This window comes from Aurantibacter aestuarii (genome assembly GCF_003008425.1).
GTDB lineage: Bacteria > Bacteroidota > Bacteroidia > Flavobacteriales > Flavobacteriaceae > Aurantibacter > Aurantibacter aestuarii.
In genome coordinates, this window is sequence record NZ_PXOQ01000007.1 from 288,357 (window position 1) to 403,699 (window position 115,343).

110 protein-coding genes (2 of these 110 cut by a window edge) are annotated in these 115,343 nt (G+C 30.9%); 28 read left to right on the forward strand and 82 right to left on the reverse strand.

The genetic code is table 11. The annotated features are described in order from the left end of the window. Window positions 1-3,087: the 5' portion of a hypothetical protein gene (locus tag C7H52_RS02500; RefSeq protein ID WP_106462308.1), read on the reverse strand. It extends 348 nt beyond the left edge of the window; only the first 3,087 of its 3,435 coding nucleotides appear in the window; the start codon lies at window positions 3,085-3,087; its stop codon lies off the left edge, out of view. A gap of 154 nt (window positions 3,088-3,241) precedes the next feature. On the opposite strand from C7H52_RS02500, the gene C7H52_RS02505 reads away from it, so the two are divergent. The 4 genes from C7H52_RS02505 to C7H52_RS13340 all read left to right on the forward strand — a co-directional run bounded on the left by C7H52_RS02505 (window position 3,242) and on the right by C7H52_RS13340 (window position 6,542). Continuing rightward, the gene (locus tag C7H52_RS02505; RefSeq protein ID WP_106462309.1) at window positions 3,242-4,000 is read left to right on the forward strand and encodes an exodeoxyribonuclease III; all 759 of its coding nucleotides are present in this window, start codon (window positions 3,242-3,244) and stop codon (window positions 3,998-4,000) included. Window positions 4,001-4,018: 18 nt separating this feature from the next. Next, window positions 4,019-4,978, forward strand: coding sequence for an OmpA family protein (locus tag C7H52_RS02510; RefSeq protein ID WP_106462310.1), 960 nt, complete (start codon window positions 4,019-4,021; stop codon window positions 4,976-4,978). A gap of 86 nt (window positions 4,979-5,064) precedes the next feature. Next, window positions 5,065-6,099, forward strand: coding sequence for an aldo/keto reductase (locus tag C7H52_RS02515; protein ID WP_106462311.1), 1,035 nt, complete (start codon window positions 5,065-5,067; stop codon window positions 6,097-6,099). Window positions 6,100-6,335: 236 nt separating this feature from the next. Then, complete coding sequence (locus C7H52_RS13340; protein ID WP_146129999.1) at window positions 6,336-6,542, forward strand: hypothetical protein; 207 nt, start codon at window positions 6,336-6,338, stop codon at window positions 6,540-6,542. A gap of 13 nt (window positions 6,543-6,555) precedes the next feature. Here C7H52_RS13340 and C7H52_RS02525 read toward each other — a convergent pair whose 3' ends face one another. The 5 genes from C7H52_RS02525 to C7H52_RS02545 all read right to left on the reverse strand — a co-directional run bounded on the left by C7H52_RS02525 (window position 6,556) and on the right by C7H52_RS02545 (window position 10,859). Next, the gene (locus tag C7H52_RS02525; RefSeq protein WP_106462313.1) at window positions 6,556-7,461 is read right to left on the reverse strand and encodes a histone deacetylase family protein; all 906 of its coding nucleotides are present in this window, start codon (window positions 7,459-7,461) and stop codon (window positions 6,556-6,558) included. 49 nt (window positions 7,462-7,510) lie between these two features. Continuing rightward, window positions 7,511-7,900 carry a hypothetical protein gene (locus C7H52_RS02530; RefSeq protein ID WP_106462314.1) on the reverse strand — a complete coding sequence of 130 codons (390 nt, stop codon included), beginning with the start codon at window positions 7,898-7,900 and terminating at the stop codon, window positions 7,511-7,513. A 10-nt stretch (window positions 7,901-7,910) separates the two neighbouring features. Then, window positions 7,911-9,308: a hypothetical protein gene (locus C7H52_RS02535; RefSeq protein WP_106462315.1), complete on the reverse strand. Its 1,398-nt coding sequence runs from the start codon at window positions 9,306-9,308 to the stop codon at window positions 7,911-7,913. Window positions 9,309-9,455: 147 nt separating this feature from the next. Then, the gene (locus tag C7H52_RS02540; protein ID WP_106462316.1) at window positions 9,456-9,815 is read right to left on the reverse strand and encodes a YraN family protein; all 360 of its coding nucleotides are present in this window, start codon (window positions 9,813-9,815) and stop codon (window positions 9,456-9,458) included. A gap of 30 nt (window positions 9,816-9,845) precedes the next feature. Further along, window positions 9,846-10,859 carry a S66 peptidase family protein gene (locus C7H52_RS02545; RefSeq protein WP_106462317.1) on the reverse strand — a complete coding sequence of 338 codons (1,014 nt, stop codon included), beginning with the start codon at window positions 10,857-10,859 and terminating at the stop codon, window positions 9,846-9,848. A 158-nt stretch (window positions 10,860-11,017) separates the two neighbouring features. Here C7H52_RS02545 and metG point away from each other — a divergent pair, with 158 nt between their 5' ends. The 4 genes from metG to C7H52_RS02565 all read left to right on the forward strand — a co-directional run bounded on the left by metG (window position 11,018) and on the right by C7H52_RS02565 (window position 15,776). Next, window positions 11,018-13,081 (forward strand): methionine--tRNA ligase, encoded by a 2,064-nt coding sequence (metG, locus tag C7H52_RS02550; RefSeq protein ID WP_106462318.1) that lies wholly within the window; start codon window positions 11,018-11,020, stop codon window positions 13,079-13,081. Window positions 13,082-13,215: 134 nt separating this feature from the next. Then, window positions 13,216-14,478 (forward strand): hypothetical protein, encoded by a 1,263-nt coding sequence (locus tag C7H52_RS02555; RefSeq protein WP_106462319.1) that lies wholly within the window; start codon window positions 13,216-13,218, stop codon window positions 14,476-14,478. 114 nt (window positions 14,479-14,592) lie between these two features. Then, window positions 14,593-15,069 (forward strand): lipocalin family protein, encoded by a 477-nt coding sequence (locus C7H52_RS02560; protein WP_106462320.1) that lies wholly within the window; start codon window positions 14,593-14,595, stop codon window positions 15,067-15,069. A 2-nt stretch (window positions 15,070-15,071) separates the two neighbouring features. Further along, complete coding sequence (locus C7H52_RS02565) at window positions 15,072-15,776, forward strand: OmpA family protein (protein WP_106462321.1); 705 nt, start codon at window positions 15,072-15,074, stop codon at window positions 15,774-15,776. Between the two features lie 55 nt (window positions 15,777-15,831). Here the strand turns inward: C7H52_RS02565 and C7H52_RS02570 are convergent, their stop codons facing one another. After that, window positions 15,832-16,788, reverse strand: coding sequence for a hypothetical protein (locus C7H52_RS02570; RefSeq protein WP_106462322.1), 957 nt, complete (start codon window positions 16,786-16,788; stop codon window positions 15,832-15,834). 119 nt (window positions 16,789-16,907) lie between these two features. On the opposite strand from C7H52_RS02570, the gene C7H52_RS02575 reads away from it, so the two are divergent. Next, the gene (locus tag C7H52_RS02575; RefSeq protein WP_106462323.1) at window positions 16,908-19,022 is read left to right on the forward strand and encodes a Tex family protein; all 2,115 of its coding nucleotides are present in this window, start codon (window positions 16,908-16,910) and stop codon (window positions 19,020-19,022) included. Window positions 19,023-19,377: 355 nt separating this feature from the next. Further along, window positions 19,378-19,566: a hypothetical protein gene (locus tag C7H52_RS02580; RefSeq protein WP_106462324.1), complete on the forward strand. Its 189-nt coding sequence runs from the start codon at window positions 19,378-19,380 to the stop codon at window positions 19,564-19,566. 1 nt (window position 19,567) lies between these two features. On the opposite strand, the gene C7H52_RS02585 is transcribed toward C7H52_RS02580, so the two are convergent. From C7H52_RS02585 to C7H52_RS02605, 5 genes are all read right to left on the reverse strand, one after another. After that, window positions 19,568-19,933: a DUF2200 domain-containing protein gene (locus tag C7H52_RS02585; protein WP_106462325.1), complete on the reverse strand. Its 366-nt coding sequence runs from the start codon at window positions 19,931-19,933 to the stop codon at window positions 19,568-19,570. Between the two features lie 58 nt (window positions 19,934-19,991). Then, window positions 19,992-20,558 carry a hypothetical protein gene (locus tag C7H52_RS02590; protein WP_106462326.1) on the reverse strand — a complete coding sequence of 189 codons (567 nt, stop codon included), beginning with the start codon at window positions 20,556-20,558 and terminating at the stop codon, window positions 19,992-19,994. A 107-nt stretch (window positions 20,559-20,665) separates the two neighbouring features. Further along, entirely contained in the window at window positions 20,666-23,176 is a 2,511-nt protein-coding gene (locus C7H52_RS02595) for a phosphoenolpyruvate carboxylase (protein ID WP_106463061.1), read from the reverse strand. A gap of 251 nt (window positions 23,177-23,427) precedes the next feature. Beyond that, the gene (locus tag C7H52_RS02600; RefSeq protein WP_106463062.1) at window positions 23,428-23,763 is read right to left on the reverse strand and encodes a single-stranded DNA-binding protein; all 336 of its coding nucleotides are present in this window, start codon (window positions 23,761-23,763) and stop codon (window positions 23,428-23,430) included. 252 nt (window positions 23,764-24,015) lie between these two features. Then, complete coding sequence (locus C7H52_RS02605; protein WP_106462327.1) at window positions 24,016-24,648, reverse strand: SDR family oxidoreductase; 633 nt, start codon at window positions 24,646-24,648, stop codon at window positions 24,016-24,018. Window positions 24,649-24,740: 92 nt separating this feature from the next. On the opposite strand from C7H52_RS02605, the gene C7H52_RS02610 reads away from it, so the two are divergent. Together C7H52_RS02610 and C7H52_RS02615 are read left to right on the forward strand one after the other, a co-directional pair. Beyond that, on the forward strand, window positions 24,741-25,775 hold the full coding sequence (locus C7H52_RS02610) for a DUF3887 domain-containing protein (RefSeq protein WP_245918522.1): 1,035 nt from the start codon (window positions 24,741-24,743) through the stop codon (window positions 25,773-25,775). A gap of 102 nt (window positions 25,776-25,877) precedes the next feature. After that, on the forward strand, window positions 25,878-26,225 hold the full coding sequence (locus tag C7H52_RS02615) for a hypothetical protein (RefSeq protein WP_106462329.1): 348 nt from the start codon (window positions 25,878-25,880) through the stop codon (window positions 26,223-26,225). A 51-nt stretch (window positions 26,226-26,276) separates the two neighbouring features. Here the strand turns inward: C7H52_RS02615 and C7H52_RS02620 are convergent, their stop codons facing one another. The 4 genes from C7H52_RS02620 to C7H52_RS02635 all read right to left on the reverse strand — a co-directional run bounded on the left by C7H52_RS02620 (window position 26,277) and on the right by C7H52_RS02635 (window position 33,020). Then, window positions 26,277-28,379: a M13 family metallopeptidase gene (locus C7H52_RS02620; protein ID WP_106462330.1), complete on the reverse strand. Its 2,103-nt coding sequence runs from the start codon at window positions 28,377-28,379 to the stop codon at window positions 26,277-26,279. A gap of 78 nt (window positions 28,380-28,457) precedes the next feature. After that, window positions 28,458-31,910 carry a T9SS type A sorting domain-containing protein gene (locus C7H52_RS02625; protein WP_106462331.1) on the reverse strand — a complete coding sequence of 1,151 codons (3,453 nt, stop codon included), beginning with the start codon at window positions 31,908-31,910 and terminating at the stop codon, window positions 28,458-28,460. A 78-nt stretch (window positions 31,911-31,988) separates the two neighbouring features. After that, window positions 31,989-32,495 (reverse strand): nuclear transport factor 2 family protein, encoded by a 507-nt coding sequence (locus C7H52_RS02630; RefSeq protein WP_106462332.1) that lies wholly within the window; start codon window positions 32,493-32,495, stop codon window positions 31,989-31,991. 9 nt (window positions 32,496-32,504) lie between these two features. Further along, window positions 32,505-33,020, reverse strand: a complete 516-nt coding sequence (locus C7H52_RS02635; protein ID WP_106462333.1) for a hypothetical protein — start codon at window positions 33,018-33,020, stop codon at window positions 32,505-32,507. Window positions 33,021-33,158: 138 nt separating this feature from the next. Between C7H52_RS02635 and C7H52_RS02640 the strand changes: the two genes are divergently transcribed. Beyond that, entirely contained in the window at window positions 33,159-34,100 is a 942-nt protein-coding gene (locus C7H52_RS02640; RefSeq protein ID WP_106462334.1) for an NAD-dependent epimerase/dehydratase family protein, read from the forward strand. Window positions 34,101-34,131: 31 nt separating this feature from the next. On the opposite strand, the gene C7H52_RS02645 is transcribed toward C7H52_RS02640, so the two are convergent. Continuing rightward, window positions 34,132-34,872: a hypothetical protein gene (locus C7H52_RS02645; RefSeq protein ID WP_106462335.1), complete on the reverse strand. Its 741-nt coding sequence runs from the start codon at window positions 34,870-34,872 to the stop codon at window positions 34,132-34,134. A 110-nt stretch (window positions 34,873-34,982) separates the two neighbouring features. Between C7H52_RS02645 and C7H52_RS02650 the strand changes: the two genes are divergently transcribed. The 3 genes from C7H52_RS02650 to mscL all read left to right on the forward strand — a co-directional run bounded on the left by C7H52_RS02650 (window position 34,983) and on the right by mscL (window position 37,207). Continuing rightward, complete coding sequence (locus tag C7H52_RS02650) at window positions 34,983-35,627, forward strand: thymidine kinase (protein ID WP_106462336.1); 645 nt, start codon at window positions 34,983-34,985, stop codon at window positions 35,625-35,627. Continuing rightward, entirely contained in the window at window positions 35,620-36,726 is a 1,107-nt protein-coding gene (alr, locus tag C7H52_RS02655) for an alanine racemase (RefSeq protein WP_106462337.1), read from the forward strand. The genes C7H52_RS02650 and alr overlap by 8 nt, the downstream gene beginning before the upstream one ends. 79 nt (window positions 36,727-36,805) lie before the next feature. Continuing rightward, window positions 36,806-37,207: a large conductance mechanosensitive channel protein MscL gene (gene mscL, locus C7H52_RS02660; RefSeq protein ID WP_106462338.1), complete on the forward strand. Its 402-nt coding sequence runs from the start codon at window positions 36,806-36,808 to the stop codon at window positions 37,205-37,207. Window positions 37,208-37,287: 80 nt separating this feature from the next. Here mscL and C7H52_RS02665 read toward each other — a convergent pair whose 3' ends face one another. From C7H52_RS02665 to trhO, 6 genes are all read right to left on the reverse strand, one after another. Beyond that, a complete protein-coding gene (locus tag C7H52_RS02665) occupies window positions 37,288-38,709 on the reverse strand; it encodes a flotillin family protein (protein WP_106462339.1) in 1,422 nt (473 codons plus the stop codon). Between the two features lie 8 nt (window positions 38,710-38,717). Continuing rightward, window positions 38,718-39,293: a hypothetical protein gene (locus C7H52_RS02670; protein ID WP_106462340.1), complete on the reverse strand. Its 576-nt coding sequence runs from the start codon at window positions 39,291-39,293 to the stop codon at window positions 38,718-38,720. A gap of 299 nt (window positions 39,294-39,592) precedes the next feature. Beyond that, window positions 39,593-40,267 (reverse strand): hypothetical protein, encoded by a 675-nt coding sequence (locus C7H52_RS02675; RefSeq protein WP_106462341.1) that lies wholly within the window; start codon window positions 40,265-40,267, stop codon window positions 39,593-39,595. Beyond that, window positions 40,264-41,610: a B12-binding domain-containing radical SAM protein gene (locus tag C7H52_RS02680; protein ID WP_106462342.1), complete on the reverse strand. Its 1,347-nt coding sequence runs from the start codon at window positions 41,608-41,610 to the stop codon at window positions 40,264-40,266. Before C7H52_RS02680 ends, C7H52_RS02675 begins: the two co-directional genes overlap by 4 nt. Window positions 41,611-41,967: 357 nt before the next feature. Beyond that, a complete protein-coding gene (locus C7H52_RS02685; protein ID WP_106462343.1) occupies window positions 41,968-43,110 on the reverse strand; it encodes a helix-turn-helix domain-containing protein in 1,143 nt (380 codons plus the stop codon). After that, window positions 43,111-44,190 (reverse strand): oxygen-dependent tRNA uridine(34) hydroxylase TrhO, encoded by a 1,080-nt coding sequence (trhO, locus tag C7H52_RS02690; RefSeq protein ID WP_106462344.1) that lies wholly within the window; start codon window positions 44,188-44,190, stop codon window positions 43,111-43,113. It abuts the gene before it with no gap. 448 nt (window positions 44,191-44,638) lie between these two features. On the opposite strand from trhO, the gene recA reads away from it, so the two are divergent. The 4 genes from recA (at window position 44,639) to C7H52_RS02710 (ending at window position 48,407) form a co-directional block, all read left to right on the forward strand. Continuing rightward, window positions 44,639-45,643, forward strand: a complete 1,005-nt coding sequence (recA, locus tag C7H52_RS02695) for a recombinase RecA (protein ID WP_106462345.1) — start codon at window positions 44,639-44,641, stop codon at window positions 45,641-45,643. An 89-nt stretch (window positions 45,644-45,732) separates the two neighbouring features. Continuing rightward, window positions 45,733-46,146, forward strand: a complete 414-nt coding sequence (locus C7H52_RS02700) for a hypothetical protein (RefSeq protein ID WP_106462346.1) — start codon at window positions 45,733-45,735, stop codon at window positions 46,144-46,146. Between the two features lie 20 nt (window positions 46,147-46,166). Next, the gene (locus C7H52_RS02705; RefSeq protein WP_106462347.1) at window positions 46,167-46,718 is read left to right on the forward strand and encodes an RNA polymerase sigma factor; all 552 of its coding nucleotides are present in this window, start codon (window positions 46,167-46,169) and stop codon (window positions 46,716-46,718) included. After that, window positions 46,719-48,407 (forward strand): hypothetical protein, encoded by a 1,689-nt coding sequence (locus C7H52_RS02710; protein WP_106462348.1) that lies wholly within the window; start codon window positions 46,719-46,721, stop codon window positions 48,405-48,407. 109 nt (window positions 48,408-48,516) lie between these two features. Here the strand turns inward: C7H52_RS02710 and C7H52_RS02715 are convergent, their stop codons facing one another. Continuing rightward, window positions 48,517-49,248, reverse strand: coding sequence for a lysophospholipid acyltransferase family protein (locus tag C7H52_RS02715; protein WP_106462349.1), 732 nt, complete (start codon window positions 49,246-49,248; stop codon window positions 48,517-48,519). A 116-nt stretch (window positions 49,249-49,364) separates the two neighbouring features. On the opposite strand from C7H52_RS02715, the gene trpS reads away from it, so the two are divergent. Next, on the forward strand, window positions 49,365-50,333 hold the full coding sequence (gene trpS / locus C7H52_RS02720; RefSeq protein ID WP_106462350.1) for a tryptophan--tRNA ligase: 969 nt from the start codon (window positions 49,365-49,367) through the stop codon (window positions 50,331-50,333). Window positions 50,334-50,385: 52 nt separating this feature from the next. On the opposite strand, the gene C7H52_RS02725 is transcribed toward trpS, so the two are convergent. The 3 genes from C7H52_RS02725 to dprA form a co-directional block, all read right to left on the reverse strand. Next, window positions 50,386-50,739, reverse strand: a complete 354-nt coding sequence (locus C7H52_RS02725; RefSeq protein ID WP_106462351.1) for a hypothetical protein — start codon at window positions 50,737-50,739, stop codon at window positions 50,386-50,388. 12 nt (window positions 50,740-50,751) lie between these two features. Continuing rightward, window positions 50,752-51,996 carry a hypothetical protein gene (locus tag C7H52_RS02730; RefSeq protein ID WP_106462352.1) on the reverse strand — a complete coding sequence of 415 codons (1,245 nt, stop codon included), beginning with the start codon at window positions 51,994-51,996 and terminating at the stop codon, window positions 50,752-50,754. 129 nt (window positions 51,997-52,125) lie between these two features. Further along, window positions 52,126-53,229 (reverse strand): DNA-processing protein DprA, encoded by a 1,104-nt coding sequence (dprA, locus tag C7H52_RS02735; protein WP_106462353.1) that lies wholly within the window; start codon window positions 53,227-53,229, stop codon window positions 52,126-52,128. A 106-nt stretch (window positions 53,230-53,335) separates the two neighbouring features. On the opposite strand from dprA, the gene C7H52_RS02740 reads away from it, so the two are divergent. Together C7H52_RS02740 and C7H52_RS02745 are read left to right on the forward strand one after the other, a co-directional pair. Further along, complete coding sequence (locus C7H52_RS02740) at window positions 53,336-54,289, forward strand: HU domain-containing protein (RefSeq protein WP_106462354.1); 954 nt, start codon at window positions 53,336-53,338, stop codon at window positions 54,287-54,289. A 75-nt stretch (window positions 54,290-54,364) separates the two neighbouring features. Beyond that, window positions 54,365-54,877, forward strand: a complete 513-nt coding sequence (locus C7H52_RS02745; RefSeq protein ID WP_106462355.1) for an acyl-CoA thioesterase — start codon at window positions 54,365-54,367, stop codon at window positions 54,875-54,877. A 539-nt stretch (window positions 54,878-55,416) separates the two neighbouring features. On the opposite strand, the gene C7H52_RS02755 is transcribed toward C7H52_RS02745, so the two are convergent. From C7H52_RS02755 to C7H52_RS02875, 25 genes are all read right to left on the reverse strand, one after another. Next, complete coding sequence (locus C7H52_RS02755) at window positions 55,417-56,652, reverse strand: murein hydrolase activator EnvC family protein (protein WP_106462357.1); 1,236 nt, start codon at window positions 56,650-56,652, stop codon at window positions 55,417-55,419. Next, the gene (locus C7H52_RS02760) at window positions 56,653-57,426 is read right to left on the reverse strand and encodes a DUF4292 domain-containing protein (protein WP_106462358.1); all 774 of its coding nucleotides are present in this window, start codon (window positions 57,424-57,426) and stop codon (window positions 56,653-56,655) included. It abuts the gene before it with no gap. A gap of 5 nt (window positions 57,427-57,431) precedes the next feature. Continuing rightward, window positions 57,432-58,781, reverse strand: a complete 1,350-nt coding sequence (locus C7H52_RS02765) for a tetratricopeptide repeat protein (RefSeq protein ID WP_106462359.1) — start codon at window positions 58,779-58,781, stop codon at window positions 57,432-57,434. A 37-nt stretch (window positions 58,782-58,818) separates the two neighbouring features. Next, complete coding sequence (locus tag C7H52_RS02770) at window positions 58,819-59,838, reverse strand: sugar phosphate nucleotidyltransferase (RefSeq protein ID WP_106462360.1); 1,020 nt, start codon at window positions 59,836-59,838, stop codon at window positions 58,819-58,821. Between the two features lie 45 nt (window positions 59,839-59,883). Next, on the reverse strand, window positions 59,884-60,843 hold the full coding sequence (locus C7H52_RS02775) for a tetratricopeptide repeat protein (protein ID WP_106462361.1): 960 nt from the start codon (window positions 60,841-60,843) through the stop codon (window positions 59,884-59,886). A gap of 14 nt (window positions 60,844-60,857) precedes the next feature. Then, window positions 60,858-61,292: a dUTP diphosphatase gene (gene dut / locus C7H52_RS02780; RefSeq protein WP_106462362.1), complete on the reverse strand. Its 435-nt coding sequence runs from the start codon at window positions 61,290-61,292 to the stop codon at window positions 60,858-60,860. Between the two features lie 18 nt (window positions 61,293-61,310). After that, on the reverse strand, window positions 61,311-62,735 hold the full coding sequence (locus tag C7H52_RS02785) for an oligosaccharide flippase family protein (RefSeq protein WP_106462363.1): 1,425 nt from the start codon (window positions 62,733-62,735) through the stop codon (window positions 61,311-61,313). Window positions 62,736-62,797: 62 nt separating this feature from the next. Then, window positions 62,798-63,304 carry a hypothetical protein gene (locus C7H52_RS02790; RefSeq protein WP_106462364.1) on the reverse strand — a complete coding sequence of 169 codons (507 nt, stop codon included), beginning with the start codon at window positions 63,302-63,304 and terminating at the stop codon, window positions 62,798-62,800. A gap of 99 nt (window positions 63,305-63,403) precedes the next feature. Beyond that, entirely contained in the window at window positions 63,404-65,041 is a 1,638-nt protein-coding gene (locus C7H52_RS02795; protein WP_146130000.1) for a hypothetical protein, read from the reverse strand. 117 nt (window positions 65,042-65,158) lie between these two features. After that, the gene (gene atpG, locus C7H52_RS02800; RefSeq protein WP_106462366.1) at window positions 65,159-66,016 is read right to left on the reverse strand and encodes an ATP synthase F1 subunit gamma; all 858 of its coding nucleotides are present in this window, start codon (window positions 66,014-66,016) and stop codon (window positions 65,159-65,161) included. A gap of 70 nt (window positions 66,017-66,086) precedes the next feature. Continuing rightward, a complete protein-coding gene (atpA, locus tag C7H52_RS02805; protein ID WP_106462367.1) occupies window positions 66,087-67,661 on the reverse strand; it encodes a F0F1 ATP synthase subunit alpha in 1,575 nt (524 codons plus the stop codon). Between the two features lie 58 nt (window positions 67,662-67,719). Continuing rightward, window positions 67,720-68,256 carry an ATP synthase F1 subunit delta gene (gene atpH, locus C7H52_RS02810; protein WP_106462368.1) on the reverse strand — a complete coding sequence of 179 codons (537 nt, stop codon included), beginning with the start codon at window positions 68,254-68,256 and terminating at the stop codon, window positions 67,720-67,722. 52 nt (window positions 68,257-68,308) lie between these two features. Next, the gene (locus tag C7H52_RS02815; protein ID WP_106462369.1) at window positions 68,309-68,809 is read right to left on the reverse strand and encodes a F0F1 ATP synthase subunit B; all 501 of its coding nucleotides are present in this window, start codon (window positions 68,807-68,809) and stop codon (window positions 68,309-68,311) included. Between the two features lie 93 nt (window positions 68,810-68,902). Then, window positions 68,903-69,091: an ATP synthase F0 subunit C gene (atpE, locus tag C7H52_RS02820; RefSeq protein ID WP_090837241.1), complete on the reverse strand. Its 189-nt coding sequence runs from the start codon at window positions 69,089-69,091 to the stop codon at window positions 68,903-68,905. A gap of 71 nt (window positions 69,092-69,162) precedes the next feature. Beyond that, window positions 69,163-70,275, reverse strand: coding sequence for a F0F1 ATP synthase subunit A (gene atpB, locus C7H52_RS02825; RefSeq protein WP_106462370.1), 1,113 nt, complete (start codon window positions 70,273-70,275; stop codon window positions 69,163-69,165). Between the two features lie 150 nt (window positions 70,276-70,425). Continuing rightward, complete coding sequence (locus C7H52_RS02830) at window positions 70,426-70,797, reverse strand: DUF6168 family protein (protein ID WP_106462371.1); 372 nt, start codon at window positions 70,795-70,797, stop codon at window positions 70,426-70,428. Between the two features lie 15 nt (window positions 70,798-70,812). After that, a complete protein-coding gene (locus tag C7H52_RS02835) occupies window positions 70,813-71,043 on the reverse strand; it encodes an AtpZ/AtpI family protein (RefSeq protein ID WP_106462372.1) in 231 nt (76 codons plus the stop codon). Further along, complete coding sequence (locus C7H52_RS02840; protein ID WP_106462373.1) at window positions 71,015-71,404, reverse strand: bactofilin family protein; 390 nt, start codon at window positions 71,402-71,404, stop codon at window positions 71,015-71,017. The genes C7H52_RS02835 and C7H52_RS02840 overlap by 29 nt, the downstream gene beginning before the upstream one ends. Before the next feature lie 9 nt (window positions 71,405-71,413). Continuing rightward, the gene (gene porW / locus C7H52_RS02845) at window positions 71,414-73,963 is read right to left on the reverse strand and encodes a type IX secretion system periplasmic lipoprotein PorW/SprE (protein ID WP_106462374.1); all 2,550 of its coding nucleotides are present in this window, start codon (window positions 73,961-73,963) and stop codon (window positions 71,414-71,416) included. A 171-nt stretch (window positions 73,964-74,134) separates the two neighbouring features. Next, window positions 74,135-74,830, reverse strand: a complete 696-nt coding sequence (locus C7H52_RS02850) for an ABC transporter ATP-binding protein (protein WP_106462375.1) — start codon at window positions 74,828-74,830, stop codon at window positions 74,135-74,137. A gap of 5 nt (window positions 74,831-74,835) precedes the next feature. Then, window positions 74,836-76,308, reverse strand: coding sequence for a DUF5687 family protein (locus C7H52_RS02855; RefSeq protein ID WP_106462376.1), 1,473 nt, complete (start codon window positions 76,306-76,308; stop codon window positions 74,836-74,838). Window positions 76,309-76,352: 44 nt separating this feature from the next. Further along, complete coding sequence (locus C7H52_RS02860; RefSeq protein WP_106462377.1) at window positions 76,353-76,766, reverse strand: DUF2059 domain-containing protein; 414 nt, start codon at window positions 76,764-76,766, stop codon at window positions 76,353-76,355. A 49-nt stretch (window positions 76,767-76,815) separates the two neighbouring features. Beyond that, window positions 76,816-77,505, reverse strand: coding sequence for a hypothetical protein (locus C7H52_RS02865; RefSeq protein WP_106462378.1), 690 nt, complete (start codon window positions 77,503-77,505; stop codon window positions 76,816-76,818). Then, window positions 77,502-78,152, reverse strand: coding sequence for a hypothetical protein (locus tag C7H52_RS02870; protein ID WP_106462379.1), 651 nt, complete (start codon window positions 78,150-78,152; stop codon window positions 77,502-77,504). The genes C7H52_RS02865 and C7H52_RS02870 overlap by 4 nt, the downstream gene beginning before the upstream one ends. After that, window positions 78,152-78,490 (reverse strand): PadR family transcriptional regulator, encoded by a 339-nt coding sequence (locus C7H52_RS02875; RefSeq protein WP_106462380.1) that lies wholly within the window; start codon window positions 78,488-78,490, stop codon window positions 78,152-78,154. The genes C7H52_RS02870 and C7H52_RS02875 overlap by 1 nt, the downstream gene beginning before the upstream one ends. Before the next feature lie 111 nt (window positions 78,491-78,601). Here C7H52_RS02875 and C7H52_RS02880 point away from each other — a divergent pair, with 111 nt between their 5' ends. Next, entirely contained in the window at window positions 78,602-79,657 is a 1,056-nt protein-coding gene (locus C7H52_RS02880; protein ID WP_106462381.1) for a ferredoxin--NADP reductase, read from the forward strand. 194 nt (window positions 79,658-79,851) lie between these two features. Further along, window positions 79,852-81,468: a tail fiber domain-containing protein gene (locus C7H52_RS02885; protein WP_106462382.1), complete on the forward strand. Its 1,617-nt coding sequence runs from the start codon at window positions 79,852-79,854 to the stop codon at window positions 81,466-81,468. Window positions 81,469-81,488: 20 nt separating this feature from the next. Here the strand turns inward: C7H52_RS02885 and C7H52_RS02890 are convergent, their stop codons facing one another. Next, window positions 81,489-82,541 (reverse strand): helix-turn-helix domain-containing protein, encoded by a 1,053-nt coding sequence (locus C7H52_RS02890; protein ID WP_106462383.1) that lies wholly within the window; start codon window positions 82,539-82,541, stop codon window positions 81,489-81,491. Between the two features lie 113 nt (window positions 82,542-82,654). Between C7H52_RS02890 and C7H52_RS02895 the strand changes: the two genes are divergently transcribed. After that, complete coding sequence (locus tag C7H52_RS02895; RefSeq protein ID WP_106462384.1) at window positions 82,655-84,391, forward strand: autotransporter outer membrane beta-barrel domain-containing protein; 1,737 nt, start codon at window positions 82,655-82,657, stop codon at window positions 84,389-84,391. Here C7H52_RS02895 and C7H52_RS02900 read toward each other — a convergent pair. The 3 genes from C7H52_RS02900 to C7H52_RS02910 form a co-directional block, all read right to left on the reverse strand. Further along, on the reverse strand, window positions 84,388-85,404 hold the full coding sequence (locus C7H52_RS02900) for a glycosyltransferase family 9 protein (RefSeq protein WP_245918523.1): 1,017 nt from the start codon (window positions 85,402-85,404) through the stop codon (window positions 84,388-84,390). The two genes, C7H52_RS02895 and C7H52_RS02900, sit on opposite strands and share 4 nt — an antisense overlap. Window positions 85,405-85,413: 9 nt before the next feature. After that, window positions 85,414-86,025, reverse strand: coding sequence for a DUF4254 domain-containing protein (locus tag C7H52_RS02905; protein WP_106462386.1), 612 nt, complete (start codon window positions 86,023-86,025; stop codon window positions 85,414-85,416). A 70-nt stretch (window positions 86,026-86,095) separates the two neighbouring features. After that, window positions 86,096-87,016 carry a DUF6427 family protein gene (locus tag C7H52_RS02910; RefSeq protein WP_106462387.1) on the reverse strand — a complete coding sequence of 307 codons (921 nt, stop codon included), beginning with the start codon at window positions 87,014-87,016 and terminating at the stop codon, window positions 86,096-86,098. A 68-nt stretch (window positions 87,017-87,084) separates the two neighbouring features. Between C7H52_RS02910 and C7H52_RS02915 the strand changes: the two genes are divergently transcribed. Further along, entirely contained in the window at window positions 87,085-87,312 is a 228-nt protein-coding gene (locus C7H52_RS02915) for a DUF6341 family protein (protein ID WP_106462388.1), read from the forward strand. Window positions 87,313-87,331: 19 nt separating this feature from the next. Here C7H52_RS02915 and purD read toward each other — a convergent pair whose 3' ends face one another. Continuing rightward, entirely contained in the window at window positions 87,332-88,603 is a 1,272-nt protein-coding gene (gene purD, locus C7H52_RS02920) for a phosphoribosylamine--glycine ligase (RefSeq protein ID WP_106462389.1), read from the reverse strand. A 97-nt stretch (window positions 88,604-88,700) separates the two neighbouring features. Here purD and C7H52_RS02925 point away from each other — a divergent pair, with 97 nt between their 5' ends. Next, window positions 88,701-90,008, forward strand: a complete 1,308-nt coding sequence (locus tag C7H52_RS02925) for a phenylacetate--CoA ligase family protein (protein WP_106462390.1) — start codon at window positions 88,701-88,703, stop codon at window positions 90,006-90,008. On the opposite strand, the gene C7H52_RS02930 is transcribed toward C7H52_RS02925, so the two are convergent. The 25 genes from C7H52_RS02930 to pseC form a co-directional block, all read right to left on the reverse strand. After that, complete coding sequence (locus C7H52_RS02930) at window positions 90,000-90,776, reverse strand: glycosyltransferase family 2 protein (RefSeq protein ID WP_106462391.1); 777 nt, start codon at window positions 90,774-90,776, stop codon at window positions 90,000-90,002. The genes C7H52_RS02925 and C7H52_RS02930 overlap by 9 nt on opposite strands. 1 nt (window position 90,777) lies before the next feature. Then, a complete protein-coding gene (locus tag C7H52_RS02935) occupies window positions 90,778-92,187 on the reverse strand; it encodes an exopolysaccharide biosynthesis polyprenyl glycosylphosphotransferase (RefSeq protein ID WP_106462392.1) in 1,410 nt (469 codons plus the stop codon). A 6-nt stretch (window positions 92,188-92,193) separates the two neighbouring features. After that, window positions 92,194-93,180, reverse strand: coding sequence for a UDP-glucuronic acid decarboxylase family protein (locus C7H52_RS02940; protein ID WP_106462393.1), 987 nt, complete (start codon window positions 93,178-93,180; stop codon window positions 92,194-92,196). Between the two features lies 1 nt (window position 93,181). Continuing rightward, a complete protein-coding gene (locus C7H52_RS02945; RefSeq protein WP_106462394.1) occupies window positions 93,182-94,480 on the reverse strand; it encodes a UDP-glucose dehydrogenase family protein in 1,299 nt (432 codons plus the stop codon). Between the two features lie 83 nt (window positions 94,481-94,563). After that, window positions 94,564-95,691 (reverse strand): DegT/DnrJ/EryC1/StrS family aminotransferase, encoded by a 1,128-nt coding sequence (locus tag C7H52_RS02950; protein WP_106462395.1) that lies wholly within the window; start codon window positions 95,689-95,691, stop codon window positions 94,564-94,566. After that, on the reverse strand, window positions 95,684-96,286 hold the full coding sequence (locus C7H52_RS02955) for a sugar transferase (RefSeq protein ID WP_106462396.1): 603 nt from the start codon (window positions 96,284-96,286) through the stop codon (window positions 95,684-95,686). Before C7H52_RS02955 ends, C7H52_RS02950 begins: the two co-directional genes overlap by 8 nt. Next, window positions 96,270-97,367, reverse strand: coding sequence for an MraY family glycosyltransferase (locus tag C7H52_RS02960; protein ID WP_106462397.1), 1,098 nt, complete (start codon window positions 97,365-97,367; stop codon window positions 96,270-96,272). The genes C7H52_RS02955 and C7H52_RS02960 overlap by 17 nt, the downstream gene beginning before the upstream one ends. A gap of 74 nt (window positions 97,368-97,441) precedes the next feature. Then, complete coding sequence (locus tag C7H52_RS02965) at window positions 97,442-98,536, reverse strand: glycosyltransferase (protein WP_106462398.1); 1,095 nt, start codon at window positions 98,534-98,536, stop codon at window positions 97,442-97,444. Continuing rightward, window positions 98,533-99,789: a hypothetical protein gene (locus C7H52_RS02970; protein ID WP_106462399.1), complete on the reverse strand. Its 1,257-nt coding sequence runs from the start codon at window positions 99,787-99,789 to the stop codon at window positions 98,533-98,535. The genes C7H52_RS02965 and C7H52_RS02970 overlap by 4 nt, the downstream gene beginning before the upstream one ends. Before the next feature lie 11 nt (window positions 99,790-99,800). After that, window positions 99,801-101,063: an O-antigen ligase family protein gene (locus C7H52_RS02975; RefSeq protein ID WP_106462400.1), complete on the reverse strand. Its 1,263-nt coding sequence runs from the start codon at window positions 101,061-101,063 to the stop codon at window positions 99,801-99,803. Further along, entirely contained in the window at window positions 101,054-102,301 is a 1,248-nt protein-coding gene (locus C7H52_RS02980; RefSeq protein ID WP_106462401.1) for a hypothetical protein, read from the reverse strand. The genes C7H52_RS02975 and C7H52_RS02980 overlap by 10 nt, the downstream gene beginning before the upstream one ends. Before the next feature lie 2 nt (window positions 102,302-102,303). Beyond that, complete coding sequence (locus tag C7H52_RS02985) at window positions 102,304-103,359, reverse strand: hypothetical protein (RefSeq protein WP_106462402.1); 1,056 nt, start codon at window positions 103,357-103,359, stop codon at window positions 102,304-102,306. Then, window positions 103,356-104,576 (reverse strand): oligosaccharide repeat unit polymerase, encoded by a 1,221-nt coding sequence (locus tag C7H52_RS02990; RefSeq protein WP_106462403.1) that lies wholly within the window; start codon window positions 104,574-104,576, stop codon window positions 103,356-103,358. The genes C7H52_RS02985 and C7H52_RS02990 overlap by 4 nt, the downstream gene beginning before the upstream one ends. 101 nt (window positions 104,577-104,677) lie before the next feature. Then, a complete protein-coding gene (locus C7H52_RS02995) occupies window positions 104,678-105,415 on the reverse strand; it encodes an acyltransferase (protein ID WP_106462404.1) in 738 nt (245 codons plus the stop codon). Next, on the reverse strand, window positions 105,412-105,909 hold the full coding sequence (locus tag C7H52_RS03000) for an acyltransferase (RefSeq protein ID WP_106462405.1): 498 nt from the start codon (window positions 105,907-105,909) through the stop codon (window positions 105,412-105,414). Before C7H52_RS03000 ends, C7H52_RS02995 begins: the two co-directional genes overlap by 4 nt. After that, window positions 105,909-106,787 (reverse strand): hypothetical protein, encoded by an 879-nt coding sequence (locus C7H52_RS03005; RefSeq protein ID WP_106462406.1) that lies wholly within the window; start codon window positions 106,785-106,787, stop codon window positions 105,909-105,911. The genes C7H52_RS03000 and C7H52_RS03005 overlap by 1 nt, the downstream gene beginning before the upstream one ends. Then, entirely contained in the window at window positions 106,787-108,094 is a 1,308-nt protein-coding gene (locus C7H52_RS03010) for a capsular polysaccharide export protein, LipB/KpsS family (protein ID WP_106462407.1), read from the reverse strand. The genes C7H52_RS03005 and C7H52_RS03010 overlap by 1 nt, the downstream gene beginning before the upstream one ends. 2 nt (window positions 108,095-108,096) lie before the next feature. Next, the gene (gene pseI, locus C7H52_RS03015) at window positions 108,097-109,113 is read right to left on the reverse strand and encodes a pseudaminic acid synthase (protein ID WP_106462408.1); all 1,017 of its coding nucleotides are present in this window, start codon (window positions 109,111-109,113) and stop codon (window positions 108,097-108,099) included. Continuing rightward, a complete protein-coding gene (pseG, locus tag C7H52_RS03020; protein WP_106462409.1) occupies window positions 109,114-110,574 on the reverse strand; it encodes a UDP-2,4-diacetamido-2,4,6-trideoxy-beta-L-altropyranose hydrolase in 1,461 nt (486 codons plus the stop codon). It abuts the gene before it with no gap. A 6-nt stretch (window positions 110,575-110,580) separates the two neighbouring features. Next, window positions 110,581-111,360 (reverse strand): imidazole glycerol phosphate synthase subunit HisF, encoded by a 780-nt coding sequence (gene hisF / locus C7H52_RS03025; RefSeq protein ID WP_106462410.1) that lies wholly within the window; start codon window positions 111,358-111,360, stop codon window positions 110,581-110,583. Beyond that, window positions 111,353-111,973, reverse strand: a complete 621-nt coding sequence (gene hisH / locus C7H52_RS03030; protein WP_106462411.1) for an imidazole glycerol phosphate synthase subunit HisH — start codon at window positions 111,971-111,973, stop codon at window positions 111,353-111,355. The genes hisF and hisH overlap by 8 nt, the downstream gene beginning before the upstream one ends. Further along, window positions 111,973-113,124 (reverse strand): N-acetyl sugar amidotransferase, encoded by a 1,152-nt coding sequence (locus C7H52_RS03035; protein WP_245918524.1) that lies wholly within the window; start codon window positions 113,122-113,124, stop codon window positions 111,973-111,975. The genes hisH and C7H52_RS03035 overlap by 1 nt, the downstream gene beginning before the upstream one ends. Further along, window positions 113,124-113,753, reverse strand: a complete 630-nt coding sequence (locus C7H52_RS03040) for a pseudaminic acid biosynthesis-associated methylase (protein ID WP_106462412.1) — start codon at window positions 113,751-113,753, stop codon at window positions 113,124-113,126. Before C7H52_RS03040 ends, C7H52_RS03035 begins: the two co-directional genes overlap by 1 nt. Next, the gene (gene pseF, locus C7H52_RS03045) at window positions 113,737-114,441 is read right to left on the reverse strand and encodes a pseudaminic acid cytidylyltransferase (RefSeq protein WP_106462413.1); all 705 of its coding nucleotides are present in this window, start codon (window positions 114,439-114,441) and stop codon (window positions 113,737-113,739) included. Before pseF ends, C7H52_RS03040 begins: the two co-directional genes overlap by 17 nt. Further along, window positions 114,434-115,343 carry the 3' portion of a UDP-4-amino-4,6-dideoxy-N-acetyl-beta-L-altrosamine transaminase gene (gene pseC, locus C7H52_RS03050; protein WP_106462414.1) on the reverse strand. The gene runs 239 nt beyond the window's last position, so only the last 910 of its 1,149 coding nucleotides appear in the window; its start codon lies off the right edge, out of view; it ends in the stop codon at window positions 114,434-114,436. Before pseC ends, pseF begins: the two co-directional genes overlap by 8 nt.

Genomic DNA, 115,343 nt, shown 5'->3' on the forward strand with positions numbered 1-115,343 from the left:
AAAATGTGTATTAGCTCCAACCAAATATGATATTTTTGGAAATACCGCCTGACTGTCTATATTAAAATCTTTACTGCTAAAATTTTCACTACTACTAGTCGTATTAGCTAAGGTGTTCTCTAAAGTAAACAACCAACTTTCTTGAAATTTATGAGAAAAATTTACCTGATGACTTTCTAATTCACTTTCTATTTTACCAAAGCTTAAAGTATTTGTCGCTTTGTTAGATTGGTACGTATAACTTGTTGTATATTTTTGTTTTCCACGGTTATAAAAAATAGTGTTTCTAAAACTTAATTGAAGACCAAGAGGATCTTCTCCACCAGTATCAAAAGGATTTAAGCTAAAGTTATTTCCTACTTTTCGTGTTTTTCTATCGACCAGATAACTGGATTGATTATAAAAGTGTGATAAAAATTTCTTTGTAGCACTTTCAGAATTTATCCAATCTAAAGGGTTTAAGGTTAGTGTTTGACTTAGCCTATTTTGATGCGTTTTTATAAAAACCTGATTTGGTAAAAGTACTCTAATATATGTACCCTGATCTTGAAACTGAGCAACTTCAAACTCTTCTAATTCCTGAATCCCATTATTATTATAATCTATCCATATATAGACTCCTTGTCCTGGATCTACTTCAACATAAGTAAAATCTTGCTGTGGTAAAGAACCCGAATTGGTTTCAAAAATTGTATTGCTCTGCACAAAATTTTTAAATAATTTCTGGTTATACTGTAACCTAGAGTTTAAAGAGGTCTCTGTTTTAATTTCTGGATTTGTAAAGCTTAGAGTTCTATAATTTACAAATAAGCCCAAATTGGTTCTATCGTTTTGAATTAATTTAGAGTTTAAATAATACGTGTTAGAGGAATTTACACGATCTAACTTAAAATTGGTAATACTATCATTTACGCGATATTTGTAACCAAGTTGTGCAAACACCTTGGTACTATCTCCAACACCAGTATAAGCTTCATAGGCTACAAAACGTTGAGTTAAAGCGGTAAATTGACCATCATTTTTACGTCTTTTTTTGTTTTCTTCTGAAGAAAAACGTGCACCTAACCATAATTTATTTAAGTCATATATTGCATTGTTGTAGGTTCTAAAAAAAGAAGATTCGGCATTAATTTCATTAGTATTTAATAAGCTGTTGTTGGTACTTATAGCTAATTTATCTAATTTATAACTAGCATTAATATTATGTTTTGTTCCGGTAAACGCTTCCTTGTAATTTAAATAATCAAAACTATAATTTACAAAACCTTTTTTAAAATTTAATGCTTCTAAGCCTAGAGTAAATAAGGTTTGGTTTCCAAGGTTTATAGTTGGATTTAAGGTTTCTACATCAAGATTCCAATCTCTATTAAATTCTGCACGATATAACCGTTGTATTGTTTTGAAATTTTGCTCTATAATATCCAGATCTGCAATAGCATTTATGGTCCACAAACTATCATTTTTAACAATAGCGCGCTTAATTCTTAACTTTCCTGCTGCACCGTTATTATTCTCATCATCAAGATCAGAAAATAAATTTAAATCGTTTTTGCTAACTGCAAGTTCAAATTGTGCTTCGGTTTTATTATTTGGCCTATACAATCCGTTAACAATACCTATTTGTAGTTTTGTCGGTGCTACTAATTGTACAATAGGCTCAAATTCACCTTGAGGGACACCTCCAACAGGTGGAACATATTCATAAATATTTGTGATAGCATTAGTATTGGCAAGAACATAATTTCCATTGCCGTCTCCAACATTAGTAAATCGTACACTAAATAATTCATCATCAGGATTATTTGAAAAAATATAGATAATTTCTGTACCTACTACTTCTTTTCTGTATAAAATTCGATTTTCATTAAACGTTTCTGCTACTTCAGAATTTGCTACCATTAATGACCTGTCGTCTCCTGCGTTAGATAATACCTCGACCTGCTCTTCATTTAAATTTTGCTGTAAAGGATTATTTTTTGAGTCATTTTCTGAATATACAGAAGCATTTATGGTTAGTTTTTCTGTTTTATATGCGCCACCACCATAAGCAACAATCCTAGAATAATTTCGTTCGCTAAACTGAAAATCTACTGTTATTCTCATTTCAGAAGTAATAGGATAAGTTGAATTGAAAATAATTTCTCCAGCATTGTAATCTATAATATAGTCTTCACTTTCTCCTCGTTTTAAAGCTATACCATTAACATAAACCGTTTCACTACCAGAAACTATAAGCACAAATAGTTCTCCATTATTACCCTGAAGTTTATATGGACCTTGATTTCCTTCTTCTCCAGTTATCTGAAATGACGAAAACTGTCCTCTAACTAAAGCACCAGCACCAAACACATTAGTACTAGTTTCTTCATTTCCCAAATCGGCAGAAACCAGTAAACCTTGAACACGTTTAGTAAATTTTGAAAAATACGAGGTATCATTTATTAAATCAATATCTCCAGCTCTAACAGCCCATTTATCGCTGTATAATTCTATAAAAACCTGATCAAATTCATCTAAACGCTGAGAATAACCACTTTCCTGTAATGGAGCATTAGCATCTTGTATACTTGCTCTTAATGATACCTTTTCGCTAAGTTTCCCTGTAATTTGAAGGTCCAATTCACTATTTAAAACCGAGTTTTGATTATTTCCAACAGTAACTCCACGAGCTATACTCCCAGAAGTTGTTAATCCGTCAAAAGGTCTAAATTCGGTTTGTTGGTTAGGTTGCCTTAATTGATATAATTTTTGCTGATTAGTATTAGCTTCTACAATTAAATTTTTATCTAAGCCTTTATAGATTCGTGTTAAGAACTCTGGATACTTTTTATATGTAATAACTAAGGAATCTTCTTCAATTGGAGCTATAAATTTTAAGCGGCCTGTTTCGGGGTTTAAAACATAAAAGGTTGAGTCTAGAACTTGACCTGTTTTAGTTTCTACTTTAAACCCGTTTGCTCTTATACTAAAGGGCTCAATTTGAACACTATCTGCAACTTTTATTATTTTTTTACCCACTAAAGTTCCATTTTGCGAAAACACAAAACCAGAAAAAAATAAAAGGCTAATTAATAAAAGTTGTTTCATTGATAAGTAAACTGATTTACTGCAGTTTTATTTCAAAAAAATGATGCTTTAATAGTGTAAAAGTAAAGCATTATTTACTTTAGCTAAAAATAGTATATAATTACTTAATCTATTTACGTCCAATTTTAAGATTAGGTTTTTAATAATTAATTAGATGAAGATAATTTCTTATAATGTTAATGGTATAAGAGCTGCTTTAAATAAAGGATTTATAGATTGGCTGAAGGCTGCTAATCCAGATGTGATTTGTTTACAAGAAATTAAAGCTAACAAAGAACAGTTAGATCTGAGTGTGTTTGAAGATGCTGGTTATAATTACCATTACTGGTTTAGTGCTCAAAAAAAGGGCTATAGCGGCGTTGCCATTTTAAGTAAAATCGAGCCAAACCATGTAGAATATGGTACAGGAATAGAAAGTATGGATTATGAAGGCAGAACCATTCGTGCCGATTTTGATACCTGTTCTGTTATGAGTCTTTATCTTCCTAGTGGTACAAATATTGAGCGTTTAGGGCATAAATATGAATTTATGGCACTGTTTCAAAACTATATTTCCAATCTGGTGTTAGAATATCCAAATCTGGTAATTTGTGGCGATTACAATATTTGTCATAATGAAATAGATATACATAATCCAAAAATAAAAGTCTCTGGTTTTTTACCCGAAGAGCGCCAGTGGTTAGGTGAATTTATAGACAGTGGTTTTATAGACACGTTTCGTTATTTAAATCCAGACAAAACCGAATACAGCTGGTGGAGTTACCGCGCAAATGCCAGAGCTAACAATAAAGGTTGGCGATTAGATTACGCTATGGCTTCCAAAAGCTTAGAACCTAAATTACAACGCGCTTTAATTTTAACCGAAGCCAAACATAGTGACCATTGTCCAATTGTTTTAGAACTAAATGATTAACTAACAAAATGATATGAAATGAAAACAAATTTTATAACCCTACTTTTAACTACTATTTTAATAAGTTCTTGTGTATCTCCTAAAGTCTACAAAGATTTGGAAAACAAATATGCAGATCTTAAAAAACAAAACACCGAATTAAGTGATGAGCTTGAAGCTCTTAGAAATCAATCTAACACGACTAATTCAGAATACGAAGCGTTAAAAAGCGAATATGAAGATGTTGTGGACACTAGAGATAAATTAGCTTCAGAATTGGCGGCTGCTCGCATTAATTATAACAACCTTAAAAGTTCTTATGACGCGTTAGAGTCAAACAGTTCTTCTGCCATAGAAGCAAATACCAAAAAGAATAAAGAATTATTAGCAAAACTTGAAGCTAAGGAAAATGCTTTAGCTAGTGAAAGTAATCGTTTAGAAACACTAAAAAAAGAATTAGAGGAACGCTCTAAACGTGTAGAAGAATTAGAAGCCGTTATTGCTGCAAAAGATAAAGCGATGACCGATTTAAAAAATTCTATCTCTAGTGCTTTAACCGATTTTGAAGGAAAAGGCTTAACAGTAGAACAACGAAACGGTAAAGTTTATGTGTCCATGGAAAATAAACTTTTGTTTAGTTCTGGAAGCTGGGCTGTTGGAACTGAAGGTAAAAAAGCGGTGAAGCAGTTAGGAGAAGTATTAGCTAAAAATCCAGAAATTTCTATTTTAATTGAAGGTCATACGGATAACGATCCGTTTACTGGAACAGGTCAAGTTAGTGGAAACTGGGACTTATCGACTAAAAGAGCAACAGCAATTGTAAACATTTTAGAAGAAAACAAAGCCATTAATAAAGGGAATTTAACCGCTGCCGGTCGTGGTGAATATGCGCCAATTGCATCTAACGACACCAATGAAGGCAAAGCTAAAAACAGACGTATAGAAGTTATTTTAACCCCTAAATTAGATGAACTTTCTAAGCTTTTAGGAGGAAAATAGAATTCTCATTAACAAACATTTAAGCCTTTCAGATGCATTTATCTGAAAGGCTTTTTTATATTTACTTCAAACAACAGACCATACATATGAAATATACAACACTAGGCAAAACAGATATAAAAGTAAGTAAGATATGCTTAGGAACTATGACCTTTGGTAATCAGAATACCGAAAAAGAAGGTCATGACCAATTAAATTATGCTGTAAGTAAAGGCGTTAATTTTATAGACACTGCAGAGTTATATCCTGTTCCTGCCGAAGCTAAAACGCAGGGACGAACCAGTGAAATAGTGGGTACTTGGTTAAAACATCAAAAAAGAGAAGATTTAGTCATCGCGTCTAAAATTGCGGGAACTGGAGACTATACCGCTCACATTAGAACCACTGGTTTTAGTAAAGACGCATTGCATGAAGCCGTAAATAGTGAGTTAGAGCGATTGCAGACTGATTATATTGATTTATATCAATTACATTGGCCAGAACGTGAAACAAACACTTTTGGGACAAGAGATTATGTTCATAACCCAAATGACCAATGGGAAGAAAATTTTCAAGATGTTTTAGAAACCCTAACCGAAATTAAAAAGTCTGGAAAAATCCGAACTTTTGGATTAAGTAATGAAAAAGCTTGGGGTGCCATGCGTTTTATTGAAGCATCCAATAAAAATGACTTAATTAGACCTGTTAGCGTTCAAAATGCCTACAACTTATTAAACCGTGTTTATGAAGGTGATATGGCAGAAGTATCTCATAGGGAACACATGGGCTTATTAGCTTATTCGCCTATGGCATTTGGTGTATTATCAGGAAAATACATTAAAAATGAAGCAGCAGACAATGCCAGACTGAAACTGTTTCCAAGATTTGCGCGCTACAGTAGCGAACAGTCTACAGAAGCTACCAAACTTTATTTAGCTTTAGCCGAAAAGCACAATTTAACTTTAGCTGAAATGTCTTTAGCTTTTGTAAATCAACGATCATTCGTAACTTCTAATATTATTGGAGCCACAAATTTGGAGCAGCTTAAAGAGAATGTTTCGAGTATAAATATCACTTTATCAAATGATCTTTTGGAAAGTATTAACGCTATCCATGCTGCCATACCAAATCCTGCGCCATAATCCGTACTAAAATATATTATTATTAAAGCTCAAAAGACTATTTTTGAGCTTTAATTTTTTATAAAATGACCTTATTCAATAACATCTATTTATCTGTTTTTTTTCAACTAAAAAACCGATTTAAACAAAAGGCAAATACTATTGCTCTATATTATATCTCTATTTTACAAATTAGCTGTGTTTTCCTATTAGGTTGTTTTTTTTCTGCTTTTTTATCTCAAATGAACACGGCACTTATGGGAAAATCTAAAGCTATCACCTTGTTTTGCATTATTGCGGCTGGAATACATTTTAGCAATTGGATGGGCTACTCTGGTAAACAACGTAAAGAAATGAATGCCAAATATTTAAAACAAAAAAAGATAACCTATAATTTACTTGTACTAGCTGTAATTCCAGTAATCTGTATCTTATTTGGTTTACTGTTATTGCAAAGTATGTAGAGTATTTTAGCTTTTAAAAAAACAGATCCTGTGCTAAACGAAATGTATTCGCATGGGCTTCAATTATTATTTTAATATCCGCGGAATAGCCACCACCCATACTACAAACCACAGGTATAATATTTGTTTTACATGTTTTTAAGACAAATCGGTCACGTTCCTTACAACCATTTATAGTTAATCCAAGTTTACCTAACTTATCAGTTGCTAATACATCTACTCCAGATAAATAAAATATAAAATCTGGTTGATGTGTTTTAATCAATTTTGGCAGAGTTTCTTTTAAAATAGAAAGATAAGCCTCATCTGAAATACCATCATCCAATTCGATATCTAAATCTGAAGTTTCTTTTTTAAAAGGGTAATTGTTTTTTCCATGCATGGAGAAAGTAAAGACATTTGGATTGTTTTTAAATATTTCTGCCGTACCATTGCCTTGATGCACATCTAAGTCGATTATTAAAATACGTTTTGCCAATTTTTTTTCCAGAAGATAATTGGCACCTATAGCCTGATCATTAAACATGCAAAAGGCTTCACCTTTATTGGTAAACGCATGGTGTGTCCCTCCAGCAATATTCATGGCAATACCGTTCTTCAATGCATAGTCGCAACATTTTATAGTACCGTCTGCAATAATAATTTCACGTTCTATTAAAACTTCACTTAATGGGAATCCAATTTTACGAGCTGCTTTTTGACTTAGAGTAATATTTAATAAGTCGTAAACGTACTCTGGATCATGCGTTTTTAAAATTGGAGTCAAGTCCAACATTTTTTCTGGCTCAAAAAAATTCTGCTTTTCACAGATGCCTTCACGAATTAATTGTTCCGGAAGCAATTCATATTTAAGCATAGGAAAGCGATGTCCTTCTGGTAACTCATGAGCGTAAATAGAATGAAAAGCAATATTAAGCATCCAACAAAAATAAGCATAAAAAAACCTCATTTAAAATGAGGTTTTTTTATTATTTAGGAATACTTAACATAGCTTTTAAAGATTTGACATTTTCCTTGCTAATAGGCTTAGGTTCTTTAGGAGTATATTGAATTAATTTCCTTTTACCACCATTAGTTTCTAAAACTTTAATCTTAGAAATAGTTTGATCATTTTTAATATGTCCAATCTTATCAATGTCTATTAAACCAGATAAATTCTTAGTAGTGTTAAAAGAATTTGAATTCACTTTTACAGACTGTTTTTTTCTAGAATTATTTGTATTAGAATTACTGACACTAGACTCTACTGTTTTTTTTATCAGAGCAAGTGACGCGTTTAGATTTTTTTTGTAGTTATCCTCTTCTTGTGCAAAAGAAAATAAACTTACAAAAAATAATATATAAGGTAAACTTTTCATAATTATAATTTTAATAATGAGTTATTATCTGGAATCTATCTAATCCTGGATTACCACCAAAAGTCCCTCTTGTACTACTACCTGTGTTAAAAAAAGCATCTCCTCCACCAAAAGTAAAGCCAATTACATCTACGGTATATGATGTTCCTCCAGGTGCTCCTGTTAACTGGGCATAACCATTTCCGTTAAGGAAGAAGACTCCAGATGCGTAGGAAACACCACTACTATCACCTCTTGCTGTGTAAGCTTCCGCGGTGTAACCAACTATAGTACCATTTATTAAAACTGCCGTACCATATTGTCGAGGGTAGCCATCATCAATTACTAAAGAAGGTGGCCCACCACCAGATGAAAGATTGTTTCTTGTCATGCTTACTCCAATCTGATAAACAATTTCAACCAAAGCGTCCCTAGTAATGGTAAAAGTAGAGGTAAATAATGTTTGTTGTGTGAAATTTCCATTATTATCGCCTATTTCTACTTCAACAGGCACAAAAGTTAAGGCATTATCTTCTGGCATTTGACTTTCTGTCAATGAAGGCTTTAACAACAAGTCACCATTTGCATCAACATAAACCACAGAATCATCGACTCCATTATTCGCTACATTATTTGCGTTACTAAAGGCATCAATTCGTATACCAGTATTGTTTCCTGCTATATGAACATCGTTTTGAGGGTTATCTGTAAAAATCCCTACTTCATCATCACCACCGTCAACAAAAACCGCTGCAGTTTGATTAATTGTCTCTACTCTGAAATTAGTATCATTACCATCATCATTAAAAACTGCTTCATCTGTACCTCCTTCAACAAAATCTAAAAATTTAATACCACCAGAAGAAAAAGCTAAATTATCACCTCCATTTCTAAACATTCCAGTATCAGAATCATTATTCCAACTATAAGTTGGAGCTCCCGTATTTCCGTTATTATAAGATCTTAGTCTCCCGTTGCTAGTAAAATTAAAACGTTGCGTGTCATTTGTCCTTACTCTAAAATCTGTATTATCTGTAGTTCCAATAAAATTGGTATTAGCATTAGTTCCTCCATTCCCTAGTATAGTCCAATCAGTTCCTGTTGCTACAGGTGCAGTTAAAGATACCCATACAGAACCATCCCAATAATACATTCCTGGAGTTACTGCTGTAGCACCTGCACCAGAAGTTGCATCATTATAAACTACAGTTCCTGCAGGTATTACACCTCCTTGAGGGTTTACTGCTGTTTCTATATTAGTTGCAGCTAAAGAAACTGTTGGCAATACAAAACCTTGAGTAGTCGAGGCAATATCAAGTGCTCCTCTTGGTGCTGTTGTGCCAACACCAACTTGCGCTACTGCACTAATTATTCCTGCAAAAACGCAGGAAAAAGTTAACAAACTGTTAATTAAGTAGTTATTTTTCATAATAGTAAATTTGAGATTATAAAATTAAAAATAACTATTCACTTATAACTTATAATTTTAACACACTTTATCTAAAAAATATGCGTTTTGTCTAAAAATTAGGTATTTTTAATATAAAATGAGCATTATGTCGGTTTGGTTTTTGATTTAAAAATGAAAAAATGCGTTTTTTATGAGTTTTAATGTGTAATTACCATTCTCTTTTAGAATAGATATAATATCAAAGCGTATTTCAACGTCTAAATTGGAAGTTTCTACATAATAATTAACAGCTTTGACTAGATTTTGAATTTGTCTAGGCTTAAGAAAACTTTCTGGATTACCGAAGTCTAACGATGATCTGGTTTTAACTTCAACAATAGCTAAAATATCATTTTGAAGTGCAATAATATCAACCTCTGCTTTATTGAAACGGTAGTTTCGCTCCAAAATAGTATAGCCATTTTCAATTAAAAACTGAACAGCAAGCTCTTGGCCTTTTTTACCAAGCTCGTTATGTTGTGCCATAATCCATAACTTAACTATAGTTTATAAGATTTAAAAGACTATTGAGGTACCAGAACTGGATACCTTTAGCCTAATTTCAGTCCCAAAAACCATAGCTCGATTATCGGGTTCATGTCCTGCGTTCATATTAAACGCAACTGGGAAGTTATAATCTGAAACCACGTCTAAAATAATTTGTTCTACAGTTTTTCCGAATTTCGTTGTGTTTCTTTTCACCTTGCTGATGTCTCCAACAATTAAACCAGCACAATTTTTGAAATATCCAGCTCGCTTTAAACTCTGTAACATACGGTCTATACTGTAAGCATACTCACCTATTTCTTCAATAAAAAGAATTTTTCCATTAGTATCTAAACTGGTGTCCGATCCTAACATACTGGCAAGAATGGCTAGATTACCACCAACTAACTGTCCGCTAGCCTTACCTTCTCTATTATATGGAGATGCTTTTAGTGTATATTCTAACGTTTCACCAAAAAGTGCTTTTTTAAAAGTTGCTGCTGTTTCAGGGTTACCTTGTAATTCATCAGTCACACTCGTACACATCATAGCGTGTAAACTTTGAAAGCCTAACACATTCATTTGGTTATGAAACGCAGTAATATCACTATATCCAATAATCCATTTGGGTTGTTTCTTAAATTTGGTATAATCTAATAAATCCAAAATACGGACACTTCCATAGCCGCCTCGAGCTGCCCAAATGGCTTTTATATTTGGATTATCTAATGCTTGTTGAAAATCTTCACAACGCTCTGCATCTGTCCCAGCAAAATGGCCTCCATTGGTATAAACATGTTTTCCTACGGTTGTTTTTAAACCCCAGCTTTCTAACAAGGCTATAGCTTTATTTACTTCCTGAGTTCTATTTTTTAGAATACCGGCAGGAGCTACAATAGCTACCGTATCGCCTGCTTTAAGAAAAGGTGGCTGAATCAAGGTGTTGGATTTTAAAGGTGAAACTGAATTTTGTGCCGAACCAGGCTTACTTCCGAAGAAAAAAACAAGACACAAAATAAAGATATTAAAGACATTTTTACTCATAATGTAAATGTACATTTTTTTTCACAATCGCTTGTAAATTGCTTACTTTTGTGGGCTAATTTTAGATCTAAATTAGATTAATAATAGCTCCTCGAGCGCAGTCTAGAAGTAATATTTAAGTTCTTGACTGCGATTGACCGGACAAGCAAATACAAACTATGAGTACACCAAAAAGATATACTATTACTGCAGCATTGCCCTATACTAACGGACCTATACATATTGGACATTTAGCGGGTGTTTATGTACCTGCCGATATTTATGCACGGTTTAAACGTTTAACTGGTAATGATGTTGCCTTTATTTGTGGTAGTGACGAGCATGGTGTACCCATTACCATTAAAGCTAAAAACGAAGGTGTAACACCTCAGGATATTGTAGATAAATATCATAAAATTATTAAGGAGTCTTTTGAAGAATTTGGGATTTCTCTGGATAATTACTCTCGAACGTCTTCTAAAATTCATCATGAAACAGCGTCGGAATTTTTTACGACTTTAAATGATAAAGGTGAATTTATTGAGGAAACTACAGAACAGTTATACGATGCAGAAGCCAACCAATTTTTAGCCGACAGATTTGTAGTTGGAACTTGTCCTAAATGTGGGAATGAAGAAAGTTATGGCGACCAATGCGAAAAATGTGGTACCAGCCATAATGCAACCGACTTAATTAACCCTAAGTCTGCAATTACTGGAAATGTACCTACATTAAAACAAACTAAACACTGGTTTTTACCTTTAGACAAGCATGAAGCATTTTTAAAAGAATGGATTTTAAAAGGTCATAAAAAAGACTGGAAGCCTAATGTTTACGGACAAGTAAAATCTTGGATAGACGATGGTTTGCGTCCGCGAGCAGTGACCAGAGATTTAGATTGGGGTATTCCTGTTCCTGCCGAAGGTGGCGAAGGAAAAGTGCTTTACGTATGGTTTGATGCGCCAATTGGCTACATATCGGCAACTAAGGAGTGGGCAGAACGCGAAGGAAAAAACTGGGAAGACTACTGGAAAAAAGACGATACAAAACTGGTGCATTTTATAGGTAAAGATAATATTGTATTCCACTGTATTATTTTTCCTGCCATGTTAAAATCGGAAGGTTCATATATTCTCCCAGATAATGTGCCTGCTAATGAGTTTTTAAATTTAGAAGGGCAAAAACTATCGACTTCTAAAAACTGGGCCGTTTGGTTACCCGAATATTTAAAAGATTTTCCAAATCAGCAAGATGTTCTACGCTATGCATTAACAGCTAATGCTCCAGAAACTAAGGATAACGATTTTACTTGGAAAGATTTTCAAGCAAGAAACAATAGTGAATTGGTGGCAATTTTCGGTAATTTTATAAATCGTGTCGTAGTATTAACCAATAAATATTATAATGGTCTAGTTCCAGAACCTGGCGATTTTTCTGCTTTAGATGAAGAAACTCTTGCGGCTTTAAAAGCGTATCCAGCAGTTATAGAAAGCTCTATAGAACGCTACCGCTTTAGAGAAGCCAGCCAAGAATTAATGAATCTTGCCCGACTTGGTAATAAATATTTGGCAGACGAAGAACCTTGGAAATTAGTTAAAACCGATGAAGTGCGCACTAAAACCATCATGTTTGTTGCGCTTCAAATTGCGGCAGGGTTAGCTACCTTATGTGAACCTTTTTTACCGTTTACTTCAGGAAAATTAAAAGGTATGTTGAATTTAACTTCTGAAGATGCTAAAAATTCTTGGGAAGATATTTCAACCAAAAGCACGTTAATTTCTGCACAACATAAAATTGAAAAAGCTGAATTGTTATTCTCTTTAATTGATGATGAAGCCATCCAACTTCAACTGGATAAATTAGAAGCCAGTAAAAAAGCTAATGAAGCAGCAAATAAGAAAGCAGAACCACAAAAAGACACGATAGCTTTTGAAGATTTTACCAAATTAGACCTTCGTGTTGGGACGATTTTGGAAGCAGAGAAAATGCCTAAAGCTAAAAAACTGCTAGTTTTAAAAGTAGATACCGGTATAGATACTAGAACCATTGTTTCTGGTATTGCAGAGCATTTTACACCTGAAGAAGTTGTTGGGAAACAAGTAACTGTTCTGGTTAATTTGGCTCCAAGAGCGTTACGCGGTGTGGAAAGTGAAGGAATGATTTTAATGACCGAGGACGACCAAGGGAAATTGGTATTTGTAAATCCAGATACTACGGTTAAAAACGGGATGCAAATAAGTTAATTAATGAAGTATCTTATTGCTTTCCTTTTTCCTATATATTTAGCTTCACAAACTGAAGATATTAATTTAAATACGGTTTTTTTAAAGACAAATATTTAAAAGAAGTCATTCCTGTCATAAATTCTAAAGATGAAATGACCTTATTCTTTCAGTTTAGAGATAATGCTTCGGTATATAGTTATAATAAGGACTTCAGTATTTCTAATGCATCGTACGATTTTGAGCTACCCAAAAAAGCGACAAATCATGTAGCAAGTTTGTATAACGACACCTCTATTACTTTAATTTACTCAAACTCATCAGGTAAATATTTTGGAGCAATAACTTATGATAGAAAGACTAATAAAATAGAAACTAAAAAAGCTAAAAAATGGAATTTTAAAGGTGCTTCGGTAGTTGGTTACGGGAATGACAATAATAAATTTTACCTTATTACTGCTATTAAAAACTCGTCTATTATTAAAATTCATACTTTAGATTCAAATTTAAAACAAGAAAGCCATACCATAGATTTATCGGCTTTCGAAATTACAGGAGACCAAAGATGGACCTATAGCTTTCACAATACATTATTTAATTTAGACATAAAAGAAGCGCCGCAAGTTATAGAATATAATATTCCAAACTCCTTAGAGACAACTGCTGCAGATAGAAAAATATTTTTCAGTAAAGATTTTAAAACTATTTATATTACTAATGATTTTTTTAAGTCTAAAACGATTGTTTGTAAAATAAGTACAGAAACATTTAAAGGCGAATTACGTACTATAGAACATGATGATTTTTCTAAAGACAAATCAATTATTCGTACAAGTTCATTTATAATAGATAATTATATGTGCTCGCTATATTGGGTTAGGGATTATGTAAATTTAAAAATTCGAGATTTAAATTCGTTTAAAGTTATAAACGAATTTGAAATTAAAAAAGATGAACCTATCACGTTTAGAAACAGTCCTATAATAGAAAAAAATAGTGCTTCAAAAAATGTAAGAGAATTAAAAACTACAAATCAATTTTTAAGAAAAACCATTTATAATCAACCAACATTAACTATTTTTAAAACTGATGACATTTATAATTTAACATTAGGTTACACTATAACAGAAGATTTAAATCCCATTTTAATTGTACACTTTGGTATTGTTGGTGGATTTCTATTACAGAGCTTAATCAATTATGTAGATACAAATTCTGTTCAGTTCACGGGACTTTTTGATGCAAATTTTAATCATGTTAAAGGAGAAGTTATTGAAAATAGCTATGATAAAATTGAAATATTTAAAAAAACACTTAAGCGAACAAAAAATGAGTTTTTAGTTAAAAATAGTGACACTTATTATTTTGGCAACTATAATAAAGACCTACAAACCTACAGTGTTTATAGTTTTAAATAAACGACTACTTCCTCACTGAACTCTCTGTTAAATAAATCCTAATTGAGTTTTTATTAATAAAATCTAAATTACTATAAATTAGATTTGACTTAATTAACCAAAACTCAAATACAAATGAAAAAACTCGTTTTACTTTTAGCTGTATCGCTAATGATGTTATCGTGCGGCGGAACAAAAACTGTTAGAGCCTCTAAAAAAGTAATTAAAGGTGATTGGACATTACAAAATATTACTTACAGCCAAGCAGGAACTTACAATGTGACCTTATTTAATGATGTGAGTAAAGAATGTTTTATGCAAAGTTCTTGGAGGTTTATCCCAAATAATAATACAGGAGTTTATACCATAAACAACTCTGCTTGTTCTACCGGAGAAAGAAATTTTATTTTTACTATTCAAGAAATAGACGAAGTTTCAGGTCTTTATGATTTTCTTTTAAAACCAACAGATGCAAAGGGAAATTCGGACACTAACGCTGGATTTAGAGTTAATCTTGCTCAATTAGATGAAACTACAATGACCTGGACTCAAACTTTAAGTGTAGATGGGAAACCTTTTACAATAACTATGAACTTTTCTAAATTAAACTAACTATGAAAACTTTAAAAAACAAATTAATAACTTCAGCTTTAGCGGTATGCGTATTAATCGCTTTTTCAAGCTGTGATGCTACAAGAAATGCAAACAATAAACAAAAAGGTGCTGTTATCGGCGCTGCCAGTGGAGCTATTTTAGGTGCCATAATTGGTAACAATGTAGGTAAAGGTGGTAATGGCGAAATTGGTGCTGTTATTGGTGGTGTCGTTGGAGGTACTGCAGGAGTACTAATTGGAAATAAAATGGACAAGCAGGCACAAAAAATTGAAAATGAAATTCCTGGTGCTGTTGTAGAACGTGTAGACGATGGTATTGTAGTAACGTTTGATGAAAATTCTGGTGTGTATTTTGATACTGCAAAATATAATATCAACAGTGCTTCTCAAGCAACATTAAATAAATTAGCAGGTGTTTTTGCAGAGTATCCAGATACTAATATTTTAGTTGTTGGTCATACCGACAGTGTAGGATCAGACGAAAGCAATATGACTTTATCTAAAAACAGAGCTTATGCTGTAACTAATTATCTACAAAATAAAGGTTTAGCTAGCTCTCGTTTTACAACCAATTGGTTTGGAGAATCTCAACCTAAATATGATAATGATACTGCAGCTGGAAGAGCCAAAAACAGACGTGTAAATGTAGCTATTTTACCAAATGAAAAAATGATAGAAGAAGCTAAAAATGAAGCTGGAGAATAACTTTATCCGAAATAAAATAAAAAAAAACCACAGCATTCGCTGTGGTTTTTTTTTATTACAAGCCTTTTGTTTTATGCTGAAATAGATAATTAAAATCTGTACTTCCAGAAACCTCTCCATTTGCATAGGTTATTTTTCTAAAAATATAACGCTTAATTTCATTACCATAATTAGAAGTCATTTGGTAGCGGCTTAACCAATCGCCTTTCATATTGGCAGAACTGGCTAAATTCTGTTTTACAATTTCTGCCTGACCAACACTTTCATCCATAAATTTACGAATGGCTTCACGAGAACCTGTCTTTCTGATATTAAGATATCTTTCTATTAATGGCAATGGTTTATCAACGGTATTAGTCGTGTAATTTGCCATGTTTACATCATAAAACACAATGCTATTAAAAACTGGATTGTATTTAGCAACAACCTTATTATCCAAGTAATAGTAAAAGGTAGAATCTTTGTGACCTTTTATATCTGTAGAAATTTCTTCCACTAAACTTAATTCTCCATTAGTGTATGTATAATTACTTTCAGAACTGTTCCCTTTAGGAAAAACTCTTTTAATTTGCTTTAAGCGGTTATTAGAGTCATAAGTATACGTATCCTCATAATTTGTATATACTCCATATCCAGTTCTTCCTACAATCTTATCGCCTTTATATTTAAATTGACTTTTAGAGTTGAAGGATGCAGCACTAGCGTAGGTATTTAAAGAATCTAATTTTTGGTCTTTGTAACGATACTGATGGCTGGTTTCGCTTGCGTAATCTCCAAATATTCTCATGTATTTTGTAACAATTCGATTGTTATCGTCAAAAAAATATACTTCCACCATAGTCGTTTCATAGCCAGAGTCATCTCCTTTATAATACGAAACCTCAACTTGCTTTACAGGTTCTGAAAAGCCCAATGCTTCTGAAGTTATGGCTTCTTGATCTAAATGGTAATACTCTTGTGCAAAAAACACCTGCACAGTAAAAAGAAAAAGTCCTAAAATAATTGTTTTCATAAGTTCTAAATGTTTGGTGTAAACCTATAGATTTTATAAACCTAAAACCATTAGGCAAATGCCCTATAATTTGAGCATGTTCATTTTATAAATTATATTAGCCCACCAATCTATTTTCCATGATTTCATATATTATTTCTCAAACACAATTAGCTCCAAAATCGGTAGAGCAAACGGTTAAACTTTTAAATGAAGACTGCACCATTCCTTTTATTGCGCGTTACCGTAAAGAGGCTACTGGAAATTTAGATGAAGTACAAATTGGAGATATTGTAAAGTATAAATCACTTTTTGAAGCTTTAGAAAAACGAAAAGCTACCATTTTAAAAGCATTAGAAGATCAAAATGATTTAACTCCAGAGTTATCTCAAAAAATTAATGCTACCACAGATTTAATTACATTAGAAGACCTATATCTTCCATTCAAAAAAAGCAGAAAAACAAAAGCTGAAACTGCCAGAAAAAACGGATTAGAACCCTTGGCTAAAATAATTATGAGCCAAAATGCGAATGATATAGAGAGCATTGCTTACAAATACGTTAGAGAAGAAATTAAGTCTGTAGAAGAGGCTTTAGAAGGCGCCAGACATATTATTGCGGAATGGGTTAATGAACGTACCGATATTAGAAATGGATTAAGACAACAATTAGAGCGACACGGGCAAATTACCACCAAGGTTGTAAAAGCCAAAAAGGACGATGAAAAAGCACAAAAATTTCGTGATTATTTCGATTGGAGCGAAACACTGCAGCGTATCCCATCGCACCGTTTACTAGCCATTTTAAGGGCAGAAAGTGAAGGATTCATCAAATTTAAAATAGAAGTCGATGCCGATTTTGCTATTTCAAAAATAGAACAACGCGTTATCAAATCTAACAATGCTTGTGCAGAACATATTTCATTAGCCATAAAAGATGCCTTCAAGCGATTATTATTTCCATCTCTAAGTAATGAAGCACTTCAAATAGCGAAAGAAAAAGCAGACGAAGCCGCTATAAACATCTTTGCCAAAAATTTAAAACAACTATTATTAGGAGCTCCTTTAGGTGAAAAACGTATTCTCGCATTAGACCCAGGATTTAGAACAGGTTGCAAATTGGTCTGTTTAGACGAAAAGGGCGACTTAGTGTATAATGAAACCATTTATCCGCATGCTCCTAAAAATGATAGCATCGGTGCCATAAAAAAAATAAGTTCGCTTTGCGAGGCTTATAAAATTGAAGCTATAGCTATTGGAAACGGAACTGCTTCACGAGAAACTGAAGCATTGGTTCGTAAAATTCATTTTAAAAATGACATTCAGGTTTTTGTAGTTAGTGAGGCTGGTGCCAGTATTTATTCTGCCAGTAAAATTGCCAGAGAAGAATTTCCCGATTATGATGTTACCGTTCGTGGCGCAGTCTCTATTGGACGACGTTTACAAGACCCACTAGCCGAACTGGTAAAAATAGATGCTAAATCTATTGGTGTAGGACAATACCAGCATGACGTTGACCAACATAAATTACAGAACGCTTTAGATGGTGTTGTTGAAAATTGTGTGAATGCAGTTGGTGTTAATATAAATACAGCAAGTAAAAGTTTATTAAGTTATGTGTCTGGTATTGGGCCTAAACTAGCCGAAAACATTTGCAATTACCGTAGTGAACATGGAAGCTTTAATTCTAGAACCGACATAAAAAACGTTCCAAGACTGGGCGGAAAAGCTTTTGAGCAAAGTGCAGGATTTTTACGCATTAAAAACGGAAAAAATCCGCTGGACGATTCTTCAGTGCATCCAGAACGTTACGCTTTAGTGAAAAAAATGGCTAAAGAAGTGTCCACTTCGGTTGAAGATGTAATAGGTAACACAGCGGTCTTAGATCAAATAAATTTAAAAAACTATGTTTCTGAAGATATTGGTTTATTAACGCTGGAAGATATTATTACAGAACTTAAAAAACCTGGTCAAGATATTAGAGAGCAGGCTAAGGTGTTTACGTTTAATCAAAACATTAAAACCATTGACGATTTAAGTGCGGGACAACTACTACCAGGTATTGTGAATAATATTACTGCTTTTGGTTGTTTTGTAGATGTTGGCATTAAAGAAAGTGGCTTAATTCATGTCTCTAATCTTTCAGACAGTTTTGTAAAAGATGTAAATGAGCACGTGAGTTTACACCAGCAAATTATCGTTAAAGTTTTAGAAGTAGATGTGGCTCGTAAGCGAATTCAGTTAAAGTTAATTTAAAACAAAAGTCTTATTTTATCAATTTTTGATTAACACTTATTTGAAATGAAAAAGGATATAAAATTACTATTTTTTGGCGCAATACTTATAATACTTGGTTCTATCCTTAAATTACTTGATGTAAATAGATTTTTAGTAAATTTTATTTATGCTATTGGTTTTTTTATTGAAGTATTAGGTATAATATACTTGATTAAGAGACTCAAAAAATAATTTTTTCTAAATAAACTACTTTAAAATTTATAGAAATAACAACTCAACTCAAAATCAAAATCAAAAGTTAATTTCATTTTAAAACATTGGCTGCTTAATCGGAAAGTTTTACATTAAATAAAACCTATTTAACTATTCTGGTTTGGGAAAGAAACCACTTACAAAAAAGAAACTTAAAGCTTTATCCGTTTTACATGAAGCAGGTATTATTGATGCCGAAAATGTAAAAACAAAATGCTGTAAAAATTATAAAAAAGCAGAACGAAAACGTTGCAAAAAATGTCCGTGTTACGATATTTATAAAGCGAAGTTTAAAAATACAGCACAGTAACTTATGCAGTTCGTAATATTTTTTCCATTTTTCGACCTTTAGCCAGTTCATCTACCAGTTTATCCAGATAACGAGTTTGACGTGTGGTGTCATTATCAATGTCTTCAATACGATAACCGCAAATAACACCTTTTATTAAATGAGCATTCGGGTTTAATTTCGCTTCTTTAAAGAATGCCTCAAAAGTGACTTCGTCTTTTATTAACTGTTCAAGTTTAGCCGCATTAAAGCCAGTTAACCATTCTATAACTTCGTGTAACTCCTCCACAGTTCTATCTTTCTTTTCTACTTTGGTTACGTAATGCGGATACACAGAAGAAAATTTCATTTTAGCAACGCGCTCGTTATGCTCTGGTGTGGTTTTCATGGTTTTTTGTTTTTATAAGAATGGGTTTACTATAAGGTTAAGTATTTTAACTAAGCTACTAATAACTTTTTTTAATTTTATTTATTCCAAAATGGATTACACTAACAATTAGAATAAAAACTATTGTTTTAATTGTCAATCCAAATAAAATTTCTCCAAATGATAAAAACAAACTATTACTACTCGGAAGATAATCGCTATGAATTGATGTTATAATTATTATAATCCGTTCAAATGACATAAGGAAAAGAGTACTTAAAATAATTCTAAAAATTAGAGATTTTTTTAATATTTTAATCCAAAGTAATTGAATCAATAAAAACCAAAATATTGGCTGAAGCCAATAACCAAACCAATAGGGCCCTGTAAGTCTTTGACAAAAAGCTATTTTGTCCATTTCATTGTCAATTTGATAATAACTTAAAATCATTCTAGTCAACCATAAAACTCCATAAACAATTCCAGAAAAAATTGTAAACCTTACAGCTGTATTATCAAAACTATTTAAAAGTTCTTTTTTGTCCGAGAATATCCAAAATATGAAAAATACTATTGAGTAAAATCCAAATCCGATGATGATATCAACTCTTATTAATTCGTTTAAACTTCTTATGATCTCAATCAATTTTCAAGTTTCTTTTAAAAGTAGTAATATAAACCACATCTCCTTAAAAACAAAAATATCCTTTAGCTTAATAAAACTAAAGGATATTTTAAATAATAAGCTTAAAATTAAGCAGAATTTCTACTGGCATTAATATTTCCAAAGAGAGAACGCATAACCATTTTCTCGTAAGTCGCAATTTTTTGTTCATCTGCTTGTGCTTCAGCACGTAAAGACTGAATGTTTTTTAAAGCGTACTGCTGTATGGTTAACAAAGGTAACACTATAGATTCCCGAACTTTAATGGATGCTTTTCCAGTCGGTTCTTCTTCCATTAATTCAGTATAACCCGTTAATTTTAAAATTAAACGTTTAGACAGTTCGTATTCGTTATAAATGAGTGTCCAGAATTCACCATAAACCTCATCTTCAGCCATATACTTGGTTAAATCGAAAAACGACTTAGAAAGCGACATCATACTATTAGCTATAAGTGTTTTAAAGAAACTTGAGTTTTGATACAGATGTGTTACTTTGTCAAACTCGTTAGCATCTTCAAATGCCTTAAGCGCGGTACCTACACCAAAAAAACCTGGTACGTTTTGTTTTAACTGACTCCAAGATCCCACAAAAGGAATGGCTCTTAAGTCTGAAAACACTAATTCTGAAGAACTGCCTCGCTTAGATGGACGACTACCAATATTGGTTTTTGCATAATATTTTAAGGTACTCATATGTTCCAAATAGGGCAAGAATTTATCATGACTCTTAAATGCCGAATATGCTTTATAGCTTGAGTTTGCCAACTGGTCCATAACCGCAACATCTTCTGGTTGCATAGCTGTATTAGTATCGTTTAATCGGTTTTGAATACCGGAACTTATTAATTGTTCCAAGTTATATTGCGAAGAATTTAAAGTCCCAAAATTGGAGCTTATGGTTTGACCCTGAATTGTTAATTGAACTTCCTTATCTTCAATTGTTGGTCCTAAAGACGCATAAAACTGATGTGTTTTACCGCCGCCACGCGCTGGTGGTCCACCACGACCATCAAAAAATACCACCACAACACCATATTTTCTAGACATTTCTGTAAGACGTTCCTTGGCTTTAAATATGGCCCAATTGGCCATTAAATATCCTCCATCTTTTGTACCGTCACTAAAGCCTAACATAATGGTTTGTTTATTTCCGCGTTGCTTTAAATGTTTGGCGTATGCTGGATTGGTGTACAAGTCTTCCATAACTTCATGAGCACCTTCGAGGTCGTCTATAGTTTCAAATAATGGTGCTATATCAACCGGCATTTTATCTGGAAAGGCAACTAGTTTAAGCATAGCATAGACTTGCATGACATTTAATGTCGTCTGGTTATTACTTATAATATAACGGTTACACGCCTGTTCTCCATTAGTTTCCTGAATGTGTTTTAATGACGTTATAGATCCTAAAGTTTTTAAAACATCTTCATCTGTAAACCAATCTAAGTCGATTTGACCTTTAATTTGAGACAGTATGTTTACCTGTTCCGCTTCATCTAAAGCATTGTAATTATCTGGAAAGATCCCTGTATTTTTTTCATTTAAAACATTTACCATTGTTGTAAACACATGGTGATGTGCACGGCTATCCTGACGGATATCTAAGGTCGCAAAATGAAATCCAAATAAAGTGATTTTGTTTATTAAACTCTGTACCTCATCGGCATACAATGACTGGTGTTGTTCTTCAATGATAGTCTTTAGTTCAAGTAATTCATTTTTAAAAAAAGCTAAGGTAAAGTCTGTTTTCATATGTGGCGACACACTTAACTTATAAAGTTTCTTTTCCAGTTTTTTTATACGCTTATCAACTCCTTTAAAGGTAAGCTTACGTCTTAAAACCCGGATATCTTTGTAATAATTTTTTAAAATGGTTTGCTTTAATTTTTTTGCAACTTTTAAAGTAATTTCTGGAGTCACAAACGGATTACCATCCCGATCTCCACCAGGCCAGAACCCTATATTAATAATATCGTTTTCCAGATTTTTATTATTAAAAATAGATGCATTTATAGTATCATAAATTGTCCCAAACGATGTATAAAACACATTTTCTAAAAACCAGATTAAGCTCACCGCTTCGTCATAAGGTGTTGGTTTTTTCTTTTTAAAGAAAGGTGTTTTACCTAATTGCGCTAGTAAATTATTAATGCTAGTTAAATCATTATTTTCAATAGCCTTAGCTAGGTCGGTTATAATACCTAAAACGCTGCCCGGATAAAATTGAGTTGGATGCGCCGTTAAAACTATACGCACTTTAAACTCTTCTAAATAGGTTTTAAGCGCTTCAACTTTATTTTCGGAATTAGCATATTCCTGAAGACTTGTTAGAGTACCCATACCATCCATATTATTTACAGTTGAAAATGAAGCATCTTCAATTGCATCAAACAACACCACCTGACGTTCTATATATTGGATAAAACGAAATAGTAAGTCCAGATGCTCGTCTTTAGACAAATCGGCTCCATAAGTCTCAAAAAAACGCTCTACTATAGTAGTAGGATTATCTCCATTTTTAAATCCTTTCTCGCAGGTCTCATGAAATAGAGGTAACAAGGCGCCCGTATTTGAAATAGTGTCAAACGGAAGCGTCATAAAGATACTATTGTATATTTGGTATTTTGACCAGACATTTTGGTTGAACTTAGTTAGTTTGGAACTTGCTGAGTGCATATTTTATATTTTGGATTTAATTAAAAATAATAAAGCAAAATTTGTTAGAAGCATGTTTAAGATTTATTTAAAAACTTTTACATTTTATGCAAAAATGCAGTGGTTTTCTTATCATTTTAAACAATAAACGCCCGGGAAAATCCGGACGTTTTAAAATTTCAGGTAACTATTAATTATTTAGCACCAAGAAGTAATAATTCGTTACAAACTACCTCTGTAATATAACGCTTCTCACCTGTTTTAGTTTCGTAGGATCTTGAAGTTAATTTACCTTCTATAGCTACTTCTTTACCTTTAGTAACATATTTTTCAATAATGTCTGCGGTTTTTCCCCAAGCGACTACATTATGCCACTGTGTGTCTGTTATTTTCTCGCCTTGTGCGTTTTTGTAACTCTCGTTTGTAGCTACCGAAAATTTAGCCAATTTTTTTCCAGTTTCTAAGTTGATAATTTCTGGATCATTTCCTAAGTTTCCAATTAATTGTACTTTGTTTTTTAGCGTGTTCATGATATTAAATTTATAGGTTAACAATTAATACTATCGAGTTCTTATGTTTCGACACTGCAAAGATGTAACAGCGCACAATTTTTAGTCGGTAGTTACGTATTTAATAGCGTTTGTAAATACTTGTTGTCGTTTTATAATTTGATATTCAGAACTTTATAAGAATATGAAATATTTTAATTAATGTAAAAAAAAAAAAAAAACAGCAGACTACAATTGTAGTCTGCTGTTTGATCTCTTTTTAAAGCTGTAATATTATGCTTTCACGCTTTTAAATGCATCTGCAATTAAAGTAGAGCCCTTTATAATTTCAAAAGTTTCGTTGTTAGCAACATCATCATTAGCTACTCTGGCTAATACCTGAGCGACATCACTACGGCTAATTTCGCCTCTTTTATTTAACTTTTCACTCAACTCGATTTTATTGCTAAGCTTATTGTTGTTTAAAATTCCAGGTCTTACAATTGCGTAGTTTAAACCACTGTCTTTTAAATACAAATCTGCATTATGCTTAGCCTTTAAATAATCTTTTAGCTGGTCTGCTTCTTCTGGTTGATCTGCACCCATAGAAGATAACATAACAAATTTTTTGATACCGTCTTTTTTGGAAGCATCAATTATCTTTTTAGCTCCATTTTCATCAACCTCTTTTACTTTTTTACCTCCAGAACCAGCTGCAAAGATTACTTTATCCATGCCTTTTGTGGTATTCGAAACATCTTCTTCCAAATCGGCTAAAATGATTTTAATTCCTTTAGATTTGAATTGTTCCTCTTGCTCTGGTTTTCTTACCATTGCATAAGGTTCAAAATATTGAGATTGATTTAATAAGTTTACAATTTCTTTTCCTGTGGTGCCGTTTGCACCGACTACTAATATCTTTTCCATAGTAGTAAGTTACTAATCTCTTTAGTTATAATCTAAATTACAGAAACGATTAACTTTTATTTAATAGCAACTGTTAAGTAAATCTTATCAAATTGAAAAAATTCTTTAAAAATGTAAACCGATTTTGTAGTACTTTAGATGATGTGAATGAAACACTTATATCCATGAAATCAATTTACTTGTACGCTTTATTTATTTTACCATTTCTTACTTTCAGCCAGACCGAAAAAGAAAGTTACAAAACGGTTTCCCATCAATTTGAAACGCTTTACAATCAAGGTAGCAGTGAGGCTATTTTCAATTTATTTTCAGATGAAATGAAAGCTGCTTTACCCTTAGATAAAACCAAAGAATTTGTTGAAGCTTTAGCACATGATTTTGGAACTATTAAAAATAGGGAGTTTTTAGGCTATGAAAATGGAAGTTATGCTATATATAAAACTCAGTTTGAAAAGATGTTATTTCAATTAAATATATCTATCAACACTAACCAGAAAATTAATGGATTATTTATAAAACCTTATAACGAAGATAGCTCTCCAAAACTTGAAAAAAACACAACGAAGCTTATTTTACCATTTAAAGATGAATGGACCGTAATTTGGGGTGGAGATACCAAAGCACTAAATTATCATGTTGAAGATCGTGCTCAAAAAAATGCGTTTGATTTAGTTGTTACAGATAATCTTGGCAAATCTTATAAAACAGACGGTACTACAAACGAAGATTATTATGCTTTTGGAAAAGACATTATAGCACCTTGTGATGCTGAGGTGGTTTTAGCAGTAGATGGTATTAAAGATAATATTCCAGGTGAAATGAATACTATATATGCTCCTGGAAATACTGTTATTTTAAAAACTGCAGCTAATGAGTATTTATTTTTTGCTCATTTTAAACAACACTCGGTAAAAGTAAAAGAAGGACATAAGGTAAAACAAGGAGATTTACTTGGTCTTTGTGGTAATTCTGGAAACTCGTCTGAAGCCCATTTACATTTTCACATTCAAAATAGTGAAGATTTAAGCAATGCCACAGGAGTGAAGTGTTTTTTTGACTCTATTATTGTAAATGGTGTCGTAAAGCAAAATTATTCGCCAATACAGGAAGATAAGATTAAAAATTAATAAGATTTTTCAGCATTTAAACCCATGAAATTTTAGTTTATATCTCGTTTCTAAGTTTTAATTTTTATCTTTTTAACTTATTACTATTGAAACTGTTTGATTATGGAAAAAACATGTCCGGAATGTGGTACTAAAATTATTGGTCGGGAAGACAAAAAGTTTTGCTGTGATGGCTGCAGAAACACCTATAACAATAGAAATAATAAGGATGCTGTTAATCTTATTCGAAATACAAACAACGCATTACGTAAAAACTGGCGAATTCTTGAAGAATTAAATCCGGACCAGAAAACAAAAGTTTCTAAACAGCAATTAAGTCTTTTAGGATTCAATTTTAATTATTTTACCAGTATATATACTACCAAAGCTGGTACTGTATATTATTTTGTATATAACCAAGGTTATTTACCATTGGATAATGATTTTTATGCACTTGTAAAAAGAACATAAAGAAAACCCCGAAAGTTAATTTTCGGGGTTTTCTTTAACATTTAAAATAAATTACCAAATTCGTACTCTATTTTCTGGTGCAATGTACATTTTATCTCCTTCATTTATATTAAAAGCTTTGTAAAACGCATCTACATTTAATAAAGGTTGAACAGCTCGCGTCATCCCAGGTGAATGCGGATCTGTTTTGATACGGTTTTTAAGCGCATCGTCACGCATTTTAGTTCTCCAAACGGTTGCCCAACTCATAAAGAAACGTTGTTCTGGAGTAAAACCATCTATATTTTCTGGTCTACCATTTTCTTTAAAGCTCATTTGCATAGCATCATAAGCTGCTAATACACCACCTAAATCTCCAATATTTTCACCTAAAGTAAAAGCACCATTAATTTTTGTGTCTGGTAATACTTCAATAGCACTGTATTGATCTGCTAATGCTTTCCCTAAAGCTTCAAATTGATTTAAATCTTCGTCGGTCCACCAGTTATTCAAATTCCCATCTTTATCGTAACGAGCACCAGAGTCATCAAAACTATGCGAAATTTCATGACCAATTACAGCACCAATACCACCATAATTTACAGCATCGTCTGCTGTATAATTATAGAAAGGTGGTTGAAGAATAGCTGCTGGAAATACAATCTCATTATAGCTAGGGTTAAAGTAAGCGTTTACAATTTGTGGAGCCATACCCCATTCCGTTTTATCTACTGGTTGACCTAATTTATCTAAATCTTCTTGAAAATTCCATTTAGATGCATTTAACATATTAGTTAGATAGGTCCCACCTTCTGCTACGCTTTTTACTTTTAAAGCTGAGTAATCCTTCCATTGGTCTGGATATGCAATTTTAACTTTAGTTGCTTTTAATTTTTCAATTGCTTTTTGCTTAGTTTCAGCACTCATCCAGTCTAAATTGTTAATTCGACCTTCAAAAGCTAAGATGACATTTTTAATCATTTTTTCTGCTTTCACTTTAGCTTCAGCAGGGAACATTTTTTCTACATAAAGTTTACCTAAAGCTTCACCAATGGTCCAATTTAATGTCCCTAAAGCTCTTTCTTCTAATGGACGTTGTTTTTTAGCACCTCCTAAAGTTTTGCTATAAAAATCCCAATTAGCCTTTTCAATTTCTGTGCTTAACATCCCTGCAGCATCGTTAAATGCCGACCATCTTAAATAAGCTTTCCAGTTTTCTACATTACCTTTTTGTAAAATACCGTTTAAAGCTTTCATGTATTTTGGCTGAGATACAATTACAGTGTCTATAGATTTTACACCAATGCCTTTAAAGTAAGCGTTCCAATCTATCGCAGGTGTTAACTTTTGTAATTCTGAAATAGCCATAGGATTGTATGTTTTACGATCGTCACGTAACTCCACTTTATCTAATCTTGGCTGCGCTAAACTCGTTTCAAAAGCTAAAATTTGTTTCGCTTGTTTTGCTGCATTTTCTGGTGTATCACCTAAAAACTGTAACATTCTAGTAATATGCTCTACATATTTTTCTCTTTTTTCTTTAGAATCTGCATCATCTTTTACGTAGTAATCTCTATCTGGTAAGCCTAAACCTCCAGTTCCTAAGTAACCTACATTTTTATTGCTATCCTTAGCGTCTGCATACACATAAAATCCAAAAAAACCTGCGCCTCCTTGAGGTTCCATTTCAATTAAATAATCTTGTAAATCTTTAACATTGTTAATAGCTTCTATTTTTGCTAAATATGGCTTAACTGGAGAAATGCCTTGCTTGTTACGGCTTATGGTATCCATAATAGTTTGGAATAAAAAGACTGCTTTTTCTTGGTCTGATCCCGGAGCAACAGTTATTTTTTCCAAATCTTTATTTTGTCCCATTGCAGACTTTAAAATACCTAAAGCATCTTCATCTGTCATCTGACGTAACTCATCAAAACTTCCCCAACGTGATCTATCATCTGGAATTTCGGTATTTTCTAACCACTTTCCATTTACATATTTAAAAAAGTCGTCGTTAGGTTTTGTGTTTGGATCCATATAATCCAAATTTATTCCTGGTACAGTTACCACAGCAACCTCTTCTTTTTGTTCTGGTTCTTGCTTAGGTTCCTTTTTGCATCCCATAGCAAATAGAAGCGATGCTCCTAAAATTGTTGTTGTTAATTTAGTTTTCATAAATGTTTCTGATTAATTTTTTGCATAAAAAAACGCATTACAAGTTAATGAATGCGTTTTAATAATTTTTAAATATTTCTATTTTAACATCAATTTTTTAGTAATAGTTGTGTTTTCAGAGGTCATATTTAAGAAATACAAACCTTGAGCATAATTACTTAAATTTATTGTATACTTATTATTTTTAGTCGCTACTTCATTTTCTTTTAAAACAAGCTTACCTGTAACGTCATAAATAGCATAATTAAAACGCATTGATTTTGAGGTTTTAATATGAAATAGTCCGTTAGATGGATTTGGATAAATAGAAAAACTATCTACTGAAAATTCTTCAGTACTTAGTGTATTTCCTGTAATTACAAAATTATCTATAATTACACCTTCTTGATTTACAGATTCATCTGAGTGAAAAACTATTCGAGCCATAAAGTTTGTAGCCGAAGCAAACGCATCTAAACTCTTACTGTATTCGTTTAAATTACCATCTGTTCCAGTCCATTGGCTTCCTGGACAATTAAAACATGTATTGTTTTGACCTTGTGTTGTATTACTATTATACCAGTTAGCGTCTGAAGCATCTCCTAAAATTGTCCAATTTAACCCATTATCTATTGAGTATTCTACATATACAATATCCCAGTCTGTTTCTAAGTCAAAAGCCATATCAAATTTTAAAACTGGAGATGATAATGTCGTTAAATCAAAACATTGAGAAACTAAATAACTTTTAACATTATCTGCATAATTTGAAGTTAAATTAGTACCATAAACTTGATTTGTTGGATTAGCAGCATCGTTAAGAATATCATCAGTCGGGATTCCTCTTTCCCAGTATTGGGTAGATGTTCCTTCGTCAAAAACTAATAACTCTTCAGCTGGTGTTTCAAATGTATTTACAACATTAGTCTGACCACTATCATTGGCATAAACCAATTGTTCTTCAGAGTCATTATTTACTAAATGTGCATCATTGGTAATTGTAGATGAAACTCTAAACGTGTGTAACCCTTTTGTAAATGCAATATTTGGTAATGTAATTACTGCTGTTTGCCCAACCGCAATTGTACCCGAAGACCAATTATAATTATTTGCTACTCCATCGATATAATACGTTATATCTACAGAGCTTATTGGATTTGCTCCATTATTTTTAACTTCAACCAATGGTGACAAATTGGTGTTACAGTTAATTTCTGTAGAAATACCACTTAAACTTACAAACTTAATATCGTTTGTCGGTGTTTCGATTGGGATTGCAGATTGCCAAATTCCTCTTCCATAGGTAGCAGCAGTTATATTATCGTCAAAAATATTAATTTCTAAATCTGTAACCGATACTGTAGGTAATCCATTTTCAAATAATTCCCAAACTAAGGTATCGTCATCATATCTATAAACACCTAAGCTAGTTCCTAAAAACAACGGATTTTTAGAGTGTAATGGTTGATGTTTAATAATGTTTTTAGTAACATTTGGTAAACCTGAACTAATTGATACAAAATTTAAACCACCATCGTTTGACTTAAATACGCCTCCAGCTGAACCAGATGTTGTAACATAAATAATATTATTATTAGTATTATTAACTTCAATGGATGTGATATCGCTAGTAAATGTTTCCACTGTACCAAAACTTACTCCTCTGTTTGTACTTTTTCTAAGAGAATTATTAATGGCTATGAAAATATTATCTGGATTAATATCATCTATTTCTAAATGATCTATTCGTGTTCCAAAATTTGTAGAGACTTGTGTCCATGCAGATCCATTCAACCTATATAGACTTTCATAACCTGCGTAAAGTTCTCTGTCGCTATTCATTTTTAAAGGTGTAATCCAATTTCCAGATGTTCCTGCCGGACTATTTACACTTCCTGTAATCGCAGAACCTGCAGAAGATGATATATATAATCCACCGCCATTTTGAGTAAACCCAAAATATGTGCTAGAATTTCCTGGGTCTATTGCAGTATCCATACCGTCTGCTCCATAATAATTTTGCCATGTATTATTATTAAATGCGTGTCCACCATTATCTTGAAGTCCACCAACCATTTTAGTAGAAGTTTGTTTTGAAACAGCAATTCTATAAAATTGGCTTATCTGCATGCCTTCAGTTAAATCTGTAAAGCTTGACCCTGCGTTGGTAGATTTATAAAAACCTCCATCAGTACCTGCTAATAATTCACCATTAAAAAATCTTAAATAATGTATATCTGCATGAGTATAAGCAGATGAAAAAGGAGCACTCCAAGAATTTAATTGAGTAAAAGTTGCTTGATTATTGGCCTGAACAGTACCTTTCCAGATATTTAAAACACCAACATATAACTCGTTAGGGTTTGTATCTGAAACTGCAAATGCTAAATCATACCAAGACTGTGTCGATTGAAAAATATCTCCTGAAATAGCTTGATTTGCTACTACAGAGAAATTTACTCCGCTGTTAGAAGATCTATAAATCGAACCAAACTCATAAGAATTATCTGCAGATAATAAATACACTAAATTGGGATCTGAAGGAGTAACATCTATTACATACCTAGAAACTCCATTAAAAGGTAAACCTCCGAAAATTTGAGTAAAACTAGATCCTGAATTGGTAGATCTGTAAAAACGGTTAGAACTGGCAGCATAAATTACTGTAGGATCATTTGGTTTTACTTTAATATCTCTAATATTAATATTACTTGTACCTGCACCAACAGTCCAACTTGTCCCTGCATCTGTAGATCTATAAACACCTCTGTTAGTGGCAACCCATAACATATTAGGATTTGAAGGATTAATATAAATATCATTCATGCTGTCTATTGCAGGAAAGTTATTAGGATTTAATCCTGTAGCGTTCCAAGTAAGTCCTCCATCAATAGACTTCATAACCCCAACACTAAAAGAATCTCCAGCGTCATCGTCTCCAGTAGCAATGTAAATAATATTTGTATTACTTGCGTCTACAGCGATACCTGATACTCCTATTTGAGGTAAGTCATCTGTTGAAGTCACCCATGTAAGCCCTCCATCTGTAGATTTCCAAAAACCACCAGCAGGTGCTCCTGCATAATAAGTGTTAGAATCTAAAGGGTCTTTTACAATCGCATTTATTCTACCTTGACCCGAAGACCATGATCCTGTATTAATATGTGAAAAAGGTCCAACGGGTTGCCAGTTACTTACATCTACTAATTGAGCGCTCGAATTAGAGTTTTTTTGAGATGCCTTTAAAGCTTTATATTGATTAAATTGATCAAGTAGTTCTTTTCCATTGGGTAATGTACCATCTGGTTTTACGAAGTTTTTCCAGTAGTTTTCCCAGCGCTTAAAAGGCTTATAACCACTACCTTTTACATTTGGGTCTCGGGTTTCCCAGTAATTGTTGAATGCATTTACAATTTCTTGAAATTTAAGAGGTTTATTTGTAAGTTTTGCTTTTTCATTTAATTCAATCATCCAAGGAGCCATTTCATTAAATTGAGCGTGAGCAAAATTTATAACAACAGCAAAAACGATAAAAAATAAAATTTTTTTCATAAGTTAAAATTTTCATAAAAATAGTAAAAGAAGTTTATCTGTACGATTATTTAACAAAATCATCGACGAACTGCGCGTTTACTGATATTTAAGTTTTGTTTGTAATTCAATTATTTTTTTAATTTTTACCACCTCATCTACATTTTCATTAGGAATAGTCATTGATAATACATAATGTTGAATCTTCCATCCTTTTGAGGTTAATATTAATACTCCAGAACCTCTACAAATTTCCATTTGCGTGTCTAATAATTCATCAAACCAGGCTATACCTCCTTCAATATTTATATAAACATGACGTTCTAAGGTAGAAAAACTCCACGCTTTTCCTCTATCAAAGTAAGGTTTTGCAAATGTTTTAAAATCTTCTAAATGCCAATTTTCTGTAGCATCAGTCCCAATAAATATGGCATCCTTACTCATTTTTGAAAAATAATTTTCATAATTGGCTTGCGCTGCTGCTTCATGCCATTCATTTAGTACCAAGTTCACTTGTGCAATAGGGTCTTTTACATCTGTAATCTGTTTTGTACTACTACAACTTGTAAATAATAGTATTGTAATTAAAGTTATGACTTTGTTCATTGACTATTTTTAATAAGGTCTGATAATAATTTGAGCCTCCTTTTCTAGTTTTTTATTTATCTGAAGATTAAGGTTAGAGAAAGCTACTAAGACTTCCTTCACATATTTTAAATCGCTCTTAAATAATTTTTTTTTAAAGCCTAATTCGTCCTTCAGACGATACATGTGAGTTTCTAGAACTAAGGCACGTGCTTTAATAGGTTGCGTGTTTAAACTCTCTGGTATATTGGTTTGAAATTCTTTAAAAGTCGTATCAAACACATCTTTTTCTTTATTAAAGAAATCAAAATTTAAATTTTTAATCTGTTCAATTTCTGAAGCAATAGTTTGATACGACTTCCATTCGCTTGCTAAAACTGATGCTTTAGCATCTAATAAGTAATCATTAAATTTTAGTGCTGAAATAGTTTCTTTAGTCAAAAATGCTTCTTGCTTTTTTGAAATGTCACTTGTTTTTTGAGCAACATCGTCATTTTTACAACTTAAGACCAATAGAAAAATTAATATACTATAATATTTAATCATTTGTAATGCTGTTTATTACAAATATAATGGGATAAAAGAAATGTTTAGCGATTAAACTACAAATTATTGAATCACCATATTTAGTTGTTTTTATTATATTTATTATATTTTTACGTCTGTAAAATTGATAATTTCATAATGGCAGGTAAAATACTAATTATTGGAGCTGGCGGACAAATTGGATCTGAATTAACACAAGCACTAAGAGCAAAATACGGGAACAGCAATGTTATCGCATCAGACATTAATTATAATAATGTAGCCTTAGTCAATTCAGGAACTTTTGAGATTTTAGATGCTCAGGATTATAACGCTATACAGATTTGTTGTAAAAAACATAATGTAAAAACCATATACTTAATGGCAGCACTTCTAAGTGCTACTGGAGAAAAATTTCCTATCAAAGCTTGGGACTTAAATACAGAATCTCTATTTCATGTTTTAAATCTCGCTAAAGCTAAACTTATTGATAAAATTTTCTGGCCTTCAAGTATTGCCGTATTTGGACCAACAACACCAAAAGAAAATACGCCCCAATATACAGTTATGGAACCAAGCACAGTTTATGGTATTACAAAACAGGTTGGAGAGCGCTGGTGTGAATACTATTTTAATAAATATGGGGTTGATGTTAGAAGTATAAGATATCCAGGTTTAATTAGCTGGAAAACTCAGCCTGGAGGAGGCACCACAGATTATGCTGTAGAAATTTACCATGAAGCTATTAAGCACAAGAAGTATGAGTGTTTTTTAAGTGAAGATAGCCGTTTACCTATGTTATATATGGATGATGCCATAAAAGCTACCATAGATCTAATGGACGCCGATGCAGAAGACATAAAAATTAGATCTTCCTATAACTTGGCAGGAGTAAGTTTTACTCCAAAAGAAATTGCTGCGACAATTACTAAACATATTCCTGAATTTGAAATAAGCTACAATCCAGACTTTAGACAACAAATTGCCGATAGTTGGCCTGGCAGCATAAATGATGATGAAGCCAGAGCACAATGGAACTGGAAACATCAATACGATTTAGATGCTATTACAAAAGATATGATAAAACACCTAAAAGCATAAAAAAAGAGACCTAATTTAAGGTCTCTTTTTTTTAACTATCAAATCGAGCTTCCAAAAGCTCCATAAATCTGTTTTCGTAATCTTCTTTACCTTCCCAATTACTATAGTCTGGTTTAATTAAATTTTGTACTAATGCCGAAGCTTCCATAAAACTACCCGATGTATTTAATTGTGACAGCACTCTATTATAATCATCTGTGTTTCCATCAAATAAGTGTTTTATAAAAGCAATTTTATCATTTAAACCTATTTTAAATTCGCCTTTATTAAACATATCGTTTAAACTTTTCTTTTCAGAAGTTACACGATCTACCGGATCAAAAACTGGAGTTTCTTTGTAGGCAGAGGTAATATCTTCAAAATCATTTTTTTTCTGACTGTAAGTTTTAGCCTCTTTAATTTCTTCAAAAATTTCGTCCATTTTGTCTGCCTCCATTGGCATTTGTGCCACCATATCTTTAATGGTCTCCATTAATGGCTCTGTAATGGCTTCATTTTCATTCTCATCAACATTAATATAGGTCTTATTCTCTACCTCTATATTATCGCTAATTTTATTATTAAATGCGGTATCCAGCATGCCAAAAAACGAAGAATCGTTACCTATAGTTGGTAATTTTTCGTCAAAATTTTCGTTTGCAAATTTCAGAACGGTTAATTTTTCATATAAAGCTGAAACCTCAGCATGCATTTTAGCAACATCTTCTTTTCCTTTTAACTTTAGAATCCTGTGCGCAATGCTCATTAATTCTGATTCTAACTTCTTCTTCATAACTATTTTTTATATAAAATTAAATTAATGCGATTTAAGAGACCTATTTTTAATAAATTTGGATGACTTAAAGAAACGAATAATTTTCGTTTTAGGCTTAAAATTACAAAATGTTTCTTGAAAATACAGTAAATCAAAAAGAACAATTTGGATGGATTGAAGTCATTTGTGGCTCAATGTTTTCTGGAAAAACCGAAGAACTTATTCGAAGGTTAAAGCGTGCCCAATTTGCAAAACAAAAGGTAGAAATCTTTAAACCTGCTTTAGATACACGTTATGACGAAGAAATGGTTGTGTCTCATGATGCCAACCAAATACGCTCTACGCCAGTTCCTGCAGCTGCTAATATTCCTATTTTAGCCGATGGTTGTGATGTGGTAGGAATTGATGAAGCACAGTTTTTTGATGATGAAATTGTACGCGTTTGTAATGACTTAGCTAATAAAGGGATCCGAGTGATAGTTGCGGGATTAGATATGGATTTTAAAGGCAACCCATTTGGCCCGATGCCTTTCCTTATGGCTACTGCAGAATATGTTACTAAAGTTCATGCGGTTTGTACAAAAACCGGTAACCTTGCCCAATACAGTCATAGAAAAACTAGTAATGAAAATATTGTAATGCTTGGAGAGACTAATGAGTACGAGCCGTTAAGCCGAGCAGCTTATTACAAAGCCACGACCCGAGAGAAAATTAGAAAAATGAATGTTGAATCGGAAACGGTTTCTAATAAAATCGATCCAGAAAATGTCTAGTTTTAGGGAAACGGTTTTAGAAATTGATTTGAATGCCGTAACACATAATTTTAAGGTTTTAAAATCTAAACTTCAACCTGAAACTAAAATTTTAGCAGTAGTTAAAGCATTTGCTTACGGAAGCGATGCTCAAGTAATTGCAAAACATTTACAAGGGTTAGAGATCGACTATTTTGCAGTTGCTTATGTAAAAGAAGGTATTGCCTTGCGTGAGGCTGGGATAACAAAACCTATTTTGGTACTACATTGTCAGCCTATAAACTTCCCATTAATTATAGAGCATTGTTTAGAGCCTAGTTTATATTCTGAAAGAATTCTAAAGGAATTTATTACTATTGCAGATCAGAAAAAGCAAACGGATTATCCTGTACATATTAAATTTAACACTGGTTTGAATAGACTGGGATTTGCTGTAGGAACCGTTAATTTAATTTCATCTTATTTAAAACAAACCACAAGCATTAGAGTGGCTTCTATATTTTCTCACCTTGCTGCGAGTGAAGATGACAACGAGAAACCTTTCACCTTAAAACAAATTGAAGACTTTAAAATAGCCTCTACCAATTTAAGAAGTTTATTAGATTATAAGCCCTTTTTACATTTATGTAACACCTCTGGAATATTAAATTTTCCACAAGCACATTTTGATATGGTTAGAAGTGGCATTGGTATTTATGGTTTTGGTAACGATAATAAATTTAACTCTTGGTTTCAACCTATTTCTACTTTAAAAACCTGTATCTCACAAATTCATTATTTAAAAGCTGGAGATAGTTTAGGATATAACAGAGCTTATATTGCTAATAAAGAAACTGTTACGGCGACTTTACCTATAGGCCATGCAGATGGGATCCATAGAAGTTTAGGGAAAGGAAAAGGATATGTAATGATAAATAACAAAAGAGCAGCTATAATTGGTAATGTTTGTATGGATATGATTATGGTAGATGTTACAGATATTGATTGCGCGGAAGGCGATGAAGTGATTATTTTTGATAAAACTAATAGTGCCAATTTATTAGCTGAAAAAGCAGAATCTATATCGTACGAGCTTATTACTAGTATTTCACAAAGAGTTAAAAGAACATTTATTAGGTAAACTCATAAGAGCTAGGTAGAGCACTTAAATTTCAATCTTTTTATTTAACTTAGTAAAATAACTATTAATCAATCATATTATGTTAAAAGAATTTAAGGAATTTGCCATGAAAGGCAATCTGGTAGACATTGCTGTTGCATTTGTAATGGGTGCAGCGTTTAACAATGTTGTAAAGTCGTTTACTGGAGGAATAGTTTCTCCTTTAGTAGGCTTAATTTTTAATACCGATTTTAAAGATTTAAAATGGGTAGCAAAAGAAGGAACCGTTAATGAAGCTGGAGAAATGGTTGGAGAAGTCGCTGTTTTATATGGCGAGTTTATTACTAATGTCTTAGACTTTGTTATTGTAGCATTTGTTATGTTTATGCTTATAAAAGGTATTGAGAAAACTAAAAAGAAAAAAGAAGAAGCTCCTGCTGCTCCAAAAGGACCAACACAAGAAGAATTATTAATAGAAATTAGAGATGCTTTAAAGAAGTAGTTCTTTAAATTTAAATATTTAAAAAGCCCAATTTCTTAATTAGAAATTGGGCTTTTGTTATATTATAAAAGTATGACAATCTATTTATTCTCAGTTTTATCTTCTGGTTTAACTTCTGTTACTTCTTCAACGTCTTCACCTTTTAAATAATTAGGTAATTGCATTCCAGCCATGTTAAACATGTCTTGTAGTGGCGGAACAGACTTATACATTCCTGATAAAAAATTAGCTGTAGAAGATTTTCCATCTTCACCAGAACCGCCATTTTCCCAAACGGTTACTTTATCAATTTTAATATTTTTAATTGCTTCTGCTTGTGTTTTTACCAATTCCGGTAATTTATCTGCAATTAATAATAATACTGCATCTTTAGAATTGTTTCCTGCTGCTTTTACTATTTGGTCTAAACCAGCTGCTTGTTTGGTTAATACTTCGTATAAACCTTGTGCTTCGGCTTGTGCTTTAAATAAAATAGCGTCGGCTTCACCTTTTGCTATTCTCCTAATATTTTCGGCACGTGCTTCTGCATCAATTTCAACTTTACGTTTATCAATTTCTGCTGGAACTATAATATCTGCTTGTTGAGAAGAACGTTCTCTTTCTGCTCTAGCTGTTTCAGCTTCTTGTTCTGCCGCATAAGATTCTTTTAAAGCATTTGCACTTTGAACTTTTTCAGATGCAATTGCTGTACGCTCTGCTTCTGCTTCTCGTTGTCTTCTTAAAGAATCTGAGTTTGCAACTGCAATTTTTGCAGTATTCTCTCCTTCGACCGCTTGCGCATTTGCTGCTGCCACTTGTGTACGCTCGTCTTGTAAAGCATTGGCCTCTCCAATCGAGCCATCTCTGTTTTTTTCAGCAACCGACTTACGAGCAGCATTAATGGCATGAGCTGCTGCTTCCTTACCTAACGCCTCAATATATCCAGATTCATCAACAATATCAGTAATATTTACGTTTATAAGTTTTAAACCTACTTTCTTAAGTTCAGATTCAACACTATCAGAAATATTAGTTAAAAACTTATCTCTATCATTATTAATTTCTTCAATATCCATTGAAGCTACCACTAAACGTAATTGCCCAAAAATAATTTCTTGCGCCAATTCTTGAATTTGGTTTTGCCCTAAACCTAATAAACGTTCTGCAGCATTTTGCATAATTCCAGGTTCTGTTGAAACCCCAATTGTAAAACGAGAAGGTACATTTACACGAATATTTTGCTTAGAAAGTGCATTAACCAAGTTAACTTCTATAGAAATTGGTGTTAATTCTAGAAACTCGTAATCTTGAATTACTGGCAATATAAATGCTGCACCACCATGAATACATTTGGCTGATTGTCCACCTCCAACTTTACCGTAAACTACAAGTATGCGATCGGAAGGACAACGTTTATAGCGTTTAATTAAAACAATTAGAAAAACAAATACGAAAAGTACTGCTGCAACTATTGCAATTGGAAAGCCTAAATTTAAGGCATCTGGAGAGGTTTGTAAAAACATAATTTAATTTAGTTATTTAATTTTTCTATGATTAAAATGCCGTTTGGAGTGACTTCTGTAACTTTTACGACCGTTCCTGTATTTAAAGGTGTTTCAGAATCAGTTAAAGCATCTAACTCTCTCAAAGAACCTTGAATTCTAATACTTACTTTTCCTATTTTAGAACGTTTGGCGTTAACAGTTAAATAAACTTCACCAATCTGGTTTATAGCATTTTTGTAAACTAACGTTCCACTATCATTAAGTTTTCGCATATAATAAAACATTGCTGCCATTATGGTCATCATAATTAATCCACAAACAAATGAGATTAAAATAGTTATTGGATTAGAAAAGCCAGCATCTAGACAAGCTATTCCCGACCAACCAAAAATTGTAAAAAACCCTACTAAGTTTTTGAATGTTATAAACTGAAATCCAATTCCTGTATCGTTATCAATTTCGGAATCTAAGTCTTCTAACGCTCCAGATTCTCCACCTGCGAAGGTTAAAATTATGATAATGATAAAGAAAAGGGAAGCTATTAAAGCAATTGACCAATAAATTTTTGGAAACAATTCTAAACCCGAATACCAATCTAACATTTTAAAAATTTTAAGTTGAACGAAATATAGTGTGTAAATTCTATATTATGAATATAGGACTATCTTTTTTTAAAATTGTTACAAACAAATACAGATAAAATAATTATTGTTTTTCAATAATTTATACATATTTCTTATAGTCAAAAGTAAATTTAATAGTGGTTAAGAGAAAATTAAATATTTTAAAAACTATTGTATACTTGTTCTGGATTATTGTTGCAATTTAATTTGTAAATTTCATGTTCACTTTGGTGATTTAATAGCTATTAATTTTTTATACAATATTGTTATTAAAGACTTTATTCTTCTTTAAATAATTTTCGCCTGTAATAAACTCCCATTCCATAAGAAATCAATAAAGGTATTGATAAAATTAAAGATAGTCCAGTTAATAACATTAGCACAAAATATGAACTATCATGTGGCGTTGGATTTCTCATTCCACCCATAATATTGAAGACAACTCTATGTAAATTTAGCATTGTTAAAACAGATATAATTACACAAATTGGCATTAGAGTTACAGTAATTATGTCTATTTTACTGAGTTTAGTGAAATGCTTTAAGAAATAGTACAATAATGCTAATCTCCAAATTGCTACAACAGCTAAAAACCAAACATTTATAGTGTTTGAAGTTTCTATTGAAAGAAATTTTTCTACAGGAATTGCATAAAAGATTGCTGGAAATGAAGTCAAGCTTATGAAAGTAACAACAATGAAATAACTCCAGTTATTTATTTTATAAGGAAGTAAAATAAGCCAAATAATTAAGGCTAAAACAAAAATGTATATAATAGAACCTAAACCTAAATGTTGCATCCAATTAGCTCCAGTATCATCCCAATATCTTCCCATTCCAACTAGCCAAGTTCCTATTAAACCTAGAATGAAATGATACTTATTAAAATTTAACATTTCGTCTCTAGTTAACTTAAAGGTTAATAGTTTTATTAAAGTTTTAAATGGACTCATATATTTTTTTTCTGTCGTTTATTTAATAATGTTTGCTTAAAATGTTTTTTTCTATTCGTAACTAATTCTTTAGAGTAAACTCTTTGCATTAGCACCTCAAATTCTCTTTCAAGTTCCTCCACAGAAAAGTTTTTTGGAATGAAATTCACATCAAATAATGTACACTTATCCCAGTAGTTATCTTGTAATAATCTGTTTTGACTTTTTAACTGATTGTAAAGTTCAGTTCCGGGAAAAGGTGTTAGTAAAGTAATTTGTACTTCAGAAAGATTGCTATTAATTATAAACTGTTCTGTTTCTTTAAACGTATCTTTTGTGTCTGTATCAAAACCAAGAATAAAGCAACCATTTACTGAAATTCCATAGGACTGTATTTTGTTAATTGCTTTAAAATAATTATCGAATTGTTTATGTTTCCAGTCTTTTCTATCTATCCCTTTTAAACCTATTTTGTTTACAGTTTCAAATCCAATTAAGACTTGAGCACAGTTTGATTTTGCTAATAATTCTAACAATTCATCATCATAGGCAATAGAAATATCTGTTTCTGTAAACCATTTTATTTTATACTTTCCAAATAGATTTAATAATTCTATCGACCATTTTTTATCTACAAATGTATTATCATCAGCTAACTCAATAAAAGGTCTTTCCCAAACTTCAAGTATTTTGTTAAGTTCTTTTTCGATTTGTGCAATTGATTTCTTTTTGTATGCACTTATTGTTCGTGAAGCTGCACAAAAACTACAATTTAAAGGACAACCTCTTGTTGTTTGAATTGTTAACCTATTGTATTTTGAGATGTCGAGCAATTCATATTTCGGAACTTTACAAGATTTAAAATTGAAAGTATACTTTGGGTTTGAAAGTGAGCTATAAATTGATTTTAGTTCATTGCTTTCAAAATCTTTAAGGATTGTTTCCCAAATTATTTCTCCTTCGCCTTGGATAATAACATCTGCAAATTTTGTAGCTTCTTCTGGCATTGCTGAAACGTGTAGACCTCCAATTGCAACCGTAATTCCAATCTTTTTAAATCGCTTACATAATTCGTAAGTTTCATTAATCCTTGCGGTTAAGGAAGAAAAAGCAATGATATCTGGATTTTCGCTAATTATTTCAAGTATGTCAGATTCTGAATAGTTATCTAATTCCTTATAGACTATATTCCAATTTTCGGGTGTATGAGAGGCAAGAGTTAATAAACCTAAACTTGGCAAACTTGCAATTACTTCGCTTCTTTCTACAAATCCTGGTAAAGTTAGACCAAGTTCAAGTAAGTGTTTGTTATAAACTCTTACGCCGCTCATTGAAATTAAAATGACTTTATAATTTTTTTTCATTTGTAGTTTTAGTCTATTGGGCTCACGACTGTTTAAAGCTTTTAACTAATTATTTAACAAGTAAGGTGTTATTTCCCGATTGTCTCCTGATTGTTGCCTCATGTCTAGTTCTGGAAAAACGATGTTATTTTATAGTCTTTAAAAACAAATAAAGTAGATACATACTCCTTTTTATTAAATAATAAATACAAAGTATTATTTTTTTATATTTTTTGTGTCCTCTAAATTATTGGCGCTTTTGCAACTACAAAAAATTATAGCTAATAATAATATCTTTTTCATGTAATACTGATTTTAAATTTAGTAAACCAATATTACAATGTTATAAAGTTTTGAATGTACCAAATAACAAGATAGTTACAAATTCTGTACATCTTTTTTATACTGCAATGGTGTCTTTTTCACGTGTTTTTTAAAGACTGCATAAAAACTGGTTTTGGAATTAAAGCCAGCTTCTAACCCAATAGATTCTAAAGTATAGTTATTATAAGCTACATTTTTAAGCATCCTTTTTGCATCTTTAACACGTAGCGTATTTAAAAAATCATTAAAGTTTGAATCTGAATTCTTATTAATTAATTGAGAAATATAACCTTCGCTTAAATCTAATTTTAAAGCTATTTTTTTTAAACTCATCTTCGGGTCAAGATGTAGTTTTTCATTTAAAATTAAACCAATAACATTTTTGTACGCCTCTTTTCCTTCTTGAGGTATCATTTTAATCGACTTAGCTTTTTTAGATTTTTGAATTCTAACTTGTCGTAATTGTATTCTTTCTTTTAATTCTAAGGATTTATTAATTCCTACATAACCAATCCAGTAAATCAATAGGGAAATTATAATCCAAAGCGGATAAAATAAAACAGAAGTATTTTTATTTAATATTAAAATAATACAGATAGCTATTAACCAAGCAACACAAATAAGCAGCCCAATGCATATTAATTGTTTTAACCAACTTGTTTGAGCCTTTATAATATTTAGGGTTAGTATATCTTTTTTTTCGTAAATAATTATTGATTTATAGCTAAGTATAATTAGTAGGATATTAAAACAAATAGAGGCTAATTCTAAATAAACGAACAAACCATTTTCAAAATGTGAAGGAAGTAGATATAATTTATTAATAAACAAGCTATAAACACTTTGGATAGTATATAAAATTGATACAATTAAAAAAGGCAGTATTAGTAAAAACTGCCTTTTTAAAGTTATTTTATTTCCTATAAATTTATTGACATACATATAGAACATTGGTAACACTAACCAATGAAAAGGAATAAAAACATATTTTATGAAGCTATACTTTTCGGTTATTTTAGTGTCTAAAAACCAATACTGTAAATTACTTAAAGATAGAAACAACACAATTAATGCTAAATAGATAGTATTATTTGTAATAAACTTCTTCTTACTTAGAACAACTGTGCTAAAAATTAATCCATTAACAATTCCTGAAAATATTAGAAGATTAAATACATTGAAATTTAATTGTCCCATTTAATCCTTTAACTTATCTTTTTTCAAGACTTCAAAGATGTTTCGTAAATCTTTTTTATAAGGTAAATGGTCTGCGCGTCCTTTTTTAAAGATATCGTTACTATTTGCTTGACCTTTTCTTAATTCTTTTTGTTCTTCATAAGGTAAGGCGTGTATTTCTTTACAGCTGGTAGAACAGCAATTATTCATTTCTTCTTTACAAGCATCACATTGCAAGAATAATAAATGGCAGGCATCGTTTGCACAATTAGTATGAACATCATGTGGTGCACCGCATTGGTGACATTTAGCAATAACATCGTCACTAATTTTTTCGGCACGACGATCGTCAAACACAAAATTCTTCCCTATAAATTTATTTTCAATGCCCTCTTCATTGACTTGTCTAGTGTACTCAATTATACCACCTTCTAATTGATACACATTTTTAAAGCCTTTATGTTTGTAATAAGCACTCGCTTTTTCACAGCGTATACCACCCGTACAATACATTAATAGGTTTTTATCTTCTTTATGATCTCGCAAATCGGCCTCAATAATATCTAAACTTTCACGAAACGTATCCACATCTGGGGTAACTGCACCATTAAAATGGCCAATTTCGCTCTCATAATGGTTACGCATATCTACACAAACCGTATTGGGGTTAGAAAGCATTTCATTAAATTCCTTAGCAGAAAGATGAATTCCTTTATTGGTCACATCAAAAGTGTCGTCGTTTAAACCGTCTGCTACAATTTTATCTCTAACCTTAACTTTCAGTTTTAAGAAAGACATATTATCCTGCTCTACAGCAATATTTAAACGGATATCCTTCAAAAAATCGATACTATCCAGATGGTTTTTAAAGGCTTCAAAATGATCGGCTGGTAAAGATAATTGTGCATTAATCCCTTCATGAGCCACATAAATACGTCCTAAAACGTCTAAATTGTTCCATGTAATAAATAAATCGTCTCGTAATTGTTGTGGGTTGCCAATTTGAGCATAGACATAAAAAGATAAGGTTAACCGGTCTTTTCCTGCTTTTTCAATAAGTTCTGCTCGTTCTTTGGCGCTTAATTTGTTGTACAGTTGCATGCTATACTAAGTTTTTAAGGTTAAAGAATAATTTTTGCAAAGGTAGAATATAATTTTAGATATAAAAACCCGCTTATTTTAAACAAAAAAAAAGTCCCTTACGACGATCGTAAAGGACTTTTAATAGACTAACTCGTTATTAATTTTTTAAATTTTTATTTAAAAAATGTTACGAGTTACCCTCCATCGGCTTTACAGCTGCTATTTACTAAAATAGAGACTGAAACGCCTAATGCTTTAAATTGAACTATTTTTCTTAAATATCTCATAATTAACAACTAAAAATTAAAGAGATGTTGTTTTAAAATAGGAGGAATAATTTTCTTTTTCACAGCAATAATTTCCCTATTTATTAAATAGATGCATAAACTTTAAAAAGGTTGCGTCTTAGATTAAAAAAAAATAAAATAGTTGTATTTTAGCCTTACATTTATAGAAATAAGTTATTATGAGCAATGAAAAAGAAGGAAAATTAAAAGCATTAAAATTAACCTTAGATAAATTAGACAAAGCTTACGGGAAAGGCACCGTCATGAAAATGAGTGATGCTGCTGTTGTTGATGTAGATGCTATCCCAACAGGATCTTTAGGTCTAGATATTGCTCTAGGGGTTGGTGGATATCCTAGAGGTCGTGTTATAGAAATTTATGGTCCAGAATCTTCAGGTAAAACCACTTTAACCTTACATGCAATTGCAGAAGCGCAAAAAGCTGGAGGCATTGCTGCCTTTATAGATGCAGAGCATGCATTTGATCGTTTTTATGCAGCTAAATTAGGAGTTGATATAGATAATTTAATTATTTCTCAACCAGATAATGGAGAACAAGCATTAGAAATAGCAGATAATTTAATACGCTCTGGAGCAATTGATATTGTTGTTATAGATTCTGTTGCTGCTTTAACACCTAAAAGCGAAATAGAAGGAGAAATGGGAGATTCTAAAATGGGATTACATGCCCGTTTAATGTCTCAAGCTTTAAGAAAACTTACCGCTTCAATTAGTAAAACCAATTGCACTGTAATTTTTATTAACCAGTTACGAGAAAAAATTGGGGTTATGTTTGGAAACCCAGAAACAACAACTGGAGGTAATGCCCTTAAATTTTACGCGTCTGTTCGTTTAGATATTCGTCGTTCAACTCAAATTAAAGATAGTAATGGTGAGGTTATGGGTAATAAAACTAAAGTAAAGGTGGTTAAAAATAAAGTGGCACCACCATTTAGAACTGCTGAATTTGATATAATGTATGGCGCTGGAGTCTCTAAAGTGGGAGAAATCTTAGATGTCGCTGTAGAAATGGAAATCGTTAAAAAGAGTGGGTCTTGGTTTAGTTATGAAGAGACCAAACTTGGGCAAGGAAGAGATGCTGTAAAAGCTATTATTGAAGATAACCCAGAATTATTTGATGAACTGGAACAAAAAATTAAATCTCAACTCAAAGAATTGGCTTAATTTTAAAAAAATCTCGTGTTAAACGAGATTTTTTTTATTTACACGCAACCTTTTTGTAAATTAAGTATCTTAATATCAAAGACCTATTTATGAAAAAGAATGTTTTATACATTTTACTCTGCTCCTTTTTTGCCCTATCCTGCAGTGTAGATGATGATAGTATTGAAGATTACCAGCAGTTGTTACCAGTAGATAATGTAATTATACCACAGACAGTAGAAGTGGGCGTAGCTGAAGATATTATTATTAATTATAATAGACCAACAAACTGTCATGCGTTTAATGATATTTATTATGCTAAAAACACTAATGAAAGAACTGTGGCTATTATAAGCACCTATTTTGCAAGTAATGGTAACTGTTCTCCATTAAATGCAAACACAGAAGCCTCTTTTCGTTTTAAAGCCGAGGAGGAAGGAACTTATGTGTTTAAATTTTGGCAAGGTAAGGATGATAACGATCAAGATGTATATTTAACATATGAAGTGGAAGCTATAGATTAATAACTAAACACCTGATTAATTTGAGTTTGGAGCAACTCATACAAAAATGTAAATTAAATGATACTAAAGCACAAAGTGAATTATATAAACTCTTTTCGAGTAAATTATTTACTGTATGCTTGAAGTACTCAAGAAGCTATGCCGAAGCTCAAGATAATTTACAGGATGCTTTTTTGTTAATTTTTGAAAAAATAAATCAATATAATCATCAAGGCTCTTTTGAAGGATGGCTTAAAAGAGTTACTATAAATAATACATTACAACGTTATAGAAAAACATCTGTTTTCAAAATTGTAGATGAAGAGCAAATTGAAGACAAAACAATAGACATTAATGATGACGAAACTGAAGACATTCCTTTACAGTTTTTATTGGAATGTATTCAAAATTTACCCGACCGCTACAGAATGGTTTTTAACCTTTATGTTATGGATGGGTTTTCGCATAAAGAAATAAGCGATTTATTACATATTACAACCGGCACCTCTAAATCTAATTTAAATAGAGCTCGGGTATTATTAAAAGATCGTGTAAACCAGTATAAAACAAGACAAAATTCTCATAATTCATAAATGAGCCAAAAAAAACACATAGACCGACTGTTTCAAGAAAAGTTTAAAGACTTTGAAGCTACGCCAGACAAACAAGTTTGGAAAAATATAGAGAAACAACTTCAAAAGAACACATCAAATACTACTCCAAAATTAATACCTATTTGGTCAAGGATTTCTGGTATTGCTGCTGCGTTGATTGTACTATTAACCTCGGGTATTTATCTATATACTTCAACCAACACATCACCTGTCATAAATACAAAGTCTAATAAAGAAGATTCAAAAATCACTCTAAACAAACAGTCTAAGCTAAATGAAATTAATACTTCAGAAAGTAATGGCAAAGTTGTTTACAATTCTTCGGATGATAAGAAATTAAACCACCAAAATTACGATAGCTCAAACAATACAGATGTATCTGTAACGGATAAAAATGTTAGTAAAAATAAATTAAACACAATTAACAGTTCCACAACTAACGACGGATTAGTTAATAATAATTCTTCAAAAGAAATTCTAATTTCGCCAAATTCTAAACATAACATAGATAATAAAACACTTAAATTAAATAACACTAAAGAGGAACGTTATAGCAACAAACTTCAAAAAAATACTAAAAATAATTCATCCAATACTTCAAATAAAGACCAATTGGTAAATAGCACTTCATTAAATAACCATTTATCGACCAATACAAACAAGAGTATTAAAAACTATACAAATACTGCAAATAACACACTTAATAAGTTAAGTGCTTCAACATTAAAAAAACAAAACTCAACTAAAGTATTAGAAAAGAATTCATCTTTTAGTTCTAACTATTCTAGAAAGCAAACCACCACAAATTCTAACAAAACATTATATGGAGTGTCAAAACCGTTGGTTTTATTAGCTCCAGATTCAATTTCAAGCTATAATATTATAATAAGAGATGCTAAAAGTATAGAAGCCGCTATAGCAGAAAGTAAAAAGTTACTAGAAAAAGAAAAAATTGGTCACAGGTGGTCTGTTTCTCCAAATATTGCACCTGTATATTATAACTCTTTTGGAGAAGGATCTCAATTTGGAAGCCAGTTTAATAACAATAGTAAAAGTGGAGAGGTTAACACCAGTTACGGAGTTTCTGTAGGATATACTGTAAATAAAAAAATTAAAGTACGTACTGGTATAAATAAATTAAACTTAAGTTATGATACGGACGATGTTATTGTTTTTGAAAGCGTGAGCAACACTAAACCGGACTCTTTTATGAATATCGATTTTTATTCTTCTGTTAACAATCAAGGGGTAAGTGTAATTAGTGCAGATAATTTAGCCATACAACAAATTAATAGTGAATTAAACTTTAACGCTGCTCTAAGTCAACGAATTAGTTATTTAGAGGTACCCGTAGAGCTTGAATATACTTTAAGTAATTCTAGATTTGGGGTAAGTATAATTGGTGGTTTAAGTACTTTTCTATTAGAAAATAATTTAGTAGTTTCGGAATTTGATGGCTATAAAACGGATATAGGAGAAGCTAACAATATAAATAATGTTAGTTTTAGCACAAATTTAGGTTTAGGGTTAAATTATAAGTTTAGTAAATCTTTTATTTATATATTTGAGCCAACATTTAAATATCAAATTAACGGGTTCTCAAACACCTCGGGTAATTTTAACCCATATATTATTGGTGTCTATACAGGATTTAGTTACAAATTTTAGTTCTAGGTTTTTAGTTGGTTAAACTTTTACTATATGCTAAGTCCGACACCAAGAAAGGCAATTCTCTCGAATTGCCTTTCATTTTTTTACCCGTTATGTCTTTGCTTTTTTAGTAGTTTATTAATTTATTGTAAATTATCATTTTAGTTTTTTCATTTAATGCCTTAGTACCTTTTATATCTAGAGTATCTGTTTTTATAAAAGAATGTATATGGGCTCTCATTTGTCCTGGAGAGCCGCTAAAAAATGTGTAAGAAAACCTTTTTTTATTATCTGGAAAAGTTAATGGAACAATTGGAATTTTATGATTTATAGCTAATCTAAAAGCTCCATCCTTAAATTCGTCTAATAAAATAGATTCTTCAGGCACGCCACCTTCAGGGAAAATACAAATACTTAACCCTTGTTTTAATCGTTTTTGCGCTCTTAAAAACACAGCTTGTCTACTTTTTGTGCTGTTTCTATCTACCAATATAGATGTACGCTTATAAAAAAAACCGAAAACCGGAATTTTAGCTAATTCTGCTTTACCAACAAATACAAATGGATTTTTAATAACCACCAGCATAAGCATAATATCTGTCATTGAAGTGTGGTTAGCAACAAACATATAGCTTCTATGAGGTTCTGGAATAGCATCCTTTGTAATTTTTATATGAAAACCCATCCCAAATAATATAATTTTAGACCAAATACGTGCCATTCTAAAAAAATACGGGTACCAAGTTTCTTTTAAAATTGAGATAATTAAAAAAGGAAACATTACTAAAATTGGTAATGCTAGTAAAACATAAAACCAGATTCTATAAAGTAACCAAAAAAGAATTTTAAACCATTTCATACAATGCCAAATCTAGCTATTTTTATTGAACTATTTTCTTTTTTGAGTCCATACAAATAAATTACCTTTGCTTTTAAACTAAATATTGAAAATCGCCTAATTTGAAGAATTAAATTATGTCTAGAATACTTACAGGAATACAAAGTACAGGAACGCCACATTTGGGTAACATTTTAGGAGCTTTAATACCTGCTATAGAAATGGCAAATAATCCAGAAAATGAATCTTTTTTATTTATTGCCGATTTACATTCCTTAACACAAATTAAGGACGCTAAAGTAATGAGAGAAAACACTTACTCTACTGCAGCAGTTTGGCTTGCTTTTGGTTTAGATATTGAAAAAACAGTGTTTTACAGACAAAGTGATGTCCCACAGGTAACAGAACTAACATGGTATTTAAGCTGTTTCTTTCCATACCAGCGTCTAACATTAGCACATAGTTTTAAAGATAAAGCTGATAGACTAGAAGATGTTAATTCAGGCTTATTTAGTTATCCAATGCTTATGGCTGCCGATATTTTGGCGTATGATGCAGAAATTATTCCGGTAGGTAAAGACCAGTTACAACATATTGAAATGACCAGAGATGTAGCATCTCGTTTTCATGCAAAACTAGGTGAAACCTTTGTGCTTCCAGATGCCAAAATTCAAGAAAATACTATGCTAATTCCTGGAACAGATGGTTCTAAAATGAGTAAAAGTAAAGGCAACACTATAAATGTTTTTTTAGCTGAAAAACAATTACGCAAGCAAATTATGTCTATTGAAACAGACAGTACCGCTTTAGAAGACCCTAAAGACTGGACTACTTGTAATTGTTTTGCTATTTATAGTTTACTAGCTTCTGATAATGAAATTAAAATCATGAAAGCCAATTATGAAAATGGAAATTATGGTTATGGACATGCCAAGCAGGCATTATATGAATTAATTTTAGACAAATTTTCTACTCAAAGAGAGCGTTACAATTATTACATGAGCAATTTAGATGAAATTGATAATACTTTGGCTATAGGCGCTGAGAAAGCTAGTACGGTTTGTAATAGTGTTATAAAACGCGTAAGAGGTAAAGTAGGGTATTAATAAAAAGGTCTGATAATATTATTAGGCCTTTTTTATCGAACAATAATTAAATTTAATGTTCTTTTTTATCTAATTTTTGGAAATTAAAATTTCTGTTTAAAATTTTCTCTTTAAAATTTTCTAACTCTTCTCCTTTTAAAAACTTATGTTCATTTACAGATTTAGAAAAATTGTTCAATCTTCTGCCTAAAATTTTCTCTTTAAATTGTTCTAATTCTTCTCCTTTTAAGTAACTTTTAGAATTAATCTTCTGTTCTAAGATTGAAGTTTGATCTCCTCCTAGTATCTTTATTTTAAAAAGTTTTAATTCTTCACCTTCTAAAAATCTTTGTGAAGGATTAGAATGATTTTGTGAAAAAATAAGTGAAGTAAAAATTAAAAAAACAATAAGAATTAAGCTTTTCATAACAGTCTTATATTAATTATGATAAATTATTTGAAAGCGGCTTAGAGCATTGTTTCCAAATCTAATTCGGTAACCTTGGGCACCAAAACCACCTGTGCCTCCTAAAGCAAAAGCCGTAACAGTAAATGTATGGTTACCTGCTGGCAGGCTTACATATCCATTTCCACTTAACGTGAAATTTTCATTAACTCCTGAGGTTGTACCATTACTATAAGAATTTGCGCAATAAGATACATCCACTGCGGTACCTGTAGTAGCGCCCGTCTCTTGAACCAAAACACCATAACCTCTTGCCTGATCATCTGATATTATTGGTGTAAATGTGCTAAATCTATTTATTGAGCATCCTGTCCAATAAACAACTTCTACAAGTGTGGGCTTAGTTAAAGTTATATTAACTGTATGGATGACTGCAGAGGTAAACGCACCAGTGCTACTTGATAGTTCAAAAGGAGCAGCTAAAAATGTGTCTGCAGAACTTTCATTAGAAGCTTGAGTTGTTACAGAGGGTTCTAAGATAAAATCTCCATTTGCATTCACCTTAACCACAGGATTATCGATCCCATTATTATTAACATTAATTGAGCTTAAATTATCTACTCTTATAGTGTTTCCTGCTCCTGTAAGGTGTAATTTAGCTCCACCTGCACCCATTGTACTTCCAATAACCACATTTCCATTATTATTTACACGTAATTTTTCTACTCCATTTGTAGTTAAACCTACAGCGTCTACACCAGAACTAAATAATCCTGTATTAGTATCTGTTTGAAAAGAATATATTGGAGCTCCTGCAGTTCCTCTACTATAAGATTGTAATTGACCATTATTTGCATTAGATATATTCCATCTATTTATATTTTGGGTTTTTATCCTTAAATCTGTCGCGTCTGTAGTTCCCAAAAAATTAGTGCCTGCAGTAGTTCCTGCATTTCCTGTTAACGTCCAGTCATTAGAAGTGGACGCTGCTGCCATTCTTACCCATAAAGTACCATTCCAGTAATAATAACCTGGAGAAACATCTGCTATGGTATTTATATTATATACCATAGTTCCTGCCGGTAATAAACCACCTTGAGGATTTAAAACTGGAGCTGAAATTAACGTATTTGTAAGTGCAACTCTTGGCGCTAATAAGCCTCCAGTTGAAGATTGCACATCCAAAGCTGCGGTTGGATTTACTGTACCGATTCCAACTTGAGCCACACAAATATCAAAAAGAATAGATAAAACTAAGAATAATGTAATTTTTTTCATTTAAAAGAACGTTAATTATTTATTGCGCATACAATATACGAATGAACGTTCGGTTTTTTGAAAAATTAAAATATTTAAACAAATTCACCTTCACTTGTTAATTATTTAACATTTCAATTGTGCTCATTATTAAACTGTTTCAAATAATTTCCCTGGTAAAGGCCTAATAATACCTTTTAATTCCATAGTAATTAGTAATCCTGCTAATTTATAAGTAGGTATATTACAATCTAAAGCTATAACATCTAGTAATTCTTTGTTTTTATGTTTTAAGTAATTATAAACTAATGTTTCCTCATTAGTCATCTCAACAAAAAGCTGTTTTTGTATTGGTATACTTTTTTGTTTTTCTAAATTCCAGTTTAGTAAATATGGAATGTCTAAAGGGTTAGAGAGCAAATGTGCTTTTTGATGTTTAATTAAATCATTACAACCTACACTTTGAGAATCTGTTACTCTGCCAGGCACTGCAAAGACTTCACGATCGTAAGAATTAGCTATGTCTGCAGTGACTAAACTTCCTCCTTTTTCAGCAGATTCAATAACTATAGTCGCCTCACTTAAACCGGCAATAATTCGATTTCGTTTCAAAAAATTATTTCTATCAAATGCATCTGTACTCCAAAAATCTGTTAAAAAACCACCATTTTTTTCTACATCACTCATGTACTTTTTGTGAACTTTGGGATATATTTGATCTAGTCCATGAGCCAAGCAAGCAATAGTTTGCAACTTATTATTTATGGCTGCTTTATGTGCCGTGATATCTGTACCGTAAGCAAACCCTGAAACAATAATTGGATTGTACATAGCAAGTTCTTCTACTAAACGTTCACAAAAAGCGATTCCTGCAGTCGTGATTTTTCTAGCGCCTACTACACTAATAATATGTGGATTATCTAAATCTATTTGTCCCGCTTCAAATAACACAATTGGAGCGTCAATACATTGTTTTAAACGTTCTGGATAATCTTCATCTTTAAAATAGCGCGGCGTTATAAAATTTTTTTCCATAAAATCAAGCTCCTTTTCAGCCTCAATTAAATGGGTTTTATCAAAAAGATTAGATATTGTTAATTCTCCTATCCCGTCAATTCTAAGTAAATTGGATTTCTTTTCTTTAAAAACTGCTTCAGCAGATCCACAATGAGAAATGAGTTTCTTAGCAGTTACATCTCCTATTTTAGCTACATGTTGAAGGGCTAAAACATATAATAACTCATTTTTTTTCATTTTTATGTTATTGATTTTTAGTTAGAACACTAAAATTTAAGCACAGTGTTAATAACTAATATACAAGAAATTTCAGTCTTTTTTAAAAAAGTATAACTTTGCTCTAATGCAATTACAAACTTACATAAGCGATTTATTATACCGTTACGACTGTGTAACGTTACCAGACTTTGGTTCTTTCGTGACACGACAAGTTTCGGCAGAACTTAACTCTACTACAAAAACCTTTTTTGCTCCAAAAAAAGCTATTTTATTTAATGAACACATTAAAGTAAATGATGGTTTATTAGCACGTTATATTGCAGATGTTGAAAAAATACCATTTGAAGCAGCAAATTTAAAAATTGCAAAACAGGTTGAGCGATTTAAATCTCAATTAATACAAGGAGAAAGCGTAGAACTAGATACTATTGGAGAGTTACGTTTTAATATAGACTCTAAAATTGAATTTAAACCAAGCCTAAGTGTTAATTACTTACCTGAAGCTTTTGGTTTACAACAAATTGTAGTGTCTTCTGTAGAGCGCTTATCAACTTCAGCAGTTACTGAAAAAGCACAAACTCTTGAAAAAGAAACAACAGTTAAGGTAATAAAACCATCAAAATCTAGATCTAAAAACTATTTAAAATATGCAGCTGTCGGACTAGTTGCTTTAACATTAGGTGGTTTTGCTGGTGGAACTTATTACAGCAATCAGGTTAAAACTCATAACCAAGTGGTTATGGAGGAAGCTAATGATGCTATAGAATCTAAAATTCAAGAAGCTACTTTTATAATTTCCAACCCATTACCTTTAGTTAAATTTTCTGTTGAAAAAAAACCAAATGGTCCTTATCATATCATTGCTGGTGCTTATAGAGTTGAAGAAAATAGTCTAAGCAAGGTAGAGCAATTAAAAGATAAAGGATTTAAAGCCCATAAAATTGGTGTAAACAAATATGGTTTACATGAAGTGGCTTATGAAAGTTATAGCGACAAACTTGAAGCCTTATCTGCATTACGACATATTAAAAATAACGAAAACAGTAACGCTTGGTTACTTGTAAAAGCTTTAGATTAAGCTTTTGTAAATTTTCTGTTAATTACTACCATAAACCTATTTTAGGCTTTACATTTGCATAAAATTTGAAGCCCAATGGATGCACGTAAAGCAATAGAATCTCTTACCGTTTTAACCGATATGGTTTTGCCTAGTGAAACTAACCCACTAAATAATCTTTTTGGAGGAGAACTTTTAGCTCGAATGGATCGTGCTGCAAGTATTAGTGCCCGAAGACATTCTCGACGCATTGTCGTAACCGCATCTGTAAATCATGTCGCATTTAATAAATCGGTTCCTCTAGGTAGTGTTGTTACAGTAGAGGCAAAGGTTTCTAGAGCATTTAAGACTTCTATGGAGGTGTTTATGGATGTTTGGGTAGAAGACAGAGAATCTGGTATTAAAACTAAAGCTAACGAAGCTATTTATACTTTTGTTGCTGTAGATGAAACTGGGCAACCTGTAAGAATTCCAGAATTAGTTCCTGAAACCGAATTAGAAATTAGCCGCTTTAAAGGTGCCTTGCGAAGAAAACAGTTAAGTTTAGTACTTGCGGGAAAAATGAAACCTAGTGAAGCTACAGAATTGAGGGCTTTGTTTATGGAATAGAACACTATTTACAGTCTTAAAAAGAAGCTATTCTAAATTTTATTGTTTCGAAAAAAACTTTACAAACTATTTTAAAAGCTTTTGTGTATTTACTCTACTATTTCACGGACTACAAGTCCGCGCTATTGTTTTTTTTAAAATCTAATTCTAATACTTTTAGACTTAATAAGTTGACTAATAAGAGTATTATAAAAAAATTATACAGGTTTTAAAATATTTTTAAAAAAAACTCATTGATTAAATAATAAAAAGCTTAACAATAAAAACCCAAAAATCAATACCCAATCACTGATAAATACCTTAATTTCTGACTGCTCAAATTTTTTTAATTTTTGACTTAAATTGAAATTTAGCTGTTTAAAAATTAGAATTAAGCTTATTAACAAAAAAATAAATGCAAAGATAAAATTATGTTCGTAAATAAAATCCATAAATTTATATCATGATAGTTATAACTTTATCACCAAACCAAGAGAAAAGATTAACCTTTTAGCACGGACTTGGACCTTAAGTCTGTAAAACGCCTTGAAAATTAAGCTTTACATTTTATAAATCCAAAGTGCTGGATTTTGTGTGGTGCTATTTTTAAAAATACTAAATCTTAAAATGGTTTCGTTGGTAATTGGATTAGTAAATATTTCTCCTATATCTTGTTTTGTAGATACTTTTTCTCCTTCACTTACATAGACTTTACCCAAATTGGTATAAGAACTTACATAATTACCATGCTGAATTAATACAGTAATACTTCCTAATTTTGCTTTTTGTACCGCAAGTACTTCGCCATTAAAAACAGCTCTTACTTTAGCATTCGTTTCGGTTGCAATACGCACACCATTACTTTCTATTTGCAAGGATTTATCTATAGGATGCGGTTGGCGCCCATAGCGAAGTTTTATAATTCCTTTTTCTACAGGCCAAGGTAGTTTTCCTTTATTACTTAAAAAGTCTGCTGCTAGAGCTTTAGATTCTGCTGTTAATGCAAACTCTTCTGCCTTACCTACTTTATTACTTGGTTTTACACCTGCTTTTTTGTTAGATTTTGCAATAGCTGCTTTAATTAAATCTGAGATTTCCTTGTCTATTTTTGCAACTTCCTTTTGCTTTTCTCTAACTTCTGCACTGTATTTGTCTAAATCTTTTTGTATTAAAGCTAATATGGCTTTTTGTTCTATAACGTCTTTTTCTAAAGCAATTTTTGCTTTTCTGTTTTCTTCAATTAAAGCATCTTTAGATTTTTTCTGTTCTATTAGTTTTTTATTAACCGCTAATAATTCGTTTGTTTTTTCCGTAATGTTTTCACCTTGCTTTTTTTGATAATCACTATACTGATTTATGTATTGAAGGCGTTTATAAGCTTGTTTAAAATTATTTGAAGACAATAAAAACATAATACGGCTTTGCGTATTTTTATTTTTGTATGACTTGACCAAAAGCTTTGCGTAATTGGCTTTTAAAACCTCAAGTTCTTTATTTAAATCAGAAATTTTATTTTGATTACTATTAATTTCTCTAGTAAGTAAATTAGCCTGCTCATTAGTTACTTTTATAAGATTTCGTCTTACTTCAAGCTTGTAATTTAAATCTTCAATTTTAGACGCTTCAGATTTTTTTTTATTGGTATTTTGAAACAATAAGTTATTGATTTTACGTATTTCATTACGCAATTCTTGTCGGCGTTCTTCTAATTGGTCTTGTTTACTTTTTTGAGCAGAACTTAAGGTTATTCCACAGAAAAAAGCAATACATAAGATTATGACTTTATGTTTAAGCATCTATAGTTTAATTAATTCGTATCCTGAAGGAATTTCAAAAGGAAAACTTAAATCTTTGTCCAAATCTAAGCTTTTTAATTCTAAATTTATTTGTAATTCGCTTCCATCTTCTACCGCTAGAATTTTAATATTTTCAGGAATATTAAGTTGTTTTACTTTTTGATAACTTAAATAATCTATTTGTAAAAAACGTTTTTCTTTGGTTTGGGAAATTTGTTGAGAATTGGATTTAAAATGAGAAGGGTTCATCAAAAAGAAGATTTCATATAACTCCAATTGTTGTTTAGGACTAAGTATGTAAGAATTATCAGCAACAGAACTATTATAAGTTTTAGCATCTAGAGCCAAAATAGGTTGCCCTAAAAGTATGTTTTGAACTTTAAAAAAGTCTAATTCTGTACCAACTAAATTACTTAAATAACTAAAATCTCCATCAAAATAAGTGTTATCTAGTTTGTTGTAAAACGCAACACGATCTTGTGTTATAATTGCTTTAACAAGACCTAATTTGCTTATCCATATGGTTTTATCTTTTTCCATACGAAAAGACACGCTGGTGCTCTGAGATTTATCGCCATTAATGGTTTCAATTTTTAATTTTCCAACTAAAGTCTTAAACTCGGTTTCTGCAGTATTAACTGCATTTACTACTTGTTTTGTTTTAATTGAAGGATCTGCTGTAGCCGAACTTGTAACTGTTTTACTAGCATTACAAGAAGAAAACAAAATGGCTAAAGCAGCAAAAAAAACTGCAAATTTTATAGTTTTGAACATATATTTTAGTTGATTTTAAGCTTGTTTGCTTTGTCTTTAAACGTTTTTGCCTTTTCTAAATTGTTTAGACCATTAAAAGCTTCACTTAATTGTATGTAAAAATCTTTTTCCATAGTTGTGTCTTCAATAAGGTAATCTACACCAATTTCTAAAGTATCTACAGCTTCTTGAAACCGATTTAAACCATTTAAAGCTACGCCATTTAATAAATATAAAATGGGTTGTGCAGGATATATCTCTATGGCTTCATCACTTAAAGTCAATGCTTTATTATAATCTGAAAGATCTATTTGAATTAATATAATTTGTTTAATTAATGTGAAATCCTGATTATTATTTTGATAAGCCTCTAAATAGTAGTCTAATGCTTTTTGTTTGTTCCCTTTTTTAAAGTAATAATTTCCTAAATCTATTGCGCTTGAGGAATCTGAAATTACTGAAGTTGCTTCTATTAAATCGTCTTCATATTTAGGGTTTTGTGCAACAAAACGAACAAAGTCGTTAAGTACTTTACTCTTGCTGGTCGCATCTATTTTTGTACCGTTAATAACAATTTTCATAGACTCTACAGCTAAATCTAATTGATTTTTCTGAATATAAAACTTATATAAAGCCAAATGGACTAACTGAGATGTTGGATTTATTTTTAAAAGGTCTTGAGCTGTTTCGAATGCTTTTTCAGGTTGATTGTTTTCGCTGTAACGATATATTAATTTGAGATAATTAGCTTCATCTTCTGGATTAATCGTTTTTTGGTTTTCTAGATTATCTATGAGTACATCTTGTTGTCCTGTAATTTTATAAATGCTGTTTCTTAATTGTTCGCGTTCACTGGTTATTCCAAATTTTTTATCCAACTCGTCTAAAATAGACAAGGCGCTGTCGTAATCTTTAATCTGAACATAAATGTTTGCAAGGTCTTCCTTATATTTTGGTTGATACTTAACCAGTTCCTTTATAGTATTTACCGCACTATTATAATCTTTTTGCTGTATGTAAACAAAATACAATTCATCTAAAATCCAAAGATTACCTGGTTTAAGTTCTAAGGCTTTTTTTAATGCGTTTGCCGCTAAAACATAATTACCCAGCTTATTGTGGTTTTTACCTAATTCAAAATATAATGAAGCTTCTTCAGGGTTAATTTGAATACATTTTTGAACGTATTCTATTGCTTTTTCATAATTTTCAATTCCTTTTTGTTTGATGGCTTCAAAGAAATACTCCTGAAATTTATTTTCGTTATTGCCTAAATCGTCATTTGGGGTTTTATTAAAATCTACTTGAGCACAAAGCATTGATGGGATTAAAACTAACCCCACTAACAAGTTTAATAAATGTGCTTTACGATTCATAAATTTTAAAAAAAGATATATTGAAATTTCTCAATAACTATTCCATTGTCGTGTAATCTCCAATACTTATTTTGGTAAAATCACCATTATATTTTACGTGATTACCTATCATCGCTTCATTTAATTGAGCATTTGCAATTGTACTATGATTTTGTATTAGACTGTTTTGAATGGTACAATTCTCTATAATACAATTATTACCAATAGATACATGAGGTCCAATTGTAGTGTTTTTAAGTTTTACATTTTCACCTATGATACATGGCTCGATAATATTAGAATTCTCTAAGATTACAGAATCCGAAATCATTTGTTCTATGCCATCAGCCTTAATAAAGTCAAGCATCTTAGCATTAGTTTCTAAAGTAATATTTTTATTACCACAATCCATCCATTCGTCTACCGTACCTGTTTTAAACACTTTTCCTTTAGACATCATTGCTTTAATACCATCATTGATTTGGTATTCTCCACCATGGATAATATTATTATCTAAAACGGTTTGTAGTTCTGCTTTTAATTCGGCAACCTCTTTAAAATAATAAATCCCAATTACTGCCTGGTTACTTACAAAAGTTTCTGGTTTTTCAACCAATTCTATAATATTTTGGTCTTTATTTAGTTTTACAACACCATACGCTTCAGGGTTTTCAACTTCCTTGGTCCATATTACAGCATCTGCTTCTGGATCTAAATTAAAACTTGCACGAATTAAGGTGTCTGCATAAGCAATTACAGCTGGTCCAGATAATGAAGGCTCGGCACACATAATAGCATGTCCTGTGCCTAATGGTTGGTCTTGTCTATAAATAGAAGCTTTTGCGCCTAAGCTCTCTGCTAATTCAGTTAAATGCGAAACCACATCTTCTCCAAACCAAGCAGGATCACCTAAAACAAATGCGATTTCTGTAACAGGTTGATCTAAGACTTTTACAATGTCTTTTACCAAACGATGTACTATTGGTTGCCCTGCTACAGGAATTAATGGTTTTGGAACGGTTAAACTATGTGGACGAAGACGTGAACCACGTCCCGCCATAGGAACTATAATTTTCATTTTATTATTTCTTATCCCTTAAAAAGGTGGTTTTAATTATTTGAATTAATTAACAATATTTAAGTTATTGTCTTTTGCGATTTCTAAAAACTCATTTTTCATCCCTTTTTCTTCCATCGTCTTGTAAATTAAACTTAAAATTTGTTCTGCATCTGCTTTATATGGAGATTCCATTTTTACATACAATTTATAAGCTTTCATTATATTATCTGCAGCAGCATTATAATCTTCTTTAAAGATATACATCCTTGACAACCCATAATAACTTTCAGGATTGTCTTTATAGTATTTTTTAAGCTTTTTATAATACTTTATAGCATTATCATAATCTTCCAGATACTGGTAAGCTATGCCAATATTCATTAAAGGCATGGAACCTTTTGGATCAATCTCTAGAGATTTCTTATAGGCTTCTATAGCTTCTTTATTTCGGTTTAATCTGCGATAGGTAATCCCTAAATTATCCCAAGCAAAAGCAAATTTTGGGTCAATTTGTACGGCTTTTTTATAATGCATTAAGGCTGTTTGAAAATCTTCATTTTCTCCTGCTCTAATACCTAAAGAATATTGAGCTCTTGCTTCATCATTTTTAGAGATGGATTTTCTTCGAGTTTCATCATTTGAAAAATAAATATCTCTCATATCTCCACAAGTTTCCATAAGATAATCTTCAATTTCTTGATAATCTTCCTGAGTATTGAGTGTAAGTGTATAATTTTTTGTAGTACTATTTAAATTATCTACAGACTTATCCAGCTCTTTCGTATTAGAAATCGTATCATTTAAAACTTCCGAAATAGTTTCTAATTTATGGCTAAGTTGGTAGCTTGTATTTGCAGATTCTATGCATGATTTTATTTCAGCACTTTTATCTTCAAAACTTAAAGCTGTATCTATTTTTGCGATACAGTCGCAAGCATTTAAAGAAACTTCTACAACTTTTTCTGAATTGTCTTGTGCAAGACTGAATGTTGAGTACAATAGTGCTATAATAAAATATTTCATTGCCTATAAGTTTTTTATTTTACACCTGTACTTCCAAAACCGCCTTCTCCACGTTGTGTTTCAGATAATTGATTTACCTCTTTCCATTCGGCACGTTCGTGTTTTGCAATAACCAGTTGTGCGATTCGCTCGCCGTTTTGTATGGTAAAAGCTTCATTAGATAGGTTAACTAAAATAACACCAATTTCACCTCTATAATCTGCATCTATAGTTCCAGGAGCATTTAAAACTGTTATTCCATTTTTAGCAGCTAAACCACTTCTTGGTCTTACCTGTGCTTCAATACCTACTGGTAACTCAATAAATAAACCTGTTTTTACAATTGTGCGCTCTAAAGGCTTTAAAGTAACTGAGGCTTCTAAATGAGCCCTTAAATCCATTCCTGCAGAACCTAAGGTTTCATAACTAGGTAACTCATGACTGGATTTATTAATAATTTGAATTTGCATAGATTTATTCTTAGAGTTCTAACGGTTTAATAATTGTTTTAGTTCTTTCTTTTCTACCATAACTACTAATCCCAAAAATACTAAAACAAAAAATGTGTTTAAGTAATAATTTTGATGGGTTTTTAAAGCACATAGAGATAAAAGAGTTGCACTAACTAAATACAAGAGTATTTTTTTAATATCGTAAGGCACTGGATAATACTTCTGCCCTAATAAATAAGACACTAACATCATTGACACATAGGTAATTAATGTTGCCCAGGCAGAAGCCATAAAACCAATTTCCTTTACAAACATAATGTTCAGTCCAATAGTAATTAATGCCCCAAAAATAGAAATATACATTCCATAGCGTGTTTTGTCGGTAAGTTTATACCAAATGGCTAAATTAAAATAAATGCCTAAACACAAGTTTGCAAGTAAAATAATAGGCACAATCTCTAAGGCTATCCAATAGTCAGGATTGTCTACTAAAATGACTTTAAACACATCTAAATAGGCAATTATAAATACCAGCATGGCACAACCTAAAATGACAAAGTACTTCATAATAAAAGCATAGGTCGTCGTTGCGTTTTTTTCTTTAGCATGATTAAAAAAGAATGGTTCTGCACCCAGACGAAATGCCATGATAAAAATGGTCATAAACACTCCTAGTTTGTAGCAGCCTGCATAAGCACCATTAACCGATTTTCCTAAAACCTGAGGAATCCAGAATTTATCAAAATTTTCGTTTATAACATAAGCTAAACCAGCCACCATAATTGGCCAGCTATAATTTAATAACTGTTTTAAAATGCGTTTACTAAATTGAAGTTTTGTTCTGAAAAAATAAGGTAGTAATAATAAAAAGGTTACTAAACTTGCCATTAAGTTGGCTATAAATATATAAGTTACCAGCTGCGTGTTATTATAACCTGGAAAGTTGATTTGAAATTTAGGTATTGCCCACAAAAAAAAGTAGTTTAAAACCACTACAATAATAATATTAATAAGCTTTATTGCCGTAAACTTAATAGGTCTTCCTGAAGCTCTCAAATAAGCAAAAGGTATTGCTACTAAGGTGTCTAAAACTAATACACCTACTAATAAATTAAAAAAGGTTTGGTCTAGCGCTACAAAGTTGGCCAAACTTTCATTAAATGAAATGACGATTATAAAAAAGACAGCTGTTGTTGACAATAGGCTTATCAAGGCTGTAGAAAATATCTTATCCTTTTCTTTGCTTTTACTAAAAAACCTAAAAAAAGCGGTTTCCATACCATAGGTTAGCAATACATTAAAAAAAGCCGCGTAGATGTAAAACGTAGTGTTTTCGGAATAACTAGTCGTCTCTAATGTTTCGGTATGTAAACTTACAAGAATAATATTCATTAGTCTTGGAATTACAGTGGCTAAACCATAAATTATAGTATCCTTTAGAAACTTTTTTAAAACGCTCAAGTAAATCTATTTATTGGTCTAAATGTACGTTATATAAGCTGCTTTTCAAAAAAGTGTATGAATTACTTTTTAGGCGGTGTAGATGGATAATACGTTGCGGGTAATTCTTTAAGTTTTGTGGTTTTTAAGAATTTTGTACGACTGTTTTCAATATAACTGATGACACATTCTTTGTCATTTAAATTGAATGGCATTTTAGAAATATCTGGGAGTTCGTTTTCTAATTCTTCAATTTGGTTTTCAGACATAATTAAATCTCTATTTGATGGACCATTTAATACTGCTGTATAGGAGTTATTCTGCAATTTTAATTTCCCTTTTAGTCCTCTAAAATAAATACTATCTAGTTCTGAATTTTTAGGGTTAGATAAAATATCAACCATTAATTTATACGACTCACCAACTTCCTCTTTACCTGCTACTTGTTTTTGATAAGTCACTTGATTAATCTTAATGAGTGCATCTTTCTCAAATAGTAGTGCGTTGTTAGCATTTTTGTTTTTATTAGTGGAGCATGTTGTTAAAACAGCTAAACTAAATATTATTGTAAGTAATCCGTAAATTTTCATAGCTGTAAGTTTTTGTTTATTACAATATAGGCATAAATTTAAAAAAGCCTCATTTGAAAATTCAAATAAGGCTTTAATACTATTAAATTAGTTTTAGAACTAGTTTAGCGTCATTACACCAATACAGTTTCCTTCTTTATTTCCTCCATAAATATAATACACGTTTGAAGCTTTTCTATACTTCGTTGCTGGACGTATTACAATCTGTTTTTTCTCAAATTCTAAAGGATCTGTTCGCTCTAACTCTCCTGTTTGCTCATCAAAAGTAAACGCAACAGGAATCATCTTTTTAATATTTCTAACTTTTTTTACATCGTCAATATCTGTAATCCCGATGTTTTTAGGGTCATCATTAACCACCACAGTTAATTCTCCATTGTGATAAATTGGGATAGCACTTAAAAATTCTGGTCCATTACCTAGTATGGCTAATGGGAAATATAATCCAGCAGACACTGAAACACCTCCATTACCTCCACCAAAACCAAGAGTAAAACCTAATTCTGACACAGTAACCTGCTGCTCTTTAGGAATAACATTACTCCATTCTAAACTACCATCTTGTTTTAGAGCGGTAACGATAATTTCATTTGAAATATAAGTATATGGAGTAATTGCCAATGGGCCAATACCACTAGAACGGCCTTGCACTACTAAAGCATATTCAGACAAAACAATAACACCACCATTATCTCTTTCTACGAAAGAAATATTTCTATAAAAAGGTTTTAAATCTTTCCCTTTCTTTGCTCGTCTTTCTCCAATTAACTTCTCTTTTACAGCTACAGTAAAATCGTTAAAAGTCTGCTTTGTTACCTCGCCTGTTGTGTAATTAAACGTCACGTCATAAATACCTTCAACCGTATATTCTGCTCTACCACTATTTTTTAAATCTGAATAAAATCCAATTGCGTGTAAGGTATTATCCTTTGTCTCCATCAAACTACAGTTTAAGGCACGCTTACCTTGTAAGGTTACGTTGGTTACTTGTTTTTTGTATTCATTTTTAGAAAGATAAGCGTGAATGGTAATGTTGTTAACACTTGTTTTATTTTTTTTATCTCTAAAACTTTCTGTAGTTGCTATTAAAACATCTCCATGCTCATTAACTTGAACATCAGAAAAATCGAAAAATTGATCCTTTTGTTCTTCAAAGACAACTTCATAAGTATCACTTAAAACCTCGTTTAAATTATTATCGTAAAGTTTAACGCTATAAGCCAACTCTTCTTTTCTCTCGTTTATTCCAACGTGAGAAATAAGATAATTATATTCATCATAAGATGTTGTAAATACAAAACTTCCCATTTTACTTTTTTTCTCTACTGGCACAGAAAGTAAATTAGTTGTTTTTATAATTTTATCATCTTTAATTTCTTTAGCTATAAAATTATTGGTCTTTTCTTTTCTATCATAATAAGACAACATTAAATAAATTTTATCCCCTAAAACGGTTAAATCCTGAATTTCTAGTTTGTTTCCATTTAATTTATCAAACTCTAATAAAACACTAGACTTAAAATTACTTGTAGCTGCATCAAAAGTTTGAAGGAAAAACTTGTTTTTCTGTCTTGCTAATGCATAAATAGTATTATTATGAACTCCTGAAATTTGGATGACTTCACCTATTTTAGTGTCTGTAACAGGCTCTCCAAAATCTAAGCTGATATCTCCCACTTTTAGCTGTGCGGATAAACTTGTGCAAATAAGAAATACGAGTAAAGAAATTTTTTTCATGTTTTTTTGAGTTTAATTAATAAAAAAAGCTTTATTCTTTAAAGAATAAAGCTTCTTAAGTAATTTAAAATTATCTTATAAGAGATAATTAATTGATAATATGTTTAAAAGTTATTTTTAGTTATTTAAAGCTTCTGCTCCACCAACAATTTCTAAAATTTCGTTAGTAATGGCTGCTTGTCTTGCTTTGTTATAAGTTAATTTTAACTGGTCTCTTAATTCTTTAGCGTTATCTGTTGCTTTGTGCATAGCCGTCATACGTGCACCATGCTCTGAAGCGAAAGAATCTCTAACACCTTTGTATAATTGTGTTTTTAAAGATTTTGGAATTAATTCCTCTACAATTTTTTCTTTTTCTGGCTCGAAAATATAATCTAACACGACATTAGAATCGTTTTCAACAGGAACAATTGGCAAGAATTGTTCTACCATTACTAATTGTGTTGCTGCGTTTTTAAATTTATTATAAACAATTTCGATTTTATCGACTTCGCCATTAACAAATTTTTCCATCAAACTTTCTGCTATTTCAGAAACGTTTTCAAAAGTTAAGTCGTCATAAACTTTACTTTCGTTACCCACCACTGTAAATGACTTAGATAAAATATCGTTAGCTTTTTTACCTATAGTTAAAAAAGACACGTTTTTACCTGCGTACTTAGCGGCTAAAGCAGTAGATTGTTTAATAATATTAGTATTAAAAGCACCACATAATCCTCTGTTTGAGGTAATGGCTACAATTAATACATTTTTTACTTCACGTTGTTCTGCAAATTTGCTTCCAGAATCTGCATCTAAAGTAGCACTTAAACTTTGTAAAAGTTCAGTTAATTTATCTGCATAAGGACGCATTGCAGTAATAGCATCTTGGGCTTTCTTCAGCTTTGCAGCAGATACCATTTTCATGGCACTGGTAATCTGCATCGTAGAATTAACCGATGATATTCTGTTACGTATTTCTTTTAAATTTGCCATTTGTTAGTCTTTAGTGTTTAGTTGTTAGTCTATAGTTTAGATCACTACAGACTAACGACTAAAGTCTAATTTAATATTTAGCTGATAATTCTTTAGCTACTAAAGTTAAGGTGTCGATTACCTCATCTGTTAACTTACCAGCTTTTAGAGTATCTAAAGTGTCTCTATGCTTAGCATTTAAGAACTCTAAATAATCTCTTTCAAATTCTTTTACTTTCTCTACAGGAACATTCTTTAATAAGTTTTTAGAACCTGCGTAGATAATTGCAACCTGATCTTCAACTTTAAACGGATCGTTTTGTCCTTGCTTTAAAATCTCAACGTTACGCTTACCTTTATTAATTACGTTTAAAGTTACCGCATCTAAATCTGATCCAAACTTCGCGAATGCTTCTAATTCACGGAATTGTGCCTGGTCTAATTTTAAAGTACCAGATACTTTTTTCATAGACTTAATCTGTGCGTTACCACCTACACGAGATACCGAAATACCTACGTTAATTGCTGGTCTAACTCCAGAGTTAAATAAATCTCCATCTAAGAAAATTTGTCCGTCTGTAATAGAAATTACGTTTGTTGGAATATATGCCGAAACGTCTCCCGCTTGAGTTTCAATAATTGGAAGTGCTGTTAAAGAACCACCACCTTTTACGATTCCTTTGATAGAATCTGGTAAGTCATTCATTTCTCTAGCAATCGCATCATTATTAATTACTTTTGCAGAACGCTCTAATAATCTTGAGTGTAAGTAGAAAACGTCACCTGGATAAGCCTCACGTCCTGGTGGACGACGTAATAATAAAGATACCTCACGGTAAGCAACCGCTTGTTTAGATAAATCATCAAAAACAATTAATGCTGGTCTACCTGTATCTCTAAAATATTCTCCAATAGATGCTCCAGTAAATGGTGCATATACCTGCATTGCTGCTGGATCACTTGCGTTTGCTGCAACAATAGTAGTATAAGCTAAAGCGCCTTTTTCTTCTAATGTTTTAGCAATGTTTGCTACTGTAGATGCTTTTTGTCCTACTGCAACATATATACAATATACAGGATTTCCTGCATCGTAAAATTCTTTCTGATTTAAGATGGCATCAATACAAACGGTTGTTTTACCTGTTTGTCTATCTCCAATAACAAGCTCACGCTGACCTCTACCTACAGGAATCATCGCATCAATTGCTTTAATACCAGTTTGCATTGGTTCTGTTACTGGCTCTCTGTAAATAACACCAGGAGCTTTACGCTCTAATGGCATCTGGTAAGTTTCCCCAACAATAGGACCTTTACCATCAATTGGATTTCCTAAAGTATCTACCACACGACCAACAATACCTTCACCTACGTTAATAGAAGCGATACGGTTAGTTCTTTTTACTGTAGATCCTTCTCTTACTCCTACTGAAGTTCCTAAAAGTACAATACCTACATTATCTTCTTCAAGGTTAAGTACGATACCTTCTAATCCACCTTCGAATTCTACTAACTCACCATATTGTGCGTTAGATAGTCCGTAAGCTCTTACAATACCATCACCAACAGTTAATACTGTCCCTACTTCGTTTAATGAAGCACCTGCTTCAAAACCTGAAAGTTGTTGTTTTAAGATCGCTGATACTTCAGCTGGTTTTACTTCTGCCATTTTATTTAGTCTTTAGACGCTAGAGGTTAGACGTTAGATACATCTAATTTCCAACACTTTAGTTTAATGTAAATTCTCTTTTTAATTTGTTTAGTTTGTTGGCAATACTTGCATCGTACTGTATATCTCCAACTCTTAAAATGAAACCACCTAAAATAGTTTCATCTACTATATTTTTTACCGTTACAGCTTTACCCGTTAATTCTTTAACTTTTTGTAAAACCTTAGTTTCTAAATCTCCCGATAATTCTACTGCGGTAGTAACTGTTGCGGTTTGGTTACCTATAGACTCATTATAAATTACAACATATTTTGATGCAACTGCTCCTATAATATCTAAACGGTTATTTGTAATTAAGGTATTAATTAAGTCTAAGGTATTTTTTGTGGTATTAGGAAAAACAGCTAATAAAGCCGATTTTTTAACCTCAGCACTTATTACAGGGCTGCTTAAAACATCTTGTAATTCCTTACTACCATTAACCGTATTAGCTATTAAACTCATATCATTATTTACAGCTTCTGCTGCATTTTGATCTTGAGCTAAAGCTAAAACTGCTTTGGCGTAACGTATGGCTGCTCTTGTTCCTGACATATCCTATACTAACCTTTTCAAAAAAGAAAAGGATTGTTTGTTAATTAATAATTTAGTTTAAAGTCGCTTCACCTAACATAGACTCCACTAATGCTTCTTGCTTGTCTTTATTAGATAATTCTTGGCGTACCACTTTTTCTGCAATTTCTAAAGATAAGCTTGCTACGTGAGATTTTAACTCTGCCATAGCTGCTTTTTTCTCACTTTCTATAGCTGCTTGAGCTTGAGCAATCATAGCATTAGCCTGAACTTGAGCTTCTTCTTTAGCTGAAGAAATCATAGTTTCTTTCATCTCGCGAGCTTCTTTTAATAATACTTCGCGTTCTGCACGAGCTTCTTTTAATAATTTATCGTTAGATGCAGTTAAGTTTTGCATTTCTAACTTTGCTTTCTCTGCTGAATCTAATGCATTTTGAATACCATCTTCACGAGATTGTAACGCGTCTAAGATAGGTTTCCATGCAAATTTTCTCATTAATAAAATTAATATTAATAAGATAACCGCTTGCATTATAAATAAGCCAACCGAAAAATCATTTAATAAAGTTTCCATATGGTATAGATTAACTAACTATTGTTTTGTTTAATTTTTAAAAACAGTTTCTGCAACCAACCGTTACAGAAACTGAGTTTGTTTGTTTTAGGATTAAGCTCCTAAGATTAACGCACCGAAAGCTAAACCTTCTAATAAGGCACCAATGATGATCATGGCAGTTTGGATTTTTCCAGCTGCTTCAGGTTGACGAGCAATACCTTCCATTGCTTTTCCACCAATTTGACCTAATCCGATTCCTCCACCGATTACGATTAATCCTGCTCCAATTAAATTGTACATACTAATTTGATTTTTATAAATATTAATTAAACAAATTCTCTTTAAATTTCAGCTTACACTGAAATATTATATTAATGATGTTCGTGTTCTTCAACCGCCATCCCTATAAATAGAGATGATAACATCGTAAAAATAAACGCCTGTAAAAATGCTACTAAAATTTCTATAACCGAAATAAATAGAGCCAATACTAAAGACATTCCTGTAGACGCAACTGGTCCGAATGCTTCTTTCATCGTAATCATTAAAGCTATTAAGCTCATTACTACGAAGTGACCTGCCGTCATGTTAGCAAATAAACGTACTAATAATGAAAACGGTTTGATAATAACAAATCCTATTAATTCTATAACTGCTAATATTGGTCTTAATATTACTGGCACTCCTGGCATCCACAACGTGTGCGCCCAGAAATCTTTACTACCACTAAATAAGTAAATTATAGCTGTGAAAATAGCTAAACATACTGTTACTGCTATTTGTCCTGTTACGTTAAATCCTAATGGTGTTAAACCTAATAAATTTAATATCCAGATAAAGAAAAACACAGTTAATAAGAAGCCCATAAACTTACGGTACTTTTTACCAATGTTTGGTTTTGCAATATCATCTCTTACATAAATAACTAAAGGCTCTAAAACTCTAGCAAAACCTTTTGGTACAGAATGTCCTTTTTTATAACCTCTTGCTAAAGCACCAAACCCTAATAACATTAAGATTCCTGCCAATAACATTCCAAAAACAGATTTGGTTATAGAAAAGTCTAATACTTTGTGAGCGTTTGTAGGATGATTTTCCTCATCAAAATTAATTGAAGTTGCTCCTTCTTCTAATTCGTATATTTTACTGTGAAGTTTTACTAAACGTGCATCTCCTTTTTCAACAATAACTTCACCATTATCATCATGATGAAATGCAGACGACATAAAGGTTTTTAAACCATCATTAGTCCAAACAATTACAGGTAAAGGAAAGCTTACATGAGTACCTGACTCGTTATCTGTAAATAAATGAAAATCGTGAGAATCTTTTAAGTGATGAGCAATATAGTCTTTAATTTCCTCTGGAGTATCTATGGTATTGCCTGGCTGACCATTATCGCTACCGCCAGCAAATGCTGAGAATGACGTAAAAATGAAAGCTAAAGCTGCTATAAATTGAATAGATTTTGTTGCTACCATCATATTTTTTCTAACTAATGAAATTTATGCTTCGTAAATTTTGTGCAAATGTACGCAATAATTTAAAATACCAAACCCTTTTTTTTATTCAATTTTTATGTTAAAATTTCAGGATGAGATATCTATGAATAAATTCGCTTTAAATTTTGTTAACTATTTGCTGTTTAGCAACTTTCCTACGGCAATAGCTTCTACTATTAAAAACAGGAATAGTGGGACTACCAGAGCTATTTTATCGGCTTGTTCTAATTGGTCCTTTGCAAAAACAGAGGTTTGAAACAACAATACAAATGCCCCAATTTTAAAAAACATCAACATAAGGTATGCATATCCTGCCTGATTAGGCAACTTACTCGCCACCAACTCTACAGCCACATATACTATAATTGCTGCTATAGCATGAAAGCCGTAAACTGATATTAAAGGAAAAGACAAGGCTTTAATACTTAAATAGTTATGAATATTATAAGCGACAAGAAATAACACCACAAGCGCTGCAGTTACGATAAGAATACGTTTTAGCATTTGTTTAATTTTATTTTAGGGTGATTTGTCTTTAGTAATTTGAATAACCTGATATATTACTGATGCAATTGCAATAAAAATGGCAATTAAAGACACTATTTTATAATATAACTGGTCTTGATTGTTAAACTTAACATCCAGCCACTCACCTAATTTACTACCTAAGTAAATGGTTAAGCCCATTTGTAAACCAATAGAGGTAAAACGAATAAATTTATTAAGCGGTTTTTTGGGTTTTTGCGTCACCTTTTAGGTCTTTAACGGTTGATTTCATAACACAAGATACGTTAAAAATAGCACCAGGCTCTACCATCAACTTTTCAGTCACTACATCGCCTTCAATTTTTGCACTTGCTTTTAAAGTAAGTGTATTTTCTATTTTCATCTCTCCTTGAAAAGCTCCTTCAAAATAAGCACTTGTACACTCTAACTTACCAACAATTTGTCCGTCTTTTCCAACTACTACTTTTCCTGAAGTTTTTACTGTACCTTCTAAATATCCGTCCACTCTAATGTCTCCATTACTGCTAAAATCTCCTTTAACACGAGTTGATGGCGAAATAATGTTCTGGATAGAAGAAGAATCTAATTTTTTATCTCTTTTCATAATTTGGGGTTATTTAAGATTTAGATAGCTATTAAGACTTTTATAAATTTGAATTTTCTGATAATTCTCGGATGATACCGCAATAGGCTGACGCTTAATTTTAAAAGGTTTTGTGCTTTTTAATTGACCAAACAAATCGGTTAATCCTTTTGGATTTTGTATATTTTTAAAACCATGTACCACAACAAACCACGTGTTTCTATCGTACAAATCTTTAGACACAGTAAGCTCTCTATAGTTTGCTTTTTCTATAGCTTCAGTTAAACGCTTTGTAAAGTCGTCTATTTGGTTTAGTTCTGAAGCATTAAAAACATATATAGCTTTATAGTTTTTTGATGCTTCATTATTTACAAAAGTTGTATCGTTTAATTGTACTAACTGGTTTGATCGGGTTTTAGCCTGTATGCCTTCTGGGGAATTTGCAAACTCCAGCGCCACATTATCTAATGCTTGTTTATAGGCAGCATAACCGTCTAAACGACCAATTGCAGTTGCTTTTAAAAGTTCAAATTTTGGTTGAATTGGCTCATCACTAAAATTAGCGCTATACTGGTCACTTTTTTCTATTACTTCTTCAAACTTTTGCTCGTCTAACAACTTAAATGTTTGTGCATACAAATATTCTGGACTTTCTGTGTCGGTTATATTTGCAGCATCCGGATTTAATAAAATTTTTGCATAACGAGAATCCGGATAATTCTTAATGATGTCTTCCTTGTAAAAAGCCATTTGAGAACCTTCATTTAAAAGCTCATTAATTTTATATAAGTTATACTTAGAAGGCAGTATCAACTTTTCTTCAGGGTTGTTATCTAGTAAGTTTTCAAACTTAGTTTTAGATAGTTTATACTCTTTAAACTTTTCTTTATAAATTAAACCTAGTTGATAATAAGCATAATTTCTGTCCGTTACCAAACTATCAATAACAACTGCGTCCTTAGGTATTTTCGAGATATAATAGTCTGGTTGAAGTGTCTCTAAAGAATCGTTAGAAACAATTGCATTATTTGCAATGTTATTAGATTTAAAGCCATTAGATTTTAAACTAGACCAACGCCAGTTATCGTTATTTTTTCTGTCTCCATAAATTTGTTCGAACTCTTGTTTTCCATAAGCTACAGTGGTCGGGTTATAAAAATAGAATGTTGATGCTGCTCCAGGATTAGATCTGTTTTTAACAAATGGTGTAGTATTTTTATCTTGGTTTAAGCCTTTATTACGAGATTTTATTTCTTTTTTCTCGGCTAAGAGTGCCATTTCCTGTTTTAAACTATCGGTATACTTTGTGAAATAAGATAAACGTTCCGCTTCAGACATGTTTACCAGGCGTAAAATACTATCGTTTGTAGTGGCAATACCTTCATATAAAATAACGTCATCTAAATTTTCACGCTTACGTTTCATTACCCGAAAAGGCTTACTATTAGTTCTTAAATTAGTCATAGTGCTATCAAAATAAGCACCTGCAGTTTTATATTCAGAATTATCAAAATAATAATCGCCTAAAATGGTATAGGTATTTGCGGTAAGCTGTTTATCTCTGGAACCTTTACGTAAAGATTTATTATAGTAAACAATAGCTAACGAGTCGTTATTGGTGTTTTGAAAATACTGAGCTTTCTGAAAAAATATTTTATCCAGAAACGGACGGTTTTCACGATCTTCCTCCAAATCCGTTAACAACTCTGAGAAAGCCAGTTTATCGCCATTTTTATAGTCGAAATTTTTAGCTTTTTCTATATGCGCTGCCATTAAATATTTACGTGGAATTTTTCTATTTAATTTTATGACTTTGTCAAAAGCCATATTAGCGCTGTCTTTATAATTTAGTTTATTATAAAGTTGTCCTTTTATAATATTGAAACGTCCTTTTTCGAAATCTTTTTTAGTGTTTTTTGCCGCCACTTTAATTTGTGTAAGCGCACTATCTAAAGATTTTGTGTTAATGTAGGCTTGGGCTAACATAGAAGTGGCGTCTGCTAAATTTTGCTGCTCCAGTTCTTCCTGTTCTAATAAACGTTTTAGATTCTCTATAGCAACCTCATCATTTTCAAGACGGATATTGGTTTTTTCACGCCATATTTTTGCTTGATTAATTTTGTCGCTTGTAGGGTATTTATAAAGTATGTAGTTGAAGGCTTCTAAAGCAGGAATAAAACGTTGGTCGAAATAACGTGCTTTTCCTAAAAGAAGATACGCTTCATCTATTTGAGGATTTTTTTCCTTACCGTTAATATTCATGCCATGTTTTTGAATGGCTTTAACGGCTTTTTCTTCAGCTCTTGAAAAGTTTTCATTTTTAGACTCACTAGGAAGAAAGATATCTTCGCTAATTTGCATACGTTCTATAGGTAGAAGCTCCCAGTAATTATCTTCGTAAGAATTATTTAGCTCATCACGACCTTTTTCTAAAGCCTGATAACCATTAAATAAGGTATTATATTTTGTGTTTAACGCATGGTAATTACGGCTTACAAAATTGTCTTTTTTTCTGGAACAACTTTGAAAAGCTATCGTGATAACTCCTGCTATTATAATAGATTTTAATGCTAACTTCAACGTTATTAATTATTTTAATACATAACTAAAAACTTTAGTAAATAGTATATGTATTGACTAAAGCACGTAAAAATAAGCAACTTTTTGGATTATAGCGTTTTATTAACGACTAAAATTAACTCAACTCAACTCTTAAACCTAAGAAGCTTCTCGCTTCTTTACTTTTAATTTTTAGTTTGAAAAATGAGCCTCTAATTCTTTTAAAGTCGCCTCGTTAGTAGCTAAATCTTTAATAATTTGCCCCTTCTCCAAAACCACTATACGTTCGCAAACATCGGTAACATGAAGTAAATCGTGACTAGACACCAAAACAGTAACTCCTTTGGTTTGTGCTAAATCTTTAATTATAGCTTTTAGCCTAATTTGTGTGGTTGGATCTAAATTAGCAAATGGCTCGTCTAAAATAATAACTTCTGGATGCCCAATTAATGCTGCAACAATACCTGCTTTTTTCTGGTTTCCTTTACTTAAATCTCTCAGGTATTTTTTTTGATTTAATATTTCACCATGAAAAAAATCTTCAAATTGACTTAACAAAGCGTCAACATCACTTTTATTCTGACCTCTTAATTCGCCAATAAAGTAGAAATATTCTTCTGGAGTTAGGTAACCAATTAAAAAAGTTTCATCTATAAATGCCGAAGTAAAAGGTTTCCAGTCTTCACTTTTATTAACCACGACATCATTATTACTAATTTCTCCAGTTGTAGGTTGTATTAAGTCTAAAAGCAAACTAAAATAGGTGGTTTTTCCTGCACCATTATTACCAACCAGTCCAAAACTCTGACCTTTTGGAATAGACAGGCTTTCAATATGTAATACTAAAGCGTCGTTATATTTTTTAGATAAATTTGTTGTTGTAATCATGATTTTTAATTGGTTTGTTTATAAGCGGCAATAGTTTTGTATTTCTCTGTTTTATAAATGCTTTCTATTAAAGTAAACACTCTATTTTTGAATAAAAAGCCTAAAACTCCAACTACAACTATTAAAGAAAATCCTAACAATTCGCCATGCAGTAAATGCCCTGCAGCATATATTGCCATAGGTAATAGTAATTTAGGAATGGTTAATAGCAAGGTTTTAACATTAAATGCTTTCTTATCTCCAAATGCTTTTTTATTAGAAGTTAAGTCTATTGGTGTTTTTATATATGCACCACCCCAAAGTACAATATGAGAGTTTACTCCAATGTTATAAATTGCTCCAGCAACTACAGCAGCGTAAGCTTGCCAACCAAAATATAAATAAAATGAAGCTAATATCGTTGAAACAATAGTAGCTATAACCATTAAGTACCATTTAGATTCTAAATACAATCTATATTTAATATTCTGACTCATTAATAACGGATAATAAGAACTATCCCAGCTTGGTACAAATTGCCCGAAGCTAAATAGAAAGCCGCCAGAGACAAAAATACCTGCAAATATTCTCCAGAATGGACCATCATATGCTTCTACTGCGCCTGTAAAGAATAACATGCCGTAAAAAATGAATAACACACTCATTAAAACCGTAGTCTTAGAGCGCTTATTTCGTTTTATTAATTTAATGTCATTTTTTAAAAACGTAGAAACACTTCCGAAGCGATTTAACCAAGTCATATTATCGGTTTCTGCAACCGCAACTTTGGATGCCAAACCAGCATCTAAATAAAAATGTGTCTTGAAATAGTTAAATGCCAGCCTATATAAAGCCACAGCCAATAGTAATGGTATAATTGCCAGGTAAGGTAAATTGTAAAAAGCTGTAAAGATTTGAGAAGTGTATGCAGTAAGATCGAATACATTAAAATACATTAATGCTCCTAATGCAACAATAACCATTACAACTAAAGCAAAAACAAGATCCTTACTATTAACAAAAATGTTTATAAAGTTGTTACAATAAATTAAAGACATAATGGCGATATGCCAACCTATAACATTTACTACATCATAACCTTCAATAATTAAAACTATAGAAAATGGAATAAAGAAAAATGCATGAATAACATTAAAAAAAGAAATGGCTGTTTTAGCAATCCCAAAATTTATGACCGTATTTTTTTTAAGCGGTAGATATAAAAAAGGCTTGATATTAACAATAGGCATTTTTTGTAAAAAATACCGAATGACCAAATCCAAAATCACATAAAAAATTAGAATTTTATTAATGACTTCAAACGGTTCTTTTTCTAAAGCTTTTTCTATAATATAATAGGTACCAAACCCTAGCAACAGAAAGCAAGCAATAAAATATAGAGCTCCTAAAACCATTAAAATTTTAAGCGCAAGATTGGTTTTAAATGCTGCAGACCTCAAAAAAGATTTCCACTCTAACTTTATAAATTGTTTAATCATGGTTTAAAAGGAATTGGTTTTGGGATCAAGTCAATAATTTGTAATTATTTGCTGTGTTTTTCTGCAATTTTACCTAAGCCCATACCCCAATTCTGACCTAACATCATCCCTTTTTGTGCTAGTAAGCCTTGCTTAGAAGCCACTTTTTTTCCTAAATCGGATTTATAAAACTTCACCAACTCATTAATCTCTTGAGCTGTAAATTCTTCCATATAAATATCGGCTAAATCTGAATATAACTGGTCTAAAGTTGCATTAGCTTCTTTTCTGTAAGCTGCTTTGTTCTCTTCTGGAACACTTGCTCCAATTTGTTCTATAGCTCCATCAAATAAATCTCTAGAGCCCGTAATTTTAATAAACTCTATGGTTTGATTTTTAAAATCTGAATTTTCACTTTGTGCGAAAGTCGACAAAGATGTGGCTAAAGCAATTGCCAATACATAAATTATTTTATTCATAACGTTATATTTATTTTACATTTTATTAGTAGCCTAAAGGTAATAAATGTTACACATTAAATTCCGGATACACTTTTTTTAATACATCTTGAGACTTATTAGGTAAAACCACTACACTTACGTAACTATAAATGGTAAATAGAGTAAACACAAGCGCCGCAATTAGTGGCGCAAATTTATAAGTCCAAAAGATACTTATGGTATTATAACTATTTACAACAAGAGATAGTAATAACAGTGCGTTTGCTGAAGCATTCCTAAAAATTAAATCTTCTAAAAGCCATAATTTCTCTTTTGGTTTTTCTTTTTTCTTAATGTATTTAGAAAACTTTACACCTTTAATAAACATAGCTACAAATAATCCTGTAAAAAGACTAATAGCTAAATAATTACCATAATCTAGTTGAAATAAAAAAAGTACTATAAAGAATACTACTAAGGTTTTAAGTAGTTCTGGAAAAGCAAACCAATCCCTAGCAAACAACCATAGTAATTTCATGTAGCGCTTATTCATAGCTTTTTGGCGTGCCGAAACTACATCCATAAAACCAAAAACTCCAAATTTTTTAAAAGATATATCTCTAGCTTGCTCAAAACTTAAACTAGGTTTTGTTTCCCAAATGGTTTCGATATCATTTGCAAGATGATCTACAAGCTCGGTTTGTAAATCGTAATGTACCACGTAATGTTGACGGGTGAATTTGTATAGAGATGCTATTTGTTCTTTACTTAGCTTCATAAAAAGTAATATTGCTTTTTATATTTGTTGATATAATTATTTAAAACACAGAAGGAGTTGAATAACAAAACAATAAAGACACTTAAAAAAACAATTAAAACTGTTTTGTCAAAAACTCTATTTACAATTCTGAAAAGTATAGATAATGAGTAATAGCTAATAACAAGAACCGAAGCCATAATAGATATAGCCGAATATTTTAAACTATAATCAATTTTAGGTTTTGAAAAGAAAAAATTAAGATATTTAGTAGCGAAAAAGCAACCTAACATTAACAAACCGTAATAACTAAAAAAATAATTATCTTCAAAAAAATGGTGATTATTATTTAAATAAAGTTGTGTCATAAAAGCGATACAAAAAACTAAAAATGCCTGAATAGATATTGTTTTTTTGAGGATTTGTTTTATAATATCTTTTCGTATAGACTTTCTATGTTTTTTATCACTTTTAATTAAAGATTTTTTATGTTCCACCATATAGTCTTTAAAAGCATTATAAAAATCTTCGTTTTTTGTTTGCATTCGAGATTCTAAGGCTGTTGCGATATGATCAATCATTTCAACTCTAATATCTAAATAAATTACATCAGCTTTAACCAAATAATTGTCTATAAACTTTATGTTTTCTGGTGTTAATTTATTCATTAGTCTAAACTTAATTTAGGATTTACCAAATGCTGCATGGTTTGAATATATTGTTGTAATTCGGTTAATAAATTAACCGTTTCTTTCATACCACTTTCTGTTAATTTGTAGTATTTACGTAAACGGTTATCTACTTTTTTTACCTCAACATCTAATAAACCCTCTGCCTCTAATTTATGTAAGGCTGGATATAAAGCTCCTTCGGTAATATTTAATTCACCTTTGGTTAAATGTTTTACTTTTTGAGTTATTTCATAACCATACATTTTATCATGTTCTGCCAACAGCTTCATGATTATAGTGGTTAAACTACCTTTATAAAGTTTTGAATTTCCCATAGTTCAAATATACATCAATTTCTTATGTATAAAATACTTAGGCATATAATTTTATTCAATTTGATTTAATAATGGTAAAAGCTTCACTATTTTTGTATAAAATATTGAAAAATGGCACAATTTAATACCTTAAATATAAAATCTATCACCAAAGAGACAGCTAAAGCTGTTACTTTAAGTTTTGTTATTCCTAGTCATTTAAAAAACGATTACCGTTTTAAAGCTGGACAATATCTTACTTTAAAATCTAGTATTAATGGTGAAGATATAAGAAGAGATTACTCTATCTGTTCTTCTCCTAATAGTGGGGAATTAAAAGTCGCTATTAAAGCTGTAGAAAATGGTGTATTTTCTAATTATGCGACCACTAGTTTAGAAGCTGGAGACACCTTAGAGGTTGCTACACCTCAAGGTCGTTTTGTTTTTGAAGCAGATCCTAATAAAACAAGACGAATTGCTGCTTTTGCTGCAGGTAGTGGTATTACACCAATATTAAGCATTGCTAAAACGGTTTTAGAAGATGAGCCAAAGAGTGAGTTTGTTTTGGTTTACGGTAATAAAACTGTTAAAGACACGATATTTTTTCAAGAGTTGTTAGACTTGCACCAAACCTATGGCGATCGTTTTCATTTACAGTTTTTATATAGTCAGAATAAAGAAGCAAATGCTTTGTTTGGCCGAATTGAAGAATCTACTGTGGATTTAATTATTAAAGATAAGTTTAAAGACTTAACCATAGACGACTTTTATTTATGCGGACCTGAGGCTATGATAAACATGGTAAAAACTACGTTATTAGCGAATCAAGTACATGAAGAACGTATTCATTTTGAATTATTTACCTCTTCTTCTACTGCAGTTGCTGCAGATCCTATACTTGCTAATGGTGAAACAAAAATTACCGTTATTGTTGATGATGAAGAGGAAACCTTTATGATGTCTCAAGAAAAAACGGTTCTTGAAATGGCTATTGAAAAAGATTTAGACGCACCCTATTCCTGTCAAGGCGGTGTTTGTAGTAGCTGTATTGCTCGTGTTAAAGTAGGTACAACTGTTATGAGACAAAACTCTATTTTAACCGATAAAGAAGTTGCTGAAGGACTCATTTTAACCTGTCAAGCGCAACCTACTAGCGCAACTCTTGTTGTAGATTACGATGATGTTTAGAAAGTAAAAACGTTATATAAAAAAAACGAGGAGATAATTCCTCGTTTTTTTTTGCATTTAATCTTAAAAACAGAATGTAATTTACATATTATAAATTCTAAAACGTATTAACAATTTTATCAACCTTTCATCTGTTTTTTTACACATAAAAAAGAAATACTATATATTTTAACATAATGATTAAATAATTCATTATGATCAAACATTTTTACTTCACTATTCTATTAGTCTTACTTTCAACATTTACTCTATTCTCACAAGTAGGTATTGGTACCACAAACCCAGATCCTAGCTCTATCTTAGAGCTAAATTCGACCAACCAAGGTTTATTAATTTCAAGAATGAGTCAAACAGACAGAGATGCAATAACAGCTCCCGCAACCGGACTTTTAATTTACCAAACGGACAACACACCTGGTTTTTATTATTTTACTGGAGTTATTTGGTCTCCATTTAGTGGTGCGGATTTAGATTGGACTATTACTGGAGCAGATATATACAATGCTAATACAGGAAATGTAGGTATAAACACTACTACGCCTACAGCTCCGTTACATGTGGAGTCTATTTCTTTAGGAACAGGAACATTTACTCAAGATTTTGAAAGTGGTTTAGCGCCTTTAACCACAAGTGGTGATGCCAATTGGTTTGTACAAACTACAAGTGCAAATGGTGGTGTACAAGCTGCAGAATCTGGAGATATAAATAACAGTCAATCGACCCAAATGAATTTAAATATAAATATTGGCGCAGGTGGAGGAACAGTTACCTTTTTTTACGAAGTAAGTTCGGAAGCTAGTTTTGATTATTTAAGATTCTATGTTAATGGTACACAAATAAACCAATGGTCTGGAACCATTGGATGGACAAGTTTTAGCTATGTTATACCAACAACTGGAGCATACACACTTACATGGGCTTATGAAAAGGATGGATCTATTAGTACTGGAGGAGATTTGGCACGAGTTGATGATATTGTTATTACCAATGTTGGTTTAACAAGTTCTGCATTACGAATTGTTGATGGCAGTCAAGCTATTGGTAGAGTTCTTACTTCTGATGCTAACGGAAATGCAACATGGCAAGACCCTGGCTCTGGCACTCCAGGCGCTTCAGATGATGATTGGCGTTTCCATTCCGGAAGCTCTTCTGCAGATGATATTTATAGGACTGGACGTGTTACTATAGGTACTAATCTAACTACATCACACTTATTAGATGTAGACAATGGACTAACAGATGGTACAGAAATTGGCTTGGGTTCCATTGAATTTATAAGAGATGGAGTTGTTGAAACATTTTTAGACCAACCATTATCACCACTTTTTGACGCCACCTATAACTTAGGTAGTGCAACGAACAGATGGAATCAGTTATATGCTTCAAATGGAGTTATTAATACCTCAGATGCTAGATTAAAAGAAGACATTAAACCATTACATTATGGATTAAATGAACTAATGCAATTAAAACCTGTAAGCTATAAATGGAAAAATGAAAGTTATGGTAAAACAATACTTACTAATAGTCAAAAAGAATTGAAAATAGGCTTTTTAGCTCAAGATCTACAAGAAATAATTAGTGAAGTTGTAGTATCCCATTCTTGGAAACCAATCAGTGAGGCTCAAAAAGATGATTACATTAAAGTAAAGAATGATAAATTAGGTGTTGCTTATTCTGAAATTATTCCGGTTACAGTAAAAGCGATACAAGAACAGCAAGCTATTATAGAGTCTCAACAAAAAGAAATTGATGCAATGAAAATAGAATTAGAAGAATTAAAAAAGATAGTTACATCTATTAAGAAATAAGATTTAATTATATTATTCTTTTATGTCTTTTTGTTAGTTTTAAATTGGGTAGGTGTAAGACCAGTTACTTTCTTAAAAGTTGCATTAAAACCAGATTTAGAATTAAAACCAGCTAAACCTCCAATAGCCTCTATAGTGAAATTACTATACTCTTCATCAAACAATAATAACTTAGCATAATCTACTCTATAGATATTAATAAAATTAGAAAAATTCATATTATTTTTTTTATTAATTAAATTAGAAACATATTTCTCGTTAGAACCAATTTCCCTTGCTAAATCTTTTACAGTTAATTTTGGATTTAAGTATATTTTATCTTCTAATATAGCTGTCATTAGTCGCTGATGTAAACTTTCTATATCAATATCTTGATCTAAATTATTATTCTTAACTTCTATTTCAGCAACTTTATATATACAATAATATGATAGTATAAAGTAAAACACATAATAAGCTTTAAGTAGGCTTTTAAAAAAACTTTCATTTAATATATAATTTTGAAAAACCCAAATAATGATATAAATAACATATAATAAAATAAAGAATGTCATGTAATTTTTACTCGATTTCTTTTTGAACAATTCTACCGAAGAAAAAAACCCTATAATTTTAAAAGATTTGTATGTATAGTAAATTGTCGAAATTGGAAATATAAATAAAATAATTATGTAATTAACATATGACATTACATTCTCAACAACCACATCAATAAATTCATTTTTATCATTTTCTAAGCCAAAATAAATAAGACAAAATACATTGATAAGAAAAAGTGTTGCTGGTAAATAGAAATTTTTGAAATCGTATTCTTTATTACCAAAATAAGAACAGACAATGTTATACATTATTACAGGTAATAAAGTAAGCCAAACGAAAAATAATAATGCAAAAGTATTTATAAAAGATTCATTAAAAATAGATGGATTACTTGAAGAAATTATTAAGCTAGCAAATAAGAGAAACCAAGAGGTATAAAAAGCAAAAACTGTTGGTTTTATCTTTTTTAAATAGTAGTGTAAAAAAGATAACGTAAAAATTATTATTGATGTAGTTACTATTGCAATTTTCATAAATTTTAATGTAATACAGTATTAAATTACGGAAAATAGTATAAATTCCGTAATTCCGCATAGTGTTTATTTGATTTTAATGATACTAAAATTTAGGTTTGAGAAAAAAAACAATGAAAACACTACTGTCATTTTTTATCATCTTTAATTTAAGTTTAGGAATTAGCTTTGGTCAAGTTGGAATTGGCACAGTAAATCCAGAAGCAACACTACACATAGTTGGTAATACTGTACTTGGAAATAGTGGTGGATTAATTGAATTACTTAATGAAAATTTTACCAGTTATACTGTATTAGAAAACAATAATAGTACGGGATGCACTGTAGATGGTTGGGAAAACACAACTACTGGTGATATAAATGCTAATTGTTCAAGTTGTACCGGGAATTGGCTTTATATAGATTCTGACGAAAGTGGTTGTACTCAAAATGCTACTGCATTAATAAATTTTACTTCTACACCATCAACTGCGAGTATTAATGTAAGTTTTGATTATAGGTACAATAACTTTGGTGCTAGTGGAGACTCTTTTCGTGTTTATCTATTTAACAATACCCTTAATATACAAGAAGGAGGAGATTTGATTAATACAACATCTGATATTGATACTTCATACACGAATTCTTTAAACGTGATTGCTGGAAATAATTATTCTTTACGATTCGAATATAATGGAAATTATGATTATGGCGCTTCGATAGATAATGTTCTAGTCACCGAAAACATTACAGCTAATACTGGAGTTTACACATTTAAGTTAGAAGACGGACAACAGCAAAATGGTTATGTACTTACCAGTGATGCAAATGGGTTTGCAACTTGGATGCCTCCAACTGGTGGAGGAACCGGAACGGATAGTCAAACTTTAAGCATTACTGGAAGTGTTTTAAGTATAAGTAATGGAAACTCTGTAACACTACCAGTGTTAGGTGGTGGAGGCACTTATACATTTGAAAACGGAATAACAGAAAACTCAGGGACAGTTAGACTTGGAGGGTCCTTAACACAGACTACTTACATCGATTTAAATTCAAGAGATTTATATTTTGAAGGTACTGGATCTGGAAATATAACTTTTGAAGACAACTCGGGTCAACCTCAAATGACCACCAATTTCTCAGATGGTTATACAAATTTTGGTGCAGGAACTGCAATAGTAGACTCTGATGATGGTACAAGTTTTTCAGATACTTTTGGTGGCGGACCTTTTACAAAGGAGTTTGTTGTTGGAGGTTATAATGGATCATCAGGAGGAACTGCAATTGCTTTAGGATCTATAGAGTATGTTGTAGATGGAACAAATGAATTGTTTTATGAAGGCGGCGGATTTAGTCCAATGGACGATTTTAGCTCGGATCTTGGAGCAGATCCATTCTCAGGTACTACAAGACGATGGGATGATGTTTATGCTGATGATTTTATTACACCTACTAACACCTATTCTAGAACTACAGGAAAATTATCTACAACCAAAGATTTAAATAAGGGATTATCTACAATAATGCAATTAAAACCAATTAGCTACAAAGACCAAATGACTATAAAAGGTAAATCAATTCCTGAAAACACAAAAGAAGACAAACTAGGTTTTTTTATTGAAGAATTATGGAGTGTACTACCAGAAGCTGTTAAAACTTCAGATTGGGTTAGTTTGGACGAATCTGGAGATAAAACTCATGTAGTTTACAATAAACCTAGTGGAATAAAATTCACACAAATAATTCCTGTTACAGTAAAAGCAATTCAAGAGCAACAAACTCAAATAGAAAATTTAAATTCTGAAGTTCAAAGTTTAAAAACTGAACTTGCTCAGATTAAAGAGTTACTTTTAAATCGTTCAAAAAACTAGTTATTTAATACTGTTTCAAGACATGTGATAACGGTTGTTGGACTAATAGTTCCAGCAACGGTTTTATAGTTTTCTGGTACATTTTTTCCAAAAATACTAGTTGGAATTAATGGGTAATTTTCGCGGTTTGGCACTAATTGATGACTGTCTGGCTGGTTAAATGGCACAAAGCCAGCATAAGGATGCGTATTTCCCCAAATGGTAATCACCTTTACACCAAACATAGCCGCTAAGTGTCCATTTCCAGAATCCATACTTAACATGAGGTCAAGATTTGAAATTATAGCTAATTCTTGAGTAAAAGTAAATTTGCCTACCACGTTAAAGATATTGGAATCATCTTTCTCAATAAACTCTAATTGCTCTTGCTCTTTTGTCCCACCACCAAATAACAAGATATTATAGTCTTTACTTAATAAATTAATTACAATTTTCATTTGGTCTAAGGGATATGTTTTAGACTCGTATTGTGCAAATGGCGCAATTCCTATTAGTGGTTTGTGTTTAAATTCTTCTGGAAAACCAACTGGAAATTGTTGTGAAGGTTCTATAATTGGATTAGTCAAATCCAATTGATAACCTAAAGCTCTAAAGACGTCTGCATATCGTTCGTGAGATGATTTTAATGGCTCAAAAATTTTTCCTGAAACTAATGCCTTTTTTTCAGCTCTACCTTTATCAATTTGCACACATTTTGTTCCAAAAAGAAATGTTTTTAGAATATTTGTACGCAACACATTATGTAAATCGGCTATTTCTGTAATACCTAATGCTTTTAATTGTTTTGATAACTTATATAAGCCAAAAACACCTTTATGTTCACCTTTCAAATCGGCTTTAAAAACTGATACGTTGGTGATATGTTCAAATATTGGTGCAAAAAAAGTTCGAGTTAAAACTGTAATTTTTACATCGGGATTTTTTTCGGTGAATGCCCGAAGCACAGGTACAGAAATAGCAACGTCTCCCATAGCAGAGAGACGTATTACTAAAATATGTTTTTGTAAAGGCATGAAAACTGACTATTTCTGACCTCTTAACACGGGATTAAGTTCGTCGTCATTATACATTTTCATTTGTTTATATACTTTCATGTATTTATCTCCATTTTCAATATCTAAAAGCAGCTCTTCTATTGCGGTACTTAAATCTATTCTTTGTTCTAGAAGCACATCTAATTTTTTCTTACAAGCTTGCTTATGAGCTTCTGTAGCATCTGGACGTCTTGCTTCTTCGTCCATATGATAAATTTTAAGAGCCAGAATAGATAATCTATCTATTGCCCAAGCAGGACTTTCAGAATTAATCTTTGCCGAAGGTTTTGGAGTGATATGCGCGTATTTTTTTAAAAAATAACTATCAATATACTCAACCATATCAGTTCTATCTTGGTTAGAAGCATCAATTTGTCGCTTTAACGTTAAAGCCGCTACAGGATCAATTTCTGGGTCTCTAATTATATCTTCGTAATGCCACTGTACGGTATCTATCCAACATTTTCTGAATAACAAATGCTCGATTAACTGGTCATTTTCAATATACGGATTGCTAAACGACTGGTCTACTGTATTTATAACATGATACTTATTTATAACTTCTAAAAAAATAGCATTTGCTGTTACTGTAAAACTCATAGATGATGTATTTAAAACACAAATATACTTTAAATTAACGACTTTTTTAAGCCTTAAACTCTAGTCTAAGCTATATAAAAATTAAATATAGTGATAGTATTATCCACAAAACAAGTAATATGTTCTTAAACCATTTATCTGAATTTTTTTGAAAGTAATTAGCAGAAATAATGGCAAAAGGCATAGATAAAATTATAAATTCTGAAATCACTTTTTCAGCCTTAAAAAAGAAAACAATTACCGCAACACATAAATATATAAACACTAATTTATAAGCAGGCCACTTAACTCGTTTTCGTTTCTTAATTGATGACACATAGTAAAATGAAAACCAAACACTTAGTCCAAATATTAAAGTCAATGCTATAATAATTTGAGTATTATTATAAATAGAAAAGTCCAATCCAAGACCTTCCATACTTAAATTAATAGAAAACCAAGTTGGATATAAAAGATATATAGCATAAACAATAATAGCAACAGATAAAAAACCAATTATAGGCAGTAACCAATAATTTAAACGCCGTTCAGAATGTAGGTAAATTGCAATTAATGGTAATATAAGAAACCAAACAGACCATATATAGCAAATTGAAGCTAAAGCAATTAATATTCCCGAGTCCAAAAGTTTTTTTATAGTATTTTTTTGAGAGGATAAACTAACCAATCGTCTTACAGAGAATAACACAAACAAGTTTGACAACAACAGTTTTGTACTAAAAAAAACTTGAGGCAAGAGCAATACAAATAAGGAAAATATAAAAACTGCAAAGGTGTTATCCTTTGAAAGAGCATTTTTAGTTACAATAAAATTTAAGGTAAATACAGTAACAAGAACTACTATAAAATTAAACACTAAATGACCAATGTTATAAAGATTTAAACTTTGAGTGTAGTAGTTAAAAACAGCAATTAAAAAAGCAAAAACCAGTATAAAAAATATAATGATATAATTAATTGGTCTAGATTTACTAAATATTGTTGTTATCATTAGTACTTTTTGTATTTTTGCTTTTTTAAATAAGACTTTATATCTTACAATTTATAAAATTAAACCTAATGAAAGATTTATTTCAATTTATAGAAAATTTATTTACAGATGTTTTATTTGCGCCTTTTCATGCATTAAGAGCACTGGAGTTAGAAAATTGGTGGGCTGCAAATATTTTTTCTTGGATTTTTATGCTAATTGGTATGGTAGCTTTTGTATACTGGATGTTACAGTTAAAAGAGCATCATCAAAATGGTGAAGAAGACAAAAGTATTACTTCTCACTCTTTCCTATAATAATTTAATAGGATTCGATTTATAAATCGAATCCTATATCTTTTCTATAATACATCTTATCAAACTTGATTTTGTCAATACTTTGGTAAGATTTTTTTATGGCTTCTTTATAAGTATCTCCATAACTTGTAATTGCCATGACACGACCTCCAGAAGTTACAACCTCATCTTGATCTAATTGTGCTCCGGCATGAAAAACAATGGAGTTTTCAATATCACTTAATCCTGTTATTTTTTTAGATTTCTCATAAGATTCTGGGTAACCACCAGACACAAGCATAATAGTTGTTGCTGCACGCTCATCAACTTCAATGGTGATGTCATCTAAAGTCTGGTTAGACATAGCTTCAAATATATCTACTAAATCATTTTTTAAACGTGGTAGAACCACTTCCGTTTCTGGATCGCCCATTCTCACGTTATATTCGATTACAAAAGGATCTTCTCCTACCTTTATTAATCCAATAAAAACAAAACCTATATAAGGTAAATTATCTTTTTGAAAACCATCTATTGTTGGTTTTACTATACGCTCTTCAATTTTATTTAAAAATTCTGGGGTAGCAAAAGGTACTGGAGAAACTGCGCCCATACCACCAGTGTTTAATCCGGTATCACCTTCACCAATACGTTTATAGTCCTTTGCAGTTGGTAAAATTTTATAGTTTTTACCATCAGTTAACACAAAACAACTTAATTCAATACCATCTAAAAATTCTTCAATAACCACCTTTTTACTTGCTGTTCCAAACTTGGCTTCTACAAGCATGTTTTTTAGCTCCAACTTAGCTTCATCTAAATCGTTTAAAATTAAAACACCTTTACCAGCCGCTAAACCATCCGCTTTAAGCACATATGGCGGCTTTAAACTTTCAAGAAATTTATAGCCTTCTTCTACAGAGTTGGCATCAAAACATTTATAAGCAGCAGTAGGAATATCGTGTCTAAACAAAAATTCTTTTGCAAAATCTTTACTGCCTTCTAACTCTGCAGCTGCTTTCTGTGGACCAATAACCGCTACATTTTTTAATGCATTATCTTCTAAAAAATAATCATGAATACCTTGTACTAAAGGGTCTTCTGGACCAACTACAACCATAGAAATTTTGTTGTTTAGCACCACCTCTTTTATCGCTGTAAAATCGGTTACGCCAACAGGTACATTGGTAGCAATCTTTGCAGTTCCGGAATTTCCGGGAGCTACAAATAAATTTTTACATTTTGGGCTTTGCGCTAATTTCCAAGCAAAGGTATGCTCTCTTCCTCCAGATCCTAATACTAAAATATTCATTGTTGTGTAGTTGTTTCAGGCAAAAATAATGGGTTTTAACTTTATAATAGAATTATTCCTTAAAGAATTAATTACATTTACTATAGATTTTTAAAAAATGAAATTATTTAGTTGGTCCTTACGTTTTAATGGCTTTCCTATGAAAAGGGCAAAAGCCGATTTTGAAGCTATAAAATCTATTCCCGAAGAAGAATTTGAAGACTATATTAATATAAAAAAACGTGCTATTTTAGATTTTCATTTGGAGCACAATTCATTTTATAAAAATCATTTAAAAGAAATTTCTACAGAGCATTGGAATGCAATTCCTATTCTAAGTAAAAAAGATTTTCAACAACCTTTAAAACAGCGTCTAAGTGAAGGCTATCATTACAGAAACCAGTATGTAAATAAAACCTCTGGGTCTTCTGGAAATCCGTTTATTTTTGCAAAAGATAAATATTGCCATGCACTCACCTGGAATGAATTTATGGATTGCTATTCTTGGTATGATATAGATTTAGACGATTCTTATCAAGCGCGATTTTATGGAATACCTTTACAAAAAGTGTCTTATTATAAAGAACGTTTTAAAGACTGGTTAAGTCATCGATATCGTTTTTCGGTCTTTAATCTAAGTGCAGACGCGATGAAGGAAAACCTTAATTTATTTAAGTATCAAAAGTTTGAATACATTAACGGTTACACCAGCGCAATTGTACAATTTGCTAAGTATCTAGAGCAAGAAAACGTTATTTTATCTCAAGTTTGCCCAAGTTTAAAGTGTTGTATTGTCACTTCTGAAATGCTTTATGAGAAAGACAGACTTTTATTGGAAAAGCAGTTTAATATTCCTATTGTTAATGAATATGGTGCTGCTGAAGTAGGTTTAATTGCTTTTAAAAATCCAGATGGTACTTGGAAAGTAAATAGCGAAACTATTTTGGTTGAAATTTTGGACGAAAACAATAAAGTTTTGCCTTATGGTGAGGAAGGAAAAATCGTTATAACCTCTTTATACAATAAAGCACATCCTATTATAAGATATGAACTTGGCGACATTGGAGTTTTAGATGAAAAAAGCACTCCTAAATATCCTATTTTAAAAACCCTATTGGGCCGAACTAGTGACTTAATTACATTACCAAGTGGAAAGAAAGCTGCTGGGCTTACATTTTATTACATTACAAAAACCGTAATAGAAGATGAAGCTCATGTTAAAGAATTTGTTATTACACAACTAGAACAAGATCTTTTTAAAATTACTTATGTGAGCTCTGAAACATTAACAGAATTACAAAAAAAAGATATTTATAAGGCTGTAGAGACCTATCTAGAGTCTGGGCTAAGATTAGAATTTGAAAAAGTAACCGAATTAAAACGTTCGAAAAGTGGTAAACTAAAGCAGTTTACATCTTTAGTCTAATTTTTTTATAAATCGTGTTTTTATAAATACATGCTCTATTAAAAAAACAGTGGTTCTCCAAACCGATTGTAAGGTTGTAAAATTTAAGCCTTTCTTATAAACCCAGTAATTATATTTAACTAAACCTAATTTATTAGCAGATATGGATTGAGACCTCACTCTATAATGTGCCAAAGGTTCTAATACCCCAATTGCAGGATGTTTAGAAACTTTTAAAGCTTGTAACCAGAGCAGCCAATCTTGTCTTTTACGCAAGTTAGGTGATGTGATTTTTCCTAAACTTTTTACACTATAAATACCCGTTAAATTCCCTATATAATTACTTTTTAAAAGTTTACTGTAGGTTAGCTTAGGTAAAGCATTAATTAAAGCTACTTTTTTAGTTCCAGATTCATTAATTTGATAGTAACTTGAAAAACATACTTCACACTGAGAGTTGAGTAAAACAGAAACTTGAATCTCTAGTTTATTTGGCAGCCATAAATCGTCCGCATCTAAAAAAGCTATAAAATCTCCAGACGCATAAGAAATCCCTAAATTTCTAGCAACTGCAGCTCCAGAATTTATAGCATTTTTAATTAATATTATTCTGGTATCTGATTCTATAAAAGGCTGTACAATTTGCAAAGTTTGATCTGTAGAAGCATCGTCAATTAAATATAGTTCCCAGTTTTTGTAAGATTGAGACTGTATACTTTTTATGCAATCGGCTATGAAGCTTGCCGAGTTAAACATTGGCGTTATAATAGAAACTAAGGGTTGTTTCATTTTAATACGCTTCTTTTTGACCACGAAACATATTAGTAGCTGTTTCAAAAATAATTTTTATATCTAAAAACAAGCTCCAGTTTTCAATATAAAAATTATCGTATTTGATGCGGTTTATAATATCCTCCTTAGTTTTTATTTCTCCTCTGTAACCTTTTATTTGCGCTAAACCTGTGATACCTGGCTTGACATTATGCCTAAATATAAAGTTGTATTTATTGATTTGTTTTGAATAGTCTTCAGTATAAGATAACATGTGCGGTCTTGGCCCAACAACACTCATATCTCCAACTAAGACATTGTAAAACTGAGGCATTTCATCTAAACTGGTACGTCTTAAAAATTGACCTATTTTAGTCACTCTATCGTCATTTTGAGTTACATAAGTACCTTGAACTTCTTTAACGGTTTTTAAGGATCTGAATTTATAACAGGTAAATTCTTTATAGTTTATACCATTTCTTACATGTTTATAAAATACAGGTCCTTTAGATTCTAATTTAATTAAAATGATTAAAATTGGAGTTAACCAAGACATGACAAATAGAATTACAAAAAAAGAAAATAGGATATCGAATATTCGTTTTATGATTTTATTTAAGTCGTTATTAATTGGTACTTCCTGTAGAGAAAGTACAGGTAAATAGTTGTAAAAATCGGTTTTAAGTCTTTTTGTGATTGAGAGTTTTGATTCCTGTAAAAACTTAAGATTAAAGTGATTTAGTTCTGCAAGTTTTACTAATTCGTTTATTTCGCTTTCCGAAAATTCATCAATAGAACAGTAAATTTCATCAATACCATCTTCTGTTTTTAAATACTCAAAACAGTCCTTTGGTTTGCCTTTTAAATTTTTAAATTTGTAATCGCTAAAAGTTGCTTTAATACGATAACCTAAATCCTTTTTAATAGTTGCTAGTTTGTGCATTTCTTGTGCACTTTCAGAATTACCAATAATTACTATTTGCCTTAAGTTTCCACGCCAAATTTTTCTAAAAAATTTCAACAAATAATAACTCACAAATTTAGCTACACCAATAACTAAAAATGTGACCATTAAAAACATAATGGCTTCAAAAACTTGAATATCTATACTTCTAAATGCCCCAATAAATGCAAAAAATATAAATGTAAACGTTAAAAACTGCTGTATTAAAAGTGTTAGAATATTTATTGGTGAGGTATAGCGATAAACTTTATAAAATTTTAAAACAGAGCTCGATAAAAGCCAGAGAGCTACTGAATATAATAAAAACAAAAAGTGTTTATTATTTAATAGCTCATTTGAGAAAAAATATAAGCTTTGCTGATTGAAATTAAAAAAGGAATACGCAAATCCGTTAATAACACAAAGGTCAAATCCAATTAATAATGGTCTTATTACCCATGAATATCTTCCTTTTGTGTACTCCATTTAATCTTACTTATTAAATTTTGTAAAATCTTTATGCTCGCTTTTATAAAGTTCCTCCTGAGTTAAACTTTTAAAGTAATCAAATGTTTTTTTCATACCTTCTGCTCTGTCTACTTTAGGTTCCCAGCCTAAAATAGATTTAGCCTTGTCAATATTTGGCTGACGTTGCATCGGGTCGTTAACAGGCAGATCTTTATAAATAACTTTTTGAGTAGTTCCTGTAAGTTTGATAATTTCTTCAGCAAAATCTCTTATAGAAATTTCATGCGGATTACCAATGTTAACTGGTAGTTCATAATCGCTTAACAACAATCTATAAATACCTTCAACTTGATCGGTGACATAGCAGAATGAGCGTGTTTGAGAACCATCTCCAAACACTGTTAAATCTTCTCCACGAAGGGCTTGACCCATAAATGCTGGTATTACACGACCATCGTTAAGTCGCATTCGTGGTCCATAAGTGTTAAAAATTCTTACTATGCGAGTTTCTAATCCATGAAAGGTATTATAAGCCATGGTTATAGACTCCTGGAAACGCTTAGCTTCATCGTAAACACCTCTTGGTCCAATTGTGTTGACATTGCCGTAATACTCTTCGGTTTGAGGATGCACTAAAGGATCTCCATAAATTTCTGAAGTTGATGCAATAAGTATTCTTGCATTTTTTGCTTTAGCTAAACCCAATAAGTTATGTGTTCCTAAAGAACCTACTTTTAAAGTTTGAATAGGGATTTTAAGATAGTCTATTGGACTAGCTGGTGAAGCGAAATGTAAAATATAATGGATGTCTTCTTCTATAGTGATGTGCTCTGTAACATCATGATTTATAAAGTTAAATTGAGCTTCATGGTCTAAATGCTTTAGATTTTTTTGATCTCCGGTAATAAAATTATCCATACCGATAACTTTATAACCTTCGGCTATAAAACGATCGCATAAATGAGATCCTAAAAATCCTGCTGCACCTGTAATTAAAACGGTTTTCTTCATATTATCTTCCTATTGAAAGGTATGTAAAACCTTCATTTTTTACATCGTTTACATCATATAAATTTCGACCATCAAAAATAACAGGATGATTTAACAAAGATTTAATTTTAGAGAAATCTGGTGTTCTAAAAATACTCCATTCCGTACAAATTATTAATGCATCTGCACCTTCTAAAGCTTCGTACATGCTTTTAGAAAAGGCTATTTTATCATCATACCTACGTTTAACGTTAGGCATGGCTTCAGGGTCGAACGCGGTAATATGTGCTCCTAATTGTAATAAATTATCTATAGTATATAATGCAGGAGCTTCTCTAATATCATCCGTTTCTGGTTTAAACGCTAAGCCCCAAACCGCTATTTTTTTTCCTTTTAAATTATTATTAAAGTAATCTTTAATTTTAGGTATAAGTTTAAGTTTTTGTTCCTGATTAACATTAACTACTGCATCTAAAATTTCAAAATTATAATTATGGTCTTTACCAGATTTATGTAATGCTTTAACATCTTTTGGAAAACAAGAGCCTCCATAACCAATTCCTGGAAACAAGAATCTTTTCCCAATACGAGAATCGGTTCCCATACCTATACGTACTTTATCGACGTCTGCACCAACTTTTTCACAGAAGTTGGCAATCTCATTCATAAAGGTAATTTTTGTTGCTAAAAAGGCATTAGCTGCGTATTTGGTTAGTTCTGCAGACTTCTCGTCCATGATAATAATTGGGTTTCCAGAACGCACAAAAGGTTTATAAAGTTTTTCCATGAGCTGCGTTGCTTTTTCGCTGCTAGAACCTACAACAATACGCTCTGGTTTAAGAAAATCGTCTACTGCAAACCCTTCACGCAAAAACTCTGGATTAGAAACCACATCAAATTCCACTTTGGCATTTTTTGCTATAGCTTCTTTAACTCGGTCTGATGTTCCTACAGGCACTGTACTTTTATCTACAATGACCTTATAACTTGTAATTAATTTCCCTATATCGTCTGCAACACCAAGAATGTATTTTAAATCGGCAGACCCATCTTCGTCTTCTGGAGTTGGTAATGCTAAGAAAATAATGTCTCCATAATCTAATCCTTCTTTTAAGCTGGTCGAAAATCGTAAACGGTTGGCTTCAATATTACGTTCAAATAAATTTTCTAAATGAGGTTCATATATAGGCACCACACCAGATTGCATTTGTTTTACTTTTTCTTCATTTATGTCGATACATAGTACTTCATTCCCTGTTTCTGCCAAACAAGTTCCTGTCACCAACCCTACGTATCCTGTTCCTATTACTGCTATTTTCATTGTTTATCTTTCTGATTTCTATTAACTAAACCATCTTTTGACAAATATAAATAAACCGAATGTATTATATTGAAAGAAGAAATTTAAATGTAAAAGGATAGAGCATTTACAATTCTTTTCTTGTCTTCTTCCGAGAGACTAGAACCAGATGGCAAACAAACCCCATTATTGAAAAATTCTTCTGAAATATTTGAACCATAAAACAAGTCATCCTTATACACGGGTTGCAGGTGCATCGGTTTCCATAAAGGTCGAGATTCTATATTGTATTTTGAAAGGTGATTTATTACATCCAAATTAGAAAAACTAGCTGATTTACTAATAATAACTATATTGAGCCAAAAATTACTATCATAATCTTTATTTGGATTTTTATGTAAAGAAAAATTTAATGAATTTTTAAATAGATTTTTATAAAAATTATGGTTTTGTTTAAGTTTTTCTAAATGGGAATTTAACACCTGCATTTGACCTCTTCCAATACCCGCTAGTATGTTACTTAACCTATAATTATAACCAATTTTACTGTGTTGATAATGTATATCTAAATCTCTAGCTTGACTTGCCAAGTGAATGATTTCTTTTTTTTCTTCAATTGTTTTTACTAAAAGTGCACCACCTGAGCTGGTAGTTATAATTTTATTACCATTGAAAGATAATATTCCAAATTCCGCCAATGCTCCACACAATTCGTTTTTATATTTAGACCCTAAAGCTTCTGCCGCGTCTTCGATTATTGGAATACCATAATTTTTAGAAATTTCTTTAATAGCCTTCATGTTTGCGGGCATACCAAATAAGTGTACTACAATAATAGCTTTAGGTTTTACCCCATGTGTTAATCTATCTTTTATTGCGGCTTCCAAATAAGTTGGACACATATTTAAAGTTTCTGGTTCACTATCTATAAAAATTGGTTTTGCATTTAAATATTTTATAGGATTTGCTGAGCCACAAAATGTAAAACTTTGACACAAAACTTCATCCCCAGGATTAACATTTGATTTAATAAGTGCCAAGTGTATTGCAGATGTACCTGAATTTAAAACAATAACTTTGCGTGAAGATTCAAAAAACAATTCTAAATCACTTTCAAAGCCATCTACATTTGAGCCAGCCGTAGTTAACCAGTTTTCTTGAAATGCTCGATTAATAAAATTTTGCTCGGTGTGACCCATGTGTGGCGGAGACAACCATATTTTTTTATTCATAAAGACCAAAAATAGTTTTATAAATATATTTAAAGTCGGCTAATAAAGTATAATTTTTAATGTAAGCTTTGTTTATGGATACTTTTTTTGGCCATATAATTGTTTTGTTGTATAGTTCTGGATTTATCTGGTTTGACAGTATTTTAGATTCATTTTTAAAATATAGCTGTGCAGGCCCTGTTATTCCCGGCTTGACATCTAAAACAATTCTATCTTCTCCTTCTAATTTATCTGCATATCCTTGCACATCTGGACGTGGACCTACAAAACTCATATCGCCTTTTAAAATATTAAATATTTGTGGTAATTCATCTAACTTATAATTTCTTAAAAACAATCCAAATTTGGTAATACGCTTATCTTTATATAATGTAATTGTTGATCTGTTATCCGACCTTTTCATGGTTCTAATTTTATGAATTTTAAACAATTTACCTTTATAGCCAACCCGTTTTTGTTCAAACAACCCAAACCTTTTGGTATCTATTGTTGCCAACACAATTAATAAAATAATAGGTAAAAATAAGCCCATTAAAAGGCTAATAGCTAATGCATAATCAAAGAGTTCTTTTAAAATTTTATGATGATTTTTCATTTAAATCATCATTTGGGTCTACGGAAGTATTTTCAGTAAACTTAGAATTGAGTTTATAAAAAATAAATATGATTATAAAAATAAAAACAACCCCAAAAGCAATTAAGAAATATTGTTTAGATGTACTTGCTAAATAGATAAAAAGTACTACAAACAGTAAATTAGAAATGGTTAGTACAATAGAGGCTTTTAAATGACTAAAACCCATTTTAATTAAAATATGGTGAAGATGATTTCTATCGGCAGAAAAAGGGCTTTTTTTATTTAAAAGCCTTATGGCAAAAACTCTTGTAGTATCAAATAAAGGTACAACTAATATGGCTAAAGCTACTAATGGAATATTTTCTATTAATAATGGAAAGTCTGAAGATTCTATATAATTTTTTAAACTTAGTAATTTAATTGTAAATACTCCTAAAATAAAACCGACAATTAAAGACCCTGTATCTCCCATAAATATTTTGTTATATCTTGAAAGATTATACCTTAAAAACGCCAACAAAATAGCAATTAGAATTAATGACAGATACACATAAAATTCCATTTTTAAAAAATAGAATATTACCAAATAAACAGAGGAAATCACAATGCCAATTCCAGCCGCTAATCCATCAATACCATCTATTAAATTATAAGCATTAATAACTAAAATCATTAAAAATCCACTTATAAAAAATGCTATCCAATTAGGAATTTCTTGTAAGGTTAAAAACCCGTTTAAAGAGTTAATTAGAAAAGAATCATTTATTAAAATAAAACTTACAGCAACAATTTGAGCAAATAATTTTGCAATTGGAGATAATATAACCAAATCATCTTTTAATCCAAAAATAAATAGAATCGTTAACCCTGGAATAATATTATAAACCACTTTTGTAACATCGTAATCTTTTAGAAAAAAAAGAGAAAACATTAAGGTAAAATAAAATGCTATACCACCTAACGTTGGTGTGTGCTTAAGGTGAGAACTTCTAACATTAGGAGCATCTAATAAATCTTTATACTTTACCAAAGCAATAATTTTTGGTATGGTAAAGTACGTAAGTAAAAAAGCACCTGCAAATATTAATATAGCTTCCAAAAAATCAGATTAGGTTATAAACAAAACTAATGATTTTTTTATTGATTTAACTATTAATAGACTATATAAAGCTATTACAGCTTTTTATTGATATAGTCTTCAAACTCTTTTTCAAAACGTTCTTTAGAGAATCTTAAAGCATTTTTTCTTATAATGTTTGGATCTAAATTTAATTTTTCAAACTTACTAACCGCCTCTATTATTGATTGAGGTGTTTGCTCGTAAAAGAATAATCCTGTTGCATTATTTATAATAGTTTCAGCACAACCTCCTTTTCCTAAGCTAATTACTGGAGTACCACAAGCTTGAGCCTCTACAGGTGCAATTCCAAAATCCTCTTCGGCAGCAAATACAAACGCTTTTGCTTTTTGTAAATACATTATTAATTCTTCTGATGAGACATGACCTAAAAATATAATATTTGGTGTTGCAAATGTCTTTATTTCTTTTAGCTCTGGACCATCTCCAAGTATTAATAATTTCTTGTCTGTTAATTTAGAAAAAGCTTGGGCAATTATTTTAACTTTTTTATGAGGAACTAATCTAGATGCAGTTATATAGTAATCCTCTTTATTAGTTTCTAAAGAAAATTTATTAGTATCTACTGGCGGATAAATAACATCTGCATCTCTATTATATAATTTTTTTATTCGCTTTGCTATATGGTTTGAATTTGCAATAAAATGATCTACTCTATTAAGGGATGCTATATCCCATAATCTTAATTTATGAAGCACATATTTTGCATACATACTTTTTAGACCTCTATCTAAACCAACATCTCTTAAATAACTATGGTATAAATCCCAAGCATATCTCATTGGTGAATGGCAGTAACAAATATGGGTTTGGTTTTGATGAGTTAAAACTCCTTTTGCCACAAAACCCGATGATGAAACTATTAAATCGTATTCTGATAAATCAAATTGTTCGATTGCATATGGAAATAATTGTAAAAATTTACGATGATTAGATTTTGCTGTAGGTAAATTTTGAATAAAACTAGTCGTCGCTTTTTTCCCATTTAAAATGAACTTTCTATCTTCTTCATTTAAAAAATCTATTAACGAAAAATGATCGAAATCATCATAAACATTATTTATAGAATGGATTACTTTCTCTGCACCACCATTTACATAATACCAGTCTTGGACTAAAGCCTTTTTCATTTGTTTGATATATTGTATTTAATTTGGGTAAAAGCTATTAGAATTAAAAAAACTTGCAAATAAAATTCTACGCCAGATGCTAAATTAAATATAGGCATTATAAGGTTAATACATAATGTGAGAACCCATAATACCATTATAAATGGATTTTGTTTTGCAAAAGAAACAATCAATTTTTGAAACATTCCATAAATAAAAAAAATAATTAGCGAAAACCAACCAAAATCTATAAAAAAAGATCCAAAAAAAGAGACATAGACGTAATCTCTAGGATGATATGTTAAAGTATTAGCATCATCAGTTCCTAAATTAAATCTTCCAAGTGCTTTAAAAATTGGATTAAAAGAGTATTTTCCATAAGCTCTTGGTAAATTGTTATTTATAATATAGTCTAACTCATAAAATCCATGCACAACATACTGTCCTGTATGTATAAGCATTAACTCAGTTTTTGTTTTAAGGCTATTAGGTGATTTCTTAAAATCATTAAGTTTTGAAGTTTTTATGGGTACAAAATCATTATACCTTGAATTAACAACATCTATTAATTTTATATTTTTTACCGGTACTTCTGTTACTCTTTTATTTAAAATAAAATAGGAAAAAAAACCTAAACCAATAGTTGTGAAGACTAATAAGCCTATAGTATATTTATTTAGTAGTTGTTTATAGTTTTTAACTGTTAGACCTAACGTTATTAAAATTAAAATGAGTAAATGGAATAAAGGTTTTCTTGTTCCAAATAGTAGTATTTCTATACTAAACAATAGTAAAATTGTTATTGAAATAATCCACAAACTTTTGTTTTTAGATTTTGTTACTATTAAATAAAGTATCGGAATATAGCATAAAGCTCGTAATGTACCTAAAAGTGTAACAATTAAAGGTGTGTATTGACTATTGTTTAATGAAAGTATTTTATTTTGATAATACGGATTAGAAAGTGATAAATTTCTAAAATAAAATAAATCTATATATCTAAATAGGAGACCAACACATAAAATTACTATTAAAAATTTAAAAAAAAATTTATGTGGTAACCATACAGTTTTTTCAATGTTTTTAATTTTAACAATGTGGTAACCTATAGTTAATGAACTAAAGGAAAGGCATATGTAACAAAAGGTTTCTAAAGATAAGGGCGTTGTATTTACAGGTAAAATTAACCATGTAATAAACCATATAATTAAACCGAATAATAAGCTTAAATAAAATGTCGAATATAAAAAATTGGCTTGGTAAAGTTTACTCACTAAGTACTGGTTTAATTAAAAAACGCATCTTTAAAATTATTAGTATGTGATGACTTTTCTAAATTATAAAAAAGCGCAATAAAAAAAGCTCCAAACATAATACCATGATGCCTATAAAAGTAGGATTCTGTTAAACACACAAGACTTATATAAATTACGACGTAAAATAATAGTCTTTTTTCTTTTAAGGATTTATAAAATGTAAACCCAAGTAATAATGTAAACGAAATTAGACCAAAAACACCTGTTTTTGTAGCTTCTTCAAAATACTGATTATGACAATTAAAGTTTTCTAAAATACCAGCTCTAAAATTTAATTTTTGATATTGATTTTGCATCTCTACACGGTTATCTCCGGTGCCAACACCAATAATATTTTCCTTAAAAATTTGAAAACTACAATAGTTAATTAAAACTCTATATTCAATTGAATTTCTAGTTATTGAAATTTGATTTTTAGTAAGAATAGTTTCAAAATCAAAATCCATTGTTCTTGCGGTAATATCTACTTTCTTTTTTATTTGTGGTATTTGATAAGCTGCAATGCTAGTTACAAGTACAGTGCAAATAATTAAAATTGTTTTTTTTGAAAAATCGTTTTTTTTAAAATTTACAAATCGAATAAAAAATAAAGTCAAAGAAATTAAAGTAATAACTAAACTTATTCTGGCGCCTAATAGGATTAAGAAATAAACAAAAAATAGTATTAATCCTATATCCAATAAATTTCTAAATTTTTCATGCCTTAGGTGAAAAAGTATTGTTATAATATTTAAATATATAAATGCCGAAAAATAAAATGTACTAATATCCAAAGCTTCGAATAATTGATGCTCAAATCGTATAAAATTTCCGTTAATGGTAAATTGGGCTATTAAAAGTCCAATTAATAATAAAAACATAAATATACAATTAGCATAAAGTAGTGTTGCGCATTTTTTAGCTTGAATAGGTTCACTTAATAAAGTTAATGGTAATACAAGAAACGGTAGAAAATTCTGTATTAATTTTAATCCTCTGTTAAAGTCTTGAGTATAAAATAATCCTATTAATTGTACTAAAAAAAACAACAGGAAAAGTAAAAATAACTTATTACTCTTTAATCGTTTTAATTTCAGTGAAATGTTTGCTGTTTTATCTATAAAAAAAAATACCCCTATTAAAATTACCGATATAGAATTTAACCCATAAGAAATAGGAAGTGTTATTAAAAATAAAGCTAACACACTTAAAAAATAATCTTCTCTTTTAAACTTAATATCCTTTATAACCATATAAAACTTATTAAGGATATAATTAATGTAAAGGCACTAATTAAGATAGTATTTTTAAGGAACATTTTTTTGTATTGATAAAGTATAAAAAACTGAATAGCAGTTGCAATTATAACTAAAACATACAATATTAATACTGTTTGATAAAACGATACTACGTCTTTTATAAAGTATGATACTATAAAAAAGAGAATTAGTAATACACTAAAGCCATAATTCATTTTAGAAGCTAAATTTTCCCTATAAATAACGCTTTCATTATTAGCTAAAACAATCCAAAAAAACATCTGAAAGCATAAAATGTTATAACTTAATTTATATGTTTCGAATGTTTCAAATAATTTAAAAAAATGGATTCCAAATAATGGAACTACAAAAAAAGTTATAATAACTGAACATAAAATAATAATCAAAAAAACCGAAAAAAAACGGTCTAATTTTTTTAATGAAAATGTATATATCTTTTTAAAATAAATAATAGATAAAACTTGGTGTATAATTAATACAAATGATGCCATTCTAAAGTAAAAACTAAAAATGGCAATTAGATTTTTATCATTAAAAATATACTCAACTAATAACCTTCCAGAGTTAGCTACTAACAATATTAAACAACCAGAAATCATAACGCTTTTTCCGTACTTTACTAATTTTAGGTATCTTTTAATATTATGTGAATTAAGCTTTACAGCATTTTTTAAAGTTAATGTAATGTAGAAAACACTATAACAAATTGAAAAGTAGAATACAAAATTTATATTGCTCCTTTGTGTAAAGTACATAAACACATAAGCTAGTAATAATACTATGTAAAACATAGAGTCTGTAATAACTGCCTTTATAATGTTTTCATTGGTTTTGTCTATTGTGGAGTACATCATTTGATTACTTAATGTGTACATAAATAAAACGGATAAAATAAGTTCGAATGAATTATGAAATAGTAAAATGATGCAAAGAAGTATTAAGCTTGACACTAGCAAATACATATAGAAAACTTTAAAGCCAACAAATATGGTTTTTAGATTTCTTTTAAGCTTAAAATATGGATAAGCACTTGTTACACCTAAACTAATTATGGAAGCTGCAATAAATGCTATGTTTAGAGCATATTCAAAAGAGCCATAATCTGTCTTTGTAAGTTGATTAGAAAGTAATAATGGGGCAAAAAAAACAGTTGCTTTTGAAAATCCAAAAGCAACCAAAAATAATAGTCTTTTTTTTAAAATTGATTTCAATATTATTTAACTACTTTTCTAATAACACAGTTACTAAGTTCATTGGCAAAAATCGGCAATTTCTTGTCTCCACCAATTAATGTCACTTTTTCTATTGTGGTTGGCTCTCCAATATTACCTTCATCTAACCAAACTGAATAGGTTCCTTTAGAATCATTTGTATTAATAGTTACAGAACCTATAGAACTATTATTACATTTGTTAAGCCATAGACCTGTAATTTTTTGAGTATCTCCTTTCTCAGAATCCTCTAAATCACTAACATTATTATAGTTTCCATTACCATAATTATCTATATTTATGTTATTTATTATGTGGTTATTACCTGTTAAATAAATAGCATGCCTATCACAATTTGTAATAGTAATTTTATTTATTTCTAAATTTGATGGATTATTATTCCAACCGTGTACTTGTAAAGCAGCTCTCGTTAAAGTATGATTATCTGCAGAAGAACCCACACCATTAATTTCTAATTCATTTATATAAACATAATCTACGCCAGCGTATATGTCGCAACCCATAGATGATGATTTAATACTGTTTTTAGAAATATCTGAGGTAATTATTAACTTATCAAACTCTATGTCCTTTGAGTTTCTCATAAAAACTTTATAATATGTTGTGATAACTCCAGAGACCTTTATGTCCTTTGATTTTTTTAAAGAATCATTATCTATAATATAGATTGGTCCTGTAAATTTTGCATTTTTTGATATTATTTCAACATTTTCTAACCCCTTAATAAAAATACCAAAATTGTAAGTCCCTTCTGGAAACAGGATTGGGAATTTATATTTAGATGATATTTCTAAAACAGTTTCAATAGTAGATTTTTTACTGTAAGGATGTATTTTATCATTTTCTCCAATAATAATTCCATATCTTCTTACATCACCAATTTCATAGACGTCATTAATTGCATAATTTTTTTCAATTACTTTCCAGTTTGTACTATTTTCTTTATCCTGTACTTTATCTATTTTTATTTCTTTATTTTCTTCTTTACAGGATATTGTTATAATAATTAAAACAATTATGTATATAGTATTTTTCATTTAAAAAAGCGTATTTGTTTTCTTTCATTATTTACCTGAAATATGATTTTACTTGATGCTAATTTAAATAAAAAAATGAATAGCAAAAGTGAAAATATAGTATAAAGTCCTTGTGCAGAGTCTATAAAATTAATTACAGGAATAAAAAAATCTATAATTAGGAAGTAAAACAACAAAGGAATGTATTTAAAATTTCCTTTTAATATTTTATTATATACTATACTTTGTAATATACCAAAAAAGAACATAAAAAAAGGAGCTAACCATCCAAAATCTATATATGTTGGCCCAAAAAAAGTTGTATATATACCAGTTCTTGGGGCGCTATTCTGTATTTTATTTAAATCTATATTTGTTCCTAATATAATATTTGTAAACTTAAATATTATACCAAATGTAAAAGCTCCATAGTAATGTGGGTTTTCATAATTTTTTTGTAAATAAGCAAACTCAAATATTCCATGACAATAATATTGTGCTACATTCATATGAGTAAGCTTTGCCATTTTTAGTGTTTTTATTTCGGTATTAATAATATTATCTCTTGCTTTTTCAGTGGGTTCTAATGTAAAATTGTAAACTGCGTTTGTTAATATATGTTTTATTGCTCTTTCATCTGTAACCATATATTCTTTAGTTCTTTCAACAAAAAATCTTGTTGTAATCAACAAACCTATAAATAAAAATATTCCAATAATTAAAGTTTTTGATAGAGTAAATTTTATTAGTTGAAAATAGCTAACAATTATTGCGAAAAATATAATTACGATAAATATACCAGACCTAGAACCCATTATTAAATTATCGAAAACTGGTAAGAAAAAAACTACAAGACAAATTAAACCAAAGAATTTTGACTTTAATTTTAAAAAATGAAATAAAAAAAATGGAATATATGAAAACGGAGTCATCATGGCTGACAAGACCCCAAAAATACTTGGTTTTATAGCCACTAGTAACTTTCTGTTTTCTATAGTTGTATCTCCAATTACAATTTGTCTTATTACTAATTTATCTATTAGTCTAAATACAAAACCTAATATGGCTACTGTAATAAAAATATATAATAGTAGTAAAACTGTTTCTTTTTTTGGAATAAACTTCTTATTAATAGTTACTGGGGTTTTTCTAATAAGAAGAAAACCCGTGAACAAGGCAATATAATTTATAAAAATATATAAAATACTTACAAAAGAGGCTGGTTCTTTAATTTGCATTGAGGCAGAAAAAAAGAAAAAAAGCCACAAAAGAATACCGAAAAATGTAACTCTTTGGGGGTTGAATTTTTTTAAAAAAGTAGTATTTATAAGCTCAAAATTCATTCTTTAAGATACACTTTATCAATCACATCTGGATTATCTAACCTTTTTAATTTTCTCTTTACCACTTCAATATCATTATCTAAATATCTTAGCGGTTGATTTACATACATTCCAGATTTTTTAAGGTTTTTTGATAAAATACTTCCAGATCCAACAGAAATAGCATTTAATATCTTTACACCAGGATTAAATATACAACCCGATCCAATATATACATTATTACCTATCTCTATCTTACCATCTATTCTAACTCGATCTTCTCCTGTGTTAGCATGCATGTAGCCATGCGTCCATATTTGGGATCTAATACCTGCAAGTGTTGTAAAATTACCCATAGTTATACTATTTGTAAGATCTAAATAATGTTCTGATGTTACTTTTGAAAGTTCTCCAAGTTTTAGAACGCTTTTACCATAAGTTACACCTAAATTCGCTCTCACTAATTTATTTGAATTTCCAATTGCTGAGCGTTTACCTAGCTCAATATCAAATGGTCCTTTTATTTTATTTAAATGACCTATATAGCTTTGATCTTCTAAGTACAACTTATCGCATTTAATAAAATTAAAGTGTCCAATTTTACTATTCCCAATCATATTAATATCTGATAGTAAAATAATCGAAAAACCAATTTTAGCCTTGTTTGTTATATTTACTCCAAATAATCTTAAAAAAAAATTAGGTAGTTTAAAAGGCAGTAGGCATAATAATGCGAAAAAATATTTTTTAATCATAATACTCTGTTTTTTGCGCCTACAATTATTTCACTTTCATTAACATTTTTAGTAATCACAGCTCCTGCCCCAATTATTGCATTTTTTCCGATGGTAACACCTCCTAAAACCATAACATTCGTTCCTAACCATACACCATCTTCAATAACTATTGGTTTTGATATATGTTTATAAGGTTGTTGTGTTGAAAAATCTAAACCAGCCGTTTCTAATATCACACCTCTTGAAAGCGTTACATCATTACCAATTGTTATAGGACTCATAGCACCTAAGCTAGAGTATTTACCAATTCTACAATAATTACCAATAGTAATATTTTCTCCATGCTTTATTTCTGTTGTGTAATGACATAAGCTATCTCCAGAATTCTTTACTAAAGCTTTAAATTTAAGATTACTTAATACTCTAACAAATAAAGACTGAATTCTTATAAAGAATAATACAGTATATCTAACAAAAAATATTGAAGAAAAAAATTGTGCTATTTTTCTCATTATTTGACAATTAATCTATTAATATATTTACTGTACATAAAATCTTTAACTTTTACTGGCGTATATTCTTCTATTCCAATATCTTGTAATGAGTATTGAACTTGAAGTAACAACCTCTCCTCTTTTTCAGGCAATAGACCTTTATGAAAACCATATGTATTTACCATAAACATACTACCTTTATCTCCTGTAAAATATAACACGTTTTCTTTTCCAAAATGATTTTCTATTTCCTTATCACTATACCTTTTTATTTTGGTTAAAGTATTACTTGAAACCGAGTTTTGTACATAAACATGTGGTCCACTTTTTAATGTTACGTCTGTTAAATATAAAAAAAGCTTGCAAAACTTATAATCATCTACATCTCTATGAAAGAATTGTGCTTGTTCCGCTTGATCTTTGTTAGGCATAGACCACCAGCAATTTATATTACTTATAGTAGGTTTTGCTCCTAAAAAATTTTGAGTTAATTTTAAAATTTCTGGGTCGTTAGCTATATCCATTATTTCAGGAATTTTAGCTAAGTCTGATCTCTTGTAATTGGCAACATGAACAGCACTCGGGATATCCTTATGTAAAAAATCTCCAAGCTCTGGCCTGTAAGGGTCACAACACTTTAAGCCCAATAACTTTTTTTTAATATTATTAACCTCTTCTATATTTATAATTTTTCCAAAGTCTATAAAGCCTAAAGAGTTTAAGCTGTTATTGTACTCTTTGTCTAAAATTGAAGATCCCGAAAAATTTTCTTTACCAATTTTAGATGCTATTTTTTTACTTATTTGTTCTCTTTTATCAAAATCTTGAACGCTTCTTTGATAATAAAATTTAATTTTTGATAAAGATCCAAATCGATTTATTAATTTTCTTATCATTATTTTTCTATGATTTCATTAAAAGCACTCACAATTAAATTAATATTATCCTCATCTAAACAATTAGGATCATTAAAAACATCTGAGACATTTCCTTCATAACTTGTCCGGTTTAATAGATTTATGAGACCTATTTTTTCATCTAAAGTTGCTTTAGGAAAGCTATCGTTTTTAACATTTAATATGATGTCTTCTAAGTTATCTAGTTTTTCTAAATAAATACAATTTTTTACTGTATTATTTAAAGTCTTTATAAGTGTAACTACAGGTTTATTTGCCAATATACTTTCTATGGCTACTGTTCCTGTGACTGTTATAATTAAATCAAAATCATTAAAAACTTCTGTCATTGAGGTTGAGTGACTAATCATTTTTATTTTTTTATGATTAGAAACAAAATGAATCATATCGCCATCCACCTCATATCTTGGTTTAGGATTTGGCTTTACATATAGTATAGCATCTTCTGGCAGGTTTTCAACAATTTCCTGTATTACTTTTAATTGGTTTCTTCTAGGTCTTCCCCAAACATCTATATTTTCTTCAGGTTGAACTTGTAGGGGATATAAAACTTTAAAACCATCTGTTTTATCTACTCCTTCTTGGGCTAAAACGTCCCATTTTTGTTTATTCTGGTTTTTAGTTTTTTCAATTTTTAATTTTACAAAAGGGCTTGGTGTATTATATTTTTCACCTAAATAATAACCTCTCGTTTTATATAATTTATCTTGAAGTTTCTCAAACTTAGTTTTTACTAACGGCTTCATATAATCTGGAGCAATCACTCGTCCATTTATATTGTCTATAATTTCTATCGCTTTTTCTCTAGGAAGATCTTTATTGCAACCACCATAAGATTCCATTGTATGATAAAGGTAAAAGGTAAATTTATTGGTTGGGTAACGACAAGGTAGTGGGTTTAAATATTTAATTCCAAGTTCTTTACAGTGTTTTGCAATTAATAACTCATGAAATAGCGTACACTCTCCAAAAATAAAATCTGGATGAATCTCATGAACTAACTTTTTTAACACCTCGGAATAATAATAAAAATGGCTTTTATCTTTATACTCGAAGTAATTCATGTTACGATCGGATTCTATAATGTAGTCTATAGATTTATCTGGCGTATAAGTTTTACTATTTTTTTTGGGATACGGAATTATGTGTGTGTTAAATTTACTTTTAGGTGCAAATTTTTTGTTTTGAACAATCCAAAATATATCATGTCCTTGCTCTTGAAGTTTTAATGCTATAGCTTCAAAGAAAAAGGTTTTATATTGATTTTCTACAAATAGTAATTTCATTATTATTTTATTAATTCTAAACTTAAAGGAGTCCCTTTTTTATAATCTTCTAAAAAGGTTTTTCCTAAAACCTCATCGTAATATTTAGGGTGCAAACCAAAACTTGGTCTAACAGATTTAATGTTTTTCTCTGAAAGTGTTTGACCAGCTCTAACATCTTCAGCGATAAAAAGTGACCTAGAAAATTCTCTGCTAGACTTCTTTTTTTTAGTCATTTCATAATCTACTTTGCCCATCATCTTTTCTGTTAGCCGCACAGCATTTACCATTTGGGTAAACTCTTGCTCGTCTAATGAAAAGTGAGCATCTGCTCCGCCAATAGATTTATCTAAAATAAAATGCTTTTCTATAACTGTTGCCCCTAAAGCAACTGCGACTACTGGAGTTTCTGTACCTAAAGTATGGTCCGACAAGCCAGATTTAACTTTAAACCTATTTACAATATCTGGTATGGTTAATAAATTTGCATCTTCTGGCTCGGCAGGATAAGCAGATGTGCATTTTAAAATAGTTATATCATTATTACCTTGTGCTTTACAAGTTTTTATAGCTAATTCAATATCCTCAATAGTTGCAATACCAGTAGAAATAATAACAGGTTTTTGTTTTGATGCCACATATTTAATAAGTGGTATATCTGTAATTTCAAAAGAAGCAATTTTATATATAGGTGCTTCAAGCGTTTCTAAAAAATCTACCGCAGAAATATCAAAAGGCGAAGAAAAACAAACTAAACCTTCTTCTTTTGCTAATTGAAATAATTCCTTATGCCATTCCCAAGGTAAAGAGGCTGTTTTATATAAATCATGTAAATATTGCCCATCCCAAGAGGTGCCTTGAGAAATTTTAAATAAATCACTTTTTACATCTAGTGTAATGGTATCTGCCGTATAGGTTTGCAATTTAATTGCGTCTGCACCAGCACGTTTTGCCGCTCTAACGGTTTCTTTAGCTATATTTATATCTCCACCGTGATTTGCTGAAAGTTCTGCAATGATAAAGCACTTTTGAGTGTTCATTTATTTTTCGAGTTTATATACAAAACTAACATTTCCTTTTATAATTTCCTCTTTTATATACATATATCTCGCATTCTCAAAGGATTTAATAGAGGCTTTATTCTCTTTTTTTATATATGCCCAAATTGGTATGTTGTAATTTTTGAAGTATAGCTCTGCACTCTGTTTTAAAAACTCTGGAGCTAATTTTTGACCTCTAAAAATTTTATCTATTAAAATGCCTACTACAGCGTGGTTTTCATAAATCTCATAACGAACGACTCCTGCTGGTTTATTATCTACTTCTGCTATTAAAAACAATGTGTTTTTATCTTTTATTTTTTTCGAAAACCATTCTAAATGATTTTCCCAAATTAAAGGTTCGCTGTTAAATGAAAACTGCCTTACAACTGGTTCATTAGACCAATCAAAAACAAGTTTTGCATCTTGTAAGTTTACTTTTCTAAATTTTAGGTTTAATTGGTGTATTAAACCTAAAAAACGTGTTTTACTAAATCCATCTATTAACTGCTTTTGTTGATTTAAATACCCAGAAAAATCATTTTTATTTAAAATAGCTTCAATTTTAAGCTTAAAGTCTGCTATAGAATAATTTGAAAAATCGTCTCCTTTAAAAACAATACCTCTATCGCTTAAAGCCCTGTATATATATTTTTGATTTTCTACATAATAGCCACTTAAAATTGGCATTTTTACAGCGCACAGTTCGTATAGGATGGTACTTGATGGCGCAATACCCAACTGGCATTTTTTCATTAATAGACTTAGATGTTCTTCATCTAAGTTAGAGTGAAGTTTAAGGTTTTGAGACGTTTGTTCTAGGTCGTAAATATCAGAATGATTGTAAGCACCTCCTAAAACGACATGAACTTGTTTAATTTTTTCTATTTGAAGTAGAGCTAAAGCTGCTTTATAAGATAAATTATATGGATCCGCACCACCAAAACACACAAAAACCTCTTTAATCGTAGAAAAATTATTTTCTAATTGTGCTAAACGGTTAAATTTAGGTCTAAGCATTGCATAAGAGGTGCCTAATGCAAATTTAGTGTAGTTTTCGCTTTTAAAGTGCTCTTCTTTAGCAAATGGTGAATGATTTACAACAATGTCTGCAAACATATGCTCGCTCATTAAGTCGTCTATATAAATTAATTGAAAGCCTTGAGATTTTATTTGCTTTTGGTAAGTTGAATCAAATTGATAACCATCGGCAACTATGATAATATTTTTAGAGCTGTACTGTTCTTTTATCCAAGTAGCTTCTTGTTCTAAAACAATATGTTCTGGAATTAACTTTGTTGTATAATCTTGAGGGATACTTTTTAAAGTAGACGTTTCTCTTGTTAAAAAAATAACTTCAAATGTGTCCTTGTAAAATTCTATTATAGAAAATATACGGTACATATGCCCTAATCCTATTATAGAATTTCCGTCTGCTCTACATAGAATTTTTAAGGACATCTTTTTTTAGTTTATAGGAATAAATGTTTTTTCTACTAGCCTAACAGGTTTTCCAACCTCTTGGATAGCTAATTTTAAATCTCTTGGTGTATAACGTGTAAAATGAAAGATACTTGCTGCTGCAACCGCTTCTATATTTGTTTGAGAAAATAACTCTTTAAAATGTTGAGGTTCTCCAGCCCCACCAGAAACCACAATTGGTACATTTATAATTTTTTCAACTTGTTTTACCAAATCTATATCGAAACCATTCATCATACCATCGTTATTTACAGATGTTAATATAATTTCGCCAAAATTATAATTCTTAATATCTTCTAAATACTGAAAAAGCGGAATTTTTTTATTTAAGCGATTGTATAAATAATAAATTCCATCGTCTTCTTTTAAGGCGTCTATAGCTAGAACTATACACTGATTGCCAAATATTTCTGAAGCTTGATTTATAAACTCCGGGGTTTCAATAATTTTATTTTTTAAAACAACTTTATCTGCACCAATAGCTAATAAATCGTTAATATCTTCAATAGTTTTTATACCTCCACCTAAAGCTACTGGCATAAAACATTCGTTTATAATTAAACGAGCCATTTGAAGGTTCATTTTCCTGTTTTTATCAGACGCATAAATGTCTAAAAAAACCAATTCATCTACATTTCTTGCATTGTAAACTTTTGCCGCTTGTACTGCATTACCCACCATACGTGCATTACCAGCATAGCCTTTTGTTTTTACTAAAGCAAAACCATTAAACGTTAAAACTGGAATAACTCTACATTTAAGCATATTGATCTATAATTGTTTTTAATAATAATAAACCTACTTCTTGACTTTTCTCTGGATGAAATTGCATGGCATATATATTATCTTTTTGTAATCCTGCAACCATTTCTAAATCGTAATTTACAGTAATGCAAACATCTTCTATAGCTTCTGCCTTAAAGTGATAACTATGTATAAAGTAAAAGTCTTGTTTGTTAAATGGTTTATATAGCTCACTTTTTTGATTAGAAACTATATTAAGACTATTCCACCCTAAATGTGGTACTCTTAAATTTTTAGGCGAATTAATTTTTATAACTTCTCCTTTTATAAAGTTTAAACCCTTAACTTTAGTAGGTTCATTACCGTATGTAGCCAAAAGTTGCATCCCTAAACAAATTCCTATAAATGGCTTTTTTTTATTTAAAACTTCTTCATTTAAAACCTCTATTAATCCATATTGTTTTAAATTCTCCATCCCTTTTTTAAAAGAACCAACGCCTGGTAGTAAAATTAAATCGGCATTACGTATATCTTCAGCATAATTTGTAATAATACTGTTGTAACCTAGTTTCTTGAGCACTTTTTGTACAGAAGCAACATTACCCATGCCATATTTAATAATTGCAATAGTCATTAATTTATCTCAAAATTACGTATTAGGTTACCATCATTATCTCTAGCAAACGAGCCGTCATCATTCATTTTAAATAATACAGGATTGGTATATGAGTCTAAGATTTGATCTATTTCCCTTTTTGTCATACCAGAATACTCAATAAATGCATTTACCGAAAGATGTGGGTATTTACCATCAAATTTTTTAACAAGCTCTAAGCCTTCTTCTCTTGTAAGTCTTTTATTTCTTATATCTATACAAGCATGGTCTGTTGCTCTACCAAAACCATATTTTACGAACTTCAAATAATCATGAAGACCTACAATTTGTTCATCTATATTTTCATAATTTGTATAAGTTCCTTCTACTGGCCCATCTTCTTTAACCTCAAAACCATGCTTTTTAATAATTTCTAGTTGCTTTCTAGCATCCCAAAAGAAATAATGTCCTAAAAAGATACTGGTTATTCCTGTTTTTTCAATTTCTTCGTCTGATGGGTAAAAATATGGTGTTAATTCTTTAGCTGTTAAACCATCTACACCAATCATATCTTGAATTCGATTTCCTAATAATCCACCAAATTCTTCTAACCAGCTTCTAGTTAATTTATTATTCTCTATACTTTCAAGTGGACCGCCATATTCTTGTTGTGAATTTTCTCCCCAAATAATTAAGGGAATATTAAATTTTACAGCTATGTTAATTGGAATGGTAAAAATACCAATATGGTTTGGCCACATTTCATCACCAACACGAATAAACCCTTCCTTTACCATAGATTTATAAGCATTGTAATTTTTTTTAAAATGGATAACATCTATACCCATTTTAGAAATATTATCTAAATTTCGACGTCCTATTTCTGTCACCATTGTAGTTTCAAAACAAACACAAAGGGGATTCATACCCCAAACTTCTTTCATAAAATAAGCTTGGTATGTTGAATCTTTTCCGCCACTAACAGGTATTAAACAGTCGTAGCCAATTTCATCATCTTTAAGTTTAAATTTATCTATAATTGTTTTAAAATCTGCTTCTCTCTGTTTCCAATCTATCCCTTTATCCTTAGACTCTGCAGCAATACAAGCAGAACAAACACCATTATCGTTAAAGTACAAATCAGGCTTTGTTTCAGGAAAAAGGCAAACATTACAATAATTAATTTCCATTATTTATTTTTTTTTAATAAAAACCACGTGATATCATCTTGAGGGAAATTCACATCTCTTTTATATGAAAACCCATAATCTATTAGTTCTAATGAAGGATATTTATCTAACATTTCTCCTGCAAAATCTCGTTTATACAATCTATCTGAATGACCTCTATAACTAATAGTTACTGGAGAAGGGTTATAATATTCGCCAATTAATATATATTTTTTAGAGCTGTTAAATAATTTTTCATAGACTACAGAAAGCATATCTGGATTAATATGAATTAAAACACCTTTTATAAAACTTACATCAAACTGTTCTTCCGATGAAAAATCGAATATAGATTGATTAAACACATTTTGCTCTCCAATAGTTTCTTTAAGTATAGCTGCTGCTTTTTCGTTAATTTCCACTGCTTTTATTTGAGTTCCTGGAAATAATAACTTTAAAGCTTTTGAGTTCATTCCAATATTTGCACCAAATTCTATAAACGATTCTGGTTTAACTACACTAGATAAAGCTTTGTTAAAAAAATTAAGATTAGAGGCTAATAGTTTTTCTCCTTTATTTCTGTCTATATATTGCTCGCCAAATTCTCCTGCCCAGAATTCTTCTTGGTCTGTTTTATACGTTTTTTTCATTATGTAAATTTTTATAATTATATTTTATATTAAGCATTTGCCAATCTTCTAATGTATCGACATCCTGAGCTTCATGTTCTTTTAATTCTATAAACCCTGTTTTATTTGAAAATATCGTTTTTTCATTCAAAAAGTCTTCAACATTTAGCCAGTAAAACTGACCAGAATCGTGATAATGAGTTTCTAAATCTTGAGATCTTGTATTGATATGTTTAGGTTCTCTAAGTTTTAAAATGCCCTTTTCTGCTTTAAAAGCTCTTTGAATAGGGTAACTAAATGCTATAACTGGGACTACTGTATTTAAATTTTTATTTTTTAAAAGGTCAAAGCCTTCTTTTATTTTTGATGGTAAAATTAATGCAGCTGTAGGCAACATACAACATACGTGTTCAAATTGTTTTCCTTGTTGTTTATACATGCTTAAAACTTCCAATATAACCTGAGATAGCGTCGCAAAATCATTTGCGCTTTCTTCATTTCTAAGAAAAGGAACTTTTGCTCCCAATGTTTCAGCTATATTTTTAATTTCTAAGTCATCTGTTGAAACCATGACCTCATCAAATAAATTTGAGTTTTTTAAGGTCGTGATCGTATATTCTATAATCGGTTTATTATGGAATAATTTAATGTTTTTTTTTGGAATACGTTTGCTTCCGCCTCGTGCTGGTATGATTGCTAAATTAGCCATTTAAAAAAATTAAAACTTTTTCTATAACATAAATCTGCTCATCACTAGTTAAGCTAGGGTACATTGGCAGACTTATGCATTTACTATAGTAATCTTCAGCATTCTGTAAATTTGCACCTTCGTAACCTATTTGCTTATAATATGGAAGTGTATGTACTGGAATATAATGTATTTGTGCATAAATATTCTCTTCTTTTAAATACTCATAAAGCGCTTTACGATTTTGTACCTCAACAACGAATAAATGATGCGCATTATATAAATTCTCTGGTAAATTTTGAAATTTTAATTTACCACTAAACGCTTTTTTATAATTTGAAGCTATTTCATTTCGTCTTCTTACACCATTCTCATTTTTTGCTAATTGTGTTATACCTAGAGCACTTTGTATATCGGTTAAACGGTAATTAAATCCTAAAGTTTGCATTTCGTAATACCAAGCCCCATGGTTTTCTGTCATATGGTCTTTAGTAATCCCATGAGTACGTAGAAGATTTAATTTTTTGTAAAGTTCTTCTGAATTTGTTGTTAACATACCACCTTCTCCACAGGCGATATGTTTAACTGGATGAAAGGAAAACACGCCAATATCTGCATAAACACCATTACCACAAAACTGTTTTTCGTTTTTAGAATCTATAAAATAGCCTCCAGGTGCATGACAAGCATCTTCAATAATCCACAAGTTATGTTTGTTTGCTAATTCACGAAATAATTCAAGGTTTACAGGCAGACCAGCAAAATCTACTGGAATAATTCCCTTAAAAAAACCCTTGGGTTTACTCTCTATAAGCTCTTTAGTACTTTCTAAACTTAACGTGTACGTTTCTCTATCTATATCTGCAAACCAAACTTCGGCACCTGCATAACGTACACAGTTTGCTGACGCCGCAAAAGTTATT

Coding starts and splice junctions, on each gene's coding strand:
- C7H52_RS02505 (WP_106462309.1), top strand. CDS start 3,242: ATGAAGATAATTTCTTATAATGTTAATGGTATAAGAGCTGCTTTAAAT.
- C7H52_RS02510 (WP_106462310.1), top strand. CDS start 4,019: ATGAAAACAAATTTTATAACCCTACTTTTAACTACTATTTTAATAAGT.
- C7H52_RS02515 (WP_106462311.1), top strand. CDS start 5,065: ATGAAATATACAACACTAGGCAAAACAGATATAAAAGTAAGTAAGATA.
- C7H52_RS13340 (WP_146129999.1), top strand. CDS start 6,336: ATGGGAAAATCTAAAGCTATCACCTTGTTTTGCATTATTGCGGCTGGA.
- C7H52_RS02525 (WP_106462313.1), bottom strand. CDS start 7,461: ATGCTTAATATTGCTTTTCATTCTATTTACGCTCATGAGTTACCAGAA.
- C7H52_RS02530 (WP_106462314.1), bottom strand. CDS start 7,900: ATGAAAAGTTTACCTTATATATTATTTTTTGTAAGTTTATTTTCTTTT.
- C7H52_RS02535 (WP_106462315.1), bottom strand. CDS start 9,308: ATGAAAAATAACTACTTAATTAACAGTTTGTTAACTTTTTCCTGCGTT.
- C7H52_RS02540 (WP_106462316.1), bottom strand. CDS start 9,815: ATGGCACAACATAACGAGCTTGGTAAAAAAGGCCAAGAGCTTGCTGTT.
- C7H52_RS02545 (WP_106462317.1), bottom strand. CDS start 10,859: ATGAGTAAAAATGTCTTTAATATCTTTATTTTGTGTCTTGTTTTTTTC.
- metG (WP_106462318.1), top strand. CDS start 11,018: ATGAGTACACCAAAAAGATATACTATTACTGCAGCATTGCCCTATACT.
- C7H52_RS02555 (WP_106462319.1), top strand. CDS start 13,216: ATGACCTTATTCTTTCAGTTTAGAGATAATGCTTCGGTATATAGTTAT.
- C7H52_RS02560 (WP_106462320.1), top strand. CDS start 14,593: ATGAAAAAACTCGTTTTACTTTTAGCTGTATCGCTAATGATGTTATCG.
- C7H52_RS02565 (WP_106462321.1), top strand. CDS start 15,072: ATGAAAACTTTAAAAAACAAATTAATAACTTCAGCTTTAGCGGTATGC.
- C7H52_RS02570 (WP_106462322.1), bottom strand. CDS start 16,788: ATGAAAACAATTATTTTAGGACTTTTTCTTTTTACTGTGCAGGTGTTT.
- C7H52_RS02575 (WP_106462323.1), top strand. CDS start 16,908: ATGATTTCATATATTATTTCTCAAACACAATTAGCTCCAAAATCGGTA.
- C7H52_RS02585 (WP_106462325.1), bottom strand. CDS start 19,933: ATGAAAACCACACCAGAGCATAACGAGCGCGTTGCTAAAATGAAATTT.
- C7H52_RS02595 (WP_106463061.1), bottom strand. CDS start 23,176: ATGACGCTTCCGTTTGACACTATTTCAAATACGGGCGCCTTGTTACCT.
- C7H52_RS02600 (WP_106463062.1), bottom strand. CDS start 23,763: ATGAACACGCTAAAAAACAAAGTACAATTAATTGGAAACTTAGGAAAT.
- C7H52_RS02605 (WP_106462327.1), bottom strand. CDS start 24,648: ATGGAAAAGATATTAGTAGTCGGTGCAAACGGCACCACAGGAAAAGAA.
- C7H52_RS02615 (WP_106462329.1), top strand. CDS start 25,878: ATGGAAAAAACATGTCCGGAATGTGGTACTAAAATTATTGGTCGGGAA.
- C7H52_RS02620 (WP_106462330.1), bottom strand. CDS start 28,379: ATGAAAACTAAATTAACAACAACAATTTTAGGAGCATCGCTTCTATTT.
- C7H52_RS02625 (WP_106462331.1), bottom strand. CDS start 31,910: ATGAAAAAAATTTTATTTTTTATCGTTTTTGCTGTTGTTATAAATTTT.
- C7H52_RS02630 (WP_106462332.1), bottom strand. CDS start 32,495: ATGAACAAAGTCATAACTTTAATTACAATACTATTATTTACAAGTTGT.
- C7H52_RS02635 (WP_106462333.1), bottom strand. CDS start 33,020: ATGATTAAATATTATAGTATATTAATTTTTCTATTGGTCTTAAGTTGT.
- C7H52_RS02640 (WP_106462334.1), top strand. CDS start 33,159: ATGGCAGGTAAAATACTAATTATTGGAGCTGGCGGACAAATTGGATCT.
- C7H52_RS02645 (WP_106462335.1), bottom strand. CDS start 34,872: ATGAAGAAGAAGTTAGAATCAGAATTAATGAGCATTGCGCACAGGATT.
- C7H52_RS02650 (WP_106462336.1), top strand. CDS start 34,983: ATGTTTCTTGAAAATACAGTAAATCAAAAAGAACAATTTGGATGGATT.
- alr (WP_106462337.1), top strand. CDS start 35,620: ATGTCTAGTTTTAGGGAAACGGTTTTAGAAATTGATTTGAATGCCGTA.
- mscL (WP_106462338.1), top strand. CDS start 36,806: ATGTTAAAAGAATTTAAGGAATTTGCCATGAAAGGCAATCTGGTAGAC.
- C7H52_RS02665 (WP_106462339.1), bottom strand. CDS start 38,709: ATGTTTTTACAAACCTCTCCAGATGCCTTAAATTTAGGCTTTCCAATT.
- C7H52_RS02670 (WP_106462340.1), bottom strand. CDS start 39,293: ATGTTAGATTGGTATTCGGGTTTAGAATTGTTTCCAAAAATTTATTGG.
- C7H52_RS02675 (WP_106462341.1), bottom strand. CDS start 40,267: ATGAGTCCATTTAAAACTTTAATAAAACTATTAACCTTTAAGTTAACT.
- C7H52_RS02680 (WP_106462342.1), bottom strand. CDS start 41,610: ATGAAAAAAAATTATAAAGTCATTTTAATTTCAATGAGCGGCGTAAGA.
- C7H52_RS02685 (WP_106462343.1), bottom strand. CDS start 43,110: ATGGGACAATTAAATTTCAATGTATTTAATCTTCTAATATTTTCAGGA.
- trhO (WP_106462344.1), bottom strand. CDS start 44,190: ATGCAACTGTACAACAAATTAAGCGCCAAAGAACGAGCAGAACTTATT.
- recA (WP_106462345.1), top strand. CDS start 44,639: ATGAGCAATGAAAAAGAAGGAAAATTAAAAGCATTAAAATTAACCTTA.
- C7H52_RS02700 (WP_106462346.1), top strand. CDS start 45,733: ATGAAAAAGAATGTTTTATACATTTTACTCTGCTCCTTTTTTGCCCTA.
- C7H52_RS02710 (WP_106462348.1), top strand. CDS start 46,719: ATGAGCCAAAAAAAACACATAGACCGACTGTTTCAAGAAAAGTTTAAA.
- C7H52_RS02715 (WP_106462349.1), bottom strand. CDS start 49,248: ATGAAATGGTTTAAAATTCTTTTTTGGTTACTTTATAGAATCTGGTTT.
- trpS (WP_106462350.1), top strand. CDS start 49,365: ATGTCTAGAATACTTACAGGAATACAAAGTACAGGAACGCCACATTTG.
- C7H52_RS02725 (WP_106462351.1), bottom strand. CDS start 50,739: ATGAAAAGCTTAATTCTTATTGTTTTTTTAATTTTTACTTCACTTATT.
- C7H52_RS02730 (WP_106462352.1), bottom strand. CDS start 51,996: ATGAAAAAAATTACATTATTCTTAGTTTTATCTATTCTTTTTGATATT.
- dprA (WP_106462353.1), bottom strand. CDS start 53,229: ATGAAAAAAAATGAGTTATTATATGTTTTAGCCCTTCAACATGTAGCT.
- C7H52_RS02740 (WP_106462354.1), top strand. CDS start 53,336: ATGCAATTACAAACTTACATAAGCGATTTATTATACCGTTACGACTGT.
- C7H52_RS02745 (WP_106462355.1), top strand. CDS start 54,365: ATGGATGCACGTAAAGCAATAGAATCTCTTACCGTTTTAACCGATATG.
- C7H52_RS02755 (WP_106462357.1), bottom strand. CDS start 56,652: ATGCTTAAACATAAAGTCATAATCTTATGTATTGCTTTTTTCTGTGGA.
- C7H52_RS02760 (WP_106462358.1), bottom strand. CDS start 57,426: ATGTTCAAAACTATAAAATTTGCAGTTTTTTTTGCTGCTTTAGCCATT.
- C7H52_RS02765 (WP_106462359.1), bottom strand. CDS start 58,781: ATGAATCGTAAAGCACATTTATTAAACTTGTTAGTGGGGTTAGTTTTA.
- C7H52_RS02770 (WP_106462360.1), bottom strand. CDS start 59,838: ATGAAAATTATAGTTCCTATGGCGGGACGTGGTTCACGTCTTCGTCCA.
- C7H52_RS02775 (WP_106462361.1), bottom strand. CDS start 60,843: ATGAAATATTTTATTATAGCACTATTGTACTCAACATTCAGTCTTGCA.
- dut (WP_106462362.1), bottom strand. CDS start 61,292: ATGCAAATTCAAATTATTAATAAATCCAGTCATGAGTTACCTAGTTAT.
- C7H52_RS02790 (WP_106462364.1), bottom strand. CDS start 63,304: ATGAAAATTTACGGATTACTTACAATAATATTTAGTTTAGCTGTTTTA.
- C7H52_RS02795 (WP_146130000.1), bottom strand. CDS start 65,041: ATGAAAAAAATTTCTTTACTCGTATTTCTTATTTGCACAAGTTTATCC.
- atpG (WP_106462366.1), bottom strand. CDS start 66,016: ATGGCAAATTTAAAAGAAATACGTAACAGAATATCATCGGTTAATTCT.
- atpA (WP_106462367.1), bottom strand. CDS start 67,661: ATGGCAGAAGTAAAACCAGCTGAAGTATCAGCGATCTTAAAACAACAA.
- atpH (WP_106462368.1), bottom strand. CDS start 68,256: ATGTCAGGAACAAGAGCAGCCATACGTTACGCCAAAGCAGTTTTAGCT.
- C7H52_RS02815 (WP_106462369.1), bottom strand. CDS start 68,809: ATGGAAACTTTATTAAATGATTTTTCGGTTGGCTTATTTATAATGCAA.
- atpE (WP_090837241.1), bottom strand. CDS start 69,091: ATGTACAATTTAATTGGAGCAGGATTAATCGTAATCGGTGGAGGAATC.
- atpB (WP_106462370.1), bottom strand. CDS start 70,275: ATGATGGTAGCAACAAAATCTATTCAATTTATAGCAGCTTTAGCTTTC.
- C7H52_RS02830 (WP_106462371.1), bottom strand. CDS start 70,797: ATGCTAAAACGTATTCTTATCGTAACTGCAGCGCTTGTGGTGTTATTT.
- C7H52_RS02840 (WP_106462373.1), bottom strand. CDS start 71,404: ATGAAAAGAGATAAAAAATTAGATTCTTCTTCTATCCAGAACATTATT.
- C7H52_RS02850 (WP_106462375.1), bottom strand. CDS start 74,830: ATGATTACAACAACAAATTTATCTAAAAAATATAACGACGCTTTAGTA.
- C7H52_RS02855 (WP_106462376.1), bottom strand. CDS start 76,308: ATGATTAAACAATTTATAAAGTTAGAGTGGAAATCTTTTTTGAGGTCT.
- C7H52_RS02860 (WP_106462377.1), bottom strand. CDS start 76,766: ATGAATAAAATAATTTATGTATTGGCAATTGCTTTAGCCACATCTTTG.
- C7H52_RS02865 (WP_106462378.1), bottom strand. CDS start 77,505: ATGAAGCTAAGTAAAGAACAAATAGCATCTCTATACAAATTCACCCGT.
- C7H52_RS02870 (WP_106462379.1), bottom strand. CDS start 78,152: ATGAATAAATTAACACCAGAAAACATAAAGTTTATAGACAATTATTTG.
- C7H52_RS02875 (WP_106462380.1), bottom strand. CDS start 78,490: ATGGGAAATTCAAAACTTTATAAAGGTAGTTTAACCACTATAATCATG.
- C7H52_RS02880 (WP_106462381.1), top strand. CDS start 78,602: ATGGCACAATTTAATACCTTAAATATAAAATCTATCACCAAAGAGACA.
- C7H52_RS02885 (WP_106462382.1), top strand. CDS start 79,852: ATGATCAAACATTTTTACTTCACTATTCTATTAGTCTTACTTTCAACA.
- C7H52_RS02890 (WP_106462383.1), bottom strand. CDS start 82,541: ATGAAAATTGCAATAGTAACTACATCAATAATAATTTTTACGTTATCT.
- C7H52_RS02895 (WP_106462384.1), top strand. CDS start 82,655: ATGAAAACACTACTGTCATTTTTTATCATCTTTAATTTAAGTTTAGGA.
- C7H52_RS02900 (WP_245918523.1), bottom strand. CDS start 85,404: ATGCCTTTACAAAAACATATTTTAGTAATACGTCTCTCTGCTATGGGA.
- C7H52_RS02905 (WP_106462386.1), bottom strand. CDS start 86,025: ATGAGTTTTACAGTAACAGCAAATGCTATTTTTTTAGAAGTTATAAAT.
- C7H52_RS02910 (WP_106462387.1), bottom strand. CDS start 87,016: ATGATAACAACAATATTTAGTAAATCTAGACCAATTAATTATATCATT.
- C7H52_RS02915 (WP_106462388.1), top strand. CDS start 87,085: ATGAAAGATTTATTTCAATTTATAGAAAATTTATTTACAGATGTTTTA.
- purD (WP_106462389.1), bottom strand. CDS start 88,603: ATGAATATTTTAGTATTAGGATCTGGAGGAAGAGAGCATACCTTTGCT.
- C7H52_RS02925 (WP_106462390.1), top strand. CDS start 88,701: ATGAAATTATTTAGTTGGTCCTTACGTTTTAATGGCTTTCCTATGAAA.
- C7H52_RS02930 (WP_106462391.1), bottom strand. CDS start 90,776: ATGAAACAACCCTTAGTTTCTATTATAACGCCAATGTTTAACTCGGCA.
- C7H52_RS02935 (WP_106462392.1), bottom strand. CDS start 92,187: ATGGAGTACACAAAAGGAAGATATTCATGGGTAATAAGACCATTATTA.
- C7H52_RS02940 (WP_106462393.1), bottom strand. CDS start 93,180: ATGAAGAAAACCGTTTTAATTACAGGTGCAGCAGGATTTTTAGGATCT.
- C7H52_RS02945 (WP_106462394.1), bottom strand. CDS start 94,480: ATGAAAATAGCAGTAATAGGAACAGGATACGTAGGGTTGGTGACAGGA.
- C7H52_RS02950 (WP_106462395.1), bottom strand. CDS start 95,691: ATGAATAAAAAAATATGGTTGTCTCCGCCACACATGGGTCACACCGAG.
- C7H52_RS02955 (WP_106462396.1), bottom strand. CDS start 96,286: ATGAAAAATCATCATAAAATTTTAAAAGAACTCTTTGATTATGCATTA.
- C7H52_RS02965 (WP_106462398.1), bottom strand. CDS start 98,536: ATGAAAAAGGCTTTAGTCCAAGACTGGTATTATGTAAATGGTGGTGCA.
- C7H52_RS02975 (WP_106462400.1), bottom strand. CDS start 101,063: ATGGTTATAAAGGATATTAAGTTTAAAAGAGAAGATTATTTTTTAAGT.
- C7H52_RS02985 (WP_106462402.1), bottom strand. CDS start 103,359: ATGAAAAATACTATATACATAATTGTTTTAATTATTATAACAATATCC.
- C7H52_RS02990 (WP_106462403.1), bottom strand. CDS start 104,576: ATGCAAATTAAAGAACCAGCCTCTTTTGTAAGTATTTTATATATTTTT.
- C7H52_RS02995 (WP_106462404.1), bottom strand. CDS start 105,415: ATGATTAAAAAATATTTTTTCGCATTATTATGCCTACTGCCTTTTAAA.
- C7H52_RS03000 (WP_106462405.1), bottom strand. CDS start 105,909: ATGAGAAAAATAGCACAATTTTTTTCTTCAATATTTTTTGTTAGATAT.
- C7H52_RS03005 (WP_106462406.1), bottom strand. CDS start 106,787: ATGATAAGAAAATTAATAAATCGATTTGGATCTTTATCAAAAATTAAA.
- C7H52_RS03010 (WP_106462407.1), bottom strand. CDS start 108,094: ATGAAATTACTATTTGTAGAAAATCAATATAAAACCTTTTTCTTTGAA.
- pseI (WP_106462408.1), bottom strand. CDS start 109,113: ATGAACACTCAAAAGTGCTTTATCATTGCAGAACTTTCAGCAAATCAC.
- pseG (WP_106462409.1), bottom strand. CDS start 110,574: ATGTCCTTAAAAATTCTATGTAGAGCAGACGGAAATTCTATAATAGGA.
- hisF (WP_106462410.1), bottom strand. CDS start 111,360: ATGCTTAAATGTAGAGTTATTCCAGTTTTAACGTTTAATGGTTTTGCT.
- hisH (WP_106462411.1), bottom strand. CDS start 111,973: ATGACTATTGCAATTATTAAATATGGCATGGGTAATGTTGCTTCTGTA.
- C7H52_RS03035 (WP_245918524.1), bottom strand. CDS start 113,124: ATGGAAATTAATTATTGTAATGTTTGCCTTTTTCCTGAAACAAAGCCT.
- C7H52_RS03040 (WP_106462412.1), bottom strand. CDS start 113,753: ATGAAAAAAACGTATAAAACAGACCAAGAAGAATTCTGGGCAGGAGAA.
- pseF (WP_106462413.1), bottom strand. CDS start 114,441: ATGGCTAATTTAGCAATCATACCAGCACGAGGCGGAAGCAAACGTATT.